This window comes from Streptomyces sp. NPDC034043, from assembly GCF_055575675.1.
The window spans coordinates 1-91,145 of record NZ_JBVISF010000019.1 but is presented as its reverse complement, the minus strand read 5'-3'; the positions used below and the strand labels follow the sequence as shown (position 1 = coordinate 91,145).

The following is a 91,145-nucleotide window of genomic DNA, read 5'->3' as shown; positions in this document are numbered from 1 at the left end:
GAGCGGGCCACGGTCGAGGACGCCAAGGAGTACGTCCACACCGCGCTGAGCACCAACAGCCGCGCCACCCTCAACCACGCCAAGAACTACGCCGAACGCTCCCGGAACAAGGACTGATCATGGCTGGGGACTACACCGAAACCCAGGTGATCGTGGTCGGCGCGGGCCCCGTCGGGCTGCTGCTCGCCGGGGAGCTGCGGCTGGTGGGGGCGGACGTGGTGGTCCTCGACAAGCTCACCGCGCCGACCACCGAATCACGTGCTTCCACCCTGCACTCCCGGACCATGGAGATCCTCGCGACCCGGGGACTGCTCGACGGACTGGGCGACGTCCCGAACGACGCCGCCGGCCACTTCGGCGGGATCCCCTTCGGCCTGGGCCTCCCCGGCCCCTACCCGGGCCAGTGGAAGGTCGCGCAGACCCGCCTGGAGGAAGTGCTCGGCCAGTGGGCCGCGGACCTGGGCGCGGAGATCAGGCGCGGCCACGAACTGACCGGGCTCACCGTCGCCGGGGACCTGGTCACCGCCGAGGTGCGCGGTCCGGACGGGACGGCCACGTCCGTCCGGGCCGCGTACGCCGTCGGCTGCGACGGCGAGAACAGCGCCGTACGCCGGCTGGGCGGCTTCGCGTTCCCGGGCAACGACGCCGGGCGCGAACTGCTCCGCGCGGACGTGACGGGCATCGACATCCCCAGCCGCCGCTTCGAGCGGCTGGAGGGAGGCCTCGTCGTCTCCGCCCGGCGGCCCGACGGGGTGACCCGGGTGATGGTGCACGAATTCGGCGCGGAACCCCGGCGGGGCCAGCCCTCCTTCGAAGAGGTCGCCGACACCTGGAAGCGCATCACGGGCGAGGACATCAGCGGCGGAACCCCGCTCTGGGTGAACTCCTTCGGGGACGCGTCCCGGCAGGCCACGAGCTACCGCCGGGGCCGGCTGCTGCTCGCGGGAGACGCGGCGCACCAGCAGATGCCGATCGGCGGCCAGGCCCTCAACCTCGGCCTCCAGGACGCCTTCAACCTCGGCTGGAAACTGGGGGCCGCGGTGGCCGGGCACGGCCGCGAAGAACTGCTCGACAGCTACCACGAGGAACGGCACGCCGTCGGGCAGGCCGTCCAGAGCAACATCAGGACACAGGCGCTGCTGCTGCTCGGCGGCCCCGAGGTCGACGCGGTCCGCGAGGTCTTCGCGGAACTGACCGGCCACGAGGACGTACGCGCCCACCTGGCCGGGATGATCTCGGGCCTGGACGTCCGCTACCCGGCCGACGTGGGCGGCACCCCGCTGCTCGGCCTGCGGATCCCGCAGGCCGACGCGGTGGGCGAGGAGGGCCCGGCGACGACCTTCGAACTGCTGCGCCCGGGCCGTGGTCTGCTGCTCCTCGCCCCGGGTGACGAGGACCGCGGCAGGGAGCTGCGCGCCGCCGCCGGGCCCTGGGCGGACCGGGTGCGCGTCGCGACCGCCGCCGCGGCGGACCCGGCGTCCGGAGTGGGAACCACGGCCCTGCTGGTCCGGCCGGACGGACACGTCGTCTGGTCGGGCGACGCACCGGACGGCGACATCACGGCCGCCCTGGAGCGGTGGTTCGGTCCGGTGTCGTCCGGCACCCCGGAGCAGGCCGCTCCGCGCGGCCCGGTCAGGGCGCTGCGGTCGGTACCGGCACCGAGGGACCGGAGGAACGGCATGGACAGGCTCCTGGGAAGGACCGCCCTGGTCACCGGGTCGAGCCGGGGCATGGGCCGCGCGGCCGCACTGCGCCTCGCGGAGGAGGGCGCGCTCGTCGCCGTCCACTACACCCGGGACGAGGCGGCCGCCCGCGAGGTCGTCGCCTCGGTCGAGAGGGACGGCGGCCGCGCCTTCGCGGTGCGCACCGAACTCGGCGTCCCGGGCGACGTGGACGCCCTCTTCACCGCGCTGGAGGCCGACCTGCTGGAGCGCACCGGCAGCACCGACCTGAACATCCTGGTCAACAACGCCGGAGTGATGGGCGGCGTCGGGGCGGACGAGGTGACCCCGGAGCAGTTCGACCGGATCTTCGCGGTCAACGCGAAGGCGCCGTTCTTCCTGATCCAGCGGGCGCTGCGGAACATGCCCGACGGCGGCCGGATCATCAACATCTCCTCCGGCCTGACCCGCTTCGCCAACCCGGACGAGATCGCGTACGCGATGAGCAAGGGCGCGCTCGAACAGCTCGCGCTGCACTTCGCGAAGGCGCTCGGACCCCGGCGCATCACCATCAACTCGGTGGCCCCCGGGATCACCCGCAACGACAATCCGGTCTTCGGCATCCCCGAGGCCGTCGAGCAGATGGCGTCGCTGTCCGCCTTCAACCGGATCGGCGAGCCCGAGGACGTCGCCGACGTGGTGGCCTTCCTCGCCACCGACGAGGCCCGCTGGATCACCGGCTCCTTCGTCGACGCCACGGGCGGCACGCTGCTCGGCTGAGCCGTCCGCGAACCGCCCGGAACCCCCTGGACCGCCGGCGCAACCCACGCCACGCCGGCGACGGGGCGGGCCGGCCGGGGAACCCTCCCCGGCCGGCCGCCCCTCACCCTCCTCCTCACCGAGCGGAACGCGCGCATGCTGACCTCGACGACAACTCCGCCGGGCGTCGAGCGGCCCGGTGCCCGATGGGCCCTGGTGTCCGTACTCGCCGCGAACATGCTGGTCGACGCGCTGGAGGTGTCCGCGACCCTGGTGGCGCTGCCGGCCGTCGGCGCCGACCTCGGGCTCTCCGTCCCGCAGCTCCAGTGGATCGTCAGCGGCTTCGCCGCCGGCTTCGGCGGGCTGCTGCTCCTGGGCGGCCGCCTGGTCGAACGGCTCGGTCGCCGCGGGGTCTACCTGGCCGCGCTGTTCGTCTTCGCCGCCGCCTCGCTGGCCGGTGCCCTGACGGACAGCGCGGCCCTGCTGACCGCCACCCGTGTGGTGAAGGGCTTCTGCGTCGCGCTGACCGCTCCCACCGGACTCGCCATCATCACCTCGACCGTCCCGGAGGGCGCCGCCCGCCGCCGGGCCGTGTCCCTCTACTCCTTCTTCGGAGCCGCCGGCTTCTGCGCGGGGCTGCTGCTGTCGGGCCTGCTGACCGGGATCAGCTGGCGTTGGACCCTGGCCTTCCCGGCCCCCGTGGCCCTGCTGCTCCTGGCGGCCGGTCTGCGGCTGATACCGCGCGACCGGCCCGCCCCGCGGCCCCGCGCGCCCGACTGGCACGCGCCGGCGGGCGGCCTCAGCCTGACCGGCGCCCTCCTGCTGCTCGCGTACGCGCTCGCGAACCTCGCCGGCCCCGGCCGCGAGCGGGCCCTCGCGGCGGCCGCCCTCGCCGCGGCGCTGCTGCTCGGCGCCGTCTTCGTCACGGCCGAACGCCGGTCGCCGCGACCGCTGGTGCCCCCCGAACTGCTGCGGCACACGGCGCTGCTGCGCTCCGCGCTCGGCGCCGCCGCGCTCAACGGCTCGTACGTCGGCTTCCTCCTCATCGCCACCCTGCACCTCCAGGGGGCCGGCCGCAGCGCCTGGCAGACGGCGCTCGCCTTCCTGCCGGCCGCCGTCCCGCTCGCGCTGAGCGCGCTGTACTCCGGCCGGATCGCCGTCCGGCTGGGCCCGGCGCGAGCGGTCGCCGCCGGAGCGGTACTCGCCCCGATCGGCTACGCGCTCTACCCGAGGGCGCCGGGCGCCGAGCCGGGCACCGCCGGTCTGCTGCCCGCCATGGCATGCGTCGGCGCCGCCTTCGTCCTCGCCTTCACCGCCCTCCACCTCCAGGCGACGGGCTCGGTACCGGCGGGGCTCCAGGGGGCGGCGGGAGGGCTCTACCAGACCTGCGTGCAGGCAGGCGCCGTGCTGACCACGGCGTCCGTCTCCGCGCTTTCCACCGTGGGCCGGGCTTCGGCGCTCTGGCTGGTCACCGCAGTCGGAGCGGCCGGGGCGTGCGTCGCGCTCGGCGGACTCACCCGCTCCGCCCACGTTTCCTCACCAACAACCCGTTCATGAAAGGACCCACCATGTCGAAGGAACCCCTGCGGCTGGCCGTCGTCATCAGCAGTGTCCGCGAGGGCCGCTTCGGGCCGGTGCCCGGCCAGTGGTTCGCCGAGCAGGCCCGTCAGCGGGACGACCTCGTCGTCGACGTGATCGACCTGACGGAGCACGACCTGCCGGCCGCCCTGTCCCACAGCCCCTCGCCGGAGACCGCCGAGGCGCTCGCCACGATCTCGCCGCGCCTCGAAGAGGCCGACGCGTACGTGATCGTGACGCCGGAGTACAACCACAGCTTCCCGGCCTCCCTCAAGCACCTCATCGACTGGCACTACACCCAGTGGCGCGCCAAGCCGGTCGGCTTCGTCTCCTACGGCGGTCTGGCGGGCGGCCTGCGGGCGGTCGAGCACCTGCGTCCGGTCTTCGCCGAACTGCACGCCGTGACCGTCCGCGACGGCATCAGCTTCCACTCGGCATGGGAGCAGTTCGGCGAGGACGGGCAGCCCAAGGAGCCGGAGGGACCGCAGAGCGCGGCCAAGGTCCTGCTCGACCAGCTCGTCTGGTGGGGCGCGACCCTCCGCGAGGGCCGCGCCAAGAACCCCTACCAGGCCTGACACCCGGCCCCGTATGCCCGACCACGGGCGGACGGGGGAAGCCCCGTCCGCCCCGACCCGGAAAGCATCATGAACACACTTCACATGTCACAGACGTACGAGACAGACAACGGCCTGGTCCACATGACCCCGCCCGACATGGCCGTCCTGGCCACCGCCGGGCTGCGCGAGCGCACCCGCATCCTCGAGCAGTACGTGCGCGAGGAGCTCGGCCGGATCCTCGGCATCGAGCCGCACCTGGTCGACACCACGGGCCGCCCCATGGGCTGCCTCGGGATCGGCTCGATCTCCGGTATCGAACTCCAGTACCGGATGGAGAACACGCTGGGCGTCGAGGTGAACCTCCAGCGGCTGCTGCTCGCCAACAGCGCCCAGGAACTCATCGACTGCCTCGCCGGCCAGTTCGGCCCCGAGGCCCACCTGCACGGGGCAGCGGTGCCGGCATGAGCACTACGACCCTCCTGCCGGCCGTCCGCCCGGTCGTCAACCACCAGGGGCTCGACCGGCCCGACTTCACCCTCTCCGCCGACCGCGTCGACCTCTGGCTGATCCGCCGTCCCACCGGGGCGGACGCCGAAGCGCTCGCGATCGGCGAACTCGACGAGCAGGAGCGCAAGCGCACCGACTCCTTCATCCGCCGGTCCGACGGCCTGCTGTACGCCGCCGCCCACGTGGCGGTGCGCCGACTGCTCGGACGGTACACGGCCACCCTGCCCCAGGACGTCCGCTTCATGCGCGAGCCCTGCCCGGGCTGCGGCGAGCCGCACGGCCGTCCCGCCCTGTCCCCGCCGCCCCCGCCGCTGCACTACTCCCTCTCGCACAGCGGGGGAGTGGCCATGGTCGGCGTCGGCACCACGCCGCTCGGCGTTGACGTGGAGAAACTCCCCGGCGCCGAGACGGTGGACATCTGCTCCAAGGCGCTGCACCCCGACGAGCAGCTGGAGATAGCCGAGGCCGAGCAGGGCGAGGAGCGCCGGCAGCTGTTCGGCCAGATCTGGACGCGCAAGGAAGCGTTTCTCAAGGGACTCGGTACAGGGTTGAGCCGATCGCCCGCCGAGGACTACCTCGGCACCGACCACGGCCGCCACCCGGACGGCTGGACCATGGTCGGCGTTCCGGCCGACTCAACCCACGCCGCCGCGGTGGCGGTGGCGGGGCCGGCTCCCAAGGTGGTCGACGTCAGGTGGGTGCCCGACACCTGGCTGGCCGCGGGCAACACCGTGTGCGGCGCCGCCGCCCCCGGACCGCACCACACGGTCCTCGCCAGTTGAACCGCAAGTAAGGACGTGACCGGATGACCACCGCCTTCGTCTTCCCCGGCCAGGGCTCCGAATGCGCCGGCATGGGCAGGGAGCTGCTCGCCCTGCGGCCCGACCTCGCCGACACCTACTACCGCACCGCCGACGACCTGCTCGGGTTCCCGCTGACCCGGCTCTGCCTGGACGGGTCCCCCCGGGACCTGGAGGACCCGGCGGTGGCGCAGCCGGCGATCTTCCTGACGAGCCTGGCCGTACTGGAGGTGCTGCGCGGCGAGGGCCTGCGGCCGGACGCCGTGGCCGGGCACAGCCTGGGCGAGTACGCGGCGCTGGTGGCCGCCGGCGTCCTGGAGTGGACCGAGGCGCTGTGGCTGGTCCGGCTCCGCAGCGAGCTCGTCGCGACGGTCGGGGACCGCATCGGCAGCGCCACGGCGGCGGTCATCGGCCTGGCCCGCACCGACCTGGCCCGGATGTGCGCCGAGGCCCGGGCGGCCACCGGCCAGGTGGTCGAGGTGGCGGGGGACAACGAGCCCCGCCAGACCGTGGTGTCCGGCCAGGCCGGGGCGGTGGCCCACGCCGCCGACGCCGCCCGGGCGGCCGGGGCACGGGTGGAGTGGCTGCGCACCGGCGGCCCGTTCCACTCCAGCCTGCTGGGCGAGGCCGAGACGGAGTTCACCGAGACGCTGATCGCGACGGAGTTCCGCGATCCGGCCGTGCCGCTGGTCTCCGGCGTCACCGGCGGGTGGGTGACGTCGGCCACCGACGCCGTCGTCGCCCTGCGCGGCCAGCTCACCAGCCCGGTGCGGTGGACCGAGGCGGTCGGGACGCTCGCGGCCTCCGGCGCCGACCGGTTCGTGGAGGTGGGACCGGGCCGGGTGCTCGGCGGGCTGGTCCGGCGGATCCTGCCGGGCGTCCGGGTCCACTCCACGGACACCGCGGACCGGCTGGCCGGGGCCGTGCACGCCTTCACCGGCACCGCAGTCTGACCATCGACCCCCACAGAAAGGGTGCACGACATGCCCCGAGCGGAGGACACGATCCGGTCCCGGATCGACGAACTCAACGGGATCAAGGAGTCCGCGCGCAACGGTGACCAGGGCGCGACCGAACGCCAGCACGCCAAGGGCAAACTGACCGCGCACGAGCGGATCGCGCTCCTGCTGGACAAGGGGTCCTTCACCGAGGTGGAGCCCCTGCGCCGGCACCGGGCGACCGGTTTCGGCCTGGAGGCGAAGAAGCCCTACAGCGACGGTGTCGTCACCGGCTGGGGCACGGTCGAGGGCCGGACCGTCTTCGTCTACGCGCACGACTTCCGCATCTTCGGCGGCGCCCTCGGCGAGGCCCACGCCAGCAAGATCCACAAGGTGATGGACATGGCCGAGGCGGCCGGTGCCCCGCTGGTCTCCCTCAACGACGGCGCCGGCGCCCGCATCCAGGAGGGCGTCTCCGCCCTCGCCGGCTACGGCGGCATCTTCCAGCGCAACACCAGGGCCTCGGGGGTCATCCCGCAGATCTCGGTGATGCTCGGCCCGTGCGCCGGCGGAGCCGCGTACTCCCCGGCCCTGACGGACTTCGTCTTCATGGTCCGCGAGACCTCGCAGATGTTCATCACCGGCCCCGACGTGGTCAAGGCCGTCACCGGCGAGGAGATCAGCCAGAACGGGCTGGGCGGCGCGGACGTCCACTCCGCCACCTCGGGCGTCGCGCACTTCGCGTACGACGACGAGGAGACCTGCATCGCCGAGGTCCGCTACCTGCTGGCGCTGCTGCCCTCCAACAACCGGGAACTGGCCCCCGTGGAGCGCTCCGGCGACCCGGCCGACCGGCTCAACGAGGCGCTGCTCGACCTGGTGCCCCTCCAGCCCGGGCAGGCGTACGACATCCGCAAGGTCATCGAGGAGGTCGTGGACGACGGGGACCACTTCGAGGTGCACCCGGCCTGGGCGCCCAACCTCGTCTGCTCCCTGGCCCGCCTCGACGGGCACGTGGTGGGCATCGTCGCGAACAACCCGGCGGCCATGGCGGGCGTCCTGGACATCGAGGCCTCCGAGAAGGGTGCGCGGTTCGTCCAGTTCTGCGACGCCTTCAACATCCCGCTGGTGACGCTGGTCGACGTGCCCGGGTTCCTGCCGGGCGTGGACCAGGAGCACAACGGCATCATCCGGCGCGGGGCCAAGCTGCTGTACGCGTACTGCAACGCGACCGTGCCGCGCATCTCGCTGGTGCTGCGCAAGGCCTACGGCGGCGCGTACATCGTCATGGACTCCCGTTCGATCGGCGCCGACCTGGCGCTGGCCTGGCCCACCAACGAGATCGCCGTCATGGGCGCCGAGGGGGCGGCCAACGTGGTCTTCCGGCGCGAGATCGCCGCCGCCGAGGACCCCGAGGCCGTACGGGCGCAGCGGATCGCGGAGTACAAGGACGAGCTGATGCACCCCTACTACGCGGCCGAGCGCGGCCTGATCGACGACGTGATCGATCCCCGCGACACCCGTGCGGTCCTGATCCGCTCCCTGGACATGCTCCGCGCCAAGCACGCCGACCTGCCCGCCCGCAAGCACGGGAACCCGCCGCAGTGAGCACCGGCGGCGCCCCGCGAGACGAGGAGAGTCCTGTGGAGACCACGGAGCCCGGCCACCTCATCCGTGTGGTGAAGGGAAAGCCCGACGCCGAGGAACTGGCGGCGCTGACCGCCGTCGTACTCGCCCGGGCGGCGGCGTACGAGGGCGAGCACGGCGGCACGGCCGGGGGCGGGCCCGTCCTCGCGGGCTGGCGCCGTCCCGAGCGCATGCGCGGCTTCCTCGGTCCGCGCACCTGGCGCGACAACTCCGCCGAGGCGCGGTCCGCCTGACGGCGTCCGCTTCCTCCCACCTCCCACCCTCTTTCCTTCTTTCCAAGGAGAAACGACATGTCGGACCTCGTCCTCGGACGGACGCTCTTCGAGGAGGCGGTATGAGGCTGCTGGTCACCGGCGGCGCCGGCTTCATCGGCTCGCACTTCGTCCGGACCGTCCTCGACGGCGGATACCCGGGCCACGAGGAGGACCGGGTCACCGTCCTCGACAAGCTCACCTACGCGGGCAACCGGGAGAACCTCCCGGCCGTCCACCCCCGGCTGGACTTCGTCCACGGCGACATCTGCGACGAGGCACTGCTGCGCGAGCTGCTGCCCGGCCACGACGCGGTGGTGCACTTCGCGGCCGAGTCGCACGTCGACCGCTCCGTCCACTCGGCGGCCGAGTTCGTCCGCACCAACGTCGGCGGCACCCAGACCCTGCTGGACGCCGCTCTGGCCACCGGGGTCGGGCGCGTGGTCCACGTCTCCACCGACGAGGTCTACGGCTCCATAGCCGAGGGCGCCTGGACCGAGGAGTGGCCGCTCCAGCCGAACTCCCCGTACGCCGCGTCCAAGGCCTCCTCCGACCTCATCGCGCGCTCCTACTGGCGCACGCACGGGCTCGACGTCTCCATCACCCGCTGCTCCAACAACTACGGGCCCTACCAGCACCCCGAGAAGCTGATCCCGCTCTTCGTCACCAACCTGCTGGAGGGCCGGCAGGTCCCGCTGTACGGCGACGGGCGCAACATCCGGGAGTGGCTGCACGTCGACGACCACTGCCGGGCCATCGCCCTGGTCCTGGACCGGGGCCGGGCCGGCGAGGTCTACAACATCGGCGGCGGCAACGAGCAGACCAACCTGCACATCACCGAGCGGCTGCTCGCCCTGTGCGGCGCCGACGCCTCCGCGGTTCGCCGGGTGGCCGACCGCAAGGGCCACGACCTGCGCTACGCCCTCGACGAGACCAAGATCCGCGAGGAGCTGGGGTACGCGCCGCGCGTCCCCTTCGAGCAGGGCCTCGCCGACACCGTCGCCTGGTACCGCGACAACCCCGGCTGGTGGAAGTCCGTCAAGCACCGCACCGACAACTCCGGCCCCGAGGGCCGTGAAGGGATCCCGTCATGAACGTCCACAAGGGACTCATCCTCGATGAGACCGCGAAGTTCCACCAGGACACCCAGAACGACGGGCCCTTCGTTCCCGGCACCACGGAGATCTGGCCGGCCGGCGCGGTCCTCGACGAGCGCGACCGCGCCGCCCTGGTCGAAGCGGCCCTGGAGATGCGGATCGCCGCCGGACCCAGCTCGCGCAGGTTCGAATCGCGGTTCGCCCGCAAGCTGGGGCACCGCAAGGCCCATCTGACCAACTCCGGTTCCTCCGCGAACCTGCTGGCCATGACGGCCTTCACCTCGCACCTGCTGGAGGACCGGCGCCTCCAGCGCGGCGACGAGGTCATCACGGTCGCGGCGGGCTTCCCCACCACCGTCAACCCGATCATCCAGAACGGCCTCGTACCCGTCTTCGTCGACGTCGAGCTGGGCACCTACAACACCACCGCCGACCGGGTGGCGGCCGCCATCGGCCCCAAGACCCGCGCCATCATGATCGCCCACGCCCTCGGCAACCCCTTCGAGGTCGCCGAGATCGCGCAGCTCGCGCAGGAGCACGACCTGTTCCTGATCGAGGACAACTGCGACGCCGTCGGCTCCACCTACGACGGGCAGCTCACGGGCACCTTCGGCGACATCACCACGGTCAGCTTCTACCCGGCCCACCACCTCACCATGGGCGAGGGCGGCTGCGTCCTGACCTCCAACCTGGCGCTCGCGCGGATCGTGGAATCGCTGCGCGACTGGGGCCGGGACTGCTGGTGCGAGCCGGGCGAGACCAACAAGTGCCTCAAGCGCTTCAAGTACCAGATGGGCACCCTCCCCGAGGGCTACGACCACAAGTACATCTTCTCCCACGTGGGCTACAACCTGAAGGCGACCGACATCCAGGCGGCCCTGGGCCTCACCCAGCTCGACAAGCTCGACGACTTCTGCGACGCCCGCCGCCGCAACTGGCGCCGGCTGCGCGACGGCCTCGAGGGCGTACCGCACCTGATCCTGCCGGAGGCCACCCCGCGCAGCGACCCGAGCTGGTTCGGGTTCGCGATCACCGTGGACCCCGAGGCGCCCTACACCAGGGCCGCCCTCGTGGACTTCCTGGAGGACCGCAAGATCGGCACGCGGCGGCTGTTCGCCGGGAACCTGACCCGGCACCCGGCGTACATCGACCAGCCGCACCGCATCGTCGGCGACCTCACCAACAGCGACATCATCACCGACCAGACCTTCTGGATCGGGGTGTACCCGGCGCTCACCGACGAGATGCTCGACTACGTCATCGCGTCCGTCAAGGAGTTCGTGGGAGGCCGCTCGTGACGGCTCCCACCGTCTCCCCCGCCCCCGTCGCACCCGCGCTGCGGCCCCGCCGCGACGCGGAACTCCCCTCCCGCTTCGCCCGGTCGGCCGCCGCCCGCACCGGCCTGGTGCGCGACACCGCGGACGTCCACTCCTGGCTGGAGGAACGCCGCCGGGCACACCGCTTCCGGGTGGACCGCATCCCCTTCACGGAGCTGGACGGCTGGTCCTTCGACCCGCGGACGGGCAACCTGGGACACCGCAGCGGGAAGTTCTTCACCGTCGAGGGCCTGCGGGTGGTCACCTCCACCGACGGCCGCGAGCAGCGGTGGCACCAGCCGATCATCCGCCAGCCCGAGGTCGGCATCCTCGGCATCCTGGTCAAGGAGTTCGACGGCGTCCTGCACTTCCTGATGCAGGCCAAGATGGAGCCGGGCAACCGCAACCTGCTCCAGGTGTCGCCGACCGTGCAGGCCACCCGCAGCAACTACACCAAGGCCCACAAGGGCGCCGACGTGCGCTACGTCGAGTACTTCACCGATCCCCGCCGCGGCCGGGTCCTCGCCGACGTCCTCCAGTCCGAGCACGGCTCGTGGTTCTTCCGCAAGAGCAACCGCAACATGCTCGTCGAGGCCATCGGAGACGTACCGGAGCACGACGACTTCCGCTGGCTCACCCTCGGCCAGATCGGTGAGCTGCTGCTCCAGGACAACGTCATCAACATGGACGCGCGGACCGTGCTGGCCTGCGCCCCCTTCCCCGACGCCGAGGGCGTGAGCCTCCACTCCGACACCGCGCTGCGGTCCTGGTTCACCGCCGAGCGTGCCCGGCACGACGTCAGCGCCGAACGCGTCCCGCTCGCCGGCCTGCCCGGCTGGGTGCGGGGCGAGCACTCCATCGACCACGAGGAGGGACGCTACTTCGGCGTCGTCGCGGTCGGCGTGCACGCGGGCAGCCGTGAGGTCGCCAGCTGGACGCAGCCCCTGTTCGAACCGAAGGGCGAGGGCGTCACCGCGTTCCTGACGCGCAGGATCGGCGGAGTTCCGCACCTGCTCGTCCACGCCCGTGTCGAGGGCGGCTTCCTCGACACGGTGGAGCTCGGGCCCACGGTGCAGTACACCCCCTCGAACTACGCGTACCTGCCGCCGGCCGAACGGCCCCGCTTCCTCGACCTGGTCCTCGGCGCCGACCCGGCACGGATCCGCTACGAGGCCCTGCACTCCGAGGAGGGCGGCCGGTTCCTGAACGCCGAGAGCCGCTACCTGTTCGTCGACACCGACGAGGACCAGGCCCCGCTCGAGGCGCCGCCGGGCTACCTGTGGGCCACCACGGGTCAGCTCACCGCCCTGCTGCGCCACAACCACTACCTCAACGTGCAGGCGCGCACACTGCTCTCCTGCCTGACCTCGGGAGCGGTGCGCCTCTGATGGACCCCGTCCGTATCGGCGTGCTCGGCTGCGCCGACATCGCCCGCCGCCGGATGCTGCCCGCTCTGCGCGCGGCCCCGGGGGCCCGGCTCGTCGCGGTCGCCAGCCGCGACGCCGCCAAAGCCGGCGCCACGGCCGCGGAGGCCGGCTGCGAGGCCGTCACCGGCTACGCGGCCCTGCTGGAGCGGGACGACATCGACGCCGTGTACGTCCCGCTCCCGGCCGCGCTGCACGCCGAATGGGTGGAGGCGGCGCTGCGCGCGGGCAAGCACGTCCTCGCCGAGAAGCCCCTCACCACCGACCTCGCCTCCACACGGCGGCTCATGGCCCTGGCCGAGGGGACCGGGCGGGTGCTGAGGGAGAACGTCATGTTCGTCCACCACTCCCAGCACGCCGCGGTACGGGGCCTCGTGGCCGACGGGGCGATCGGTGAACCGCGCTCCTTCCGGGCGGAGTTCTCCATCCCCCGGCTGCCCGACTCCGACATCCGCTATGACGCCGCGCTCGGCGGCGGCGCCCTGTGGGACACCGGCGTCTACCCCGTCCGCGCGGCCCTGCACTTCCTCGGGGACCGCCTCGAGGCCGAGGCCGCCGTACTGGTCCGGGGCGGCCCCGGCCGCGGCGTCGACACCAGCGGGACGGCGCTGCTGCGCACCCCCGAGGGGGTCTGCGCGCAGCTCGCCTTCGGCCTGGACCACGGCTACCGGTCCGCCTACGAGATCACCGGGAGCGAAGGGCGCATCACCGTCGACCGGGCCTTCACCCCGCCCGCCGGCCACCCGCCCCTGGTCCGGCTCGAACGCCGCACCGGCGCCGAGGAGATCGTCCTCGCCCCCGACGACCAGGTACTGGCCGCCGTCACCGCGTTCACCGCCGCCGTCCGCACGGGCACGGCAGCCCCGGACGGCCCGGCCCTGCGCCAGGCGGAGCTGGTGGAGGCGGTCCGCGGCGGCGCCCGCGTGCTCTGAACGCACCAGCGGTGGGGCGCCGGGTCCGCCCGGCGCCCCACGCCCATGAAGTCCGCCATCTGGAGAGGCCATGCCTTCGACCCATGACGACATCGCGGCCCTGCGCGACCAGATCCAGGTCCTGCGCGACCGTGCCGAACTACGCGAACTGTTCGACCGCTACATCACGGCCCTCGACACCCACGACGGGACCGGCGAGGACGAGAACGCCTTCGGCGCGCTCTTCACCGAGGACGCGACCTTCGCCTTCCCGATCGGCGTCTGCGCGGGCATCGAGGCCTTCGCCGCCTTCCAGCGCGAGGCCCGGCAGCGGTGGGCACGTACGCACCACCTGAGCACCAACCACTCCGTGGTCCTCGACGGCGACCGGGCCACCCTGCGGGCCCAGCAGCTCACCACCCACGTCCACCACGGGGCGGACGGACCCGAGGCCCGCTTCGACGTCGGCGGCTATTCGGAGGCCGGCGCCGTACGCACGGAGGCCGGCTGGCGGCTGAACCACGTCGCGTTCCACGTCGTATGGGACTCAGGGGTCCGCCTGCCCGAGCTCACCGGAGTCCAGCTGTGAGCACCCGGTGAACGCCGTGCAGATCGCCGGCTACTGGGTCCCCGCGCGGGACCCCGTACGCGCACACGCACACGAGTCGCTGCGGCTCCCCGCCCCGCCCCTGGCCACGCTGCTGCGCCGCCGGGCCGTCTGGGCCCTCGCCGTCGCCCGGAGACGGGCCGCGCGCCCCGGCCGCTGAACCCGTCCCTACCCAGGAGAGAACCCGCATGCCCTCCTCACCGTCCCCCGGCCCGCCTCCCGTCCGCCCCGTCATCCTCGAGGCGGACGGGATTCCGCTCTCCGGGCTGCTCGCCCTGCCCGCGCGGCCGGCGCCCCGGGCGCTCGTGGTGGCCCTGCACGGCGCGGGGATGAGCGCCGGCTACTTCGACAGCCGGGCCCGGCCCGGGCTCTCGCTGCTGGAGCTGGGCGCCTCGCTGGGCTACGCCGTACTCGCCCTGGACCGGCCCGGGTACGGGGCCTCGGCCGCCGTCCTGCCCGAGGGACAGGACCTCGCCGGGCAGACCGCGACCCTGCTCGCCGCCCTGGAGGGCTTCGCGCGCCGGCACGAGCTGGGCGCGGGCTGCTTCCTGGTGGCCCACTCGAACGGCGGTCGGCTCGCGCTGTCGGCCGCGGCCGCCGCGGCGGGCGACATCGCCCCGTTCGGCGTGGACGTCTCCGGCATCGGCCGGCGCTTCGCCGTCGAGCCCGGCCGGCTGCCCGGCCCCGACCTGCCGGGCGAATGGCGCCGGCACTGGGGGGCGCTGCGGTTCTACCCGCCGGACGCCTTCCGGCTCGGGCAGGGGCTGCTGCGGCCGGTGCCCGCCCGGGAGGCTCGGGAGACCCTGGACTGGCCGGAAATGTACCCCGCCGTGGCGGCCGGAGTACGGGTGCCCGTGCGCTTCACGTTCGCCGAACAGGAACTGTGGTGGAGACATGACGGGGAGGCCCTGGAGGAACTGCTGACTCCGCTGGTGGCGGCCTCCACAGAGGTGGCCCGGCAGGCCCATGCTGGGCACAACATCAGTCTGGGCTGGGCCGCCCGCTCCTACCACCTGAGGGTCCTGTCCCACCTGGAGGAATGCCTGCTCGCCCGCGGCGTGACGATTGGCCGGGCCGTGACGCCGCCTGACCGGGATCTGAAGAAGGTTGACGCATACGTGACATAGGGCCCGTTGACCCACGGACCGCGACCTACGAGCCTTTTGATGAGCATCCAGAGATGACCGGCGAAACCTTTCATACGGGACACCTCCGCACGGTTCCCGGCGGGTTTCGGATCATCTGCCTCATCCCACAAAAGGAACGCGCATGAGTGACGTGAAGGACCTGGTGCAGGTCGCCGGCATCATCGACGCCGAGGAGGCCAAGCTCCTGGCCGAGGAAGGCTGCGACTGGTTCGGCTTCCCGCTCCGCCTTCCGTCGGGCAAGGACGACATCTCCGAGGCCGCGGCCACGGAGATCATCGCGGGCCTGACCGCACCTCAGGAAGGCGTCCTCATCAGCTACATGACGGACGCCGACGAGATCAGCGCGTTCACCACGCAGCTCGGCGTCAAGGCCGTCCAGCTCCACGGCGACGTCGAGCCGGAGCAGCTGCGCAAGCTGAAGGCCAACCGACCGGACCTGTACGTGCTCAAGAGCCTGGTCGTGAAGGAGGACAACGCCGAGGAGCTCCTCCAGCTCGTCGACGAGGTCGCGGAGGTGGTGGACATGTTCATCACCGACACCTTCGACCCGGCGACCGGCGCCAAGGGCGCCACCGGTCTCACCCACGACTGGAACGTCAGCGCCGAACTCGTGCGCCGTTCGCCGAAGCCCCTCATGATGGCCGGCGGCCTGAACGCGGACAACGTCGCCGACGCGATCCGCTTCGTCAAGCCCGCCGCCGTCGACGCCCACACCGGCCTCGAAGGTTCCGACGGGCGCAAGGACCGGGCGAAGGTGGCGAAGTTCGTGGCGGAGTCGCGCAAGGCCTTCGCCGAGATCGCAGGCTCCTGACCTCGGCACCCGACCACACGGTTGCGGTATCCGGGCCCCCTGGGCCCCGGCTCGGCCGCAGCCCGTCTCCACGACCGACCAGGAACAGGTTTCCCATGGCGACCGGCCACCACAACGTCCACCCGCTGCCGCAGACCAACCAGCTCCGGGCCATGCACACGATCATCCGTGACCGCAGTGCGTCCCGCGCGGACTTCGTGTTCTACTCCAGGCGCATCATCCGCCTCCTGATCGAATCGGCGCTCGACCGGCTGCCGTTCGACCAGCACGATGCCGTCACGCCGGTCGGGGAGACGTACGACGGACTCAAGTTCGGCACCAAACTGTGTGCCGTACCCGTGATCCGGGCCGGTGACTCGATGCTCGACGAGCTGCGCCAGGTCATCCCCGACATCACCGTCGGCAAGGTGCTCATCCAGCGGAACAAGGTCACCAAGCTCCCGCACCTCTACTACAAGAACTTCCCCGAGGACATCGCCGACCGGCACATCCTCGCCCTGGAGCCGATGCTCGCCACCGGCGGCAGCGCCAACGCGGCCATCGACGTCCTCCTGGAGGCCGGCGTGCGCGAGGAGCGCATCGTCTTCGTCAACCTCCTCGCGGCGCCCGAGGGCATCGCGGCGGTCCACGCCAAGCACCCGGCCGTCACGATCGTCACCTCGTCGATCGAGGAACGCCTCAACGAGAACGCGTTCATGATCCCGGGCATCGGCGACTTCGGGGACCGCTACTTCGGCACGACCGACTCGGCAGCGGCCTGATGAGAAGCAGCCGAACGCTCGCGGACTCCGCGCTCACCGCGCTCGCCCCGGCGGTCTGGGGGTCCACCTACCTGGTGACCACGGAGTTACTGCCCGAGGGCAGGCCCCTGCTCGCCTCGCTGCTCCGTGCCCTGCCCGCCGGCCTCATCCTGGTGGCCATCGGCCGGACGCTGCCGAAGGGCATCTGGTGGTGGCGCGCCCTGGTGCTGGGCGTGCTGAACATCGGCGCCTTCTTCTACCTGCTCTTCGTGGCCGCCTACAACCTGCCGGGCGGCGTCGCGGCGCTGGTGATGGCGATCCAGCCGATGATCGTGCTGTTGCTCGGCGCCGTGCTGCTCAAGGAGAAGATCAGGCGGATCCACCTGGCCGCCTGCGCCCTGGGCACGGCCGGTGTGGCGCTGCTCGTCATCCAGCCGAACGCCGGGCTCAACGCCACCGGTGTCGTCGCGGGTCTGCTGGGCGCGCTCAGCATGGCCTCCGGCATCGTGCTGACCAAGCGCTGGGGACGCCCCGAAGGGGTGGGCCTGCTGCCCTTCACGGGCTGGCAGCTCACCGTCGGCGGCCTGGTCCTGCTGCCGGTCGCGCTGATCGGCGAGGGCCTGCCCGCCGAGATCACCGCCGAGAACCTCTGGGGCTTCGCCTACCTGGGCATCATCGGGGCCCTGGTCGCCTACGCGATCTGGTTCCGCGGTGTGCAGCGGCTGCCCGCCCTGGCGGTGTCCTTCCTGAGCTTCGCCTCGCCCCTGACGGCCACCCTCCTCGGCTACTTCGTCCTCGACCAGGCGCTCTCACCGCTCCAGATCGTCGGAGCGCTGACGGTGGTCGCGTCGGTGGTCCTGGCCCAGCCGAGGACGGGCAAGAAGGAGCCCGGGCCGGAGCCGGCCCGAGAGACCTCGCGGGAATCCGTCAGAACGTAACGCGACGGATCCCCGCCCACGACTCCCCGCCCGGCCCTGCCCCCCGGGACCAGGGCGGGGAGCGGTGGTGGCACACCGCGGCCTCCCCCGTCCGCGGTGTGCCACCCACCCCCAGACACCCAGACCGTGGAAGGACCGAGTCCGTGCCCCACATCCACATCAGGCACTACCCGAGGGACTTCACGGCCGAACAGCTCAGGGCGATCGACGAGGCGGTGACCGCCGCCGTGACACGGACCTTCGCCACCGGCGAGGACACCGTCTCGATCTCCCTGGAGCCGGTGGCACCCGAGGACTGGGACGCCCAGGTCCTCACCGAGATGGCGGCCCGCCGGGACCTCCTGGTCAAGCGGCCCGGCTACTGGAACGAGAGTTGAGAGACATCCCGATGAGCGCGAGCAGCGGCATCCCCGTCGTCTACACCGAGGAGGTCCGAGAGGCCCTCCACGAGGGCAAGGCCGTCGTCGCCCTCGAGAGCAACGTCATCACCCACGGCCTGCCCTACCCGGACAACGCCGCCACCGCCCGCAAGGTGGAGGACGCCGTACGGTCCGGGGGCGCCGTGCCGGCGACGATCTGCATCGAGGCCGGCGAGATCCGCGTCGGCATGTCGGACGCCGACATCGAGCGCTTCGCCTCCCTGCCGGGCATCCCCAAGGTGTCCAGCCGGGACCTGCCCGTCGTCCTGGCGCAGGGCGGCCCGGGAGCCACCACCGTGGCCTCCTCGGTCGTGGCGGCCGAGCTCGCGGGGATCCCGTTCTTCTCGTCCGCCGGCATCGGCGGCGTGCACCGGGGCGCCCAGGAGACCTGGGACGTGTCCTCGGACCTGATCCAGTTCACCCGCTCCAAGGTCGCCGTCGTCTGCGCGGGCGCCAAGATGATCCTGGACCTGGGCCTGACCCTGGAGTACCTGGAGACGCAGTGCGTCCCCGTCGTCGCCTACCGCTCGGACGACTTCCCCGCGTTCTACTGCCGTACGAGCGGCCACAAGGCCCCCCACCGCCTGGACGACGAGCAGGTCATCGCCCGTGCGATCGAGGCCCACTGGGCCCTCGGCAACAACAGCTCCTTCCTGATCACCACCCCGGTCAGGGAGGAGGACGCCATCGACTCCGCCGAGGTGGACACGGCCATCCGCGCCGCCGTCGCCGAGGCCACCCGGGACGGCGTTTCGGGCCAGGCCATCACCAAGTACCTGATGCGGGCGGTCGACGCCGCCACGGACGGCCGCTCCGCCAAGGCCAACATGGCCGTCCTCGCCTCCTGCGCCGAGGCCGCCGGCCGCCTGGCCGTCGCCCACTCCGCACACCTCGCGGAGCTCGCCGGCCGCTGAGCGCACACGAACCGCCCCCGCACCACGCGTTGACCTCAGTCTGGAGAGACACACACATGTCCGAGAAGCTGTTCGAGCCGGTCACTCTGGGGAAGCTGGCCCTGAGCAACCGAGTGGTCATGGCGCCCATGTCCCGCAACCGGGCCACCGGCGAGGGTCTGGCCACCGAACTGATGGCCACCTACTACGGTCAGCGTGCGGGGGCCGGCCTGATCATCACCGAGGGCATCCAGCCGTCGGTCACCGGTCAGGGCTTCGGCAACAGCCCGGGCCTGCACACCCGTGAGCAGGCCGATTCCTGGAAGCCGGTCACCGGGGCCGTGCACGGCCGCGGCGGTCTGATCGCCGCGCAGCTCATGCACTGCGGCCGCATCGGCCACCCCTCGCTGTACCCGAGCGGCCACCGGTCGGTCGCCCCGTCCGCCGTCACCGCGGCCGGCCAGGCCTACGGCCCCGAGGGTCCGCTGGACTACCCGGAGCCGCGCGCCCTGACGACCGGGGAGATCGCCGGGATCGTCGAGGAGTTCGCGGACTCCGCCGAGCTCGCGATCGAGGCGGGCTTCGACGCGGTGGAGATCCACGCGGGCAACGGCTTCCTGCTCCACCAGTTCCTGGCGGAGAACACCAACCGGCGCACCGACGAGTACGGCGGCTCCGTCGAGAACCGCGTCCGCTTCCCGGTCGAGGTGATCGAGGCGGTCTGCGAGCGCATCGGCGCCGACCGCGTCGGCGTGCGCATCTCGCCCTCGAACCCGTACAACGACATCGTGGAGGGCGACACCCACGCCGTCTACGAGGCGCTCCTCGCGGCCCTGCCGCCCCTCGCCTTCCTGCACGTCCTCGAGGGCGGCAACCGCGACCACATCGCGGACCTGCGCGCGCGGTGGAGCGGCGCGGTCATCCTGTGCCCCCACCCCGAGAACGGCGTCGTCGTCAACGCCCGGACCGCCACCGAGGCCGTGGAGGCCGGCCTGGCCGACGCCGTCGCCTTCGGCGCGTCCTTCATCGCCAACCCGGACCTGCCCGAGCGCATCCGCACCGGCGCCCCGCTGGCCGAGGCCGACCAGAGCACGTTCTACGGCGGCGACCACACCGGCTACACCGACTACCCGACGCTCGAAGGGGCCGGCGCCGCGTGAGCTCCCGACAGATGCTGCTCTTCTCGGGGCGCGCACACCCCGAGCTGGCCGAGGCCATCGCGGCCGAGCTGGGCACGACCCTGGTCCCGACGAAGGCGGTCGACTTCGCCAACGGCGAGATCTACATCCGCTACCACGCCTCCGTGCGCGGCGCGGACTGCTTCGTGATCCAGAGCCACACGGCCCCGATCAACAAGTCCATCATGGAACAGCTCATCATGGTCGACGCGTTGAAGCGGGCCTCGGCACGCAGCATCACGGTGATCCTGCCGTTCTACGGGTACGCCCGCCAGGACCGCAAGCACAGCGGCCGGGAACCCATCTCGGCCCGCCTGGTGGCGGACCTGCTCAAGACTTCCGGCGCGGACCGGATCCTGACGGTCGACCTGCACGCCGACCAGATCCAGGGCTTCTTCGACGGTCCGGTGGACCACCTGTTCGCCATGCCGGTCCTCGCGGACCACATCGGCTCCAAGGTGGACCGGGACGACCTCACCGTCGTCTCGCCCGACGCCGGCCGCGTGCGCGTGGCCGACGGCTGGTGCGACCGCCTCGGCGCTCCGCTGGCCATCGTCCACAAGCGGCGCGACAAGGACGTGGCCCACCAGGTCACGGCCCACGAGGTGGTCGGCGAGGTTCGCGACCGCGTCTGCGTCCTGGTCGACGACATGATCGACACCGGCGGCACGATCTGCGCCGCCGCCGACGCCCTGTTCGCGCAGGGTGCCCGGGACGTCATCGTGGCGGCCACGCACGGGGTGCTCTCCGGCCCCGCCGCGGACCGCCTGAAGAACTCGCGCGTCAGCGAGTTCGTCTTCACCGACACCCTTCCGGTGCCCGCAGCACTCGGCATCGACAAGGTGACCGTCCTTTCCATCGCCCCGCTCATCGCGGGTGCCACCAGGGAGGTGTTCGACAACGGGTCAGTAACCCGGCTCCTGCGGAGCCGGTGATCGCCCGGACGGGCGGCCCGGGGAGGGCCCGTCCGTCCGTAGGGGGAGGCGGCCGCACGCACCGCGCCGTTCCGGTCTTTCCGGGTGGTGAGGCTTTGCCCTTGCGCCCCTCAGTTCTTCGGTTTCATCCGGCCGAGCAGTCGTCTCGGCCACTGACGCCGCACCGCTTCCGCGGTGTCCGCCCCGCGCGGACACCGCCCCCACGTTGGCGGTGAGGCGTCGTCCACCGGGCTCGCTGCCTCGCGGAGCCCGGCCTGCGGGGGCGGCCGACGCGCCCGCTGCTCCACAAACGGAACTTAAGGAAGCGGGAAATGACTCTTCAGGAGACCAGCGTGCTCGAGCCCACCCTGCGCGGCACCAACACCTTGCCCGGCCTGCTCGCGGAACGCGTGGCCGAGCACCCCGACGCGGTCGCCGTCGCCTACCGGGAGGAGAAGCTCACCTTCCGTGAGCTGGCTTCCCGGAGCTCGGCCCTGGCCGAGTACCTGAGACACCTCGGTGTTTCCACCGACGACTGCGTCGGCCTCTTCGTCGAGCCTTCCATCGACCTGATGGTGGGTGCGTGGGGCATCCTCGGCGCCGGAGCCGCCTACCTGCCGCTGTCCCCGGAGTACCCCGAGGACCGGCTTCGCTACATGATCGAGAACAGCCAGGCGAAGATCATCCTGGCGCAGCAGCGCCTGGTGTCCCGCCTGCGCGAGCTGGCCCCGCAGGACGTCCGGGTCGTCACCCTGCGCGAGTCCGAGGCGTTCGTCCTCCCGGAGGGCCACGAGCTCCCGGCCGCCGAGGGCGCCCGGCCCGACTCCCTCGCGTACGTCATCTACACCTCCGGCAGCACGGGCAAGCCGAAGGGCGTGATGATCGAGCACGGCAGCATCGTCAGCCAGCTCGGCTGGCTGCGCGAGACCTACGCGATCGACCGCAGCAAGGTCGTCCTGCAGAAGACCCCGATGAGCTTCGACGCCGCCCAGTGGGAGATCCTCTCCCCGGCCAACGGTGCCACCGTCGTCATGGGCGCCCCGGGCGTCTACGCCGACCCCGAGGGCCTCATCGAGACCATCGTCAAGCACGGCGTGACCACCCTCCAGTGCGTCCCGACGCTGCTCCAGGGCCTGCTCGACACCGAGAAGTTCGGCGAGTGCGTCTCCCTCCAGCAGATCTTCAGCGGTGGCGAGGCCCTCTCCCGCCTGCTGGCGATCCAGACCACGCAGGAGATGCCGGGCCGGGCGCTGATCAACGTCTACGGCCCGACCGAGACCACCATCAACTCCTCCTCCTTCGTGGTGGACCCCGCCGACCTGGAAGAGGGACCGCAGTCCATCTCCATCGGCCGCCCGGTGCACGGCACCACGTACCACATCCTCGACAAGGAGACCCTGAAGCCGGTCGGCGTCGGGGAGATCGGCGAGCTGTACATCGGCGGCATCCAGCTGGCGCGCGGCTACCTGCACCGCCCCGACCTGACCGCCGAGCGCTTCCTCGAGATCCAGCTCGAGGAGGGCGCCGCGCCCACCCGCCTGTACAAGACGGGCGACCTGGGCCAGTGGAACCCGGACGGCACCGTGCAGTTCGCCGGCCGCGCCGACAACCAGGTCAAGCTGCGCGGCTACCGCGTCGAGCTGGACGAGATCTCCCTGGCGATCGAGAACCACGACTGGGTCCGCAACGCCGCCGTCATCGTCAAGAACGACGGCCGCACCGGCTTCCAGAACCTGATCGCCTGCGTCGAGCTGAGCGAGAAGGAAGCCGCCCTGATGGACCAGGGCAACCACGGCTCCCACCACGCGTCGAAGAAGAGCAAGCTCCAGGTCAAGGCGCAGCTGTCCAACCCGGGCCTGCGCGACGACGCCGAGCTGGCCGCCCGCCAGGCCTTCGACCTGGAGGGCTCCGCGCCCACCCCCGAGCAGCGCGCCCGGGTCTTCGCCCGCAAGACGTACCGCTTCTACGAGGGCGGCGCCGTCACCCAGGACGACCTGCTGAAGCTGCTCGGCGCCAAGGTCACCGCGGCCTACTCCCGCAAGGCGGCCGACCTGGCGCCGGCCGAACTGGGCCAGATCCTGCGCTGGTTCGGCCAGTACGTCAGCGAGGAGCGGCTGCTCCCGAAGTACGGCTACGCCTCCCCGGGCGCGCTGTACGCGACGCAGATGTACTTCGAGCTGGAGGGCGTCGGCGGGCTGCGGCCGGGCTACTACTACTACCAGCCGGTCCGTCACCAGCTCGTGCTGATCAGCGAGAAGGCCGCCACCGGCAAGCCGACCGCGCACATCCACTTCATCGGCAAGAAGAGCGGCATCGAGCCGGTCTACAAGAACAACATCCAGGAAGTCCTGGAGATCGAGACCGGCCACATCGTCGGCCTCTTCGAGCAGGTCCTGCCGGCCTACGGCCTGGACATCCAGGACCGCGCCTACGAGCCGGCCGTCCGCGAGCTGCTCGACGTCGCCGACGAGGACTACTACCTGGGTACCTTCGAGCTCGTCCCGAACGCGGGCGAGCGCGAGGACCACGCCGAGGTCTACGTCCAGACGCACGGCGGCAAGGTCGCCGGCCTGCCCGAGGGCCAGTACCGCTACGAGAACGGTGCGCTGAACCGTTTCTCCGACGACATCGTCCTCAAGAAGCACGTCATCGCGATCAACCAGTCGGTGTACCAGGCCGCCAGCTTCGGCATCAGCGTCTACAGCCGGGCGCCCGAGGAGTGGCTGCACTACATCACCCTCGGCAAGAAGCTCCAGCACCTGATGATGAACGGGCTGAACCTGGGCTTCATGTCCTCCGGTTACAGCTCCAAGACGGGCAACCCGCTGCCGGCCTCCCGCCGCATGGACGCCGTCCTCGCCGAGAACGGCGTCGAGGGCGGGCCGATGTACTTCTTCGTCGGCGGCCGCGTCAGCGACGAGCAGCTCGGCCACGAGGGCATGCGCGAGGACAGCGTCCACATGCGCGGTCCGGCGGAGCTGATCCGCGACGACCTCGTCAGCTTCCTCCCCGACTACATGATCCCCAACCGGGTCGTGGTCTTCGAGCGGCTGCCGCTGTCGGCCAACGGCAAGATCGACGTGAAGGCGCTGGCCGTCTCCGACCAGGTCAACGCCGAGCTGGTGGAGCGTCCCTTCGTCGCCCCGCGCACCGAGACCGAGAAGGAGATCGCGGAGATCTGGGGCAAGGCCCTGCGCCGCGAGAGCGTCTCGGTCCAGGACGACTTCTTCGAGTCGGGCGGCAACTCGCTGATCGCCGTCGGCCTGGTCCGCGAGCTCAATTCGCGCCTGGGCGTCTCCCTGCCGCTGCAGACCGTCCTGGAGTCCCCGACGGTCGAGAAGCTCGCCCGCCGCCTCGAGCGCGAGGTCGCCCAGGAGTCCTCGCGCCTGGTGCGCCTGCACGCGGAGACCGGCAAGCAGAAGCCGGTGCTGTGCTGGCCGGGCCTGGGCGGCTACCCGATGAACCTGCGCACCCTGGCCGGCGAGATCGGTCTCGGCCGCTCGTTCTACGGCGTCCAGTCGTACGGCATCAACGAGGGCGAGACCCCGTACGAGACCATCGTCGAGATGGCCAAGGCGGACATCGAGGCCATCAAGGAGCTCCAGCCGACCGGCCCCTACACCCTGTGGGGCTACTCCTTCGGCGCCCGCGTGGCCTTCGAGACGGCCTACCAGCTGGAGCAGGCGGGCGAGAAGGTCGACAACCTCTTCCTGATCGCCCCGGGCTCGCCGAAGGTGCGCGCCGAGAACGGCAAGGTGTGGGGCCGCGAGGCGTCCTTCGCCAACCGCGCCTACACGACGATCCTCTTCTCGGTGTTCACCGGCACCATCTCCGGCCCGGACCTGGAGAAGTGCCTGGAGACCGTGACGGACGAGGCGTCCTTCGCCGAGTTCATCAGCGAGCTCAAGGGCATCGACGTCGACCTCGCCAAGCGGATCATCTCGGTCGTGGGCCAGACCTACGAATTCGAGTACTCGTTCCGCGAGCTGGCCGAGCGCACCCTCCAGGCGCCGATCAGCATCTTCAAGGCCGAGGGCGACGACTACTCGTTCCTCGAGAACAGCAGCGGCTACTCGGCCGAGCCGCCGACGGTCATCGACCTCGACGCCGACCACTACAGCCTGCTGCGCGAGGACATCGGCGAGCTGGTCAAGCACATCCGGTACCTGCTCGGCGAGTAGGAACAGGTGATTTCGGAAAACAGGTAGTCCGCACAAAGGCGGCCGCCCTGCCGGATTTCTCCGGCAGGGCGGCCGCCTTTTTTGCTTTCCTGGCTCAGGTTCCGCGAATCCGGGGAAAGGCGGCGTAATTCTGACGCAAGTTGACGGCGCCCTGACATTCGGTTGGTTGACGTGCGTCGGAGACCTGGAAGAGACTTCTTATAACTCAGGCGGACTGCCTATCGCATTCCAAACTCCGTCGATGACCGTTCGGAAATTGCCGCTGTCTTGCTGACGAGGAGCTACCATCCATGCGTTTCAATCTCATTGGACCCTTTGAGATCGTCACGGACGACGGCAGGGCCTACCGCCCGGGAACCCCCAAGGTCTGCCAGACGTTGGCCCTGCTGCTCACGAGACCCAACGAAATCGTGACGGCCGACGCGCTCATACGGGAACTGTGGGGCGAAAAACCGCCGCGCAGCGCCGTGACGACGCTGCAGACGTACATCTACCACGCACGCCGGATGTTCGTGAACGAACGGCTGGTACCGGCGGACCGCCCACTGATCATCACCAGCCCGCCCGGTTATGCGATCCGTGTCGACGATTCCGAGACGGACATCCGGATATTCGAGGGGCTCGTCTCCCAGGCGCGCGGCGAGCTGCGCCAGGGAGACCCGCTCACCGCGCTGCGGACCGTGCGCGAGGCGCTCGACCTCTGGCGCGGGCCGGCCCTGTCGAACTTCCCCGCGGGCGACCTGCTCGCCGGGCACATCGTGCACCTGGAGGAGCTGCGCATCCGGGCGTTCGAGATCCGCATCGCCTGTGAGGAGCAGCTCGGCTGGCACCGCGAGTCCATTCCGGAGCTGCGGAAGCTGATCAACCAGTACCCGCTCAACGAGTGGTTCCACAGCCAGCTCATCGGCGCCCTCGGCGCGGCGGGCCGACGCGCCGAAGCCCTCCAGGCCTACCAGGACGTACGCCGGCTGCTCGCCGACGAACTGGGCCTGGAGCCCTCCCTGGAGCTCAAGCAGCTTCAGGCCCGCCTCCTCAGCCCCGTCCCGCAGGCCTCGCCCCCCGCCGCCCGGGTCCCCGCCGAGGACGGCGCCGCCGGCAGGCCGCGCACGGCCGCCCCGTCGGGCGCCTGACGTCCCCGGACACGGAAGAGTCCCGGTACGGCCTGTGGGCCGTACCGGGACTCTTCCGTGCCGCGCGGGTCACGCCCCCGCGCGGGTCACGCCCGGTCGTTCACCTCGGCGAGGGAGCGCAGGATCGCCGTCTGCTTGGCGTCCCGCTCCCGCACGTGCTCCTCGTACGTCTTCGAACCGTACGCCGCCTCCGCCTGCTCGATGAGCGAGCGTATGGTCTCGTCGTCCATCGGGGGACGGCCGAGCCCCTCCCAGCCGCGCTCCAGGTTGGAGCCGAGCGTGCCCAGCCACTTGCGCAGGCCGCCCTGGCCGCCGCCCAGGTGGAAGGCGAGGAACGGCCCCACGGTGGCCCAGCGCAGCCCGATGGAGTGGGTGACCACCTGGTCGAGCTCCTCCAGCGTGACGACGCCCTCGCGCACCAGGTGCACCGACTCGCGCAGCAGCGCCGACTGGAGCCGGTTGGCGGCGAACGCCATGATCGGCTTGTGCAGGACGACCGGCTTGCGGCTGACCGACGTGAAGAAGGCGACGGCCTCCTCCACCGCCCGCGCGGAGGTGCGCTCGCCGGCCACGACCTCCACCAGCGGCACCACGTGCGGCGGGTTGAAGGGGTGCCCCACGACCAGCCGGCTGGAGTCGGCCATCCGGGCGCCCATGTCGTCCGGGTTCAGGGTGGAGGTGGACGACAGGAGCAGCGCGGAGGCCGGGGCCGCCTTGCCGATCCGCTCGTACAGCTCCTGCTTCAGCTCCAGGTTCTCGGGAGCGTTCTCGACGATGACGTCGGCGTCCGCCACCGCCCGTTCCAGGTCCGGTTCGAAACTGAGCCGCTCGGCGAAGCCGGCCGGGTCCGCGCTGCCCTCCGGCAGGTACGGACCGAACAGCTCCAGGCCCTCGGCCACGATCCGCGGGGCGTCCTCGCGCCGGCTGTTGACCCGTACGTTGAGACCGTGGCCCAGGAACAGGGCGATCCAGCCCAGCCCGATCGTTCCCGCACCGATGACCGTGACGACGCGCTTGTCCTGGCTCACGCGCCCGCCCCCAGCTTCGGGATGACCTGCTCGGCCATCAGCCGCATCGTGGTGGCCGCGTCCTCGAAGGACAGGTGGCCCGAGTGCACGCCGAGGCTGATGGTGATGTCGTCACCGAACCACTCGGAGATCTGCTCGAGCTGCGCCCGTACCTGGTCGGGGGCACCGATGAGCAGCTTCTGCTGCTCCATCTTGCTCTCGAAGTGGGAGGTCCTGGTGGCCTCCACCAGCTTCTCGTAGCCCGGATAGGCCTCGGAACGGGTGGTGCCCCACGACGCGACGGCGTCCCGGATGGCCGCCGAGTTGCGGTCGTCGTCGAGACGGCCCTTGACGCGGGCCTCCTCGCCGTCCTCGGAGACCACGCAGGGGTAGCTGAAGTGGATCTGCTCGGTGCCCGCCGCACGACCGGAGGCGGCCCACTCGGCGCGGTAGAGCGCCAGTCGGCTCTGCAGCTCCTCGGTGGACATGACGTTCGGCACGGTCTGCAGGTTGTGGCCGTTGCGGCCCGCCTCGGCACAGGACTCGGCGCTGCGCGCGGTGGTCACGAACACCGGCGGGTGCGGGGCCTGCACCGGCCGCGGCAGCAGCGTGACCGGGCCGAACTGGTGGAACCGGCCGTCGAAGACCACGTCCTCCTCGGTCCACAGCCGCTTGATGGCCTCGACGCCCTCGACGAAACGGTCCTTCGACTCGTCGATGTCGATGCCGAACGCCTTGAACTCGTCCGGCAGGAACGCCCGCCCGAACGCGGCGTCGACACGGCCGTTCGAGATGTTGTCCAGCATCGCCAGCTTGCCGGCCAGCTTCACCGGGTGCTGGAAGGCGGGAATGGTGGCACTGGTCCCCAGCCGCACGCGCTTGGTACGGCCCGCCGCGGCGGCGAGGAAGGTGACCGGGTCGGGGCTGTAGCCCCCGTACGAGAAGAAGTAGTGCTCCACCATCTTCACGTGGTCGAAGCCCAGCTCCTCCGCGAGGTCGACGAGGCGCAGCGCCTCGTCGAAGTACTGCTGGGCGGACTTGTCGGCGGGGCCGACAGTGGGAAAGAAGACGATCCCGAATTTCACGAAAGCTCCTCAGCCTCGTCAGTCGCGGCCGGAGCCGTCGTGGTGGAGGTCCCGCTCGGCGACCTTCCAGGTGCCGTCGACGAGGACCAGGCGGTCGTGGCACACGACACTGGCGAAGATGTCGAGCTCGCCGCCGGTCCTCGTACGCATCGCCAGCGCGTAACTGCGGGCGTGCAGAGAGCCGTCCGCCTGCGGGCGCACGTCGAGCATCCCCAGCCAGTGCCGGAAGTCGATCTTGTCGGCCTCGAGCCGCTTCTTGCGGGCCCGGGAGGAGTCCCGGATGGCGACGCGGCCGCGCAGGGGCTCGTCCAGACGGCTCGCCTCCTGGAAGACGGCGTCCTCGGTGAACGTCTCCGCCCACGCGTCGGGGAAGCCGTCGTCGAGGAGACCCATTTGCCGGGCGTAGAACTGCTGCACCTGCGTGTAGAGCTCGGCGGAGACGAAGGGCTCCGCCGCGGTGCGCGGGGTGCTGGGGGTGGAGTCGCTCATACGAGCTGCCTTTCCTGGATCAGCCGGCGTGCCGGCATCGCTTGCGTCGTCGTCTGGGTCATGGGGCGCCGAGCCCGGCGGTGGAGGACAACAGCCGCGACCCGTAGGCGCCGGCGGCCGGATCGAACCGCAGCGCCACATGGCTCGCGAGGCTGTGCACGTCGCGCCAGATCCGCTGCATCGGGTGGGCGGCGAGCTGGCCGGAGCTGCCGGACGCGCGCAGCAGCCGCTCGACGACCTCCACCGACTGCTCGACGGCGTACGCGCAGTCGGCCGGGTTGCGCACCAGCTCGAGCGCCGTCGCCGTGGGAGCGTCGGCGACGCGGGCGGCACGCTCCAGCAGCAACTCGGCGGCATCGACGGCGATCACCGCGCGGGAGGCGGCCGTACGGAGCCCGAGGGCCTCCTCCTCCGCACCCGTCCGGCAGTCCTCGGCCCATACGCGCAGGGCGGCGCGGGCCGCGCCGAGCGCGGGGGCGCCGAAGAGCAGCCCGCTCAGCAGGCGCAGCGGGGCGGTGTGGCAGCGGGCGTCCGAACCGACGCTCCGGCCCTCGATCATGTCCTGCCGGGTGAAGCCCCGGTGGGCCGGCACGAACACGTTGTCGGCCACCAGGGTGTTGCTGCCGGTGCCGCGCATGCCGATCGAGCTCCAGGTGTCGGCCACCCGGTACTCCTGGCGGGGCAGCGCGAAGAACCACGGAACCTGCGCGCCGTCCTGCGGCACCAGCGCGCACACCAGGGCCCAGTCGGAGAAGCCGACCCCGCTCGTGAAGTCCCACTCCCCGGACACCCGCCAGCCGCCGGTGACCGCGGTGGCGGTGCCGCGCGGCATCAGCGCGCCCACCACGGCGGTGTCCGCGCCCTTGGCCCACAGCTCCTGCTGCCCCTCCTCCGGGAGGAAGGCGCCCATCCGGCCGGCACCGGCGATGACCGAGGCGCACCAGGCGGCCGAGGTGCAGCCCTGCGCGAGGGCGGAGACGGCGTGCAGCAGCTCGGTCGCGGTGCCGTCCCGCCCGCCCCAGCGGGCGGGCACGAAATGCCCGGCGAAGCCGGCGTCGACGATCCCGTCGGACACGGTGCGCGACAGCGCGCGATCGGCGTCGGCCCGCTCCGCGTACCGGACGGCCACGGAAGCCAACTCCTGTGCTCTGACATGCAGATCCGTGTCCGATGACGGGAAGCTCGGCATCAGTACCACTTTCCTCGCTCGTTCGTGGCGGCGCGCCATCCGGTGGCAACGGAGTCACCCTGGCGGCGGCGGATCCAGCGCCGCTGGAAAGGCGCTCGACGGCCGAGGCGGCGGACACCGTCCCGGCCCGCCTCGACCCGTCCTCGACCGGCGCCCGGCAGCCTTGGGCGGCCGCGGGCCCGTGCGGCCACGAAGCCGAGACGACATGAGGTGGCGAGCAGTGAAGGGAATCATCCTGGCCGGAGGCAGCGGAACCCGGCTGCACCCCATCACCCTGGGGGTGTCCAAGCAGCTGCTGCCCGTCTACGACAAGCCGATGATCTACTACCCGCTGTCGGTGCTGATGCTCGCCGGCATCCGCGACATCCTGATCATCTCGTCCCCCCGCGACCTGCCGCAGTTCCGCACGGTCCTCGGCGACGGCAGCGCACTCGGCCTCACCCTCTCCTACGCCGAGCAGGACGAGCCGCGCGGCCTCGCGGAGGCCTTCACCATCGGCGCGGACCACATCGGGGACGACTCCGTCGCCCTGGTCCTCGGCGACAACATCTTCCACGGCCCCGGTTTCGCCCGGCTGCTCCAGCAGTACATGCCGCACACCGAAGGCGCCCTGCTGTTCGGCTACCCGGTGCGCGACCCGGAGCGGTACGGAGTCGGCGAGGCCGACGAGGAAGGACGCCTGATCTCCCTGGAGGAGAAACCGGCCGAGCCCCGCTCCAACCGCGCCATCACGGGCCTGTACTTCTACGACAACGACGTGGTCTCCATCGCGCGCGCCCTGAAGCCCTCGCCCCGCGGCGAGCTGGAGATCACCGACGTCAACCTGGAGTACCTGGCCCGGGGCAAGGCGGGCCTGGTGGACCTCGGCCGCGGCTTCACCTGGCTGGACACCGGGACCCACGACTCACTGCTCGACGCGGGGCAGTACATCCAGACCCTGGAACGCCGCCAGGGCATGCGCATCGCCTGCGTCGAGGAAGTCGCGCTGCGCATGGGCTTCATCGACCCCGAGCAGTGCCACCGGCTCGGGACCCTCCTCGGGAAGTCCGGGTACGGGCGCTACGTCATGGAGGTCGCCGACTCGCTGCGCGACACCCCGCCCGAGAGGCGCTCCGGCTCACTGGCCCGGGCCTGAGACGCGGCCGGGGCCCGGCGGACGGTCATCGTCCACCGGGCCCCGGCCGTCCGCGCGGAGCGGTCAGCCCTCGTACGGGCGCGCCTCGCGGCCGTCCCGCAGGGTGACGCCCCACCAGGCCAGCTGGTCCAGGAGCACGGTGGCGGCCTTCGAGCTGCCGTCCTCGTCGTGCGGCCGGCCGTCCTCGCCGAACCGCTCCCACGCGTTGTGGAAGCTCACGGTGTCCCGCATGGTGACGGCGTGCAGCTCGGCGAAGACCTGCCGCAGCTGCTCCACGGCACGCAGGCCGCCCGCCATGCCGCCGTACGAGACGAAGCCGACCGGCTTGGCGCGCCAGCCGCTGTACACGTAGTCGACGGCCAGCTTCAGCGAAGCCGGGTAACCGTGGTTGTACTCCGGCGTGATGACGACGTACGCGTCGAGCCCCTCGATCCGGGAGGCCAGGGCGGGGGCCTCCCCGGGAGTGCCCAGCGGGTCGAGGTTCAGCTTCAGCTCCTCGACGAGCGCCGGCTCCGACAAGTCGATGACGTGGATCTCCATGTCATCGCGGCGGCCGGCCTCGGAGACGAACCAGTCCGTGACCTTGTCGGCGAAGCGGCCGGTGCGGACGCTGCCGACCAGAACGCCAACCTTGAGCGGGTTGCCGGACATCGTGGTACCTCATTTCGACAGGGAATACATCGGGAAGGGTGGTGCGGTGCGCCGCGGCCCGGGCCCCGCGTCAGAACGTAGAACCTCAAGCCGAGTCGAGGTCAAGCCGGTTCCGTGAGGAGCGGTCAGGCAGCCCCGTCACGCCGCAGGGTCCGTTCGCTGACCCGCCACCGGCCGTCCTCCTCGACCAGGCGGTCGCGGCACACCACGCTCGCCGTGATCCGCAGCTCCTCGCCGCGCACCGTGCGCGCGGTCAGCACGTACGCGCGCGCGTGCAGGCTGCCGTCCGGCTGCGGACGCACGTCGAGCATGCCGAGCCAGTGGCGCAGGTCGGTCTTCTCCCGGAGGAGCTTCTCGGCGTGCGCCCGGGCCGAGTCGGCACGCCCCGCCCGGCTGGTGACCGAGGGCGGGAAGACCGCGTCCTCGGTGAATGTGGCGGCCCATTCCTCGGCCCGCCCGTCGTCCATCATCGCCATCTGGCCGGCGTAGAACTGCTGGATCCGCGCGTACAGCTCCGCGGAGACGTAGTCCTCTCCGGCGGATGGCCGGGTCATGGGTTCGGTGCTCATCGGGACGCTTCCTCACAGGGGCGAACGCCGCCGCGGAAGCCCCCGCTCGGCGGCTCGGCGGCATGGGTGTCCCACGGTCCCCGGTACCGCTGGAGATCCGCTCGACCGGCGTACGACCGCGCCGCGCCGGCCCGCCACCGGGCGGGCCGGCGCGACGCGCTCCTCCGGCGGCCGGGGGTTCCGCGCGTGCACCACGTGCGGACGGACACGCCGGCAGCCGGCCCGGCGGGGCCGCCGCCCTCAGCCGGTCATCTCCCGCAGCCAGCCGTCCACGGTGTCCGCGACGGCGGCCGCGTCCGCGCCCAGCAGCGAGAAGTGGTCGCCGTCCACCTCCGCGAGGTGGTCCGCGTACTCCCAGCCGCCCACGGCCGAGGCCGCGGACGCCGAGGCGCGCACCAGCAGCGTCGGCGCCGCCGCCGGCTCGGGTGTCCAGTCGGCGAACACCCGCAGGTGACCGCCCATCGCGAGCAGCCGCGCGTCGTCGGGCAGCCCCGGCGGGCCGTCCGGGTCCAGCAGACGCTCCGTCAGCACCGCCAGGCCGTGCCGGTTCTCACCCCGCGCGTACGTGTCGAGGAGCACCACCGCCGCCGCCTCACGGCCGATCTCCAGCAGCTCCCGGGCCACCGCGTGCGCGACCCACCCGCCGGAGGAGTGTCCCAGCAGCACCGGCCGCGCGGTGCCCGCCGCCTCGGCCACCGCCTCCGCCTGCGCCCGTACCAGCGCCTGCCGGCCGCGCGGCAGCACCGCGTCACCCGCGAAGCCCGGGTGCGCGAGCACCGTCAGACCCCGCCGCCCGTCCAGGGCCGCCGCCAGCGCGAGGAACTCGTGCGGGCCCGACGCCGCGCCCAGCGAGGGGAACGCGAACAGCCCGGCCGCCCCCTCCCGCCCGGACGCCAGCCGCGCCGGAGCCGGCCAGCGTTCCACCCCGGACCGGGAGTCGTAGCCGGGCAGCAGCTCGGCCGCCGCCATCAGCAGTGCCGCGCCCTCGGCGGTACGGCCCTGCGCGTGCGCCCCGCGCAGCAGCCCCGCGAGCGTGCCTCCGGCGTCGGCGTCGGCCCCGGCGGACGGCCCGGCCCCGGCGGACGGCCCGGCCCCGGCGGACGGCTCGGGGCCGCCCGCCGCCGGGCCCTGCTCCGCGAGCAGCGCCGCGAGCCGCTCGCGCGGCGAAAGCCCGTCGCCCGCACCCCGGTTGGCGGCCCGGCGCGGCCGCTCGGCGACCAGGCTCCGCAGCAGCGCCGGCACCGGAGCCCCGGCGGCGCCCCGCGGGCCCGCCCCGGCGCGGGCGGCGACCAGGGTCAGGCTCCGCGCGAGCACGTGCCCCAGCAGGCCGGGGCCGTCCCCGGCCGGGGCCGCGAGCCCCGCCGGGAAGCCCTCGGCGTCCGCGCCCCAGCCCAGTACGGCGGCGGGCAGCCCGGCCGCGCGGCGGCGGGCGGCCAGGGCGGTGAGGAACGAGCCCAGCGCCGCGGCGTCCTCCGAACCGCCCGCGCCCAGCGCCGCCCCCACGGTGGTGACGAACGCCAGCGCGGCCGGGTGCCCCTCCAGGGCGAGCGCGGCATCGACCGAAGCCTCCAGCGAGGGCCCGTCCGGACCCGTCAGGTGCACGACCGCGGCCGCCTCCTCGCCGGGCCCGGCCAGCCGCACGCCGTGCGCCTCCACCAGGTGCCGGGCGCACTCCTCGGCGCGCGGCCCCTCGACGGCGCCGGTGAGCCGGGCCGCCGCCGGCACGCCGGCGCCCGTCCCGGGCACCACCGCCCCGGCCCGTACCAGGCGCCGCGCGTACGCGACACCGTCGCGCAGCGCCAGGTCCGGCTCGCCGCCGCCCAGCGCCCGCACCAGGGCCTCGCGGCTCGCGTCACCGCCGTCCACGTCCACCAGCACGATGCGGCCCGCTCCCGCACCGCCGAGCCACGCCTGCACCGAGCGCACGAAGCCGCGTACGGCCGCCCCGGCGAGATCGGCGACGCCCTCCCCGGGCAGCACCTCCTCGGCCCCGCCCGTGACCACGGCCAGCACCGAACCGGCCAGCCGCTCCTCCGCGAGCCAGGCACCGACCAGCTCCCGCACCTCGTTCACCGCCGCCGCCACACCCCCGCCGCGGTACTCCGCACCGGTGGCGGGCCGCGCGCGGCGGGCCAGGACCAGCTCCGGCAGCGGGCTCCCGTCCGCCGCCGCGGCCAGCAGACCGGGCAGCCCGCCGTACGCGGGTGCCCCGTCGCCGTCCGGCAGCGGGGACTCGCCGTCGCCGCCGCCCGGCACACCGAGCAGCGCCAGGCGCGGCCCCGCGCCCACCGGCTCGGGCGCCTCGGCCGCCCGCTCCCACACCACCGCCAGCGGGGTGACGGGCCGTCCGGGCCGCCCGCCCGGCGCCTCGGACAGGGTCACGGTCGCCGCGGCCACCGGCCCGCCCTCCGCGTCGGCCAGTTCCAGCGCCACCACCCCGGACGCGCCGCGCACGGCACGCACCCGCAGGGAGGCGGCCCCGGTCGCGTACAGGGCCGTACCGCTCCAGGCCGCCGCCGTCAGCGGGTTCCCCGCCTCGGCCGCCACGGGGTGCAGCGCCGCCTCCAGCAGCGCGGGGTGCAGGGCGTACGGCCGCCCGTGCAGCCCGGCCGGCAGTACGACCTCCGCGAGGAACTCCTCGCCCCGCCGCCAGGCCCGCTCCACCACCGGGTGCTCCTCGGCCTCCTCCAGCGGCTCGGCGTCCCGCGGCGGCCACGGGGCCGGGCCGAAGGACGGCGCCCGTCCCGGGGCCAGCACGGCCGTCAGGTGCCGTACCCACGGCTCCTCCGCGTCGGCGCCCTCGGCCCGCGAGGTCACCGTCAGCCGCCGCCGGCCCGCCCCGTCGGGGGCCTCCGCCAGCAGCTGGAGCCGGACGCCGCCCCGTCCGGGCAGGGTCAGGGCCGCCTCCGCGGCGGCCTCCTCGACCTCCGGGGCACCGACCGCGCCGCCCACCGCCAGCGCGGCCTCCACGAGCGCCTCCGCCGGGACACCCCCGGACGCGGCGAACTCGGGGTGGCTGTCCGCGCGGACGAGGCCCGTGAACAGGACGGCCCCCGCCCCGGGCAGGTCCAGGCGGAACGCGGCCAGCGGATGCCCCGTCGCCGTCATCCCGCAGGCGTCGGCCCCGCCCGCGCCGGGCGGGTCTGCGGGCCGGTACGGCCCCTGGCGCCCGGCCGGCGCCGGCCGCGTCCGGACGGACCCCGCGGCGGGGGCCCGCGCCGCCCGGGCGGCGGGGCCGTCGCCCGGCCGGCGGCGCCCGCGCGGGAAGGCGTACGTGGGCAGGCCGTACAGCGGTGTCCCGGCGGGGAGTCCGAGCGGCAGCCGGCCGAGGGCGCCGTGGGCGTACAGGCTCGCGGTCGCCGTGAGCAGGGCCCGGGGCTCGTCGCCCCGGCGGCAGAGGGCCGGCACCACGACGGCGGTGCCCTGGCCGGTGAGGCAGGACCGGGCCATGGCGGTGAGGGCGCCGTCGGGCCCCAGCTCCAGTACGGCGCCGGCGCCCTCGGCCTCCAGGGCGCGGACGGCGTCGTGGAAGCGGACGGTCTCGCGGGCGTGGCGGACCCAGTAGTCCGGGTGCGCGACCTCCTCGGTGACGATGCCGCCGGTGAGCGCGGACACGAAGGCGGTCCGGGGCCGCCGGAAGTCCAGGCCGGCGATGGCCCGCCGGAACTCCTCCAGCACCGGGTCCATCAGCGGCGAGTGGAAGGCGTGGCTGACCCGCAGCGCCTTGGACTTGACGTCCCGCTCGGCGAGCCGTCCGACGACGGCCCGGACCGCTTCGCGGGCACCGGAGACGACGACGTCCCGGGGCCCGTTGACGGCCGCGACGGCCGTCCCCGGGACCAGCAGCGGGGCGACCTCGTCCTCGCCCGTCCGGACGCAGACCATCGTCCCGTCCCCGGGCAGGGCCTCCATCAGCCGCCCGCGCGCGGTGACGAGCGCGGCCGCGTCCTCCAGGGACAGCACCCCGGACACGTGCGCGGCGGCGATCTCGCCGACGGAGTGCCCGCCGACGAACTTCGGTACGACCCCCCACGACTCGACGAGCCGGTAGAGCGCGACCTCGACGGCGAACAGGGCGGGCTGCGCGGTCCCGGTCCGGTTCAGGGCGTCGGCGTCGCCGCCGAAGACGGCCCGCCCGACCCCGCCGCCGAGCGCGGCGCACACCTCGTCGAAGGCGGCCGCGAAGACCGGGAAGGCCCGGTACAGCCCGAGGCCCATCCCGGGCCGCTGGCAGCCCTGGCCGGAGAAGAGGACGGCCAGGTCCCGCGGCTCCTTCGCGGTCCCCCGCACCAGGCCAGCGGCCCGGTGGTCCCGGGCGAGGGCGTCCAGTCCCCGCGCCAGCTCCTCCCGGTCCGCGGCGACGACCACCGCCCGGTGCTCGAACGCCGTACGGGTCGTGGCGAGCGCCCGGCTGAGGGCCCGCGGCGGTGCGTCCGGATGCTCGGCGAGCCAGCTCCGCAGCCGCCGGGCCTGGGCGCGCAGGTCCTCCGGGGTGGCGCCGGAGACGGTGTACGGCAGCGGGTGCGCGGGCTCCTCGCGTTCGCCGGGCTCGTCGGACTCGTCGGCCGGGGCGGTGCGCGGCGCCTCCTCCAGGACGACGTGGCAGTCGCAGCCCGCGACGAGCCGCCGACGGGACGTCCCGGCGCGTGGTCCCGGCGCCGGCGCGCCGCGGTCCCGGCCGAGGTCGATCAGCGTCCCGATCAAATCCGTGATGCCCAGCGCGCCGTACGGTTCGACGCACCGGACCCCGCGCGGGTCGACGCCGGCCCCCTCGCAGGCCCGGCGCAGCGCGTCCTCGCGGCTCTCGCGGTCCTTGCGGTCCTCGCGGCTCCGGGGGCCGGAGGCGGTCGGCGCCGCGCCCCCGGCGTCGTCGACGCCGCTGCCCGCGATGACGCCGAGCACCCGGTCGCCGTCGGCCAGGGCCCGGGCGAGGGGCTTGAGGACGAGGACACCGCCGCCCTCGCCGCGTACGGGCCCGCGGGTTCCGGACGCCGCGACGGCGCTCCCGGCGACCGGTTCGGGACCGAGCCCGCCGACGAGGGCGACGCCGGCCCCGCCGCCGCGCAGGCTCTCGCAGGCCAGGTGCACGGCCGCGAGCGAGGAGGCGCGGCCGGTGTACACGGTGACGCTCGGGCCGGTCAGGCCCAGCAGGTCGCCGGTGCGGCGGCCGATGGTCTCCGGGCCGTTCTGGTACGAGGGAGCGGTGTGCTCGTCGCGCACGGCGCCGACGAACACGCCGACGCGTTCGCCCCGCAGCGACCCCGGCACGATCCCGGCGTGTTCGAGGGCCTCCCAGCACAGCTCCAGCACCAGCCGCCGGCGCGGACCCATCGACGCGGCCTCGCGCGGGGAGATCCCGAAGAAGGCGGGGTCGAAGGCGCCGGCACCGTCGTCCGGCGGCCGCCACGCGGCGCCCGGCTCCGGGGCCCGCGGGATGCGGCAGGACAGGCCGACGACGGCGATCCGGCCGTCGGCGGGCACGGCGGCGTCCGCGAGGGGAACACGCGTGTCTTCAGCCATCGTCTTCTTCTCACCCATCCGTCCTGCCACGAGGTGATGCGGGAGAGATGCTGCTCACAGCGGGTGGAGGCGGACTCAAGAACGGCTGAATCCGGCCGCGCACCGGCGCGGAGCAGGACGAGGACTCGAGGAGCACTCGGCGCGCGGGCGAGGCGGAACCGGGCCCTGGGCGACATCTACCTCGCCCTCGCGGGCAAGCCGCGCCGTCACGGGGCCCGGCGCTCCGTCAGGCGACCGGCCCGCCCGCGTTGTGGATCAGCCGCTGGAGCACCTTCATCGTGGTGACGTAGTCCGCGTCGTCGATGCCCTCGTGGAGGGCGGCGCGGATCGCGGGGGCGTTGCGTCCGAGCTCGACCCGGGCCCGCTCCCCCTCCTCGGTGAGCCACAGCCGCTGTCCGGCGTCCCGGGTCAGCCAGCCGCGCTCAAGGAGCACTTCGGCCTCCGCGGCCAGATCGTCCTCGGGCCGGATGTAGGAGGCCATGGCCGCCCGCAGTTCCGGCAGGGTCATCCCCTCCCCGTCGGGGGAGATGTCGTTCGCCGACAGGTTGCGCAGGAGCCAGAACTGGGGCTGGGTGTAGCCCTTTTCGACCTGCCGGGCCCGGGTGAACGCGATGAGCGCCTCGTAGGCGAGACCGGTCCAGTACGCGGCGGGCTGCCCGGCGAGTTCGGTGTCGGTCATCTGCTGGGTCGTCATGGGGACCTCCTGAGTATCCCGGCGCGGATCCTGCATCCCGTGCAGGTCATGTCGGAAACATACGACCTCAAGTGCGGTTGAGGGCAAGCAGATGATCTTCCGGAAGGGAGGGACCTGGCTAGGCGTGCCCGCCGTGCAGGGTCAGGGCCCACGTCAGCAGCGCGAACGCCACCGTGCACAGGACCGTGCGCCACACGTTCGCGCGGACCCACCGCTCCTCGAACGCGCGGCGCACGGCGGCCGGATCGGTGATCCGGTCCACCGGTCCGGCCTGCTCCAGGGCGTTGTTGAGCGGGATGTTCACCCGGGCGGTGACGGCCATCGCGAGCACGTACGCGACGAACGCGCCGGCCAGCGGCAGCAGTGCGCGGCGTCCGTCACCCGGCAGGTGCAGGCCCAGGGCGAGCCCGGTGAAGAGCAGCGAGCCGACGTAGCCCAGCAGGAACCAGCCGTTGAGGATGGCCACGTTGATGCGCTGCATCGTCTCGACCGCCGTCCGGTCGGACGAGGCGCGCAGGCCGGGCATCACCGCCACCGAGAACCCGTAGAAGAGGCCGCCGACCAGGCCCGTCGTGATGGTCGCGGCGATCAGTGACACCAGCCGTGCCGTTTCCATGTGTCCCCCCGTACCCGTAGGTGCCGCGGGTGCGTGCCGTGCACCGCGGTGGCCGGATTCTCGCCGATCCCCGGCCGGTGCGCTGATGATCCGCGCCATTCCCGTCCCCGATCCCGAGAGCCCCGCGAGCCCCGGAAGCCCCCGGGGAGTGAGCGGGCGCGGCGTACGAGGGACGCTCGGGCGGGCCTCGGGGGCGGCGGCGTAGCCTGGGGGTCCGCCCGCCACCGACAGGGAGTTGCCGCGTGCTGACCGCGCTTGACGGGACGTACGGCGACCGCGAGGACGCCATCGGCGTCGCCGGCCGCACCGCCTCGTACGAGGAACTGCTCGGCGCGGCGAGGGCCGTGGCCGCCGACGTCGCCGGGGCCCCCGCCTTCGCCGTGACGGCGACCGCCTCCCTCGAAACCGTGGCGGCGGCCGTCGGCGGCCTCCTGGCCGGGGTGCCCTTCGTACCGCTGCCCCCCGACGCCGGCCCCGCCGAACGCGAGCACATCCTGCGGGACTCCGGCGCAGTCGAGACCGCCGTCGACTTCGCCCGGCGCTCCGCCGCCGCCCCGCCCCGCGGCGGCGGCCCCGAGGACCCCGCGCTGATCCTGTACACCTCCGGGACCACAGGGCCGCCCAAGGGCGTGGTCCTGACCGCCGACGCCCTCGCCGCCGACCTCGACGCCCTCGCCGAGGCCTGGCAGTGGAGCGCCGAGGACACCCTCGTGCACGGGCTCCCCCTGTTCCACGTGCACGGCCTGGTCCTCGGCGTCCTCGGCGCCCTGCGCACCGGCAGCCGCCTGGTGCACACCGGCCGCCCGGCCCCGCGGGCGTACGCCGAGGCCCGGGGCAGCCTGTACTTCGGGGTGCCGACCGTGTGGTCCCGCATCGCCGCCGAACCGGAGCACGCGGCCGCGCTGTCCGGGGCCCGTCTCCTCGTCTCCGGCAGCGCCGCCCTGCCCGCGCCCGTCTTCCGGGACCTGGAGCGCCTCACCGGCCACCGCCCCGTGGAGCGCTACGGGATGACCGAGACCCTGATCACCGTCAGCGGCCGCGCGGGCGGCGAGGTCCGGCCCGGCACCGTCGGCACCCCCCTGCCCGGCATCCGCACCCGGATCGCGGCCGAGCCGGGCGCCGAGATCGGCGAACTCCAGCTGACCGGGCCCACGCTGTTCTCCGGCTACCTGGGCCGCCCCGAGGCCACCGCGGCCGCGTACACCGAGGACGGGTGGTTCCGTACGGGCGACATCGCCGCCGTCGACCCGCGGGACGGGGTCCACCGCATCGTCGGCCGGGCCTCCATCGACATGATCAAGTCCGGTGGCTACCGCATCGGCGCGGGCGAGATCGAGAACGCCCTGCTGGACCACCCCAAGGTCGCCGAGGCGGCCGTCGTCGGAGTCCCGGACGCGGACCTCGGGCAGCGCGTCGTCGCCTTCGTCGTCGCCGAAGGGGTCACCGGACCCGAGCTCACCGACTTCGTCGCCGCGCACCTGTCGGTGCACAAGCGCCCGCGCGAGGTCCGCTTCGTCCCCGCGATCCCGCGCAACGCCATGGGCAAACCGCAGAAGAAGCTCCTCCTCACGGACCGGCCGGGGGAGGCCCTGTGAGCACCACCGCGCAGGGGAGCCCCTGGATCCGCCGCTTCCACCCGCCGACGGCGCCGCCGGGGAACGTACCGGTCCTCGTCGTCCTCCCGCACGCGGGCGGCAGCGCCTCCTTCTACTTCCCGCTCTCCCGCGACCTGGCCGCCCACGCCGAGGTGCTCACCGTCCAGTACCCCGGGCGCCAGGAGCGGCTGGGGGAGCCGATCCCGGACACCGTCGCCGGGCTCGCCGACGGGGTGGAACGGGCGCTCCTGCCGTGGCGCGACCGGCCCCTCGTCCTGTTCGGGCACAGCATGGGGGCGGTCCTCGCCTACGAGCTGGCGCGCCGGCTGGAGGCGGCCGGCGACACGCCGCGCGGCCTGATCGTCTCCGGGCGCCGCTCCCCGCTGATCGTGCGCGAGGAGGACCTCCACACGCGGGACGACGACACCCTCCTCGCCCGGGTGCGCTCCCTCTCCGGCACCGATCCGGCACTGCTGGCGGACCCGGAGTTCCGGGCGCTGGTCCTCCCGGCGCTGCGCAGCGATTACAAGGCCGTCGAGACCTGGCGGTACGAGCCGGGACCGCCGCTGCGCACTCCCGTCAGCGTGCTCTGCGGGGAGTCCGACCCGCGGGCGAGCGTGGCCGAGGCGATGGGCTGGCGGGCGCTGACGGGGGCGGCGTTCGGCTTCCGGAGCTTCCCCGGCGGGCACTTCTACCTGGCCGAGCAGCACGAGGCCGTGGTCCGGGCGGTGGCCGAGGACCTGGCGGCGTTCACGGCGCCGGGCTGACCCCGCAGCCGTGCACGGAGAGTGCCGGGCGGCGAGCGCGCGCGGGCGGTTCTGACGGCCCGCTGAGAGCCGTCTGACGGCCCGCTGACGGCCTTCTTGCCGTCCGGCCGGAGCGCCCGTGACCTGCTAGGCAGTGCCGGTGCCCGCCGGTACGTTGGCCCGTATGGACCAATCGGCTGGTGCCTCACGAACCGCAATCGACCGACGTGCCCTCGCGGCCGCCACCGTCACCGTCGTGATGTGGGCCTCCGCGTTCGTCTCCATCCGTGCCTCGGCGGAGCACTTCGGTCCCGGGGCGCTCGCGCTGGGCCGGCTCCTGACGGCTTCGCTCGCGCTGGGGGCCGTACTCCTCGTCAAGCGGGTGCCCCTGCCGCCGCGTCAGGCCTGGCCCGGGATCCTGGCCTCCGGGGTGCTGTGGTTCGGGCTGTACATGGTGGCGCTGAACTGGGGCGAGCAGGGGGTGGACGCCGGTACCGCCGCGATGGTCGTCAACATCGGGCCCATCGTCATCGCCCTGCTGAGCGGGTGGATGCTGAAGGAAGGGTTCCCGCCGATGCTGCTGGCCGGCATGGGCGTCTCCTTCGCCGGGGCGGTCGTCGTGGGGATGTCCACCTCGCAGGGCGGCGCCTCGTCGCTGACCGGTGTGCTGCTCTGCCTGGTCGCCGCCCTCGCCTACGGCGCCGGGGTGGTCTGGCAGAAGCCCGCCCTGCGGTACGCGAACCCGCTCCAGGTGACGACGTACGGCTGCTTCGTCGGCACGGTCTGCACCCTGCCCTTCGCCGGCCGGCTCCTGAGCCAGCTGCCCGAGGCGCCCCTGTCCGCCACCCTCAACATGGTCTACCTGGGCCTCTTCCCGACCGCCCTCGCCTTCACCACCTGGACGTACGCCCTCTCGAAGACCACCGCCGGGAAGATGGGCGCCACGACGTACGCGGTGCCCGCCGTGGTGATCCTCATCGCCTGGGCGCTGCTGGACGAGATCCCGGGCCCGCTGACCCTGCTCGGCGGGGCGATCTGCCTCGCGGGAGTCGCGGTCTCGCGCCGCCGGCCCCGGCGGGCGGCGCGGGCGGCCACGGCGGCGGGCACGACGACGGCGGCCACGGCCACGGCGGCGGGCACGACCACGGCGGCGGCCACGGCCACGACGGGCACGGCCACGGCGGCGGCGAAGTAGCGGGTCCGGCCGGGCGGGGCCGCGCGCCGCGCCCGGTCATCCGCGGGCGCGGAGGTAGGCGTCCAGTGCGGCGGCACCGGCCAGCAGGGCCCGGCCCCGGGCGGACAGCCGGCCGTGCCAGTCGTGCAGGGCGGCCTCCAGGGGCTCCACGCCGCCCGCCGCGCGGACCCGGCCGATCAGCGGGGCGATCTGCTCCAGCAGGTAGCCGCCCCGGCGGAGTTGGCCGGTCAGACGGGCGTCCCGTACGGCGGCCCCGTCGTAGACGCGGTACCCCGTACGGGGGTCGCGGTGCGGGCGTACCAGCCCGGCGTCCTCCCACTTGCGCAGGGTCGCGGGCCGGATCCCGAGCTTCGCCGCCAGCGGGCCGATGAAGGTGCCGCCGGACTCGGGGAGCGGGACCGGCTCCAGGTCGCGCAGGGCGCTCTCCACGGCGCCGAGGGTCCGGCGGTCCTCGAGCAGCTGCGCGTGGCTCTCGTCGACGAGGCGGAAGGCTTCCTCGGCCGCCCCCCGGTTCACGGCCCGCATGATCGCCGCCGCCGTCCGGTGGCCGTGACCGGGCACCAGGGCGAGGAACGCGCGCAGGGCGTCCGCGTGCAGCGGGGTGTAGGCGCGGTAGCCGTGGGGCGAGCGGGCGGCGGCCGGGAGGATGCCGGCCTCCTCGTAGTTCCTGACCGCCTGGGTGGAGAGACCGTGCCCACGCGCCAGGTCGACCGGCCTGAGCTGCCGGGGGGTTTTAAGGTTCTGGCCCATGGGGGGCGAGAATACCGGCCGAAGTTTCAACCGGAGGTTCAACGATAGCGTTGAAGCCATGGCGACCCGCATCAAGGAAACCGTTCATCCCGTCGACGCTGCCGCGGTCCTGCGACTGCTGCCGGAGCGGCCCCGGCTGCTCGCCCTGGGCGAGCCCACCCACGGCGAGGACACCCTGCTCCACCTGCGCAACGAGCTCTTCCGGCAGCTCGTCGAGGAGGGCTACCGGACCATCGCGATCGAGAGCGACTGCCTGAGGGGCCTCGTCGTGGACGACCACGTCACCACCGGCGAGGGCGTCCTCGGCGAGGTCGTGGAGCACGGCATCAGCCACGGCTGGGGCGCCTCGGCGGCCAACCGCGAGCTGGTGCGCTGGATGCGCGCCCACAACGAAGGACGGCCGGCCGGGGAGCGGGTGCGCTTCGCGGGTTTCGACGGCCCGCTGGAGACCACCGGCGCCGCGAGCCCCCGCCAGGCCCTGGTCGCGCTCCACGGCCACCTCGCCGCCCGGGTGGACGCGGACCTGCTGCCCTGCACGGGGGAGACCCTCGACGGGCTGCTGGGCGCCGACGGCCGGTGGACCGAACCCGCCGCGATGAGGGACCCGGCCCGGTCCGTGGGGAGGTCGGCCGACGCCGGCCGACTGCGGCTGATCGCGGACGACTTGGCGGCGCTGGTGGAGGAGCAGGCCCCGCACCTGATCGCGGCCGCCGGGCGCGACGGCTGGGACCGGGCGCGCCTGTACGCGCGGACGGCCACGGGACTGCTGCGCTACCACCACTGGATGGCCGACGACTCACCCGCCCGCATGGCCCGTCTGGTGGGGGTCCGGGACCAGATGATGGCCCGTAACCTGCTGGCCCTCGCCGAGCGGGGACCGGTGTTCGTCCACGCCCACAACGCCCATCTGCAGCGCGAGAAGAGCTCGATGCGGATGGGCGGGGAACCGCTGGAGTGGTGGAGCGCCGGTGCGCTGGTGGACGCCCGCCTCGGAGAGGAGTACGCCTTCGTGCCCACGGCCCTCGGCACGATCCGGCACCGGGGCGTGGAGGAGCCGGAGCCGGGCTCCCTCGAAGGGCTCCTGTACGAGCTCCCGGAGGACCGCTGTCTCGTCGACGCCCGGCGGCTGGCCGCCGTGTTCGGCGACGCGCCGCCCCCCGCGCCGCGCACCTCCGCCTGGTTCGGCTACTTCCCCTTCGACCCCGCCCGCCTGGCCGGCAGCGACGGGCTGGTGTTCGTCAAGGACCTTCCGTAGCCCGCCGCCTTTCCCGGCGCCGCGCGCCCGTCGGACCGGGCGGGACCCTTAGGGTCGGCGGGACCGGGAGAGAGGGAGAGCCGTGGCGACCGACATCGTGATCGCGCAGACCACCGTCGACGACGAGGAGCGGGCGCGGGGGCTCGCCCGGGGCGCGGTGGAGGAGCGGCTCGCCGCCTGTGCGCACGTCGACGCTCCCCTCACCGCCGTATACAGGTGGAAGGGGAGCGTCGAGACGGCCACCGAGTGGCGGGTCTCCTACAAGACCACCCGGGACCGCCTGCCGGCCCTCGCCGAATGGGTCGCGCGGGCCCATCCCTACGAGGTGCCCGAGTGGATCGTCCTGCCCGTCGCCGGCGGATCGGCCGCCTACCTGGCCTGGGTCGCCGAGGAGAGCGGTCAAAGGACGTAGGTGGCTTCGTTGCGGCCCAGCAGGTAGCCGAGCTGGAGCCGGTTCAGGGCGCCGAGGTCCTGTTTGATGGCCGCGATGTGGGCCTGGAGGGAGCGTTCGCTGATTCCTATGCGGCGCGCGATGGCCTTGTCGGAGTAACCCTCCACGAGCAGCCGGCTGATGGACTCGCGGATGGCCGGAACCACCTCGTCCGCCGCCTTGGCCGCGTGCAGCGGGACGAAGGGAAAGGGTTTCGCCCGGTCCCAGGCCTTGTCGAACGTGTCTCTGAGAAATCGTACGATAGTCGGTTCGGTAATCGAGATCGCCGTGGTACGGTCCTCGTTTGCCGAAATGAAGGCGACATCGTCCACAATGATCAAACGGTCGAAGAATTCTTCCAGCGTCCGTACTTGAGCGCCGTATTCCGTTACGGTGCGGACATATTCCTTGGTCGCCTCGTCGAATCTCGTCGTGTGCTGGTACAGCGTCCGCATGGCGATCCCCGCCGCGATCTGCCTCCGCACGGATTCCAGGGCTTCCTTCAGCACCGCGCTCGGCCGTGCCCCGTCGGGCTGGGCGGTGAGGATGTCCCGCCGGACCGACGCGAGGGCGTCGTTGATCGCGGTCGAGATGCTGCCCAGGCCGTGCAGGTACCGGACCCCCGGCCCGACCAGCTCCTCCCCGTCGGCCGGCGGCGCCGCGGCCGGGGCGGGGGGTGCCGCCGCCTGCTGCGCGGCTTCCTGCGCCAGCAGGCCGAGGTGCGTTGCGAGTTCCCGCAAGAACGCCTGCGGTTCCCCTGCCGCAGCCGAGTACAGCTCCTCAGGTGCACCGCTTTGTGCGGTTCTGACGTATTTGACTACGTCCACTTGCCACCCCTGTCTGTCCGGTATGCAGCCATTTGGGGTGGTTGAGACCCCGTGGGTTCCCGCAATGCGTAAACCGGAGCCATCGTAGGTCTACCTGGTCTCGAGTCGGCAGGAGAGATTTGGTCTCACCGCAGGAACGAACACCGAGAAGGCGCACCGGAGATCAGCACCGCCGGAAACCGCCTCGGTTTGGCGTTCCTGGAATGGCCAAAGGCGAAACGACTCGAGGGGACTGGGAAAAATGGGGAAGAACCACATGGTGACTCGTCCGGCCGGCCGTGTTTCGGGAATCCGCGGCCGTGTCGTACTCGCGACCGCGGGCATCGCCCTCGGCCTGGGTGCGGCGGTCGCCGGCGTCACCGGCCAGGGTGCCCTCCCCGCGGACTCCGGCAGTCACCTGCGCCTGGGCGACGTCGGCTGGAACATCGCGAACCACCACGTCGTGGCCGGTGACGGCGACGACGTCGGCTGGAACGGCCCGCAGCCGGGCCCCACCCCCACGCCGACGCCCTCCTCCGGCGACGACGTTGGCTGGAACTGATCCCCCGCCAGAGCCCCGTACTGCACTGCCACACCTCCCGCCACTGACCCACCGCCGAAGGAATGGCCGATCCTCGTGGTTGCCTCCCCCTGGTTCCTGATCTCCGAGAACGACGCGGCCCCCGGCCCCTCGACCCGCGTCTTCTGCTTCCCGCACGCCGGCGGCAACCCCCGCGCCTTCCTCGGCTGGCAGCCCGGCATGGCGGACGACGCGCAGGTCCTCGCCGTCTGCCCGCCCGGCCGCGGCCACCGCTTCCGCGAACCGGCCCCCGCCTCCCTCGCCGCACTCGCCGACGGCTCCGCCGCCGCCATCGCCCTCACCGCCACCGCCGACGGCCGGCCCTTCCTGCTCTTCGGCCACAGCTTCGGCGCGGTCCTCGCCTTCGAGGTGGCCCGCCGCCTCGACGGCGTACGCGGCTTCGCCGGGCTCGTCGTCTCCGGGTGCGGCGCCCCCTCCCTGCTGCCCACCCCCCGCGTGGTCGAGGCGGCCCGGCTGGACGGCCGCGCGTTCACCGAGGCCGTCGGCTTCTTCGGCGGACTGCCCCCCGAGGTACTGGAGGACGAGGCCGTGCAGGAACTCCTCCTGCCGCACCTCAAGGCCGACTTCCGCATGATCGCCGGCTACCGCTACCGGCCCGGCGCCCCGCTGGCCGTGCCCGTCACCCTGCTCAACGGCACCGAGGACCCGCACGTCAGCGCCGCCGCGCTCGACGCGTGGTCCCGCGAGTGCGCCGCACCGCCCGACCGGCACTGGACGGACGGCGGCCACTTCTACTTCGAGGACCGGCCGGACGCCGTCACCTGTGTCCTGCGCCCGCTGGCCCGCACGGCCGCCGGAGCAACCCGTACCGGCGCTGAGTACGTTGAGCTGATCTAGCCCGCCCAGCCGCGTACGCCGGCACCCCCTGCGAGGAACCCCATGCACCCCACCACCCCGAGCACCGACCACACCGCCCGGCTCCGGCGCGCCGTCGCCTTCCGGGACCTGCACGCCGGTCCCCGGCCCTTCGTCGTCCCGAACCCCTGGGACGCGGGAACCGCGCGCATCCTGGCCTCCTTCGGCTTCGCCGCCCTCGCCACCACCGGAGCCGGCCTCGCCCACAGCCTCGGCCGCCCCGACGGGGCCGGCCGGGTCAGCCGCGCCGAGATCCTCGCCAACGCCGCCGCCATCGTCGACGCCACCGGACTGCCCGTCACCGCCGACCTGGAGAGCGGCTTCGGCGAGCGGCCCGAGGACGTCGCCGAGACCATCCGGCTCGCCGCCGACGCGGGCCTGGTCGGCGGCTCCGTCGAGGACTCCACGGGCCGCGACGAGGACCCCGTACGCCCCCTGGAGGAGGCCGTCGAACGGGTCGCCGCCGCCGTGGAGGCGGCCAAGGGGCTGGACTTCCCCTTCACCGTCACCGCCCGCGCCGAGAACTTCTTCCAGGGCCGGCCCGACCTCGACGACACCATCCGCCGCCTCAAGGCGTACGAGGCCGCCGGCGCCGACGTGCTCTACGCCCCGGCCCTGCCGGACGCCGGCGCGGTCCGCGCCGTCTGCGCCGCCGTCGAACGGCCCGTCAACGTCCTGATGACCGCCGCCCTCAAGCTGTCCGTGGCCGACCTCGGCGCCCTCGGCGTGCGCCGGATCAGCACCGGCTCCGCGCTCTCCCGCGCCGCGCTCGGCGCCCTCACCCGCGCCGCCCGCGAGATCGCCGGGACGGGCACCTTCGGCTTCGTCACGGACGCCCTCCCGTACGACGAGGCCAACGCCCTGCTGGCCGCCGCCCCCGTCCCGTCCGCCGACCCAGAGAGCGATCCGGCACCGTGAGCCTTCCGTACGCGTCACCCGCCGCCTCCGCACCGGCCGAGGCCCCCGCCGTCCACCTGTCCGCGCCCCGCTACGTACTCGGCGAGACCGCGGCCGACCACACCACCGTCGAGGGCCTCCTGGAGCGCGCCCGCGGCTTCGGGATGCCTCCCCGCGCCGACCTGTGGGGCTGGGGCACCGTCCACCGCACCGCCAAGACCCTGGAGGCCCTCGCCGCCGAGACCGCCGGCGCCACCCTCGACGGCGCCGGGATCTCCCCCGGGGAGGTGGACTGCCTCATCCTGTGCTCCACCCGCTTCCCCGGCGGCCCGCGCACCCACGGCGCCTTCGTCGAGAACGTCATGGCCGCCACCGGCCTCGGCGCCGCCGCCTTCACCGGCCTCACCCTCGGCCGCTGCGCCAACCTCCTCGCGGGCATCCGCACCGGCCAGGCGTACGTGGCCTCCGGCATGCACCGCCGGGTCATGGTCGTCACCGCCGACCGGGTCACCGACGAATCCGTCCGCATGGAGAACTTCGCCCTCTTCACCGACGGCGCCGCCTCCTGCCTGGTCAGCGCCGAGCCCCTCGGCGACGACGCGTACGAGATCGTCGCGGGCGCCGGCGCCCAGGACCCCGCGGGACTCGACTGGTCCAACGAGATCAGCTCCGACCTCGCCCGCGAGGTCAACGAGCGGATCCTCGACGAGGCCGGCATGAAGATCGGCGACATCCACGGAGTGCTCCACGCCAACCTCTACAAGCCCCTGGTCGTGCTGAAGGAACGTCAGGCGGGCTTCACCCGCGAGCAGCTCTTCCTCGACAACATCCCGCGCGTGGGCCACTGCTTCGCCGCCGACCCGCTCATCAACCTCGTCGACCGTGACACCGCCGGAGCCCTCAAGGCCCACGGGCACTACCTGCTGGCGTCCAGCGTCCCGGGCGTGCGGATCGGCGTCCTGCTGCGCAAGCTCCCGCACCCCACCGCACCGGCCGCCGGCCCGGACACCGCACAGCTGGGGGACCACTGACATGACCGCGCCCATCACGCCCGACGAGGAGACCTCCCTCGACATGGCGCGGAGCTTCTACGCCCCCGCCTTCACCCTCCCCGACCTGACCACCTCCCTGCCCGCGGGCCCCTTCGAGGCCTCGGCGGCCGGCGCCGCCGAAGCCGCCCGGATCACCGCCGCGCCGCCCGCCGACCTCTTCCGCCGGCTGATCTCGGACCAGGAGAGCGAAGCCGTCCTGCTCGCCGCCCGCCGGGTGCTCGCCGCCTTCCTGACCCCCGCACCGGATGCCGGAGCCGAAGCGGCAGACACGGATGCCGACGTCGACGCCGACGCCGATGCCGTCGCCGCCGAGGTGCTCGCCGCCCGCGCCGGACTCGCCGCCGTCCTCGACCCGTTGCGCACCCACCCCGACCCCGAGGTGCGCGCCGCCGTCCTGCGCCAGCGCGCCCCCCTCGCGCTGACCGGCGGCTGCTGGCTGGACACCCTCTCCCAGGCCGCCACCCAGCCCGCCGAGATCGTGGGCCGCCTCTTCGGCCAGCACTGGCGGCTCCAGGGCGAGGGCACCGCCGAGGCCGGACTGTCCGCCCGCCGCCGCCGGGCCCTGGTCGCCCGGGGCGTCTTCCTCCCCGGAGTGGAGGCCGCCGCCTTCCTCGACGACGCCGGCGCCCTGCCCCTGACGGCCCTGCACGGCGCCTTCCACCTCGCCCTGTCCCGGCTGCCCGCCTCCTTCCTCCCCGAGGTCGTCGGCGTCCACTACGCCGCCCACGCCCTCGGCCTCGACGAACTCCTGCTCGGCGGCGAGCCGATGATCGCCGAGAGCGACGTACGCCCCCTCCTCGCCGCCTACCTCTCCCACACCCGCCACTCCCCGACCGGCCCTGAGGACCGCCGCCGCGCCCTGGCCGCCGTACGCCTCCTCGTGCGGATGGAGCGCGAGCACACCGCCGCCCTCGCCGGACTCGCCGCCTGGCACGACGGACTGTCCCTCGACGCCAAGGTCGCCCGGATCGTGCAACGGCACGCACCGCACGCCGGCCGCCAGCACCGCGCGGTCCGCCTGGGCACCCGCAGGCTCACCGACTGGCTGGACGACGGGCAGCTCGACGCCGCCGCCTTCGTCCGCGAGTTCCGCACCGCCCGGCAGATCCGGCCCGCACGCGACGGCGGCCCCTGCCGCTTCCTGAAGTCCATCAAGTTCGGCGGCCCCATGTTCGGCGTCTTCGACGAGCGGGAGGCCGCCGTCCTCAGCGCCTGGGCGCGGTCCGTCGCCGACGGGGAACCCGCCGGCGCGGACCTGGTCCCCACCACCGCCGGGCAGGACGCGGCCCGCGCCTGGAGCGAGCGGCTCGCCGCGGCCGGGCCCGCCGACATCCTGGTGCGCGGCCCCGAAGCCCTCGCCGACACCCGCGACCACCGCCGGTTCTTCCACCGCCTCGTCAACTTCGAGCGGCACCCCGGCGTCCTGCCCGCCGCCCGGGCCCGCGCCGAAGCCGGACTCGCCGAGGCCGAGCTGCTCTTCGAGCACGGCGCCGGCGGGCTGCTCACCGACGCCTCCTGGTTCACGTACACGCCCGAGGCCCTGCTGGAGCGGGTCGAACGGATCTACTGGGACAAGCTCGTGGACCCGTACGAGCCGCTCACCGAGATCCCCTCCCGCGACGAGGTCGTCTTCGAGCAGTCGACGTACGCGCTCGGCAGCCTCATCGACGGCGCCTGGGCGCACCGCGTCGGCAACCTCGGCCGGCGCGGGCGGCGCAGCGACGACATGCTCTTCTCCATCTACGCGGACGAGATGGGCCGCGGCGACATGGACAAGAACCACATCACCCTCATCCACAAGGTCCTCGCCAGCATGGACATGGACCTGCCGCACATCCGGCAGGAGGCCTTCCTGCACCAGGGCGACCTGCCCGACCACCTGTACGGCTTCTCCATCCACCAGCTGTGCCTGTCGCTGTTCCCCGACAGCCTCTACAACGAGATCCTCGGCTACAACCTGGGCATCGAGATGTTCGGCCTCGGCGCGATGCGGATGCACGAGATCCAGAAACTGCGCCGGCACGGCCTCGACGTCTCCTACGAAGAGGCCCACCTGTCCATCGACAACTTCTCCGCCGGCCACGCCCGCCAGTCCGCCGACATCGTCGTCGCCTACCTCGACGACGTCCGCCACCTGTCCGGCGAAGAGGCCGTCCAGCGCGAATGGCGCCGGATCTGGCGCGGCTACGCCTCCTTCGCCTTCTTCATCGAGCACGCCCTGGTGAAGCGGGTCCGCGCGGCGGCGGCCGCGGAGGCCGCCGCCACCCCCGCCGACCTGGTCATCTGAGGAGCGAGCCGATGGAACCGACGACGAGTTTCGACCCCGAGGTGCTCGCCCTGCCCTTCTACGAGGACTCCCACCGGCGCCTCGCCGCGGAGGCCGGCGCCTGGTGCGACAGCAACCGGGTGCTGTGGGAGGAGATCCGCGCCCTCGGCCCCGACGCGGCCGGACGGCGCCTCGTACGCGTCCTCGGCGCGGCGGGCTGGCTGAGCGAACTCGACCCCCGCGGCGCCCCCGTGGACGACTTCCGCGCGGTGTGCCTGCGCCGCGAGGCCCTCGCCTACACCGAGGACCTGGCCGACTTCGCCTTCTCCATCCAGGCGCTGGCCGCGACCCCGCTGCTGCGCTTCGGCAGCGAGGCGCAGCGCCGCCGCTACCTGCCGGGCATGGCCGCCGGAACCCTCATCGGGGCCTTCGCGGTCTCCGAGAAGGAGGCCGGGTCGGACCTGGCCTCGGTCGGGCTGGAGGCGGTGCGCGACGCGGACGGCTCGTACGTGCTGAACGGCCGCAAGGCGTGGATCGCCAACGGCACCATCGCCGACGTGTTCGTGGTCATCGCCCGCACCGGTCAGGGCCCGGGGCCGCTGGGCCTGTCGGCTTTCCTGGTACCCGCCGGCACGCCCGGACTGCGGGCCGAGCGGATCGACGCGATCGCCCCGCGCTCCTTCGCCCACCTGTCCTTCGAGGACTGCCGGCTGCCGGCCGACGCGGTGCTCGGACGGCCCGGGAAGGGGTTCGTCGTCGCCGTCGACCTGCTGGAGCGGTTCCGCACCACGGTGGGGGCCGCGGCCCTCGGTTTCGCCCGGCGGGCCTTCGACGCGGCGCTCGCGCACGTGCTGGCGCGGGAGGCGTACGGGGCCACGCTCTTCGACCTCCAGCTGGTCAAGGCCTCCCTCGCCGACATGGAGGTCCAGCTGAACGCGGCGGCGCTGCTGGTGGCGCGCGCCGCCTGGGAGACCGACCGCGGCAGCCGCCGCTTCGCCCGGCACTCCAGCATCGCCAAGGTCCACGCGACCGAGGCCGCGCAGGGCGTCGTCGACGGCGCGGTGCAACTCCTGGGCGCGGCGGGCATCGTGGAGGGCTCGGTCACCGAGCGCCTGTACCGGCAGATCCGCTCGCTGCGGATCTACGAGGGGACGTCCGAGGTGCTGAGAATGGCCATCGCCGGATCCCTCGACATGCGCCGGGCGGCCCGCGCGGCGGCCCCTCTTTGCGCCTGAACCGGCGCCGCTCTCGCGGAGCCGGCCGCTCGCCGTCGTGGTTACTCAATTGATGGTTGCCGTGGTCGGGGCTCTTCCGCACCCGGCGGCCCGTACCAACAGTTCAGCAGGGAGTTCTCTACATGGGCACCACCACCGTCAGCAGTCCCGTCGAGGCCGTGCGTCTCGCCGATCCGTACCCCTACTACGCGCGCCTGGTCGCCGAGCGCCCCTTCGCCCGGGACGAGGCGCTCGGGGCCTGGGTGGCCGCGGACGCGGCGGCGGTGCGCGCGGTGCTGGGCAGTGGCGCGCTGCGGGTGAGGCCCGTCGCGGAGCCGGTCCCGGCCGGGATCGCGGGTACGGCCGCCGGGGAGGTGTTCGGTGAGCTGGTGCGGATGACGGACGGCGCCCCGGCCGCCCGGCTGAAGGGGATCGTCGCCGGGGCGCTGGCCCGCGCGGACACCGCGTACGCGGCCTCGCTGGCGGCCCGCCTGACCCGTGAGGCCCTGGCGGCGGGCGGTGACGTCCCGTACGAGGAGCTGATGTTCGCCGTGCCGGCCCGGGTGGTGGCCGAGCTCAGCGGCCTCACCGAGGGGGCCGGCCGGGAGGCGGCCCGTGCCATCGGCGACTTCGTCCAGTGCATCCCCGCCGGTGCGACGCCCGAGCAGCAGAAGGCCGCCGCGGTGGCGGCGGAGCGCCTGCGCGGACTCCTCGGCCCGGCGCTGACCCCGGCGCGGGGGCTGCTGCGGGAGCTGGTCACGGCCGCAGAGCGGGACGGGTGGCCGCACCTGGGGCCGCTGCTGTCCAACGCCATCGGCTTCCTCTCCCAGACCTACGACGCCACCGCCGGGCTCATCGGCAACACCCTCGTCGCCCTCGCCCGGGGAGCGGACGGGCAGGACACGGAAGCGCTGGTGCGTGAAGTGGTCCGCCATGACGCCCCGATCCAGAACACCCGCCGCTTCGCGGCCGAACCCTTCACGCACGCCGGTTCCACCGTGGAGCCCGGACAGCAGGTACTCGTCCTCCTCGCCGCCGCCAACCGCGACCCCGCCGTCAATCCGGACCCGCACGCGCTGACCCCCGGCAGGGTGAATCCGGCCGTCTTCACCTTCGGCGCGGCGGCCCACCGCTGCCCGGGGGCGGAGCTCGCCACGGCCCTCGCCACCGCCGTCGTCACCGAACTGCGCGCGGCAGGCTTGGGCACCACCGCGACCCCCGCCTACCGCCCGCTGGCGAACGCACGGATCCCGCTCCTCTAGCGCGCGGGCCGTCCCCGACGGAAGCCGACGCAGCCCCCGCGACCGCGATCAGGCCGGGGGTCGGTCACCCCTATGCCTTCAGACAGGACAAATCGTACGATGTCGGACATTCTTCACCTCTGGATGCGGCACGAGGCCCGCCCCACCGAACGCCGGGCCCCCCTCACCCCCCAGGACGCCGCCCGCCTCGTCGCGGCCGGCATCCGGATCACCGTCGAGGAGTCGGACCAGCGCGCCTTCCCCCTCAGCGGCTACACCGCCGCCGGCTGCGCCACCGCCCCCACCGCCTCCTGGCACGAACAGGCCCCCGACGACGCGTACGTGCTCGGCCTCAAGGAACTCCCCGCCGGGCCCGGCGCCCCGGCCCTGCGCCACCGGCACATCTACTTCGGCCACGCCTACAAGGGCCAGGCCGGCGCCCGCGAGCTGCTCGCCCGCTTCACCGAGGGCGGCGGCGCCCTCCTCGACATGGAGTACCTCACCGACGAAGCCGGCCGCCGCGTCGCCGCGTTCGGCTACTGGGCGGGCTACGTCGGCGCCGCCCTCGCCGTCCTGCACCACCGCGGGGCCCTCACCGCCCCCCTGCGCCCCACGGACCGCCCCACCCTGGACGCCCTCCTCGCCGCCGGCGCCGCCGCTCCCGGCACCGCCACCGCCCTCGTCATCGGGGCGCTCGGCCGCTGCGGCCGCGGCGCCTGCGACGCCCTCGTCCAGGCCGGGCTGGAGCCCACCCGCTGGGACCTCGCCGAGACCCGGACCATCGACCGGCCCGCCCTCCTCGGGCACGACCTGCTGGTCAACACCGTCCTGACCACCGCCCCCGTACCGCCCTTCCTGACCAAGGCCGACCTCGACGACCCGGGCCGCCAGCTCTCCCTGGTCAGCGACGTCACCTGCGACGTCACCTCCGACTGCAACGTCCTGCCGGTCTACGACGAGACCACCACCTGGACCGAGCCCGTACGCACCCTCCGCGAGGGCGAACGCCCCCTCGACCTCATCGCCATCGACAACCTCCCCTCCCTCCTCCCCGTCGAGGCCGCCACCGCCTTCTCCGCCGAACTCACCCCGCACCTGCTGCGGCTGGCCGAGTGGGACGGCGTCTGGGCCCGCGCCCTGCACACCTTCGAGGCGGCCGTCCAAGCCCAGGAGGCACCCCTTGACCACTGACCAGCCGCCCGCGCCGGCCTCCGGCACCGTCCACTGGATAGGCACCGGCCTGTCCACCGGCCGCTCGGGCCTCTCCCTCGTCTGCGAACGCGCCCGCCGCGTCGTCCTGTGGGACCGCACCGCCGAGCGCGCCGCCGCCCGCCTGGCCGCCCTCGGCCTGGCGGGCCGCGCCGAGGCCCGCGCCCTCACCCCGGCCGCCCTGGCGGCCGGGACGGGCGCGGGCGACGTCCTCGTCTCCATGCTCCCGGCCGCCGAACACCCCGCGCTGCTGCGCCTGGCGGCCGGCCGCGGCGCCCACTTCGCCTGCACCAGCTACACCGCCCCCGAGCTCGCCGAGCAGGCCCGGCGGGCCGCCGAGCAGGGCCGTACCGTCGTCCTCACCGAGGCCGGACTCGACCCCGGCATCGACCACCTGATGGCCCACGACCTGGTCGCCCGCGCCCGCGAGGCCGTCGGGCCCTCCCCGGCGACCGCCGTGTTCACCTCCTACTGCGGAGGCGTCCCGGCGGTCCCCAACGCCTTCCGCTACCGCTTCAGCTGGGCCCCGTACGGGGTCCTCGCCGCCCTCGCCACCCCCGCCCGGTACGTGGCCGAAGGCGGCGAGGCCACCGCCCGGCACCCCTGGGAGGCCACCCGCGCGCTGACCCTGGCCGGGGAGGACTTCGAGGTCTACCCCAACCGCGACAGCCTCCCCTTCGTCGCCCAGTACGGCATCCCGTACTACTGGCACCTCGACACCTTCGTCCGCGGCACCCTGCGCAACTCCGGCTGGCGCGCCGCCTGGCGGCAGGTCTTCGACACCGTCTCCGCCGGGGACCCCGAGGCCGTCCGGGCCCTCGCCGCCGAACTCGCCGCCCGTCACCCCACCACCCCCGCCGACCGCGACCGCGTCGTGCTCTCCGTCTCCCTGGAACTGCGCACCAGGTCGGGCCGGAGCTGGCGCGGCTCGCGGCTCCTCGACCTCACCGGCGAACCCGCCGAATCCGCGATGGCCCGCTGCGTCTCCCTCCCCCTCGCCTACGGAGTCACCCGGATCCTGGCCGGCGCCCTCCCCGCCGGCCTCAACCGCGCGGCCGAGACCCCCCGCGAGGCCCGCCGCTGGCTCGCCTTCCTCGGCGCCCACGGGCTGGCCGGGACCTACGCGGAATCCGCCTCCGCCGCCACACGAGTACCGGCCTGACCACCGGACCCCCGCGCACGGCCGCCACGGCCCAGCGCTCCCACCCCACCCCCCCTCCCACCTCACCTCACACACCGAATCGAACGAGAGGTTCCGACAATGGGGCACGAGAGCTTCCGGCCGGGCATCACGCACTTCCGCTGCGTGGGAGTCGGCGTGGGCCCGGCCAACCTCAGCCTGGCGTCCCTGCTGCACAGCAGGCCCGACGTACCCAATCTCTTCCTGGACCGCAAGGAGTCCTTCAGCTGGCACGACGGCCAGCAGATCCCCGGCAGCAGCCTCCAGGTCTCCCAGTTCAAGGACCTGGTCAGCCTCGCCGACCCCGCCAGCCCCTTCTCCTTCCTGTCGTACCTGCACGCCAAGGGCCGCGTCTACCACTTCCTGAACGCCCAGTTCGACGACGTGCCCCGGCTGGAGTTCCGCAACTACCTGGCCTGGGCCAGCCGCCGCAACGAGAACGTCGTCTTCGGCGAGGACGTCCGCGAGGTCGACTTCGACGACGGACGCCGCGTCTTCACGGTCCGCACCGACCGGCGCACCGTCACCGCCGACAACGTGGTGGCCGGCATCGGCAGCCGCCCCTGGGTCCCCCCGCAGGGCGAACACCTGCTCGGCCCCACCCAGTTCCACGTCGCCGACTACCTCCACGCCGCCCGCGACGTCGGCGGCAAGCGGGTCGTGGTCATCGGCGGCGGCCAGTCCGGTGCCGAGGCCTTCCTCGACCTGATCTCCCGCGGCGGCTGGGAACTGCCCCGCCGGGTCTCGTGGATCTCCCGGCGGCAGAACTACTTCCCCATCGACGACTCGCCCTTCACCAACGACTACTACATGCCCAGCCACGCCGACTACTTCTACGGACTGCCGCGCGAGCGCCGCCAGTCGCTGAACTCCCGCTCCATCCTGACCAGCGACGGGATCTCCGAGTCCACCCTGCGCGAGATCTACCAGACCATCTACGTCCACCGGTTCGTCGAGGGCAACGAGGACCTGGTCGCCCTCCACCCCGGCCGCGAGGTCTTCGACGTCAGCCCGGGCCCCTTCGGCGGCTGGGAGGTCCGCGCCCGCCACACCGGCGAGCCCGAAGCCGTGGAGAGGTTCGAGACCGACGTCGTCGTCTGGGCCACCGGTTACCGGCCCGCCGCCATGGACTTCCTCGCCCCGCTCACCGCCCGCCTGGAGCACGAGGGCGAGGAACTGCGCGTCGACGAGGACTACGCCGTCCGCTGGGACGGTCCCGCCGACCGCCGGATCTTCGTACAGAACGGGGTACGCGGCCAGCGCGGCCTCGCCGACCCCAACCTCAGCCTCAACGCCTGGCGCAGCCGGCGCATCGCCGACCGGCTGTGCGGCGTACGCGGCGACGAGCAGCTCGCCTCCTTCATCGAATGGTCCTCGAAGGCCCCCCAGGAGGAACGGTGGAGCGCCTGATGAACACGGACGGCACCCGCGCCTGCCGCACCCTCGCCACGGACCCGGCCGTCGCAGGCCCTCCCGCCGCCGCCGTGCCCGCCGCCGCCGTGCCGGCCGTGCCCGCCACGGCCGCGGCCGCCGCCGATCCCGCCGACCCGGCCGTCTACCGGGCCTCCGCCGCCCGCAGCGGAGGCCCCGCCGGGGCCCGTACCGACGTCGCCGTCGTCGGCGCCGGCATCCTCGGCGTCCTCATAGCCCGCGAGGTCCTCGCCCGCGACCCCGCCGCCACCGTCACCGTCCTCGACCGCGACATGATCGGCTCCGGCGCCACCCGCCGCTCCGCCGGCCTGCACTTCCCGCGCGGCGCCGACGACACCGTCCGCACGCTGGCCGCCGAGAGCGAGCGCTTCTACGCCGACCTCCACACCGCCCGCCCCGACCTGCCCATCCACCCCCTCGGCATGACCGTCCTCGCGCCCGAGAACGCCGAGGACCGGCTCCGCGAGGTCTACCTCCCCGAGGCCAAACTCCGCTGGGCCGCCGAACTGCCGCCCGCCGTCCCCGCCCTGCCGCACGGCTTCGGGGCCTGGGAGGGCGACGGCTGCCAGTACGCCGACGTCCCCGCCCTCACCCAGCTCCTCGCCGCCGAGCTGCGCCCCGCGGTCTCCTTCCACGAGGGCGTCGCCGTCGAAACCGTCGCCGCCGGCCCGGGCGGCGCCCGCCTGACCCTGACCGGCGGCGCCACCCTGACCGCCGGACACGTCGTCATCGCCCCCGGGCCCTGGCTCGCCGAACCCGCCTGGCGGGAGCTGGTCGCCCCGCTCGGAGCCCGCGTCAAGAAGATCGTCGCCCTGCACGTGGAGGTGCCCCCGGCCCCCGGCGACCGGGCCCTCGTCCTGCACGCCGAGGACGCCTTCCTGCTGCCCCTCCGCCACCGGGGGCACTGGCTCTTCAGCTACACCTGCCAGGAGTGGGACGTCGACCCCGCCACCGTCGACCCGGCCCTCACCGCCGGCCACCTGCGCGAAGCCCGCGCCCTGCTCACCCGCTACGCCCCCGGCCTGGCCGCCCACTGCCGGTCCGGGCGGGTCTTCTGCGACGCGTACGGACCCGGCGGCGCACCGCTGGCCACCCGCCTCGACCCCTACGGCCGGCTCGTCTTCGCGGGCGCCGCCGGCGGCTCCGGCTACCGCCTGGCCCCGGCCCTCGCCGCCCGGGCCGCCGACCTGATCCCCTCCCTCCCGTCCCCGCGAAAGGCCACGACATGATCATCGCGAGTTATGACGCCGACGTCCTGGAGCAGGCGTTCGGCATCGACATGAGCGACGTGGAGGGCCTGGGCACCGGCGCCGGCTGGGGCCGCGTCGCGGCCGGCGGCGCCACCGACGGCCACCACCACGACGAGACCGAGCTGTTCGTCGTCGTCTCCGGCCGGGGCGAGTTCGTCGTCGACGGCGAACGCCACCCGGCCGCGCCCGGGACCGTCGTCCTCTTCGAGCCCTTCGAGTCCCACGTCCTGCGCAACACCGCGGCCGACGGCAGCGACCTCGTCTTCCTCACCCAGTACTGGCGCGACGCCGAACGGGCCGCGGCCTCGGCCTGCGCCCCCGCCCGCGAAGGCTTCGGCGGCCGCCCCGTCTTCGTCTTCTCCACCCCGCCCACCCCCAACGGCGACCTCCACCTGGGCCACCTCTGCGGCCCCTACCTCGGCGCCGACGCCTTCACCCGCTTCCAGCGCATGAACGGCGCCGAGGCCTACCACCTCACCGGCAGCGACGACTACCAGAGCTACGTCGTCGGCGCCGCCCGCGCCGACGGCCGCACGCCCGCCGAGACCGCCGCCCACTACAGCGCCGAGATCGCCGAAACCCTGCGGCTGATGGACATACCCGTCGACCAGTACACGGTCACCGACCAGGACCCCGGCTACCGCGAGGGCCTCAAGGACTTCTTCAGCCGCGTCGTCGCCTCCGGCGAGGTCTCCGTCACCGAACGGGACGCCCTCTACGACGCCACCAGCGGCCGCTACCTCTACGAGGCCGACGTCAGGGGCGGCTGCCCCGGCTGCGGCACCACCACCTCGGGCAACATCTGTGAGGAGTGCGGCGAACCCAACACCGTCGCCGACCTCACCGACCCCCGCCCCGCCGGCGCCGCCCCCGCCGCCCCGCCCCGTACGGGCCCCGCCGCCCGCTGGACCCTGCCGCTGCACGCCTACGCCGGCGAGGTCCGCGCCCACCACCGCCTCGGCCGGGTTCCCGCCCGGCTGCGCGAACTCGCCGACCGGCTCTTCCGCCGGCCCGCCCTCGACATCCCCCTCACCCACCCCTCCGCCTGGGGCGTCGAGCCGCGCGAGAGCGACACCGACGGGCAGGTCATCTGGGTCTGGCCCGAGATGAGCTACGGGTTCCTGCACGGCATCCAGTCACTGGGCACCCGCCTCGGCCGCCCCTGGCAGGCCGCCGCCCCCGCCCCCGACTGGAAGATCGTCCACTTCTTCGGCTACGACAACAGCTTCTACCACTCGGTCCTCTACCCCGTCCTCTACCAGCTCGCCTTCCCCGGCTGGACCCCCGACATCGACTACCACGTCAACGAGTTCTACCTGCTGGAGGGCGAGAAGTTCTCCACCAGCCGCCGGCACGCCATCTGGGGCAAGGAGATCCTCACCCCCGACACCGTCGACGCCGTCCGCTACTTCCTCGCCGCCACCCGCCCCGAAGGCCTGCGCACCGACTTCCGGCGCGCCGCCTACGAGGCCACCCTCGGCGACACCCTCATCGGCACCTGGCAGCAGTGGCTCACCGACCTCGGCGCCCGCGTGGCCAAGCACCACGGCGGCCGCGCCCCCGACGCCGGGAACTGGACCCCCGAGCACACCGCCTTCCTCGCCCGGCTCGGCACCCGCCTCGGCGCCGTCACCACCGCCCTCGGCAAGGACTCCTTCTCCCTCAACCAGGCCGCCGCCGAACTCGACGGCATCGTCCGCGACACCGTCCGCTTCACCCGCGCCGAAGGCCTCCTCACCGACACCCCCGGCTGGGAGGACGAGAACCGCACCGCCGTCGCCCTCGAACTCGCCGCCGCCCGCCTCCTCGCGCACGCCGCCGCCCCCGTCATGCCCCGCTTCGCCGCCCGGCTCGCCGCCGCCCTCGGCCAGGACACCCCGGGCACGTGGCCCCGTACCGTCGAACTCCTCGCCCCCGGCACCGCGCTCGCCCTCGCCGACGCCGTCTTCTTCCGGCCCGTCCCCGACACCGCCGCCCCCGCCGCGGACCCCGCCCTCACCCCCTGGCTCACCCGCATCGTCCGTACCGCCCTGCGCCTGGGCGAGGACGAGCAGATCGCCCACCGCACCCTCACCCAGCTCGCGGCCGGCTCCCTCCAGGCCGTCACCGTCCAGTACCAGATCCTCGACGCCCTCGACGTCGACCTCTCCATGGACGAACTCCTGCACGGCGGCACCCTCGCCGAACTCGCCGCCGTCATCGCCGAGCGCGCCGAGCCCTCCGCCGTCACCGCCCTGACCTCGGGGGAGGCCCGATGAACACCCGCCAGATCCTGCGCGAGATAGCCGAGCGCGGGCTGTCCGTCGCCCTCGCCGACGGCGACCTGCGCCTCCAGGGCCACCGCGAACGGATGGACACCGAGTTCATCTCCCGCGTCAAGGCCGCAAAGCCCGCCCTCGTCGCCCACCTCGCCCGCGAGGCCGAACACGGCCCCGGCTTCCCCCTCACCCCCCTCCAGCGCAGCTACTACCTCGGCCGCAGCGGCCTCTTCGAGATCGGCGACGTCTCCAGCCACGTCTTCCACGAGATCGAGGGCGACTGGGACCTCGACCGGCTGCAGACCTCCCTGGACACCGTCGTCGCCGCCCACAGCGCCCTGCGCTCCCGCTTCCTCTCCGACGAGCGCCAGGCCACCGAACACGGCGGCACCGCACCCCGCATCGGCGTCCTCGACCTGCGCGCCCACAGCCCCCGCCAGCAGGAACTGATCCGCACCGAACTGCGCGAGATGCGCTCCCACCAGGTGCTGCCCGCCGACCAGGCCCCGCTGCTCACCGTCGACGCGACCATCCTCGACGACGACAAGATGGTGCTCCACGTCGGCCACGACGGGCTCGTCATGGACGGGATCAGCATGTTCCTGTTCTTCCGCGCCTGGTGGCACGCCTACCGGAACCCCGCCGCCGAGGTCCACGAGGAACTCCCCTACGAGGACTACCTCGCCGCCCTCGAGGCCGCCCGCGACCGGGCCCCCGCCCGCCGCTCGCGCGACTACTGGACGGCACGCGCCGACGACCTCGCCCCCCACCCCGACCTGCCCCTGCGCACCAGCCCCGCCGCCCTGTCCGGGACCCGCTTCACCCCGCGCGAGGTCCGCCTCGACCGCGCCGCCTGGACCGCCCTGAAGGACCGCGCCACCGCCCGCGGACTGACCCCCTCCGCGCTGCTCCTCGCCGCGTACGCCGAGACCCTTGCCACCTGGGGCGCCGGCGAACGCTTCACCCTCACCACCACCGTCGCCCACCGCCCGCCCGTCCACCCCCGGGTCTTCGAGGCCATCGGCCAGTTCTCCGACACCCTCCTCGTCGAGGCCGAGATCGACCGCTCCCTGCCCTTCGCCGCCCGCGCCCAGGCCCTCCAGACGCGGCTGCACACCGACATCGACCACCGCCACTTCTCCGGCACCGAGGTCCTCAAGGAACTGGCCCGCAGGCGCGGCGGACTGGCCGGGGCCCGCATGCCGTTCACCTTCAACAGCGCCATCGGCCACGTCAGCAGCGAAGTCGACGGCTCCGCGCTGGAACTCTTCGGCAAGGAGGTCTTCTCCGTCAGCCAGACCCCCCAGGTGTGGCTCAACGCCTTCGCGATGGAACAGCACGGCGAACTCGTCGTCCAGCTCGACGGCATCGACGAACTGTTCTGCGAAGGCCTCCTCGACGACCTCGCCCACGGTTACCGGACCCTGCTCCACGCCCTCACCGACGAGGCCGCCTGGCAACGGCACGCCTTCGACCTGCTGCCGCCCGCCCAGCGCGAACGCCGCGCAGCCGCCAACGACACCGCCGTCGAACTGCCCGAGGAGATGCTCGGCGACGCCATCGTCGCCCGGGCCGCCCGCACCCCCGCCGCCCCGGCGATCCTCACCGCGGACCGGACCGTCAGCTACGGCGAACTCCTGCACCGCGCCGCCACCGCCGCCACCTGGCTGCGCGAACAGGGCGTCGGCCGCGGCGAGCTCGTCGGCCTCGTCATGCGGCGCGGACCCGAGCAGGTCGTCGGGATCCTCGCCACCGTTCTCGCCGGGGCCGCGTACCTGCCCGTCGACGCCGGCCTGCCCGCCGCCCGGCAGGAGTACATGCTCGCCGACGGCCGGGTGCGCTGCGTCCTGACCAACACCGGCTGGACCTCCGCCGGCTCCATGGCCTCCTTCGACCTCACCCGGCCCTGCTCCGGCCGCGCCGAGCTCCCCGACCGGCTGCCCGGATCCGGCCCGGACGACCTCGCGTACGTCCTCTACACGTCCGGGACCACCGGCGTCCCCAAGGGCGTCATGGTGACCCACCGCAGCGTCGCCAACCTCGTCGCCGACTGCCGGGACCGTTTCCGGATCACCGCCGAGGACCGCTTCATGGCGGTGAGCGCCTTCAACTTCGACCTGTCGGTGTGGGACGTCTTCGGCGCCCTGTCGGCCGGCGCTGCCCTGGTCATGCCCGACCACGACCGGGCGGCCGACCCCGCCCACTGGCTGGAGCTGTGCTGGCTCTACCAGGTCAGCGTCTGGAACTCCGTCCCCGCCATCGTCGGTCTGCTCCACGGGCAGGCCCGAGCCGACGGCGACGTACCGCCCGGACTGCGGCTCGTCATGATGAGCGGCGACCGGCTGCCGCCCGACCTGCCCGCGCAGCTGCGCGCCCTGATGCCCGGCCTGGAGGTCGTCTCCCTCGGCGGCCCCACCGAGACCACCGTCTGGAACATCCTCCACCCCGTCGGCGAGCAGGAGGACGGGACCGAGTCCATCCCGTACGGCCGCCCCAACGCCAACAACCGCGCCTACGTCCTGGACCGCGACGGCCTCGACGCCCCCGACTGGGTCACCGGCGAGATCGCAGCCGCCGGCACCGGACTGGCCCGCGGCTACTGGGGCGACCCCGAGCGCACCGCCGAGCGGTTCTACGAGGACCCCGCGCGCGGCGAACGCATGTACCGCACCGGCGACCTCGGCCGGTACCTGCCCGACGGGAACATCCAGATCCTCGGCCGCACCGACTTCCAGATCAAGATCAACGGCTACCGGATCGAAGCCGGCGAGGTCGAGACGCGGCTCGCCGCCCTCGACGGGGTCTCGCGCGCCGTCGTCGCCGCCCAGGGCAACCGGCTCGTCGCCCACCTCGTCCCCTCCGGCGGCCACCGCCCGCCCCTGGCCGAACTGCGCCAGGCCCTGCGCCGCGACCTGCCCGACTACATGCTCCCGGCGGCCGTCCTCTGGCACGACGAACTCCCGCTCACCCGCAACGGCAAGGTGGACCGTACGCGGCTGGCCGCGCTCGGCGCCGAGGACGGCGCCGAACGGGAAGGCGGCGGCAGCGCACCCGCCACCCAGGCCGAGAAGATCCTCTGCGACATCTGGTCCACCGTCCTGCGCCGCCCCGACATCGGCGCCCTGGACACCCTCGCCTCCCTCGGCGGCGACTCCATCGCGGCCGCCCGCATCCTGACCGCCGCCCGCAAGCGGTTCGGGGTCACCCTCACCCTCGACCAGTTCTCCGAGGCCGACACCGTCCGCGCCATGGCCGCGGTCCTCATGCCGGGGGCCGGCCGATGAGCCGCCAGGGGCGCGGGGGACCGCACGGCCGGCCACGGCCCACGACCCCGGCCGGGCCCGCGGAGGTGCCGGAGACGATCAGGCGGATCACCGGCGAGGTACCGGGCGGCGGCCACCTCCACGTCGCCCGCCTGGACGGCACCCGCACCGTCAGCCTGCGCGAGCTGTACGCGCGCTCCGGGCGCCTCGCCCGCCGGCTGAGCGAGCGCTACGGCATCGGCGAGGGCGACCGCATCGGCGTCCTCGCCGCCAACAGCCTGGAATGGGTGCTGCTCGACCTGGCCGCCCTGCGGCTCGGCGCGCAGACCGCCGGCCTGGAACCCGGCAAGTTCACCCCGTCCACCGCACTCCTCGACGGCTACGGCCTCCACCTGCTCTGCACCGACCAGGACACCGGCGGCATCCCCGACACCCTCCCCATGGACGGCCTGTGGGAGCTGGCCGCCCCCGGAGACGGCCCCGACACCGCCCCGCCGCCCGTCACCTGGGGCTCCGAGGACGTCACCACCATCAAGTTCACCTCCGGCAGCACCGGGATCCCCAAGGGCCTCGGCGCCACCGCCGGCAGCATCGACAGCTCCCTGAAGGCCGTCCAGGAGATCTTCGAACACACCCCCGACGACCACCTCTTCGTCTTCCTCCCCCTCTCCCTCCTCCAGCAGCGCTACTGGGTGTACTCCGCCCTGCTGCACGGCCACGACGTCACCATCACCACCTACGAGGCCGCCTTCGCCACCCTGCGCCGCGTCCGCCCCACCGTCGTCATGGGCGTACCGGCCTTCTACGAGAGCGCCCGCCGCCAGATCACCGCCCGCCTGCGCCGCCAGGCCGGCCGCACCCCCGCCGAGGCCGCCCGGACCCTCTTCGGGGACCGGATCCGCTACCTGTGGACCGGTTCCGCCCCCGCCTCGCCCGACGTACTGCGCTTCTTCAACGACACCGCGGGCCTGCCGCTCTACGAGGGCTACGGGCTCAACGAGACCTGCATCGTCACCAAGAACCACCCCGGCGCCCACCGCGAGGGCAGCGTCGGACGGGCCGTGCGCGGCAAGGAGGTGCTGATCGGCGAGGACGGCGTCATCAGCGTCCGCAGCACCCACCCCGTCAACAACCACTACGCGTACGCCCGCCCCGGCGACTCCGAGAAGGTCTTCTCACCCGACGGCACCGTCCGCACCGGCGACCTCGGCCACCTCGACGAGGACGGCTTCCTCTTCGTGCACGGCCGCGCCGACGACGTCATCGTCCTCGACAACGGCAAGAAGGTCGTCGTCCGCCCCATCGAGGAACTCATGCGGGCCGACCCGGCGATCGCCGAATGCGTCCTGTTCAGCCCCACCCAGACCGAGCTCGTCGCCGTCGTCTCCCCGGCCGGGGAGCCCGCCGACCACCGGGCCATCGCCGCCCGCCTCGCCGCCGTCAACGCCGCCACCGCCCCCGACGAGCGGATCAGCCGCGTCGTCGTCGCCGACCCGCCGTTCAGCATCGAGGGCGGCCTGCTGACCTCCCAGTACAAGCCCAAGCGCCCCGACATCCGGGCCGCCTACCACTCCCCGCTGCACACGCAGGAGGCCGGAATCCATGCCTGACACGACCGACACCCGCGCCGCGATCGAGGCCGCGGCCCGCGACCAGCTCTCCCTCGTCCTGGTCCCCGAGGTCGAACCCGGCGCCATCGACCCCGACGCCGACATGGTCGCCGCCTACGGCCTGACCTCCCTCAACAAGGTCCTCTTCCTCACCGAGGTCTGCGAGGAGACCGGAGTCGACCTCGCCCACTTCACCGAGCACGACCTCGCCGGCATGAAGACCCTGCGCGACGTGACCGTCGCCCTCGCCCGCCACCACCACGCCACCACCGGAGTCTGAACATGAACGCCCCGAGCTGGACCGCGCACACCACCGCCGTCCTGGAGAACGACCGCGTCCGCCTCACCCCCCTCACCGAGGCCGACCGCGAGGGCGTCCGGGCCGTGGCCATGGACCCCGACATCTGGCGCTACTTCGTCGCCGCCGTCGACACCGACGCCGACTTCGAGGCCTTCTTCGACGCCGCCCTCGCCGACCACGCCGCCGGCCGCCGCGCCGTCTGGACCATCACCGACAAGGCCAGTGGCCGCATCGCCGGCAGCATGAGCTTCGGCAACATGGCCGAGGCCGACCGGCGCCTGGAGATCGGCTGGTCCTGGCTCGGCCGCGACTTCCGCGGCCGCGGCGTCAACCACTGGGCGAAGGCCCTGCTGCTGGAGCACGCCTTCGAGGTACTGGGCGCCGAACGCGCCGAGTTCAAGACCGACGTCCTCAACACCCAGGCCCGCCGCGGCCTCGTCAACATCGGCGCCACCGAGGAAGGCGTCCTGCGCAGCTTCAACTACATGCCCGGGGGCCGCCGCCGCGACGCCGTCTTCTACAGCGTCCTGCGCTCCGAATGGCCCACCGTCCGCGCCCTCCTCGCGCACGGCCCCAAGAAGGCCGTACCGGCATGACCACCGCCCCCGACATCACCCGGATACGGGCCGCCGGCACCCCGTACGAGATCGGCCGCGCCCACGGTGCGGCCCTGGCCGCACCCCTGCGCGCCTTCCTCGACGACGGCCTCGCCCGCCTCAACCACCTCGTCGACCGGCCCCTGACCCTGGCCTCCCTGCTGCCCTCGATCGCCGCCCACCGGGACGCGGTCGAGACGGCCCTGCCCGACCTCGCCGAGGAAGTGGCCGGCCTCGCCGACGGGGCGCGGATCAGCGAGGACGAGGCCTGGCTGCTCCAGCTGCGCCGCGAACTGACGGGCTACTCCAAGGTCCGCGCCGGCGGCGACTGCACCACGTACGCCCGCACCGGACCCGGCGGCCCGCCCGTCCTCGCCCAGACCGTCGACCTCAGCGGAAACCTCGACACCCACATCGCCGTACTGGAGACCGCCCGCGCCGGCACCGCCCGGCGCTCCCTCGTGCTCAGCTTCGCCGGACTCCTCGGCTACCTCGGCGTCAACAGCGACGGCCTCGCCGTCGGACTGAACCTGGTCCTCGGCGGCACCTGGCGCCCCGGCGTCCCCCCGTACCTGGCCATCCGCCACCTCCTCGACACCGCCGCCGACACCGGCCAGGCCCTGAAGGTCCTCGCCGACCTGCCGCTGGCCAGCTCCCGCTCCCTGATGCTCTGCGACCACGAGCGGGTCCTGTACGCCGAACACCTCGACGGCGACCTGCGCGTCACCGAGGCCGCCCCCGGCGCCCTCGCCCACACCAACCACTACCTCCACCCGGACTTCGCGCCCGCCGACGAGCTCAACGTCTTCGCCCGGAACTCCTCGCTGCGCCGCCTCGCCGCCGCCCGCGAGGGACTCGCCGCCCTCCCCGGCGACGCGGACGCCGAGGAGCACTTCGCCCTGCTCGCACGGCCCCCCGTACGGGTCCCCGACCGGGGCGACATCCGCGCCGAACGCACCGTCGCCGCGGCCGTCCTGTTCCCGGCGGCCGGGCGGCTCCACCTCCGGCCGGGCGACCCCGCGCGCTCCCGCACACAGGTGTTCACCCTGTAGCTCCGCGGCAGGGACGTGTCCGAGAAAGGAGCACGATGGACGCATGGCTGGTCGACCTCGACCAGGTCGCCCCCACCGACATCACCGCGCACTATCCCGAGGGCCTCACCGAGGACGAACTGCGGCGCGGCGCCGAGTTCGTCCACGCGCGCGCGGCCCACCGTTTCTACCGCGCCCGCCTCACCGTCCGCCGCCTGCTGGCCGAACGCCTCGGCCTCGACGCGCACGACCTGCGCATCCACTACGACCCCGCCGGCAAGCCGTACCTGCCCGACCAGCCGGGCACCCACGTCAGCTGGTCCCGCTCCGACGGCCTGCTCCTGCTCGGCGCCACCGAGACCGGACCCATCGGCGTGGACGTCGAGCTGGTCCGCCCGGCCTCCAGCAGCCTGGACGTGCTCACCTTCATCTACCCCGGAGTCCCGGACGGGGTGGGCCCCGAGACCTTCTTCCACGCCTGGACCCTGCTGGAGGCCGCGGTCAAGGCCACCGGGCGCGGCCTGACCGACGGCGCCCGCGAAGTGGACCTGGCCTTCGGCCCCGACGGCTCGGTCACCCTGCGCGGGATCACCGGCCACGGCGCGCTGCCCTGGCACGGCCACACCGCGCTCCAGCCGACCCGGCAGGACTGCCCGTGGGCGATGACCGCCTTCGTCTCCCGGGAACTGCCCCCGGTGACCGTCCTGACCTGGCCCGACCGCGCCGGTGACCGCGTACGGTCCCCGGCGCGGCCCTCGGCGCGGTCCGCGGCGGCGGCCCCGTCCGGGATCACCGCGCGCTGAGCACCGGCGAACCGTCGGGGGCGATCGCGGAGAAGCCGGTGTACGGAACCAGCGCGGGCGGCACGGCCACCGAGCCGTCCGCGCGCTGGTACTGCTCGAGGACCGCGACGAGCGTACGGCCCACCGGCAGCGCCGAACCGTTGAGCGTCGCCGCGAACTCCTTGCGCCCGTCCCGGTCCCGGACCCTGATGCCGGCCCGGCGCCCCTGGAAGTCCCCGCAGTCGGAGCAGGAGGAGATCTCCCGGTAGGTGCCCTGGCCCGGCAGCCACACCTCGATGTCATAGGTGCGCCGGGCGGCGAACCCGAGGTCCCCGGCCCGCAGTTCCACCACCCGGTGGGCCAGGCCCAGGCGCTGGAGCGCCGTCTCCGCGTGCCCGGTCAGCAGTTCCAGCTGCGCGGCCGAGTCCCCCGGCCGGCAGACGCGCACCAGCTCGACCTTCTCGAACTGGTGCAGCCGCACCAGCCCGCGCGTGTCACGGCCGTACGAGCCGGCCTCCGCCCGGTAGCAGGGGGTGCACGCGGTCAGCGCCAGCGGCAGCTCCTCCTCCCGCAGGGTCTCCCCGCGGAAGAGGTTCACCAGCGGCACCTCGGCCGTCGGGATCAGCAGCAGGTCCCGGTCGGCGGCGTTCGTCAGGAACAGGTCGTCCTCGAACTTCGGCAGCTGCCCGGTACCCGTCATCGTCTCCCGCGTCACCAGGTGCGGCACCCCGTACTCGGTGTACCCGTGCCCGGTGGTGTGCAGGTCCAGCAGGAAGGCGGCCAGCGCCCGCTCCAGCCGGGCCCCGGCCCCCCGGGTCACGGCGAACCGGGACCCCGACAGCCTGGCGGCGCGCACCTGGTCCAGGATCCCCAGCCGGGTCCCGATGTCCACGTGGTCGCGCGGGGCGAAATCGAAGCCGGGCACCTCCCCCCAGACCCGCCGCACCACCGGCGGGTCCTGCTCGGTCCCGTCGGGCACGTCCGGGTACGGCCGGTTGGGCACGGCCGACAGCAGCGCCCCCAGCCCCTCCTCCGCCTCCCGGAGCTCCTCCGACACCGACCGCAGGCGCTCCTTGGCCTCCTGAATCCGGGCCCGGGCGGCCCCGTCGGGGCGGGTCCCGCCCCGGGCGGAGCGGTTCTGCTCCGCTCGCAGCTTGTCCCGCTCGGCGATGAGCCGGGCGCGCCGTTCGGTCAGGTCGCGCAGGGCGGCCCGGTCCAGGGCGTAGCCGCGGCGGGCCAGGTCGGCCGCGGCCGCGTCCTGGAGCAGGCTGTGCGGGTCGTGCATGACGGCTCCTCAGTCCTCGTCGGTGACGTGCGCGGTGGCGATGGCCCGGTAGCGGCCCGGACGGCGGGACCGCAGCCACCGGGCGTGTCCCAGCCCGGCGGCGGCGGCGCCCGCCATCAGCCACGGGATCCGGTTCACCCAGGCCGAGGTGGTGCCGGTGACCAGCGCGAAGTTGTCCAGCAGCAGCCAGAGCGCGCCCACCAGCCCGGCCAGGGCCAGTACGGGCGCCAGCCGGGTCCGCCACCAGTGCGCCTCGGGGTGCCGGCGGAAGAAGACCAGCACCGCCACGGCCACCGCCGCCTGGAGGGCGACGATCCCGACCGTGCCCAGCGCCAGCATCGTGGTGGCCAGGGTGGTGTACGGATGCGCCCCCGCCAGCGCGAACGCGGCGCACACGGCGGCCGTGGCCACCGACAGCACCACGCTCGCCCGGTGCGGGGAGGCGTGCCGGGGGTGCACCCGGGCCAGCGAGCCGGGCAGGACCCGCTCGCGGCCCAGGACGAACAGGTACCGGTTCGCGGCGGTGTGCAGCCCGAGCAGCGCGCCGAACAGGCTGGTGCACAGCAGCACCTGCATCACGCCCGTCGCGAAGGTGCCGAGGTAGTCGTCCGACAGGCGGAAGAACAGGTCGCCCAGCTCCTCGCCGGCGGTGTCCGCCACCCGGCCGGCGCCGACCGCCCCGACCGCCGCCCAGCTGACCACCGCGAAGAAGACGGTGATGAGCACGACGGAGGCGTAGGTGGCGACGGGCACGCTGCGCTTCGGATCGCGGCTCTCCTCGCCGTACAGCGCGGCCGCCTCGAAACCCACGTACGAGATCAGCGCGAACATCAGCGCCACCCCGAGCCCCGGCGTCAGCACCGTCTCCGGCCGGAACGCGGCGGCCGGCAGGGTGTCCGCCCCGTGCCGCACGCCGATGGCCAGCGCCAGCAGGCCGAGCACCGCCACCTCGGCGACCATCAGCACCGCCAGCAGCCGGGCGCTCAGGTCGATGCGCCGGTAGCCCATCACCGCCGTCATGGCCAGCGCCCCGCCCGTCCACACCGGCCACGGCACCGGCGGTCCGTACGCGGCGGAGACCAGTTCGGCGAAGTACCCGAAGGCCCCGGCCACGCCCGCGACCGCCGCCGTGTAGGCGAGGACGGCCATCAGCCCGCCCGCGACGGCGAGCGGCCGCCCGAGCCCCTGGCCGATGTACGTGTAGAAGCCGCCCGCGCCCACCACGTGCCGGCTCATCGCCGCGTACCCGACGGAGAAGCACAGCAGGATGAGCCCGGCCAGGGCGAAGGCGGCGGGCACCCCCGCCCCGTTGCCGATGGCGTACGCGAGGGGAACCGAGCCCACCACCCCCGACATCGGGGCCGCCGCCGCGACCACGAGGAAGACGATCCGCGGGGTGGTCAGGGTCCGCCGCAGCCCCGGCGCGGCGACCGCCTCCGGCCGCCGCGCCCCGACGGGGAGGAGGGAGGTCACCGGATCACCTCGGGTGGGTGCGGATGATGTCGACGGCCTCCGGGACGCCCATGTACGGCAGCCGCACCTCGGCCATGTCGTCGGTCCACCGCTCGGCGAGGTCGTAGCGCTGCTTGGGGGTGGTCTCCAGCAGCTTGCAGCCGGGGAACACCTCGTAGCCGTCCAGCAGTTCCGCGTGCGCGGACATGCCCTCCTGGAACAGCTCCTCGCGCTCCAGCACGAACTCCTCCGACGGCAGCTCGTCCCACAGCCGCCGGCCGCGCCGGATCAGCTCGATCAGCCGCGGCCGGTACGAGGGATGGCGCGCCAGGTGCTCGCGGACGATGGAGCTGCCCACGGTCAGGTGGCGGATCTCGTCGATGGACGCCCCGCGCGCGATCTCCGCGGCGGCCGGGTCCAGCAGGGTCCACTTGCGCTCGCTGAGCTCCGCGGCGGGCGCCAGCACCCCCTCGATGACGATGGTGAACACCGCGACCGCCCCGATGAAGTCGCCCTCGTCGCGCACCACGCCCGTGGCGAACTCGGCGATCGGGTTCAGCACCCGGCGGGTGTAGTCGGCGCCCTGCTCCTTGATGAACCCCAGCAACCCCTCCGCGGGCACCCCGAGGTCCACCAAGTGCTTGCGGAAGATCATCGCGTGCCGGGCCTCGTCGATCACCTGGGTGGCGAAGAACTCCTGCTCCACGACCCCGGGCGCGCCGATCACGTAGTGCGAGAGCACCTCCACGGCCCGGGACTCGGCAAGCGACCGGTTGCCCAGTTCCAGCACGAGGGCCTGCCGCAGCGGACCGTCCTCCTTCATGTGCGCCGGCGTCCCGGCGGCGTGCCCGGCCTCGGCCCGCCCGCGCAGGGTGCCCTGCGCGACCGCCGACAGCCAGTACCCCAGATCGCACTCCTCGGCGGTCAGGGTCATCTCCTGGGCGCCGTCGAGCAGGTTGGGCGCGCGGTCCCAGTCGGCCTCGACGGGGATCTGCGGAGCGGTGCTCATGATGCGACCTCACTTGCGGAAGCGGAAGCGGAAGCGGAGACGGAGGCGGCCGGGGTGACGCACGCGCTGTGCATGCGGCCGGCGAAGCTGAGCATCGGGGAGTCGACGGTGTGATGGCCGCCCGTGACCTCGGCGAGGAGCATGTCGTGGTCCCCGACCTGGTGCCAGCCCAGGACCCGGCAGGCCATGTGCGCCAGGCTCCCGCCGATCAGCGGGGCGCCGGTGAGCGGGTCGGTGGTCCAGTCGAAGCCCTCGAACTGGGCGTCGCCGAGCGGGCGGGAGGGGTTGGCGAAGCGGCGGGCCACGTCCTGCTGCGCCGAGCCCAGCACGTTCACCGAGAAGCGGCCCGCCCTGCGGACCATCGCCGCGAACGTCGACGTGGGCCGCAGGCACGCGCCGAGGACCAGCGGGTCCCGGGACAGGGTGACCACGGCGCTGGCGGTGGTGCCGTGCCGGACGCCGTCGCGGCTGACGGTCAGCACCGTCACGCTCGACGCGAGCCGGCGCAGGGCCAGCCGGGCCGCCTCCGGGTCCTCGTACCCCTCGGCCGGCACCGAGGTGCTGCGGTCCGTCAGCCAGGCCGGGTAGCGGCTCACCGGTTCGCCCCGACGGCCGGGGCCGCGGCGGTGGCGCCGAGGGTCGCGCCGGTCTTCGTCGTGGCAGCTTCCTCGTACGGCAGCGGCACCGGGCCGTCGGTGGCCGAGCGGCGCCCCAGCATGGCCGTCACCTGGTCGACCAGCGGGGTGGACTCCGGCTCGAAGGGCAGCCCGAAGGGCTTCAGGAAGTTCCCGAAGACGCCCCGGTCGCCGAAGACGTGGAACGGCAGCGCCAGCAGCGCCCACTCCGGCCCGATCAGCCACATCCACAGCAGCCCCACGGCGGCCACGCTCAGCAGGCTGTGCATCGAGTTGTAGAGCACGTAGTACGCCTTGTGGATCCGCCCGTCCGGGCTGCGCCGGTAGGCGATCGCGCCCGGGATGTAGCCGAGCAGGTCGATGTACAGGAACAGGCCGATCGCGGCGAACCAGTTGATGTCCGTGAAGTGCCACAGGATGAACCCGATCGTCACGGCGAACGCGACCAGGTACTCCAGGCGGTGCAGGTTGAAGGTGACCGGTGACTCCACCGGGTTCTTGATGTCCATGCGGGGTCGTCCTTCCGACGGGCCGGGCTGCGGGGGTGCTGCGGGTCAGGACAGCCGCAGCGGACTGCCGGCGAAGTAGCCGGCCAGCTCCGCGGCGACGCTCGCGCGCGACGGGGGGTGGAAGGCCAGGGCGCGCACCGCCGAGGAGAGGTACGCCACGTCGGCGGAGCGGATGAAGGCCATCCCGCCGAGCATCTCCACGGCCTGGTCGACGGTCCGCGCCAGCAGGTCCTGCGTCGCGTAGCGGGCGGTGAGCACCGCCGCGACCGCCTCGTCGCCCTCCGTGCCGTCCTCCAGGGACCGGGCCGCGCCCTCCACGAGCGCCACCGCCGCCTCCAGGCGCACCGCGAGTTGCGCGCGCTCCGCCGCGCTGCCGCGGCCGCCGTCCAGCACCTGGGCGACCAGCGCGGACGCGGCGCCGACGTACGAGGAGGTGGCGAGCAGCTCGAACCAGGTGAACCCGGCCGTCTGGAGGTCGTCCAGCCGCTCGGCGTCCTCCGGAGTGCTGTGGATGACCAGGTCCCGCGGCACCTCCACGTCGGTCAGCCGGACCTCGTCGCTCTGCGAGGCGGCCAGCACCGGAGTGGCCCAGAACGGCCGCGTCTCGATCCCGGGGGAGGAGGCGGGGATCAGCATCAGCGCCAGCGAGGAGCGGCCGTCGTCGTGCGCCACCATCACACTGGCCGTCAGCACGTCCATCGAACGCGAGAGGCTGCACGGCTTCTTCGAGCCGTTGACCAGGTAGCCGCCCGGGGTGCGGTCGGCCACGACCGAGGGCGCCAGGATGTTCTGGTCGGTACGCCCCTCCGCCCAGCCGGACGCCAGCAGCAGCCCGTCGGAGGCCACCGCCGACATCAGCTTCAGCTGGGCGGGCGTCAGCCGGTCCGCGACCTCCGCCAGGCGGAACAGCATCGCCACCGTGAAGTGGTGCATCACCGTGGCCACGCCCAGGGAGGGCGAGGCGGCGGCGATCGCCCGCTGCACCCGCACCGCCTGGAGCGCGGAGGCGGCCGCGCCGCCGTACGCGGCCGGCACGAGCAGCCCGGGACCGCCGTGCTCGCGGTACAGCTCCAGCACGGGGCTGTCCGCGCCCTCCCGGGCCATGAGCGGCAGCTCTTCGAGTGCGTCGAGAAGGCCTGCGTGGAATTGCTCGCAGATCCCGCGCGCTGTCGTCAGGGAACGCATCGCCGTGTTCTCCTCGGGCTGTCTCGGAATTCTCCTCCGAACCGGCGGGTATTCCCCGTGATCCGAAAGTCAATATGCGCTCAGAAGTCTTTCACCCGCTATCTGACTGAGGCCTGACACTCATCTGACCAGTGGTTTCGACTGACCCACCACTGACCGTCGGCTGACCGGGAGGCGGCTCGGGGGTTGTGGGGGAGGCCTGCGCGTGCCATAAGTGAGGGAGTTGTCGGCGCGAGAATGGATCTGAAATGACCGGAACGGTTCTGGAGACGGATGTCGCGCTCGAAGCCATCCGGCAGTATGCGGACGCGGGAAATCCGAGCGCGTATTTCGCCTTCAGCGACGGGAACAGCTATTTCCGGCTCCCGGACGTGCCCGGGGTGATCGTCTACCGCCCCGTCGGCCGCTACCTGGTCCAGTTCGGCGGCCCCTTCGCACCCTTCGCCCCCGCCGGGCCGGACGGCCCCCGGGCCCGGCTGCTGGCGGGCTTCACCGCCTTCGCCGCCGGGCAGGGCCGCGAGATCGTCTCCGTACAGCTCCAGGGCGCCGACGCCGACGTCTACGTCGACCAGGGCTTCACCGTCAACCAGATGGGCGCCTCGTACGCCGTCGACCTGGAGACCTTCACCCTGGCCGGCACCAAGTTCATGCAGCTGCGCAACAAGATCTCCCGGGCGCTGCGCAGCGGCCTGGAGATCAAGGAGGTCGCGTACGACGACTTCGCGGACCGCATCGCGGAACTCGACACCGCCTGGCTCGCCACCAAGGGCGAGGGCGTCAAGCCCCTGGAATTCCTCGTCGGCCAGACCGGCGGCCGCTACCAGCACCTGCGCCGCCTCTTCGCCGCCGTCCGCGACGGCGAGCTGATCGGCTACGTCTCCTACGCCCCCGTCTACGGCCCGCAGTCCGGCTGGATGCACGACCTGAGCCGCCGGCAGCCCGACTCGCCGCCCGGGGTGATGGAGGCCCTCAACAAGGCCGCCATCGACGTGTTCACGGCCGAGGGCACCCGCTGGCTGCACTTTGGCTTCACGCCCTTCACCTCGCTGACGGCCCCCCGGTTCCCGGGCCACAGCCTCGGCTTCCACTGGTTCATGGAGCACCTGTGGGAGCACGGCGCGCACATCTACCCGGCGCGCACACAGCTCGAGTACAAGCAGAAGTGGGCGCCCTCCGCCGTGCTGCCGGAGTACATCGCCTTCCAGCACGGCGCGAGCCTGCCGGGGCTGGTCCACGTCTTCCGCGCCTGCAACGCGGTCTGAGAGGGAGGTCGTAGTGATGTCCGAGGAGATCCAGGCCCAGGGCCTGCTGGTCGTGGAACGCTTCCAGGCCTGCGCGGCCGCCCCCGACGACCTGGAGGCCGCCCGCCTCTGCGACGCGGACCTGGCCCGCCTGGACGCACTGCTGCGGGCGGCGGGGGAGTAGGCCGCGCGGAAGCGGGCCCCGCCGACACCGTCGGCGGGGCCCTTTCGTACGCGCAACGGAAAACGGGGGTGGCGGGGAAGGGCTCCCCGCCACCCCCTCGGGCGGTGTCAGCGCAGCGCCGGGCGGGTGCGCACCAGCGTGCCGGCCGGGCCGCGGACCAGCATCGGACGCCTGCGCAGGGCCGGTTCGGGCCCGGCGGGCCGGGACACGTGGGCGACCAGGAGGTCCTGGACCACCGGGCCGGCCGGGCCCGCGAGCAGCTCGTGCCGCTCGCGCGTCACCGCCCGCCGGTCGAACAGCAGCCCCTGCCCCGGCGCCGGGGCCGCCTCCAGCAGGGGCGCGGCCCCGCCGGCGCCGAACAGCCGCGACCGGGCCGTCCCCGCACCGGCCCGCCCCGCCACCGCCACGAGGCCGAACCCGCCGGCCCCCGCGCCCGGCGGCCCGGGCAGCCGCACCGCGACCGTGGACCCGGCCGGCGCCACCGTGCGGACCAGGTGCAGCTCGATCAGCCAGTCCGCGTGGACGTCCAGCCACGGCCCGCCGATGGTGCGCCGCAGCAGCGCCGCGAGCCCCGCCTCGAGCCGCCGGTCGGCCCCGTCGTACGGGACGTCGTACGGCACCTCGTACGAGGCGACGGGCAGGAAGAGCCAGTCGTCGTCCGCCGTCCAGGACATCCGCAGCCGCACCACCCGGTACGGAGGCTCCCGGAAACCGGCCGCGACCGCCCCGGGGACCGGGCCCAGCCCGACGAACGCGAAGCCGTGCTCCCGCAGTGACACGGCGGCTCAGCCCGCGGCGACGGGCGTGCGCTCGGCGACCGTGTCCCCGGCGCCGGGGCGCGCCAGGTCCAGGCGCTCGTCGAGGTGGCGGGCGGAGGAGTTGGCGCGCCACAGCGCGCCGCGGGCGATGCCCCGGCGCATGTAGGCGGTGTCGGCGCTCGGGATGACCACGTTGTGGAACCAGCCCGCCGCGTGCTGGGAGTCGATGGTGATGTGCAGCCGGTGGTAGGTGATCCCCACCTCCGGCAGACCGAGCCGCTCCCAGGCCCGTACGACGTTGCGGAACCGGTCGGGCGCCAGCCACTCGGTCATCCCGAGGAAGCCGACCGCCTCCGGGTACAGGTGCCGGTAGCGGCACAGCAGCACCGCGAGGTTCCCGGAGTGCAGGTCGGTGGTGGTCATGGCGGCCTCGAGGTCCTCGGCCCGGACGTCGAACACCTCGTAGATCTTGTTGAAGAGGTGGGTGTGCACGGCCTCCGGGTCGCCGTTGCCCATCTCGTCCCAGTAGTTGGAGGCGATCTCCATCTTGCTGGCGCCGGCCGTGCCGATCTGCATCATCGCGAGGAAGTCGTCGAAGCGGCCGTCGATCAGCGACTCCTGGATGACGTACGTGCGCAGGTCCTCGCTGCGCGCCTCGCGGTTGATGAAGTCGGTGTAGTACGGGTGCTTGAAGGCGCGGTGCTTGCGGACGAGGCCCTTGAGCCAGGACAGGAACTGCTTGGGATCGGTGGGCGCCGACTCCAGCAGCCCGGGCTCCAGGTGTGCGTCCTCGGCCTGGAGGGTGGCGTTCTCCAGCAGCCGGGTGACCTCGTGCAGCAGCACCGAACCCTCGGCGGTGGGCCGGTCGGGTATCTGCATCACCGTCTGGTAGATGCGCGACAGCAGGAGCTGCTGGTGGTAGTGGGCGTCGTCGCGGCCGGGGCCGGTGATGGCGGCGGCGTTCATGTCGGTGACGGCCTCGACGATGCGGGCGCGCTCGCCCAGGAACTTGGCGTCGATCTCGTCGGCGTCCACGGTCAGCCAGGACGAGACCTCGTCCACGAGCGCGGCGGCGTCGGTCCTGCGGATCGTGGGCACGTTGGGGTGGTCGCTGGTGGGCAACTGCGTCTCCATGTCTCTCGGGGTCCCTCGGGAAGACGACGCCGTGTTCGGGGTCGCGCCGGGTTGAGGAAGAAGAAGGACATACGTCTCCGTCACGCGAGCCCGCGGGCGGACGGGCGTGATGCGCTCGCTCCGCGAGGCCGGGGACGAGATGGGCGCCGAAGGGGCCCTGCCGTGTGTGCGTACAGGGCCCCTCATGCCAAAGCACGCGCATCCCTGGTCATCGGATCGGGATGCGCGTGCCTGGGATGAGCACCTGCGGAGAGGGCAGGATTCGAACCTGCGTGGGCAGAGCCCGTCCGGCGAAGAGCCGGACCCCATTCGGCCGCTTTGGGTACCTCTCCAACGGCCTTTCTCTGCCATCAGCTTGGCACGGGCCGGCTGACATGCTGCTGATGGATATCTGAGACGGGAATTGGCGTCAACCGGTCAGGGCCCCATCAGCGGCGGCTGGGATAGTGAAGGACGATCGAACTTCTTCGCAGGCACATTTCACCAGGTACACAGGGGAGTTCCCGTGAGCGCCGAAACCGCCAAAATCTCCGTTTCCCGTCTCTACAACGACGAGAACGGCGAATCGCATTTCATCGACGAGACGCTGGAGGTGACGGCCGTCAATTTCGCCCCGCCCGCGCCTTCCCTCTTCGTCTCCGAGGGCGTGCCGGCCAAGCAGGCCGTCTACCTCTACATCCCCGCCGGCTGGTTCGGCGACTTCCACCCGGCGCCGCGCCGCCAGATCATGACGCTGGTCAGCGGCAGGATGGAGTGCGGGGTCAGCGACGGCACCTGGCGCACCTTCGTACCCGGCAACACCCAGCTGGTCGAGGACACACAGGGCAAGGGGCACGCCACCAGGGCCCTGGAGGACTGCGTGATGATCGTCTCCCAGCTCGCCGACTGACGCGTGCCGCGAAGGAGGAAGGGGCGCGGTCCGGATTCCCGGCCCGCGCCCCTTCCGCATTCCGCCGTGCTTCTTATCCCTTGACGTAGCCGAAGCTCTCGGCGAGCAGCCCGTTCTCCAGGCGGTGCACGTTCACCCCGCGCACGAAGTCCCCGGCGCCGCTGCCCCAGCGCAGGGTCCAGCGGCAGACGGCGCGCTCGCCGGCCGTCCAGACGTCCTCGACCTCGAAGGTCATGTGCTCGTTGCCCGCGATGGAGGTCCAGAACTGAAGGCATTCGTCATATCCGACGTGCTTCGTGCCGTCGGGAGCCGGACCGGAGTTCTCCAGCCGGCAGTTCTCGGCGAGGATGTCCTTCAGCAGACCGGGGTCGTGCAGCTGGAATGCCTGGTTGAACTGTTCGATGACTTTGCGTGTCTGCTCGTCGGACATCGGGACTCCTCATGTCTCATGGCTCGGCACGGGTGGCCCGCCCGGTCGGAACGGGCCACAGGAGAAAGTAATACAGTCCAACGGCTCCCTGTCCAAGAGTTTGGAACTTCAGGCCATTTGAGTCAGTCGCACGTCAGTACCAGCCGCCTAGCTTCGTACTATGACCACAGCAGACAGTGCGCCTCTCGCATTGGCCTATCAGCAGGCCATCGAATATCTGGCGGGCCTCGCCGATCGGCCGGTGGGTGCCACTGCCGGCTCCGAACAATTGCTGAAAATGTTCGGTGGCCCGCTGCCCGCCGGACCGTCCGGGCCCACCGACACCATCGAACTCCTCGGCCGCGCGGTCGCCGAAGGCGGCATCCCCACGGCCAACGGCCCCCGTTACTTCGGCTACGTCACCGGCGGCACCCTGCCCGTGGCCATCGCCACCGACTGGCTCGTCGCGGCGTACGACCAGACCGCCAGCCTCTACAACCTCTCGCCCGCCATCGCCGTCGCGGAGGACGTCGCCGCGCAGTGGGTCCTGGAACTCCTCGGCCTGCCCGCCCACGCCTCCGTCGGCTTCCCCACCGGCTGCACCATGGCCCACCTGACCTCCCTGGCGGCCGCCCGGCACAAACTCCTCGCCGAGGCGGGCTGGGACGTCGAACGCGAAGGCCTGGGCGGCGCGCCCGACGTCGCCATCGTCGCCGGCGCCCAGCACCACATGACCATCGACCTCGCCGCCCGCTACCTCGGCTTCGGCACCGCGCGCATCCGCAACGTGCCCGTCGACGACAAGGGCCGCATGATCCCCGCCGCGCTGGAGGCCACCCTCTCCGGACTCGATGGACCGGTCATCGTCTGCGCGCAGATCGGTGACGTCAACTCCGGCGCCATCGACCCCGTCGGGGAGATCTGCGACATCGCGCACCGCCACGGCGCCTGGGTCCACGTCGACGGCGCCTTCGGCCTGTGGGCCGCGGCCAGCCCGAAGCTCCGCCCCCTCGTCGAGGGCGTGGAACGGGCCGACTCCTGGGCCCTGGACGCCCACAAGTGGCTCAACGTCCCCTACGACTGCGGCATCGTCGTCATCGCCCACCCCGAGGCCCACCGGGCCGCCATGCTCAACGAACGGGCCGGTTACCTCCCGCCCGGCACCGACGGCGAACGCGACGCCATCGAATGGGTCCCCGACTTCTCCCGCCGCGCCCGCAGCCTGCCCGTCTGGGCCGCCCTCCGCTCCCTGGGCCGCTCCGGCGTCGCCGACCTCGTCGAACGCTGCTGCGCCCACGTACACCGCTTCGCGGATCGCCTGACGGGCGTCGACGGCGTGGAACTCCTCAACGACGTCGTCCTCAACCAGCTCCTGGTCCGCTTCGGCGACGACGACGAGACGACCCGCCGGGTCATCGCCCGCATCCAGCGCAGCGGCACGTGCTGGTTCGGCGGCACGGTGTGGGAGGGCCGCGCGGCGATGCGCGTCTCGGTGGTCAACTGGCGCACCACGACGGAGGACGTGGACCGGAGCGTGGAGGTTGTTCTGGAGGCCGTGGCGGAGGAACTGCGACTGGCGACTGGCTGACGGCTGCGGGGGCCCGCTGTCTCCCCCTCGAGGGGCGGGGCCGGGCGGTGTTTGCCCACCCGCCTCCCCGGGTGCGGGCCGGTGGACCGGTGAACGGGACCCCCTGCGGCGGTCTCGCAGCCGGTTTGGGGGTTTCCCGTCAGTCCCATCGTCGTTCCGTGTCGTGCCGGCCTGTCAAGGGCGCTCCTTCGTCGCGTCACCGCGTGATGTCGCTTCGCGCCACCCTTGACAGCCCGTCCCGCCCCGGAAAGCCGAAAGACTGCCGGGAAGCCCCCCCAAAAGAACGGTCACGGGGCAGGAGTGGACCTTCCGGCCTCTCAGCGACGAGGCGAGGGGCCGGGGGCCGCCCTGCCGGGCATCCGGGCACCTTTCGTCCATGGCCCCGGCCCGGGGCTGGAGTCATGCCTTGCCGGTGCCGTCGGTGAGCTTGGCCCGCTTGGCGGCCACGGCTTCGGGACCGGCGGGGCCGCTGACTTCCTCGAAGTCGGCGATCGGCTCATCCAGGTCGCCACGCTCCTTCTGACGCTGGGTGGTGTTCTCCACTACAGACCCCGGACCATTGCCGTGAGCACGGGGGAGTCCGGGGCGGGCCGGACGGGGCCGATCGCCTCGTAGCCCCACGACTCGTAGACGCGCTGGACCTTTCCGTCTCCGGCGGCCGGGTTGACCATGAGCGACACGTACCGGTCCGCGCGGCCGGCCAGCAGCGCGTCATGGATGCGCCGGGCCAGGCCCGTCCGCCGGTGGGGAATCGTCACGCCGATCTCCCTGAGCGCCAGGGTGCGCGTACGGGTGTACTCCGCGTCCAGGTCGTCGTCGATCCGCTTCCACCAGAGGTCCCCGGCCTCCACGGTGTTGCCGTACGCGTAGCCGACCGGCCGGTCCTCGGCGTCGAAGGCGAGCACGGCCGCGAAGCCTGAAGTACGGCCGTAGCGTTCCAGACGCTCGGCGAGGGTGGGGACGGCGTAGTTCGGCAAGTGCAGCAACGGCTCGCGTACCTCGGCGTACGCCTCGATCAGCGGGCCGCGGACCTGCTCCAACTCGGTGAACCGACGTAGTCGGGTCTTCATACGAGGTCCTCCAGGTGTTGCGGCCGTGCCCGCTCAGACCGCCCCGTGTGCCGACGCTGCGGCTTCGATGCGGTGTGCCAGTTCGATGTCGTGCTCGGCGACGTACCCGCCGAGATCGCTCGAGCTGATCGAGACCTGCACGGTCTTGTAGCCGAGCGTCGCGTCCGAGTGGTGCCCGAGGTCGTTCTGGATGGCCGCGATGTGGACGATGAACGCAGCGCCCTGGATGTGCGGGACCGAGTACGAACGCGCGATGCGCCGGCCGTCCGTCGACCAGCCCTTCAGGTCCTTGATGCGCTCCTCGATCTGTTCCGCCGACAGAGCCTCAGCCACGGTCAAACCCCTTTGCCGATGGATGCCAGTACCTCCTTCAAGGCCTGGCCGATCGGCTCAGCTTGCCACGGCTGCATGGCCGCTTCCACGGCGGCCAGCTCGCGGCGGGCCCGTTCCGAACCGGTTTCCACTACGACCCCGGCCGCGTGCCGCGCCAGCTCCACGGCTCGCTCCGGTTGCCGCAGTGCGGCAGCGGCAACCGCTTGCCGGCCGGTCCACACGCCGACGTCCCGACGTGCGGTGGGCGGAGCCGAGGGGATGATCTGTTGCCACATTCGGTCGGCCTCCCGGGCCAGGCCAAGGCGGCCGTAGCAGGTGGCACGCTGCACCTCGACGTAGTGGGGCGTCCGCAGGCAAGCCGTGCCCCACGCCTCGACATCGACCGAGTCGATCAGCTGTCCGGCTTGGTCGAGCAGCTCGTCCACCTCGCGGCGGTCGCCCAGGAGCGAGGCGCCGTGCGCCTGCTGTTGCAGTGCGAAGACCTTGATCTCCGGTGAGAGACGCGAAGCGTCCATCAACGCTGCCTCGCACAGGTCCACCACGGCTGTCCCCATACCTTGATCAGTGCGTGCCATGGCACGGTCGACGAGGGCACATGCGACCGCTTCCCGATCCCGTGACCGGTGAGCGAGTTCCTGCGCGACGTCGTGGCAGCGCAAGGCTGCGGCAGGGGCGCCCGCGTCCAGGTAGAGCCATGCGGCGAAGGCCGCGTAGTGCACCCCGACCCGAGCCATACGCTGCCGTGTGGGTTCACCCGCCGCGTTGACCAGCTGCGCGATGAGGTCGCACTGGGCGCTGACCGTGCCGATGAGGGCGCGGGGGCCGAGGAGCATGTCAGCGCGGTAATGCCCGTCGAGTTGCTGCTCGAAGTACGGGATCAGTGCCGGATCGACGTGGCGCGGGGCGGGCAACGCGGTGCTGAGCGCAGCGGTCGTCACGGTGCCGACGAATGTCCGGCGGTCCATCTCGGCAACCCCTGGTGTGACCGGCGGTACCCCTGCGGAACGCGCTTGGCGCCGGGCCCGTCGGGCCACTGCCGCGGCTCGGTCCAATGACGCCGTTGAGACGCCGAGCACCGTTGCGAGATGCCTGCGCGTCTCCGGAGTCGGGAGGCGCTTGTCACGCTCCCAACGTCCAACCTCACGTGCATCCTTCGTGACGGTGCCGGATGCCCGGCAGTACTCGTCGGCCACCTGTTGCTGTGTCCAACCGTGCTCCTCGCGAAGCCGCTTGAGCAGCTGGCCAATACTCTCCGCCGACATGGGCCTCCCGTTCCGGCCCCCATTCTGGCCCCCCCCAATGGCCCGCAGGCAGGCCCCTCCAGAGGGTCGGTCAGCACGCTTTCCTTGACGGAGGGCAGCAGCCCACCAGCCCCCGGACCGCGCGGACGGTCCCGGGGGCATGGCCAACCTGAGGGAAGCAGGTCGATCTGTGAACCGTATGGCCCGAATCCTCGGCCCGGAGCCCCCGGGACCCGGTGGCCGGTACAGCCCCCGCGAGGTACTGAGCCTCGAGACCCCTGACGGCCCGGGCACGGGCACAAGCACCGCGCCGCTGTTCCTGCCCAGTGCCGAGCTGCTCGACCGGGCGCGCGTCGGGTGGGAGGGCTTCCTCGCCACCTTCGGGGAGGCGCCGGATGAGTGAGCGGTACGAGTACGTGCCGCACCGGCTGCTGCGCAAGCGCGTGCGCGACATCGCGTCCGGCGTCGAGGGCGTGCTGATGGCCGTCGTCAACGAGAACGTCTCCGACACCGGCGTCGAACGCTGGATGGAGCTCGCGTACATCCGGGGCGCGTCCGGGCGGGAGTTCACCACCGCCGTCGGCAATGTCCAGCCCGCCTGAGACCGCAGCACCCATCGGATGAAGGGACAGTTCATGGGCAAGCACCGCAGCCCGATCGGCGACGACGGAAGCCAGCCCGGGCGGCCCATTCCGCCTCCGCCACCCCCGCCGCCACCGCCGAAGTAGGGAGTCACCGTGAGGACCGAGAAACTCCTCGCCCAGATCGCTGCGTCGATGGGACGGCAGGTCGCCGCGCCCTGGGCGGCCGTGCTGGCGCGGCCCCCCCCGGGACGCCTTCCTGCCCGACCTGCTCTGGGTCCGGGACGGGCAGGGCGGCTACCGGATGCTGGACCGCGGCACGGACCCCGGGGCGTGGCAGGACGCCGCTCACAGCGATCAGCCGCTCGTCATCGAGTTCACCCCGCTCGGCGGGGCGCGGGTGCCGCTGTCCTCCGCCTCCGCGCCGAGCACGGTGGTGCGGCTGCTGGAGGACGCCCGTCTGCGCGCGGACAGCCGGGTCCTGGAGATCGGCACCGGCACCGGCTTCAACACGGCGCTGCTCAGCCGCAGGTGTGACCGCGGGTTCGTGGTGACCCTCGATGACGTGCCCGGGCTCTCGGTCCTCGCGCAGCGCAACCTCCGTGCCCAGGGACTGACGGCCACCGTCGTCACGGCCGATGGCACGGACGGCTACGCGGCCCTGGCACCGTACAGCCACGTGGTCGCCACCTGTTCCGTCCGGTCGGTGCCCCTGGCGTGGCTGCAGCAGACGGAGACCGGCGGCCGCATCGTCACCCCCTGGGACAGCGCCTGGCTGTCCTACGGGACCCTCGCCCTCGACAAACGCGAGGACGGCGGCGCCGTGGGCCGCTTCGCCGCGCACGGCTCGTCCATGCTCATGTCCACCCAGCGGGTGGCGGCTGACCTCGATGACGTCCTGGGGCCGGGCCAGGCCGCCCTCGCCGGCACGAGCACGCTCTCGCCGTGGGCCGTCGCCGGTGACGATCTCGACGCCCAGTTCCACATCGGCCTGGCCGTCCCCGGAGCGTGGCACTCCTGGGACACATCCGGGGATCCCGCGGCCGTACGGCTGTGGCTGGCCGACACCGGCGGGGGCAGCTGGGAGTCCGTGGACTGGGACGGGCGGCAGTCGGGTTCCTTCGCCACGCGGCAGTTCGGCCCGCGCCGCCTCTGGGACGAGGTGGAGCGGGCCCACGCCTGGTGGACCGCCGCCGGCCGGCCCGGGGTCGCGAGGTACGGGATGGCCGTCAGCGGCGAGGGGTGTCATACGCCCTGGCTGGATTCGCCCGGGACGCCCGTCCCCTACTGGAGGGCGGATTCGTCGCAGCGCGATACCCAGGCCGTGAAGGATTCCGAGGGGTCCGTGCGGTCCGACAGGTAGGCGCGGGTGAGGCGTTCCACGTAGTCCGGGAGGTCAGCCGCCGTGGTCTTGAGGCCGCGGAGTTTCTTGCCGAAGCCGCCCTCCTGGTCCGCGGCCAGGGACAGGCTGCCGCCCAGGTGGACCTGGAAGCCCTCCACCTGGCGGCCGTCCTCGTCCGCCACCAGCTGGCCCTTGAGGCCGATGTCCGCGACCTGAGTGCGGGCGCACGAGTTGGGGCAGCCGTTCACGTTGACGGTGAGGCCCGCCCCGACGTCCTCGCCGGCCAGGCGCTTCTCCAGTTCCGCGACGAGGGTCGCCGCGCGTTCCTTCGTCTCGACGATCGCCAGCTTGCAGTACTCGATCCCCGTGCACGCCATCGTGTTGCGCCGCCACGGGGAGGGCCGGGCCTGGAGGCCGATGCCGGCGAGGCCCGTGACCAGCGGCTCCGGGTCCGCCACGTCCAGGACCAGCAGCTTCTGGTACGGGGTCAGGCGTATCCGGCCGCTGCCGTGCGCTTCGGCGAGGTCGGCCAGCGCCGCGAGCTTCGTCCCCGAGAGGCGCCCCGCCACCGGCGCGGCGCCCACGTACCACAGGCCGTCCCGCTGGGGGTGTACGCCGATGTGGTCGATCGGGGCCGGGGGGAGCGAGGGGGCCGGGCCGTCGAGGAGGGGCCGGCCCAGGTACTCCTCCTCCAGCACCCGGCGGAACTTCTCCACGCCCCAGTCCGCGATCAGGAACTTCAGCCGCGCCCGCCCCCGCAGCCGCCGGTAGCCGTAGTCGCGGAACAGCCGCGCCACCGCCACCCATACGTCGGGGACGTCGTCGAGCGGCACCCACACGCCCACGTGCCGCGCGAGGACCGGCACCGTCGACAGGCCGCCGCCCACCCACATGCCGAAGCCCGGCCCGTGCTCGGGATGGACCGCGCCGAGGAACGCCAGGTCGTTGATCTCGTACGGGACGTCCGGCAGCCACGACACCGCCGACTTGTACTTGCGCGGCAGGTTGGAGAGGGAGGGGTCACCGATGTAGCGCGCGGCGATCTCCCGCACGGCCGGGGTCGCGTCCAGCACCTCGTCCGCGCCCACCCCCGCCACCGGGCTGCCCACGATGACGCGCGGGCAGTCCCCGCACGCCTCCGTCGTCGACAGGCCGACCTCCTCCAGCCGCCGCCAGATCGCCGGGACGTCCTCGATCCGCACCCAGTGCAGCTGGATGTTCTGCCGGTCGGTGACGTCCGCGGTGTTGCGGGCGAAGCGCATCGAGACGTCGGCGATCGCCCGCAGCTGGGCCGCGTCCAGGGTGCCGCCGTCGCTGCGCACCCGCATCATGAAGTGCTCGTCCTCCAGCTCCTCCGGGGCGAGCGAGCCCGTCTTCCCGCCGTCGATCCCGGGCTTGCGCTGGGTGTACAGCCCCCACCAGCGCATCCGGCCGCGCAGGTCGTCGGGGTCGATGCCGGCGAAGCCCTCGCGGGAGTAGACCCGCTCGATGCGCTCCCGCACCAGCAGCGGGTCCTCGACCGCCTTGAACTCCTCGTTGGCGTTGAGCGGCTCCCGCTCGCCCAGCGCCCACTGTCCCTCGGGGCGCTTGGCGGCGGCGGGACGCGCGGATCTGGCGGTCCGGACCGGCGGCGCGGCGACTGTCTCCGTCAATGTCCTGCTCCTTGTCGGGTGGTGCCGGAAAATCCGCGCCGAACCGTGTCGGCGTCAGGCGTCAGGCGTCGGCGTCAGGTGGTGCCGAGGCCCGCGACCGGGACGATCATTCCGCTGGGCAGCCAGCTCGTGGCCCCCGCGTGGTGGTGTCCGCCGCCCGCGGCGGGCCCGCCGCTGCCCGGTACGTACAGCACGGCCGCGGCGTACAGCTTCGCGGGCGCCGGCCCCGCCGTGCCGCGCGCCGCGCGCCAGGCCTCGTACCCGGCGGCGGTCGGCACCTCGCCGGGCAGCCGGGCACCGAGCGCCGCGACGTACTCCACCGCGGCCGGGCTGTTCGGCGCGTACCGCAGCGGGATCAGCTGGCCCGCGCTCGGCGAGAGCAGCGGCGCCGTCAGCAGCCACGGCGCCAGGTAGGTGCCCTCGGCGGTGCTGCGGCCCGCCTCGACGTCGCGTACGGCGGTGTCCGCGGCCGTCCAGCCGGAGGTCACCACCAGCGGCTGCCGGGTCGCGTCCGGCCCGCCCACGGAGATCCCCGCGCGGGCCGCGGCCCCGCGCACCTCGGCGGCGGCGGCCCGCCCGCGCGGCGAGTCGTCCTCGACCAGCGCCAGCGAACGCGCCCCGCGCCCGGCGAGGAAGCCCACGGTCTCCCGCAGCGCCGCCGCGTCCGCCTGCGTCAGGGCGTCGGACGGGCAGGCCGCCGGCGGCTTCGCGCTGCCCCCGAGCACCGCCCCGGCGGCCGCGCTCGCGCACTCCGGCCCGTCGGCACCGCTCAGCCCGGCCGGGGCCGCCTTCCCGCCGGCGCGGCCCGTGTCCACCGCCAGCGGGGCGAGCGACCCGCCGGCGGAGACCCACACCCGCCCGGGCCCGGCGGGCAGTTCGACCGGCACCCACGTCAGGGCCGAGCCGGGCCGCCGCCCGCCCCGCACGAGCCGCTCCCGGTCCGTTCCGGCGGAGGCCTCGGCGGCGGCGACGCCCACCAGGTTGTAGCCCGGCCGGTTCGGCACCACCAGTACCGGCACCTGTTCACCGCCCAGCCCCAGCGAGCCCAGCAGCGGCCCCGCCGACATCCGCCGCGCCCCGCCCTCCGGCAGCGACGGCCCGCCCCAGGTACCGGCGAGGGCCGCGCACGCCACCGCCGCGGCGAAGTACGCCGTGGCGGTGGTGCGGCGGGCGAGCAGCCGCGTGCGCAGCAGCAGCACCGCGCCCAGCGCCAGGGCGGCGGTCAGGACGACCGCCGCCAGGAGGACTGCGTTCACCGTCGGACGACGCTGTCGCTGACCACGAACAGGACGCCGTGCGGCTGCGCGTCGCCGAAGTCGCCGTGCGGCCACGACGCCCGGTTGAAGCCGACGCACGGCTTGCCGGTGTGCTCGTCGCGGAAGGACCGGTCGAGGCTGACCTTGCCGCGACGGTCGAGGTCGAACATGCACACCCGGTGGTCGCCGCCGCCGCCGAAGGAGCCGGCGACGAAGTAGTTGGCCACCGCGATCCGGCCGACCTGGGCCGTCTCCCGGTAGACGCCGTCCGCGCCGCGCTTGAAGTTGTCCATGGCACCCCAGTGCGGGCCGCCCGAGCTGACGTCGCGGATCGGGACGGTGCTCACCAGCTCCGGGCAGTCGCGCTCGTGCCCGCCCCGGCTGACCTCGCTCAGCTCGTCGACCGAGCACTTCGCGCCGGTGCCGGCGGCGAGCAGCTTCTGGATGTCCAGGACGTAGATCATGCCCGTGGTCTCGTCCAGCGGCTTGCCGTACGGCACCGACTGGCCCATCACCGTGTGGAAGAGGAAGCGGTCGTCGGGGCTGACGGCCAGCCAGCTGCCGTTGTCACCGCTGCCGGTGACCGTCTTGTCGCGCTGGAAGGCCCGGTAGGCGGTGGTGTCGTCGAAGACCTCCTTCCACTGCGGGTCGGGTGCGGTGATGTCCGGGGTGTAGAAGACCGCCCCACCCGCCATCGAGGAGACGAACGCGCCCTTGTGCCCGGGCCGGTTGGTCATCGCGGTCTCCATGACCACCCGCGACTCGCGGAAGAAGGCCCGCTGCTCCTGCGCCCCGCGCGGTCCGTCGGCGACCTTGGACACCGACTTCAGCGTGGGGTTGTCGCGGTCGGTGATGTCGAAGACGCGGACCGTCTGGCGGGCCAGGTTCTCCTTCAGCGCCGAGTCGGGCGTCATGAAGTTGCGGGCCTCGGCGAAGTCGCTCGCCACCATGATGTTCAGGTCCTCGCGGACCGCCACCCCGTGCGGGTTGGCGCAGGTCGCCGCCGGCAGCGCGGGGACGTTGCCGCACTGGGCCGGGTCCTCGCCCGCCGCGGTGGCGGCCGGGATCTCCGCGAGGGTCCTGCCGTCCTTGCCGATCCGGACGATCTCGCCGGGCGATCCGGCGGCCCCGTTGCCGACGCGCACCTCACCGTTGGTGTAGGTGCAGGGGCCCGTCACGTTCGGGCCGCCCATGTACGTGCCGTACGCGGTCCCGTCGCTCAGCACCTGGTAGGCGTCGGGCAGGGTCCCGCAGGGGGTGTCGGCGGTGGTGTTGACCCCGGCGATCGTCAGCGCGGGCAAGGCCTTCGCGTCGAAGACGAACGTGGTGTCGCTCATGATGCCGCCGGCGTAGATCCGGTCGCCCTTGTGCCACACGTACTGCATGTGGTGCGGCTCGTTGCCGTTGTTCGGGCCCACGGTGACCGTGTTGGCGACCTTCCCGTACGTGGGGGAGCCCGGGGTGGCGTCGATGACGGTCAGGAAGTCGGGGGCCGGCTGCTTGGCCGGCCCGGACCAGACGAGCATCCACTGCCGGCCGGGCCCGCGGGAGGCGTCCACCAGGTGGTTGGTCGCCGTGTACGTGACGCCGTCGCTGCCCTGGAAGCTGGAGGTCCAGGTCTCCGGCGTACCGGCTGCGGCGGGACCCGCCGCGGTGAGCATGGAGGCGGTGAGTCCCACCGCCGACAGACAGAGTGCGAGGCGGCGTATCAGCCTTCCTCGGCGCAGACCTTGCAGGCTCATTTTCTCCGCGTGCCCTCTCCGGGGTAACGGCCGGAAAAAGGCGGACCGGCCGGTCGACGGGAATTTCAAAGCGATTTTCGGCTCACTATGGCACAAGGGCGCTGGCGGTCCGCTGATAGGAGCCTTACCGCACCCTGACACCGTGTCCGGAGGAACTGGACAGGAACTCGACAAAACCCCTGAAGTGCTCGTAATCGCTGGTGGTGGGCGTAGGGTGGCGAATTCTCGCCGAAAATGACCGCGATCAGCGTACCGTCAGTGCTTTATGTGTCGGCATTGCTAATCTCGGCACAGAAAATTTCCTGCCCGTTCGCCGCGTTCCCCATTCGAAGGAGCCGCCGGATGACGACGACTCAAGTGCACGGAAATATGAGAGGACTCGCCGAGCGGGCGGGCCGGGACCTGGAGGACGCTTCCGCCCCGGAGATCCTGCGGTGGGCGGTGGAGACGTTCGGGGCCAGGTTCTGTGTGACGTC

Annotated in this window: 82 protein-coding genes, 1 tRNA gene and 3 pseudogenes; 57 read left to right on the top strand and 29 right to left on the bottom strand. The window is 73.2% G+C overall.

The annotated features are described in order from the left end of the window. From ACZ51S_RS31325 to ACZ51S_RS31205, 25 genes and pseudogenes are all read left to right on the top strand, one after another. A pseudogene (locus tag ACZ51S_RS31325) lies at positions 1–117 on the top strand (cyclase); the annotation flags it as partial. Positions 118–119: 2 nt separating this feature from the next. Then, a complete protein-coding gene (locus ACZ51S_RS31320) occupies positions 120–2,441 on the top strand; it encodes an SDR family oxidoreductase (RefSeq protein WP_468962690.1) in 2,322 nt (773 codons plus the stop codon). Positions 2,442–2,576: 135 nt separating this feature from the next. After that, positions 2,577–3,977 (top strand): MFS transporter, encoded by a 1,401-nt coding sequence (locus tag ACZ51S_RS31315; protein ID WP_468479458.1) that lies wholly within the window; start codon positions 2,577–2,579, stop codon positions 3,975–3,977. Positions 3,978–3,988: 11 nt separating this feature from the next. Continuing rightward, the gene (locus tag ACZ51S_RS31310) at positions 3,989–4,573 is read left to right on the top strand and encodes an NADPH-dependent FMN reductase (protein WP_388943844.1); all 585 of its coding nucleotides are present in this window, start codon (positions 3,989–3,991) and stop codon (positions 4,571–4,573) included. Between the two features lie 84 nt (positions 4,574–4,657). Further along, a complete protein-coding gene (locus ACZ51S_RS31305) occupies positions 4,658–5,020 on the top strand; it encodes an acyl carrier protein (protein ID WP_468804034.1) in 363 nt (120 codons plus the stop codon). Next, entirely contained in the window at positions 5,017–5,844 is an 828-nt protein-coding gene (locus tag ACZ51S_RS31300) for a 4'-phosphopantetheinyl transferase family protein (protein WP_388943851.1), read from the top strand. Before ACZ51S_RS31305 ends, ACZ51S_RS31300 begins: the two co-directional genes overlap by 4 nt. A 23-nt stretch (positions 5,845–5,867) precedes the next feature. Beyond that, positions 5,868–6,815: an ACP S-malonyltransferase gene (locus ACZ51S_RS31295; RefSeq protein ID WP_468962688.1), complete on the top strand. Its 948-nt coding sequence runs from the start codon at positions 5,868–5,870 to the stop codon at positions 6,813–6,815. Positions 6,816–6,845: 30 nt separating this feature from the next. Next, entirely contained in the window at positions 6,846–8,408 is a 1,563-nt protein-coding gene (locus ACZ51S_RS31290; protein WP_468479461.1) for an acyl-CoA carboxylase subunit beta, read from the top strand. Between the two features lie 35 nt (positions 8,409–8,443). Then, on the top strand, positions 8,444–8,680 hold the full coding sequence (locus ACZ51S_RS31285) for an acyl-CoA carboxylase subunit epsilon (RefSeq protein WP_468479462.1): 237 nt from the start codon (positions 8,444–8,446) through the stop codon (positions 8,678–8,680). Between the two features lie 101 nt (positions 8,681–8,781). Then, on the top strand, positions 8,782–9,792 hold the full coding sequence (gene rfbB, locus ACZ51S_RS31280; RefSeq protein WP_468479463.1) for a dTDP-glucose 4,6-dehydratase: 1,011 nt from the start codon (positions 8,782–8,784) through the stop codon (positions 9,790–9,792). After that, entirely contained in the window at positions 9,789–11,093 is a 1,305-nt protein-coding gene (rfbH, locus tag ACZ51S_RS31275) for a lipopolysaccharide biosynthesis protein RfbH (RefSeq protein WP_388943864.1), read from the top strand. The genes rfbB and rfbH overlap by 4 nt, the downstream gene beginning before the upstream one ends. Beyond that, complete coding sequence (locus ACZ51S_RS31270) at positions 11,090–12,499, top strand: NDP-hexose 2,3-dehydratase family protein (RefSeq protein WP_468479464.1); 1,410 nt, start codon at positions 11,090–11,092, stop codon at positions 12,497–12,499. The genes rfbH and ACZ51S_RS31270 overlap by 4 nt, the downstream gene beginning before the upstream one ends. Continuing rightward, positions 12,499–13,467, top strand: coding sequence for a Gfo/Idh/MocA family protein (locus ACZ51S_RS31265; protein WP_468804033.1), 969 nt, complete (start codon positions 12,499–12,501; stop codon positions 13,465–13,467). The genes ACZ51S_RS31270 and ACZ51S_RS31265 overlap by 1 nt, the downstream gene beginning before the upstream one ends. A gap of 70 nt (positions 13,468–13,537) precedes the next feature. Next, complete coding sequence (locus ACZ51S_RS31260) at positions 13,538–14,035, top strand: nuclear transport factor 2 family protein (protein ID WP_468479466.1); 498 nt, start codon at positions 13,538–13,540, stop codon at positions 14,033–14,035. A gap of 7 nt (positions 14,036–14,042) precedes the next feature. Next, on the top strand, positions 14,043–14,213 hold the full coding sequence (locus ACZ51S_RS31255) for a hypothetical protein (RefSeq protein ID WP_468804032.1): 171 nt from the start codon (positions 14,043–14,045) through the stop codon (positions 14,211–14,213). 28 nt (positions 14,214–14,241) lie between these two features. Further along, positions 14,242–15,180, top strand: coding sequence for an alpha/beta hydrolase (locus tag ACZ51S_RS31250; RefSeq protein ID WP_468804030.1), 939 nt, complete (start codon positions 14,242–14,244; stop codon positions 15,178–15,180). A gap of 142 nt (positions 15,181–15,322) precedes the next feature. Continuing rightward, positions 15,323–16,012, top strand: coding sequence for a phosphoribosylanthranilate isomerase (locus tag ACZ51S_RS31245; RefSeq protein ID WP_388943880.1), 690 nt, complete (start codon positions 15,323–15,325; stop codon positions 16,010–16,012). 95 nt (positions 16,013–16,107) lie between these two features. After that, positions 16,108–16,773 carry a uracil phosphoribosyltransferase gene (gene upp, locus ACZ51S_RS31240; protein ID WP_388943883.1) on the top strand — a complete coding sequence of 222 codons (666 nt, stop codon included), beginning with the start codon at positions 16,108–16,110 and terminating at the stop codon, positions 16,771–16,773. Further along, a complete protein-coding gene (locus ACZ51S_RS31235) occupies positions 16,773–17,690 on the top strand; it encodes an EamA family transporter (RefSeq protein ID WP_468804028.1) in 918 nt (305 codons plus the stop codon). Before upp ends, ACZ51S_RS31235 begins: the two co-directional genes overlap by 1 nt. A 143-nt stretch (positions 17,691–17,833) precedes the next feature. Next, positions 17,834–18,067, top strand: coding sequence for a tautomerase family protein (locus ACZ51S_RS31230; RefSeq protein WP_468479470.1), 234 nt, complete (start codon positions 17,834–17,836; stop codon positions 18,065–18,067). An 11-nt stretch (positions 18,068–18,078) separates the two neighbouring features. Continuing rightward, a complete protein-coding gene (locus ACZ51S_RS31225; protein ID WP_388943893.1) occupies positions 18,079–19,023 on the top strand; it encodes a pseudouridine-5'-phosphate glycosidase in 945 nt (314 codons plus the stop codon). A 56-nt stretch (positions 19,024–19,079) separates the two neighbouring features. After that, complete coding sequence (locus ACZ51S_RS31220; RefSeq protein ID WP_468479471.1) at positions 19,080–20,162, top strand: alkene reductase; 1,083 nt, start codon at positions 19,080–19,082, stop codon at positions 20,160–20,162. An 11-nt stretch (positions 20,163–20,173) separates the two neighbouring features. Beyond that, positions 20,174–21,115, top strand: a complete 942-nt coding sequence (locus ACZ51S_RS31215; RefSeq protein ID WP_468479477.1) for a ribose-phosphate diphosphokinase — start codon at positions 20,174–20,176, stop codon at positions 21,113–21,115. Between the two features lie 311 nt (positions 21,116–21,426). Then, positions 21,427–25,275 (top strand): amino acid adenylation domain-containing protein, encoded by a 3,849-nt coding sequence (locus tag ACZ51S_RS31210; RefSeq protein WP_468479472.1) that lies wholly within the window; start codon positions 21,427–21,429, stop codon positions 25,273–25,275. A 290-nt stretch (positions 25,276–25,565) separates the two neighbouring features. Continuing rightward, a complete protein-coding gene (locus ACZ51S_RS31205) occupies positions 25,566–26,405 on the top strand; it encodes an AfsR/SARP family transcriptional regulator (protein ID WP_468962685.1) in 840 nt (279 codons plus the stop codon). An 86-nt stretch (positions 26,406–26,491) separates the two neighbouring features. Here ACZ51S_RS31205 and ACZ51S_RS31200 read toward each other — a convergent pair whose 3' ends face one another. From ACZ51S_RS31200 to ACZ51S_RS31185, 4 genes are read right to left on the bottom strand one after another with little or no spacing between them, the layout of a single operon-like run. Further along, positions 26,492–27,433 (bottom strand): 3-hydroxyacyl-CoA dehydrogenase NAD-binding domain-containing protein, encoded by a 942-nt coding sequence (locus ACZ51S_RS31200; protein ID WP_468479475.1) that lies wholly within the window; start codon positions 27,431–27,433, stop codon positions 26,492–26,494. Then, on the bottom strand, positions 27,430–28,497 hold the full coding sequence (locus ACZ51S_RS31195) for an LLM class flavin-dependent oxidoreductase (protein WP_467896635.1): 1,068 nt from the start codon (positions 28,495–28,497) through the stop codon (positions 27,430–27,432). The genes ACZ51S_RS31200 and ACZ51S_RS31195 overlap by 4 nt, the downstream gene beginning before the upstream one ends. 18 nt (positions 28,498–28,515) lie before the next feature. Beyond that, positions 28,516–28,986, bottom strand: a complete 471-nt coding sequence (locus ACZ51S_RS31190; RefSeq protein ID WP_388943908.1) for a nuclear transport factor 2 family protein — start codon at positions 28,984–28,986, stop codon at positions 28,516–28,518. A 58-nt stretch (positions 28,987–29,044) separates the two neighbouring features. After that, a complete protein-coding gene (locus ACZ51S_RS31185) occupies positions 29,045–30,115 on the bottom strand; it encodes an acyl-CoA dehydrogenase family protein (RefSeq protein WP_468479476.1) in 1,071 nt (356 codons plus the stop codon). Between the two features lie 280 nt (positions 30,116–30,395). Here ACZ51S_RS31185 and rfbA point away from each other — a divergent pair, with 280 nt between their 5' ends. Beyond that, positions 30,396–31,310, top strand: coding sequence for a glucose-1-phosphate thymidylyltransferase RfbA (rfbA, locus tag ACZ51S_RS31180; RefSeq protein WP_388943914.1), 915 nt, complete (start codon positions 30,396–30,398; stop codon positions 31,308–31,310). Between the two features lie 63 nt (positions 31,311–31,373). Here the strand turns inward: rfbA and ACZ51S_RS31175 are convergent, their stop codons facing one another. From ACZ51S_RS31175 to ACZ51S_RS31155, 5 genes are all read right to left on the bottom strand, one after another. Next, positions 31,374–31,961, bottom strand: a complete 588-nt coding sequence (locus ACZ51S_RS31175; RefSeq protein ID WP_388943917.1) for an NADPH-dependent FMN reductase — start codon at positions 31,959–31,961, stop codon at positions 31,374–31,376. Positions 31,962–32,086: 125 nt separating this feature from the next. After that, positions 32,087–32,530 carry a nuclear transport factor 2 family protein gene (locus tag ACZ51S_RS31170; RefSeq protein ID WP_388943920.1) on the bottom strand — a complete coding sequence of 148 codons (444 nt, stop codon included), beginning with the start codon at positions 32,528–32,530 and terminating at the stop codon, positions 32,087–32,089. Positions 32,531–32,770: 240 nt separating this feature from the next. Beyond that, on the bottom strand, positions 32,771–38,050 hold the full coding sequence (locus ACZ51S_RS31165) for an acyltransferase domain-containing protein (protein WP_468962682.1): 5,280 nt from the start codon (positions 38,048–38,050) through the stop codon (positions 32,771–32,773). A gap of 226 nt (positions 38,051–38,276) precedes the next feature. After that, complete coding sequence (locus ACZ51S_RS31160; protein ID WP_468480054.1) at positions 38,277–38,744, bottom strand: MarR family transcriptional regulator; 468 nt, start codon at positions 38,742–38,744, stop codon at positions 38,277–38,279. Between the two features lie 118 nt (positions 38,745–38,862). Next, positions 38,863–39,360, bottom strand: a complete 498-nt coding sequence (locus tag ACZ51S_RS31155) for an anthrone oxygenase family protein (RefSeq protein WP_468480055.1) — start codon at positions 39,358–39,360, stop codon at positions 38,863–38,865. 242 nt (positions 39,361–39,602) lie between these two features. Here ACZ51S_RS31155 and ACZ51S_RS31150 point away from each other — a divergent pair, with 242 nt between their 5' ends. From ACZ51S_RS31150 to ACZ51S_RS31140, 3 genes are all read left to right on the top strand, one after another. Next, positions 39,603–40,955 carry an AMP-binding protein gene (locus ACZ51S_RS31150; protein WP_468480056.1) on the top strand — a complete coding sequence of 451 codons (1,353 nt, stop codon included), beginning with the start codon at positions 39,603–39,605 and terminating at the stop codon, positions 40,953–40,955. Then, positions 40,952–41,722, top strand: a complete 771-nt coding sequence (locus tag ACZ51S_RS31145) for a thioesterase II family protein (protein ID WP_468962679.1) — start codon at positions 40,952–40,954, stop codon at positions 41,720–41,722. The genes ACZ51S_RS31150 and ACZ51S_RS31145 overlap by 4 nt, the downstream gene beginning before the upstream one ends. A 163-nt stretch (positions 41,723–41,885) precedes the next feature. Beyond that, positions 41,886–42,896: a DMT family transporter gene (locus ACZ51S_RS31140; RefSeq protein ID WP_468480058.1), complete on the top strand. Its 1,011-nt coding sequence runs from the start codon at positions 41,886–41,888 to the stop codon at positions 42,894–42,896. A 36-nt stretch (positions 42,897–42,932) separates the two neighbouring features. Here ACZ51S_RS31140 and ACZ51S_RS31135 read toward each other — a convergent pair whose 3' ends face one another. Then, complete coding sequence (locus ACZ51S_RS31135; protein ID WP_468480059.1) at positions 42,933–43,646, bottom strand: MerR family DNA-binding transcriptional regulator; 714 nt, start codon at positions 43,644–43,646, stop codon at positions 42,933–42,935. A gap of 58 nt (positions 43,647–43,704) precedes the next feature. Between ACZ51S_RS31135 and ACZ51S_RS31130 the strand changes: the two genes are divergently transcribed. Together ACZ51S_RS31130 and cutA are read left to right on the top strand one after the other, a co-directional pair. Further along, a complete protein-coding gene (locus tag ACZ51S_RS31130; protein ID WP_468480060.1) occupies positions 43,705–44,901 on the top strand; it encodes an erythromycin esterase family protein in 1,197 nt (398 codons plus the stop codon). Positions 44,902–44,983: 82 nt separating this feature from the next. After that, positions 44,984–45,313 carry a divalent-cation tolerance protein CutA gene (gene cutA / locus ACZ51S_RS31125; protein WP_468804276.1) on the top strand — a complete coding sequence of 110 codons (330 nt, stop codon included), beginning with the start codon at positions 44,984–44,986 and terminating at the stop codon, positions 45,311–45,313. Here the strand turns inward: cutA and ACZ51S_RS31120 are convergent. Continuing rightward, complete coding sequence (locus ACZ51S_RS31120; RefSeq protein ID WP_388943953.1) at positions 45,301–46,158, bottom strand: helix-turn-helix transcriptional regulator; 858 nt, start codon at positions 46,156–46,158, stop codon at positions 45,301–45,303. The genes cutA and ACZ51S_RS31120 overlap by 13 nt on opposite strands. Positions 46,159–46,414: 256 nt before the next feature. Between ACZ51S_RS31120 and ACZ51S_RS31115 the strand changes: the two genes are divergently transcribed. The 18 genes from ACZ51S_RS31115 (at position 46,415) to ACZ51S_RS31030 (ending at position 69,195) form a co-directional block, all read left to right on the top strand. Further along, entirely contained in the window at positions 46,415–46,699 is a 285-nt protein-coding gene (locus tag ACZ51S_RS31115; protein ID WP_468479410.1) for a hypothetical protein, read from the top strand. A gap of 75 nt (positions 46,700–46,774) precedes the next feature. Then, positions 46,775–47,575, top strand: a complete 801-nt coding sequence (locus ACZ51S_RS31110) for a thioesterase II family protein (protein WP_468962676.1) — start codon at positions 46,775–46,777, stop codon at positions 47,573–47,575. A 42-nt stretch (positions 47,576–47,617) separates the two neighbouring features. Next, positions 47,618–48,511 (top strand): isocitrate lyase/PEP mutase family protein, encoded by an 894-nt coding sequence (locus ACZ51S_RS31105; protein WP_468962673.1) that lies wholly within the window; start codon positions 47,618–47,620, stop codon positions 48,509–48,511. Next, positions 48,508–49,521 carry a beta-ketoacyl-[acyl-carrier-protein] synthase family protein gene (locus tag ACZ51S_RS31100; protein WP_468479413.1) on the top strand — a complete coding sequence of 338 codons (1,014 nt, stop codon included), beginning with the start codon at positions 48,508–48,510 and terminating at the stop codon, positions 49,519–49,521. Before ACZ51S_RS31105 ends, ACZ51S_RS31100 begins: the two co-directional genes overlap by 4 nt. A gap of 1 nt (position 49,522) precedes the next feature. Continuing rightward, complete coding sequence (locus ACZ51S_RS31095) at positions 49,523–51,829, top strand: iron-containing redox enzyme family protein (RefSeq protein WP_468962670.1); 2,307 nt, start codon at positions 49,523–49,525, stop codon at positions 51,827–51,829. A gap of 11 nt (positions 51,830–51,840) precedes the next feature. After that, positions 51,841–53,043, top strand: a complete 1,203-nt coding sequence (locus ACZ51S_RS31090; protein ID WP_468804269.1) for an acyl-CoA dehydrogenase family protein — start codon at positions 51,841–51,843, stop codon at positions 53,041–53,043. A gap of 122 nt (positions 53,044–53,165) precedes the next feature. Beyond that, positions 53,166–54,284 (top strand): cytochrome P450, encoded by a 1,119-nt coding sequence (locus tag ACZ51S_RS31085; protein WP_388943974.1) that lies wholly within the window; start codon positions 53,166–53,168, stop codon positions 54,282–54,284. A gap of 99 nt (positions 54,285–54,383) precedes the next feature. Then, positions 54,384–55,454, top strand: a complete 1,071-nt coding sequence (locus tag ACZ51S_RS31080; RefSeq protein WP_468962667.1) for a saccharopine dehydrogenase — start codon at positions 54,384–54,386, stop codon at positions 55,452–55,454. Then, a complete protein-coding gene (locus ACZ51S_RS31075; RefSeq protein ID WP_468479417.1) occupies positions 55,444–56,634 on the top strand; it encodes a saccharopine dehydrogenase C-terminal domain-containing protein in 1,191 nt (396 codons plus the stop codon). Before ACZ51S_RS31080 ends, ACZ51S_RS31075 begins: the two co-directional genes overlap by 11 nt. Positions 56,635–56,733: 99 nt before the next feature. Beyond that, on the top strand, positions 56,734–58,062 hold the full coding sequence (locus tag ACZ51S_RS31070; RefSeq protein WP_468804265.1) for a lysine N(6)-hydroxylase/L-ornithine N(5)-oxygenase family protein: 1,329 nt from the start codon (positions 56,734–56,736) through the stop codon (positions 58,060–58,062). Then, positions 58,050–59,312, top strand: a complete 1,263-nt coding sequence (locus tag ACZ51S_RS31065; protein WP_468962664.1) for an NAD(P)/FAD-dependent oxidoreductase — start codon at positions 58,050–58,052, stop codon at positions 59,310–59,312. Before ACZ51S_RS31070 ends, ACZ51S_RS31065 begins: the two co-directional genes overlap by 13 nt. Beyond that, complete coding sequence (locus ACZ51S_RS31060) at positions 59,309–61,591, top strand: class I tRNA ligase family protein (RefSeq protein ID WP_468479420.1); 2,283 nt, start codon at positions 59,309–59,311, stop codon at positions 61,589–61,591. The genes ACZ51S_RS31065 and ACZ51S_RS31060 overlap by 4 nt, the downstream gene beginning before the upstream one ends. Next, positions 61,588–64,875, top strand: a complete 3,288-nt coding sequence (locus ACZ51S_RS31055) for a non-ribosomal peptide synthetase (protein WP_468962661.1) — start codon at positions 61,588–61,590, stop codon at positions 64,873–64,875. The genes ACZ51S_RS31060 and ACZ51S_RS31055 overlap by 4 nt, the downstream gene beginning before the upstream one ends. 65 nt (positions 64,876–64,940) lie before the next feature. Further along, positions 64,941–66,464 (top strand): AMP-binding protein, encoded by a 1,524-nt coding sequence (locus ACZ51S_RS31050; RefSeq protein ID WP_468479422.1) that lies wholly within the window; start codon positions 64,941–64,943, stop codon positions 66,462–66,464. Next, positions 66,457–66,744 (top strand): acyl carrier protein, encoded by a 288-nt coding sequence (locus tag ACZ51S_RS31045; protein WP_468804259.1) that lies wholly within the window; start codon positions 66,457–66,459, stop codon positions 66,742–66,744. The genes ACZ51S_RS31050 and ACZ51S_RS31045 overlap by 8 nt, the downstream gene beginning before the upstream one ends. 2 nt (positions 66,745–66,746) lie before the next feature. Then, positions 66,747–67,361, top strand: coding sequence for a GNAT family N-acetyltransferase (locus ACZ51S_RS31040; protein WP_468479424.1), 615 nt, complete (start codon positions 66,747–66,749; stop codon positions 67,359–67,361). Beyond that, on the top strand, positions 67,358–68,413 hold the full coding sequence (locus ACZ51S_RS31035; protein WP_468804256.1) for a C45 family autoproteolytic acyltransferase/hydolase: 1,056 nt from the start codon (positions 67,358–67,360) through the stop codon (positions 68,411–68,413). Before ACZ51S_RS31040 ends, ACZ51S_RS31035 begins: the two co-directional genes overlap by 4 nt. Positions 68,414–68,448: 35 nt before the next feature. Next, positions 68,449–69,195, top strand: a complete 747-nt coding sequence (locus tag ACZ51S_RS31030) for a 4'-phosphopantetheinyl transferase family protein (protein WP_468479426.1) — start codon at positions 68,449–68,451, stop codon at positions 69,193–69,195. Here ACZ51S_RS31030 and serS read toward each other — a convergent pair. From serS to ACZ51S_RS31000, 6 genes are read right to left on the bottom strand one after another with little or no spacing between them, the layout of a single operon-like run. Then, positions 69,182–70,459 carry a serine--tRNA ligase gene (gene serS / locus ACZ51S_RS31025; protein WP_468479427.1) on the bottom strand — a complete coding sequence of 426 codons (1,278 nt, stop codon included), beginning with the start codon at positions 70,457–70,459 and terminating at the stop codon, positions 69,182–69,184. The two genes, ACZ51S_RS31030 and serS, sit on opposite strands and share 14 nt — an antisense overlap. 9 nt (positions 70,460–70,468) lie before the next feature. Further along, positions 70,469–71,932, bottom strand: coding sequence for an APC family permease (locus tag ACZ51S_RS31020; RefSeq protein ID WP_468962656.1), 1,464 nt, complete (start codon positions 71,930–71,932; stop codon positions 70,469–70,471). A gap of 4 nt (positions 71,933–71,936) precedes the next feature. Beyond that, positions 71,937–72,920: a ferritin family protein gene (locus tag ACZ51S_RS31015; RefSeq protein ID WP_388944017.1), complete on the bottom strand. Its 984-nt coding sequence runs from the start codon at positions 72,918–72,920 to the stop codon at positions 71,937–71,939. Continuing rightward, positions 72,917–73,516 carry a flavin reductase family protein gene (locus ACZ51S_RS31010; protein WP_468962653.1) on the bottom strand — a complete coding sequence of 200 codons (600 nt, stop codon included), beginning with the start codon at positions 73,514–73,516 and terminating at the stop codon, positions 72,917–72,919. The genes ACZ51S_RS31015 and ACZ51S_RS31010 overlap by 4 nt, the downstream gene beginning before the upstream one ends. Next, entirely contained in the window at positions 73,513–74,064 is a 552-nt protein-coding gene (locus ACZ51S_RS31005) for a hypothetical protein (protein ID WP_468479430.1), read from the bottom strand. Before ACZ51S_RS31005 ends, ACZ51S_RS31010 begins: the two co-directional genes overlap by 4 nt. A gap of 45 nt (positions 74,065–74,109) precedes the next feature. Next, complete coding sequence (locus tag ACZ51S_RS31000) at positions 74,110–75,249, bottom strand: acyl-CoA dehydrogenase family protein (protein ID WP_468479431.1); 1,140 nt, start codon at positions 75,247–75,249, stop codon at positions 74,110–74,112. Between the two features lie 248 nt (positions 75,250–75,497). On the opposite strand from ACZ51S_RS31000, the gene ACZ51S_RS30995 reads away from it, so the two are divergent. Next, a complete protein-coding gene (locus ACZ51S_RS30995; RefSeq protein WP_468479432.1) occupies positions 75,498–76,511 on the top strand; it encodes a bifunctional lysylphosphatidylglycerol flippase/synthetase MprF in 1,014 nt (337 codons plus the stop codon). 16 nt (positions 76,512–76,527) lie between these two features. Then, a complete protein-coding gene (locus tag ACZ51S_RS30990) occupies positions 76,528–76,674 on the top strand; it encodes a hypothetical protein (RefSeq protein ID WP_388944031.1) in 147 nt (48 codons plus the stop codon). Between the two features lie 107 nt (positions 76,675–76,781). On the opposite strand, the gene ACZ51S_RS30985 is transcribed toward ACZ51S_RS30990, so the two are convergent. From ACZ51S_RS30985 to ACZ51S_RS30975, 3 genes are all read right to left on the bottom strand, one after another. Then, on the bottom strand, positions 76,782–77,453 hold the full coding sequence (locus ACZ51S_RS30985) for a hypothetical protein (protein WP_468479433.1): 672 nt from the start codon (positions 77,451–77,453) through the stop codon (positions 76,782–76,784). A 6-nt stretch (positions 77,454–77,459) separates the two neighbouring features. Further along, a complete protein-coding gene (locus ACZ51S_RS30980; RefSeq protein ID WP_468479434.1) occupies positions 77,460–78,566 on the bottom strand; it encodes an iron-containing redox enzyme family protein in 1,107 nt (368 codons plus the stop codon). A gap of 247 nt (positions 78,567–78,813) precedes the next feature. After that, positions 78,814–78,898: transfer RNA gene (locus ACZ51S_RS30975), tRNA-Lys, on the bottom strand. 173 nt (positions 78,899–79,071) lie between these two features. On the opposite strand from ACZ51S_RS30975, the gene ACZ51S_RS30970 reads away from it, so the two are divergent. Beyond that, the gene (locus tag ACZ51S_RS30970) at positions 79,072–79,455 is read left to right on the top strand and encodes a cupin domain-containing protein (RefSeq protein WP_361608284.1); all 384 of its coding nucleotides are present in this window, start codon (positions 79,072–79,074) and stop codon (positions 79,453–79,455) included. A gap of 73 nt (positions 79,456–79,528) precedes the next feature. On the opposite strand, the gene ACZ51S_RS30965 is transcribed toward ACZ51S_RS30970, so the two are convergent. Then, positions 79,529–79,885: a nuclear transport factor 2 family protein gene (locus tag ACZ51S_RS30965; protein ID WP_468480062.1), complete on the bottom strand. Its 357-nt coding sequence runs from the start codon at positions 79,883–79,885 to the stop codon at positions 79,529–79,531. A 277-nt stretch (positions 79,886–80,162) separates the two neighbouring features. On the opposite strand from ACZ51S_RS30965, the gene ACZ51S_RS30960 reads away from it, so the two are divergent. Next, on the top strand, positions 80,163–81,452 hold the full coding sequence (locus ACZ51S_RS30960) for a pyridoxal phosphate-dependent decarboxylase family protein (RefSeq protein WP_468480063.1): 1,290 nt from the start codon (positions 80,163–80,165) through the stop codon (positions 81,450–81,452). Between the two features lie 399 nt (positions 81,453–81,851). Here ACZ51S_RS30960 and ACZ51S_RS30955 read toward each other — a convergent pair whose 3' ends face one another. From ACZ51S_RS30955 to ACZ51S_RS30935, 5 genes and pseudogenes are all read right to left on the bottom strand, one after another. After that, positions 81,852–81,995, bottom strand: coding sequence for a hypothetical protein (locus ACZ51S_RS30955; protein ID WP_468480064.1), 144 nt, complete (start codon positions 81,993–81,995; stop codon positions 81,852–81,854). Further along, entirely contained in the window at positions 81,995–82,522 is a 528-nt protein-coding gene (locus ACZ51S_RS30950; RefSeq protein ID WP_468804239.1) for a GNAT family N-acetyltransferase, read from the bottom strand. The genes ACZ51S_RS30955 and ACZ51S_RS30950 overlap by 1 nt, the downstream gene beginning before the upstream one ends. Before the next feature lie 33 nt (positions 82,523–82,555). Then, positions 82,556–82,855 carry a 4a-hydroxytetrahydrobiopterin dehydratase gene (locus tag ACZ51S_RS30945; RefSeq protein WP_468804237.1) on the bottom strand — a complete coding sequence of 100 codons (300 nt, stop codon included), beginning with the start codon at positions 82,853–82,855 and terminating at the stop codon, positions 82,556–82,558. A gap of 2 nt (positions 82,856–82,857) precedes the next feature. Continuing rightward, complete coding sequence (locus ACZ51S_RS30940; RefSeq protein ID WP_468804285.1) at positions 82,858–83,820, bottom strand: Twin-arginine translocation pathway signal; 963 nt, start codon at positions 83,818–83,820, stop codon at positions 82,858–82,860. A 102-nt stretch (positions 83,821–83,922) separates the two neighbouring features. Then, positions 83,923–84,117: pseudogene (locus tag ACZ51S_RS30935) on the bottom strand (helix-turn-helix domain-containing protein); the annotation flags it as partial. A 178-nt stretch (positions 84,118–84,295) separates the two neighbouring features. Here ACZ51S_RS30935 and ACZ51S_RS30930 point away from each other — a divergent pair. The 3 genes from ACZ51S_RS30930 (at position 84,296) to ACZ51S_RS30920 (ending at position 86,040) form a co-directional block, all read left to right on the top strand. Continuing rightward, entirely contained in the window at positions 84,296–84,499 is a 204-nt protein-coding gene (locus ACZ51S_RS30930) for a hypothetical protein (RefSeq protein WP_468962648.1), read from the top strand. Continuing rightward, the gene (locus ACZ51S_RS30925) at positions 84,492–84,698 is read left to right on the top strand and encodes a hypothetical protein (protein WP_468804234.1); all 207 of its coding nucleotides are present in this window, start codon (positions 84,492–84,494) and stop codon (positions 84,696–84,698) included. Before ACZ51S_RS30930 ends, ACZ51S_RS30925 begins: the two co-directional genes overlap by 8 nt. A gap of 283 nt (positions 84,699–84,981) precedes the next feature. Continuing rightward, entirely contained in the window at positions 84,982–86,040 is a 1,059-nt protein-coding gene (locus ACZ51S_RS30920) for a methyltransferase domain-containing protein (RefSeq protein WP_468962645.1), read from the top strand. On the opposite strand, the gene ACZ51S_RS30915 is transcribed toward ACZ51S_RS30920, so the two are convergent. From ACZ51S_RS30915 to ACZ51S_RS30905, 3 genes are all read right to left on the bottom strand, one after another. After that, positions 85,962–87,671, bottom strand: a complete 1,710-nt coding sequence (locus ACZ51S_RS30915; protein ID WP_468480071.1) for a nitrite/sulfite reductase — start codon at positions 87,669–87,671, stop codon at positions 85,962–85,964. The genes ACZ51S_RS30920 and ACZ51S_RS30915 overlap by 79 nt on opposite strands. A gap of 74 nt (positions 87,672–87,745) precedes the next feature. Then, positions 87,746–88,927, bottom strand: a complete 1,182-nt coding sequence (locus tag ACZ51S_RS30910) for a hypothetical protein (RefSeq protein ID WP_468888481.1) — start codon at positions 88,925–88,927, stop codon at positions 87,746–87,748. Next, positions 88,924–90,669 carry a hypothetical protein gene (locus ACZ51S_RS30905; protein WP_468888484.1) on the bottom strand — a complete coding sequence of 582 codons (1,746 nt, stop codon included), beginning with the start codon at positions 90,667–90,669 and terminating at the stop codon, positions 88,924–88,926. The genes ACZ51S_RS30910 and ACZ51S_RS30905 overlap by 4 nt, the downstream gene beginning before the upstream one ends. Before the next feature lie 342 nt (positions 90,670–91,011). Between ACZ51S_RS30905 and ACZ51S_RS30900 the strand changes: the two are divergent. Then, positions 91,012–91,145, top strand: a pseudogene (locus ACZ51S_RS30900) (phosphoadenylyl-sulfate reductase); the annotation flags it as partial.

Bases quoted from the DNA above. Each gene is read 5' to 3' on its own strand.
- ACZ51S_RS31305 (WP_468804034.1), top strand. From the start codon at position 4,658: ATGTCACAGACGTACGAGACAGACAACGGCCTGGTCCACATGACCCCG.
- ACZ51S_RS30930 (WP_468962648.1), top strand. From the start codon at position 84,296: ATGGCCCGAATCCTCGGCCCGGAGCCCCCGGGACCCGGTGGCCGGTAC.
- ACZ51S_RS31015 (WP_388944017.1), bottom strand. From the start codon at position 72,920: ATGAGCACCGCTCCGCAGATCCCCGTCGAGGCCGACTGGGACCGCGCG.
- ACZ51S_RS31225 (WP_388943893.1), top strand. From the start codon at position 18,079: ATGAGCGCGAGCAGCGGCATCCCCGTCGTCTACACCGAGGAGGTCCGA.
- rfbB (WP_468479463.1), top strand. From the start codon at position 8,782: ATGAGGCTGCTGGTCACCGGCGGCGCCGGCTTCATCGGCTCGCACTTC.
- serS (WP_468479427.1), bottom strand. From the start codon at position 70,459: ATGCACGACCCGCACAGCCTGCTCCAGGACGCGGCCGCGGCCGACCTG.
- ACZ51S_RS31045 (WP_468804259.1), top strand. From the start codon at position 66,457: ATGCCTGACACGACCGACACCCGCGCCGCGATCGAGGCCGCGGCCCGC.
- ACZ51S_RS30990 (WP_388944031.1), top strand. From the start codon at position 76,528: ATGTCCGAGGAGATCCAGGCCCAGGGCCTGCTGGTCGTGGAACGCTTC.
- ACZ51S_RS31220 (WP_468479471.1), top strand. From the start codon at position 19,080: ATGTCCGAGAAGCTGTTCGAGCCGGTCACTCTGGGGAAGCTGGCCCTG.
- ACZ51S_RS31165 (WP_468962682.1), bottom strand. From the start codon at position 38,050: ATGGCTGAAGACACGCGTGTTCCCCTCGCGGACGCCGCCGTGCCCGCC.
- ACZ51S_RS31235 (WP_468804028.1), top strand. From the start codon at position 16,773: ATGAGAAGCAGCCGAACGCTCGCGGACTCCGCGCTCACCGCGCTCGCC.
- ACZ51S_RS31295 (WP_468962688.1), top strand. From the start codon at position 5,868: ATGACCACCGCCTTCGTCTTCCCCGGCCAGGGCTCCGAATGCGCCGGC.
- ACZ51S_RS31245 (WP_388943880.1), top strand. From the start codon at position 15,323: ATGAGTGACGTGAAGGACCTGGTGCAGGTCGCCGGCATCATCGACGCC.
- ACZ51S_RS31070 (WP_468804265.1), top strand. From the start codon at position 56,734: ATGGGGCACGAGAGCTTCCGGCCGGGCATCACGCACTTCCGCTGCGTG.
- ACZ51S_RS30980 (WP_468479434.1), bottom strand. From the start codon at position 78,566: ATGGAGACGCAGTTGCCCACCAGCGACCACCCCAACGTGCCCACGATC.
- ACZ51S_RS31130 (WP_468480060.1), top strand. From the start codon at position 43,705: ATGGCGACCCGCATCAAGGAAACCGTTCATCCCGTCGACGCTGCCGCG.
- ACZ51S_RS31320 (WP_468962690.1), top strand. From the start codon at position 120: ATGGCTGGGGACTACACCGAAACCCAGGTGATCGTGGTCGGCGCGGGC.
- ACZ51S_RS31115 (WP_468479410.1), top strand. From the start codon at position 46,415: ATGGTGACTCGTCCGGCCGGCCGTGTTTCGGGAATCCGCGGCCGTGTC.
- ACZ51S_RS31085 (WP_388943974.1), top strand. From the start codon at position 53,166: ATGGGCACCACCACCGTCAGCAGTCCCGTCGAGGCCGTGCGTCTCGCC.
- ACZ51S_RS31310 (WP_388943844.1), top strand. From the start codon at position 3,989: ATGTCGAAGGAACCCCTGCGGCTGGCCGTCGTCATCAGCAGTGTCCGC.
- ACZ51S_RS31160 (WP_468480054.1), bottom strand. From the start codon at position 38,744: ATGACGACCCAGCAGATGACCGACACCGAACTCGCCGGGCAGCCCGCC.
- ACZ51S_RS31135 (WP_468480059.1), bottom strand. From the start codon at position 43,646: ATGGGCCAGAACCTTAAAACCCCCCGGCAGCTCAGGCCGGTCGACCTG.
- ACZ51S_RS31210 (WP_468479472.1), top strand. From the start codon at position 21,427: ATGACTCTTCAGGAGACCAGCGTGCTCGAGCCCACCCTGCGCGGCACC.
- ACZ51S_RS31105 (WP_468962673.1), top strand. From the start codon at position 47,618: ATGCACCCCACCACCCCGAGCACCGACCACACCGCCCGGCTCCGGCGC.
- ACZ51S_RS31170 (WP_388943920.1), bottom strand. From the start codon at position 32,530: ATGAGCACCGAACCCATGACCCGGCCATCCGCCGGAGAGGACTACGTC.
- ACZ51S_RS31060 (WP_468479420.1), top strand. From the start codon at position 59,309: ATGATCATCGCGAGTTATGACGCCGACGTCCTGGAGCAGGCGTTCGGC.
- ACZ51S_RS31040 (WP_468479424.1), top strand. From the start codon at position 66,747: ATGAACGCCCCGAGCTGGACCGCGCACACCACCGCCGTCCTGGAGAAC.
- ACZ51S_RS31080 (WP_468962667.1), top strand. From the start codon at position 54,384: ATGTCGGACATTCTTCACCTCTGGATGCGGCACGAGGCCCGCCCCACC.
- rfbH (WP_388943864.1), top strand. From the start codon at position 9,789: ATGAACGTCCACAAGGGACTCATCCTCGATGAGACCGCGAAGTTCCAC.
- ACZ51S_RS30995 (WP_468479432.1), top strand. From the start codon at position 75,498: ATGACCGGAACGGTTCTGGAGACGGATGTCGCGCTCGAAGCCATCCGG.
- ACZ51S_RS31290 (WP_468479461.1), top strand. From the start codon at position 6,846: ATGCCCCGAGCGGAGGACACGATCCGGTCCCGGATCGACGAACTCAAC.
- ACZ51S_RS31190 (WP_388943908.1), bottom strand. From the start codon at position 28,986: ATGAGCGACTCCACCCCCAGCACCCCGCGCACCGCGGCGGAGCCCTTC.
- ACZ51S_RS30960 (WP_468480063.1), top strand. From the start codon at position 80,163: ATGTTCGGTGGCCCGCTGCCCGCCGGACCGTCCGGGCCCACCGACACC.
- ACZ51S_RS31095 (WP_468962670.1), top strand. From the start codon at position 49,523: ATGACCGCGCCCATCACGCCCGACGAGGAGACCTCCCTCGACATGGCG.
- ACZ51S_RS31155 (WP_468480055.1), bottom strand. From the start codon at position 39,360: ATGGAAACGGCACGGCTGGTGTCACTGATCGCCGCGACCATCACGACG.
- ACZ51S_RS31030 (WP_468479426.1), top strand. From the start codon at position 68,449: ATGGACGCATGGCTGGTCGACCTCGACCAGGTCGCCCCCACCGACATC.
- ACZ51S_RS31205 (WP_468962685.1), top strand. From the start codon at position 25,566: ATGCGTTTCAATCTCATTGGACCCTTTGAGATCGTCACGGACGACGGC.
- ACZ51S_RS31000 (WP_468479431.1), bottom strand. From the start codon at position 75,249: ATGCGTTCCCTGACGACAGCGCGCGGGATCTGCGAGCAATTCCACGCA.
- ACZ51S_RS31090 (WP_468804269.1), top strand. From the start codon at position 51,841: ATGGAACCGACGACGAGTTTCGACCCCGAGGTGCTCGCCCTGCCCTTC.
- ACZ51S_RS31300 (WP_388943851.1), top strand. From the start codon at position 5,017: ATGAGCACTACGACCCTCCTGCCGGCCGTCCGCCCGGTCGTCAACCAC.
- ACZ51S_RS31175 (WP_388943917.1), bottom strand. From the start codon at position 31,961: ATGTCCGGCAACCCGCTCAAGGTTGGCGTTCTGGTCGGCAGCGTCCGC.
- ACZ51S_RS31035 (WP_468804256.1), top strand. From the start codon at position 67,358: ATGACCACCGCCCCCGACATCACCCGGATACGGGCCGCCGGCACCCCG.
- ACZ51S_RS31005 (WP_468479430.1), bottom strand. From the start codon at position 74,064: ATGGACATCAAGAACCCGGTGGAGTCACCGGTCACCTTCAACCTGCAC.
- ACZ51S_RS30905 (WP_468888484.1), bottom strand. From the start codon at position 90,669: ATGAGCCTGCAAGGTCTGCGCCGAGGAAGGCTGATACGCCGCCTCGCA.
- upp (WP_388943883.1), top strand. From the start codon at position 16,108: ATGGCGACCGGCCACCACAACGTCCACCCGCTGCCGCAGACCAACCAG.
- ACZ51S_RS31140 (WP_468480058.1), top strand. From the start codon at position 41,886: ATGGACCAATCGGCTGGTGCCTCACGAACCGCAATCGACCGACGTGCC.
- ACZ51S_RS30920 (WP_468962645.1), top strand. From the start codon at position 84,982: ATGCTGGACCGCGGCACGGACCCCGGGGCGTGGCAGGACGCCGCTCAC.
- ACZ51S_RS31055 (WP_468962661.1), top strand. From the start codon at position 61,588: ATGAACACCCGCCAGATCCTGCGCGAGATAGCCGAGCGCGGGCTGTCC.
- ACZ51S_RS30950 (WP_468804239.1), bottom strand. From the start codon at position 82,522: ATGAAGACCCGACTACGTCGGTTCACCGAGTTGGAGCAGGTCCGCGGC.
- ACZ51S_RS31260 (WP_468479466.1), top strand. From the start codon at position 13,538: ATGCCTTCGACCCATGACGACATCGCGGCCCTGCGCGACCAGATCCAG.
- ACZ51S_RS31265 (WP_468804033.1), top strand. From the start codon at position 12,499: ATGGACCCCGTCCGTATCGGCGTGCTCGGCTGCGCCGACATCGCCCGC.
- ACZ51S_RS31215 (WP_468479477.1), top strand. From the start codon at position 20,174: ATGCTGCTCTTCTCGGGGCGCGCACACCCCGAGCTGGCCGAGGCCATC.
- ACZ51S_RS30940 (WP_468804285.1), bottom strand. From the start codon at position 83,820: ATGGACCGCCGGACATTCGTCGGCACCGTGACGACCGCTGCGCTCAGC.
- ACZ51S_RS30965 (WP_468480062.1), bottom strand. From the start codon at position 79,885: ATGTCCGACGAGCAGACACGCAAAGTCATCGAACAGTTCAACCAGGCA.
- ACZ51S_RS31250 (WP_468804030.1), top strand. From the start codon at position 14,242: ATGCCCTCCTCACCGTCCCCCGGCCCGCCTCCCGTCCGCCCCGTCATC.
- ACZ51S_RS30925 (WP_468804234.1), top strand. From the start codon at position 84,492: ATGAGTGAGCGGTACGAGTACGTGCCGCACCGGCTGCTGCGCAAGCGC.
- ACZ51S_RS31315 (WP_468479458.1), top strand. From the start codon at position 2,577: ATGCTGACCTCGACGACAACTCCGCCGGGCGTCGAGCGGCCCGGTGCC.